Source organism: Micromonospora sp. CNZ299, assembly GCF_002754415.1.
In genome coordinates, this window is record NZ_PEFG01000001.1 from 6,228,625 (window position 1) to 6,343,967 (window position 115,343).

The following is a 115,343-nucleotide window of genomic DNA, read 5'->3' on the forward strand; positions in this document are numbered from 1 at the left end:
TTCCGTGACGGCCGTGCTTCGGCCTCGAGCAGATATACGCCAGGAATGGACGAAAAACGGGCAGGCAGACACGGCATTTGAGGTCGTACCGCAGCAACTTCCCGCTTCGGTGTCGACGTTTGTTGGCCGATCTTCTGAGCTGATGCGCCTCAGCTCTATGCTGTCAGCGCAGGACGACGGGAGCCGCCCGACGGCGGCACTGTGCGTGATTATTGGCGCCCCTGGGGTCGGCAAGACCGCGCTCGCGCTGCAATGGGCACACCAGACGCAGCACCTTTTCCCCGATGGCCAGCTCTACCTCAACCTGCGAGGGTTCGGGCCGGGAAAGCCGTGTACCCCCGTCGAGGCACTAAGCGCGTTACTCGATTCGCTCGGGATCCGGAAGGAGCGCATCCCTGTCGACGTGGAGGCTCAGGCCAGCCTGTTCCGTTCTGTCCTCGGAGGGCGCCGGACGCTACTCGTGCTCGACAATGCCGCCAGCGCGGCGCAGGTACGGCCATTGCTGCCTGCCAGTGCTAGATGCACGACCTTGATCACGTCTCGGTACAGCCTGGCCGGACTGACCGTATCCTCCGGCGCGCCGTCCCTTACCCTAGACCCGCTGCCGTTCGACGATGCGCTCGCCCTTCTAAGCCGTCACGTCGGTCCACATCGGATCGAAAATGATCGGGATGCTGCGGCGACGCTAGTTAGGCTCTGCGCCGGGCTGCCGCTGGCGCTGGGTATTGTCGCATCCCGGGCTGCTACACGTCCGGAGCTACGTTTGGCCGACCTCGTAGCCGAGTTGACTGACCGCGCGCACCTGCTTGACGGGCTCGACGCGGGTGACGACGCGGTGAACGTGCGTGTCGTCTTCTCCTGGTCCTACCAGCGATTGAGCCCTAAGGCTGCGGCGCTGTTCCGCCAAATCAGCCAGCACCCCGGGCCGGACCTGGACACCTATGCGGCGGCCAACCTAGCCGGCGAAGACCTGTCGCACACCCGCACCATGCTCGACGAGCTTGCCCAAGCTCACTTCCTGGACTGGCGCAGGGCCGGACGGTTCGGGCTGCACGACCTGCTCCAACTTTACGGCCAAGAACGGGCGCAGACCGAGGACGACCTCGAACAACGGGAACTAGTACTTCACAGGATGTTGGACTACTACGTACGGACCACGGTGCTCGCCGATAGGCACCTTGACGATTCCTGGGAGGCCATCGAGCCCGACGCCGCCGTTTACGAGATCGTATACCCCCATCTGGCAGACTATAACCAGGCATTCGACTGGCTCTCGATCGAACGGCCCACGCTGTTGGCGGTCACCCGGTACGCCGCGCAGCACCAAGACTTCGGCAAGTATGCCTGGCAGATCGCTTGGGCGCTAACCACGTTCCTCTATAGACATGGATACTGGCACGATTGGGCCGCGGTCAACGAGACCGCACTCTCAGCGCTTCGACGGCACGGCGACCCTCACAGCCAGGCGCGGGCGCACCGGATCTTGGGCAGCGCCTATGCCCGCCTAGAGCGCTACGACGAAGCGGCAGGACACCAGAAGGAAGCGCTCAAGCTATTCCGGCAACTCGCCGACGTCGACGGACAAGCGCATAGCCATCTAATGCTCGGACGCTGCTATGCCTGGCAGAGCCGGTACGCGGACGCATTGGTCCACGCACAGCAGGCACTGACAATTTATCGTGAGTCCGGAAACCGGACCTGGGAGGCGCGCAGCCTGACAGACGTCGGCCGCGTGCTCGGCTATCTCGGCGACAACGAGCAATCCATCCAGCTCTGTCAAATTGCGCTCAGACTCTGCCGCGAAACCGGCGATGACGACGGGCAGGCGGCGGCCTTGCACACGCTCGGCCGCGCCCTCGTTCGCCTCGGCCGCCACGCCGATGCGGTGGCACGATTGCGCGAGGCAGTAAGCCTCCGCACTAGCCTGGCCGACCAATACGAGGAGGCTGAGACCCTGATCGATTTGGGCGATGGGCTGCACGAACTGCAGGACACCGCCGCTGCCCGAAACGCCTGGCAATCCGCCCTCGATATCTTGCGGCAGTTGCAGCACTCGGCCGCTGAGGACATACAGATAAAGCTAGCAGCCGTCCGGCCGGACGTTACTGCCAGATGAGGCGCAGCTGATTGCGTGGTGATGCCGAGAGGGGTGTCTCGAAATTTCCTAGCCCGACGTCAATTCGGTCGCACCGAAACTGAACCCCTGGACGGACACCACCAAGGCCGACGTCAACGTGATCTGCTTCGACAACGCCGGCGATGCACCCCGCATCACTTTCTGGCCATCTTCACCTCCCAACTCTGATGCCGAACCGCAGCGGCGCAGGCCGTACCCAGTTCACCACCGACACGGCGGTATGGCCGGCTCCGTCGCCAATTGATCAAGCTGGTGCAGGACCAGACCGTCCCAGCCGTTAGCAATGAGATCAGCAACCATAAGGGTCACTATGATGTCTATTGAGGCCGCAGCTCTGCAGGATTCTGGGACTCTAGTTAGAAGCAGCGGGCCTGACGAGCGCAGGCAGGCGGATCCTCGGGCCGGGCGCATCGGCCTCATCGGTCTGCGTTAGGAACAACGCCGGCGACCGATCTGCGGCACATCACTGTTGGCCTACAGGTCCTTGTGGCGGATACCTGCGACATCTCAATGTGACTCTGGTTGGTCTTGATGGGCAGAGTGAGACAGCGGCCGACGCCGTCGCGGCGTCGGCGGTGGCGGGGTGGGTCGCGCGGCGGCGCTAGCGGATGGTCGGTCGGGTGAAGGTCTTGCCGGCATAGACGAGCGCCGAGCGGACGTCGACGCGTCGTCGTGCGAGGGCGACCATCTACTCGCCCGCAGACCGGTGATGTCGAAGGTATGACAGCAATCCAGAGGCTCAACGTAGGTGCGCGCGAAATTAGAACACATGATCTACGATGGGTCCTTGTGGGCCGGCTGCCGAATCAAGGTCGCTCTCTACGAAGCCAGGCTCAGGCAGTAGTCGCTGGACCAGAGTGAGGCGCCCGCACAGCAAGGCACACATCCCGCAACGCCGGAGTAGACAACGAAGCTACGCAGTGTGATCGCGTAAACTTCAGCGCTGCGCGTGGCCGTAGGGTGGCAGTTTCTACAACTCAGACGACCTAGATCCCGGTTCCTGGCTGTTCAAGTTCGCAAGCGCCGGCCTGCCGACCACTCGACCGCCGCCCCACCTCAGCCAAGGATTCCGGGCGCGGCACTTGAGGCTGACGATCCGTTCGGTACCGTAACAGGCGGTAAACTACACTGCCGTAGTTCACCAAGAGTCTGCAGTTTAATTCCCAACGGAAGATCAGGTCACAGACATGGCGCAGCGCAAGGCGGTAGTCCTCCTGAGCGGCGGCTTGGACTCGGCGACGGTGCTGGCGATCGCCCGGAACGAAGGGTACGAGACCTTCGCGCTGAGCTTCAGGTACGGACAACGCCACACGGTCGAGTTGCAGGCGGCAGAGCGCGTCGCCGCCGCACTGGGAGCGACCAAGCATGTGGTAGCCGACATTGACCTGCGGGTCTTCGGTGGATCGGCGCTCACCGACGCGTCGATCGCGGTACCACATCACGACAGCGTTGACGACCTCTCAGCCAATGACATTCCCGTCACCTATGTCCCAGCACGCAACACGATCTTCTTGTCGTTCGCCCTGGCATGGGCCGAGACGCTTGACGCGTCAGACGTTTTCATCGGGGTCAGCGCACTCGACTACAGCGGCTACCCGGACTGCCGCCCGGAGTACATCAAGGCCTACGAGGAGATGGCGAACCTGGCTACTAGGGCTGGGGTCGAGGGCCGCCAGAGACTGAAGGTCCACACTCCTCTGATCCAGTTGACCAAGGCAGACACCATCCGGCGAGGCCTCGAACTAAATGTGGACTACGCCCTCACCCACAGTTGCTACGACCCGGTCGACGACCGCGCCTGCGGCACGTGCGACTCGTGCCTCCTACGCAACCGCGGCTTTGCCGAGCTGGGAATGACCGATCCGGCCCTGACGACGTCACAGAGCTGAACAGGGCTATGTACAAGATCAAGGAGATCTTTTACACCCTGCAGGGTGAAGGCAGCCACGCTGGCCGACCCGCGGTCTTCTGCCGGTTCGCGTCCTGCAACCTGTGGACCGGACGCGAGACCGACCGGCACCGCGCGATCTGCCAGTTCTGTGACACCGATTTCGTCGGCACTGACGGGCCTGGCGGGGGCCGTTTCGCCAGCGCCGCGGACCTCGCGACAGCGGTGGCCAAGACATGGCAGGGCCTGCCGCACTCCCGTAGCAAGCGCTACGTGGTGTGCACCGGCGGGGAGCCGTTGCTGCAACTCGACGATGACGCCGTGGCGGCGCTGCACGCCGAGGGCTTCGAGGTTGCGGTGGAAACTAACGGCACCAAACCGGCGCCCGCTGGCCTCGACTGGATCTGCGTCAGTCCCAAGGCCGGCGCTGATCTGGTGTTGACCGCCGGCGATGAACTGAAGCTCGTCTATCCCCAGCCCGCCGCGATGCCTGAGCTTTTCGAGGACCTCGCGTTCACGTTCATGCGGTTGCAGCCGATGGACGGCCCAGAGCAGGAGGCCAACACCCGCGCGGCGGTGGCCTACTGCCTGGCTCACCCGCAGTGGCAACTGAGCCTGCAGACCCACAAGTATTTAGGAATAGCCTGATGGAGATTTACCGCGAGTTCACCTTCGAGGCCGCCCACCGGCTTCCTCGCGTGCCCGACGGGCACAAGTGTGCCCGCCTCCACGGCCACTCCTACAAAGTGCAGGTACACGTCCGCGGGGACGTCGATCCGGCGACGGGTTGGGTGATGGACTTCGCCGAGATCAAGAAGGCGTTCCGCCCACTGCACGACCAACTCGACCACTACTACCTCAACGATGTCCCCGGGTTGGACAACCCCACCAGCGAAAACCTTGCCCGCTGGATCTGGGAACGACTCATCGATCAACTGCCGCTGTCAGAGATCCTCGTCCGGGAAACCTGCACGTCAGGCTGCGTCTACCGAGGCGACGCATGACGATCAGTGAGATCAAGGGCGAAAGCTTGCAAGACGTTCAGGCCCTGCCGGACACTCGGGGCATCGCCCTCGACGAGGTCGGTGTCGAGGGCCTTCGCTATCCCCTGCTCATTTCCGACGCGCGTGGCAACAAACGCGAGACCGTCGCGACAGTCACCATGTCGGTGAGCCTCGCCGACCACGTCAAAGGCGCCCACCTGAGCCGCTTCGTCGACGTGCTGCACACCTGGCGCGACCGACTCAGCAGCCGAGCCGTCACCTTGATGGCCGACGACCTGCGCCAACGCATGGGCTGTGCCACCGCCCGCGTCGCTCTCACCTTCCCGTACTTCCTGGAACGCCTCGCCCCGGTCACCGGCATCGCCTCGTTTATGGACTACACCTGCACCCTGACCGCCGCCGCCAGCGACCGTGGGGACGAGGTGGTGCTCGCCGTGAAGGTGCCGGTCACCAGCGTGTGTCCGTGCAGCAAAGCGATCAGCGACCGAGGCGCCCACAACCAACGCGGCTGGGTCACCATCGACGCCCGCCCACACACCCCCGCCACCGGCCTGTGGTTCGACCACCTCATCGACATCGCCGAGGCAGCTGGATCATCGCCGGTGTACGCGCTACTCAAACGTCCGGACGAACGCCACGTGACCATGGCCGGCTACGACAACCCCGTCTTCGTTGAGGACATGATCCGCACCGTTGCCGGGGCACTGGACCACGACGTCCGCATCGCCGAGTATCGGATCCGCGTGGTCAACGACGAAAGCATCCACAACCACGCCGCCTACGCGCAGATCCCCTGGACGCTGACCGCGACGGCTCGGGACTCCACCGATGGCTAGCAGCGGTCACTCCGGCCTGGCCAACGTGCACGTTGTGGTCACCTGCAGCAACCGGAAACGACACACAGTGCCAGACCGGTTACGTGTGGGTAACCTCCATGAAAGTAGTCCAGGTCAGCGGTTCGCCACCTGGACAGACCGACTGTTGACCAGTTCTGCCAGCAGTTTCCCTGCCGTTGATCTGTACGCCGGTGAGCATTGGCAGATTGCCCGGACCCTGCCCGACCAGATCGCACCGCGGGCCGCGACGTTATGGGTCTGCTCAGCAGGCTACGGGCTCATCGCCGCATCGGCGGCGATCCGACCGTATGCGGCAACGTTCGCCTCGGGCGGGGTCGATTCGGTCGGTGAGGATAAATCCGCCGCCCGCGACTGGTGGACAAGGCTGACCGAGTGGCCTGGCCCTGACGCAGACCAACCGCGGTCATTCGCGGACCTAGCGCGTCGTGATCCACATGCCACGATCATCGCGGTGCTCTCTGACGCCTACCAGCGAGCCTGCGCCGCGGACGTCACCGTTGCGGCCAGTCTGTTGCACGACACGCAGCAACTATCCGTTGTCGGGCCATCCACTAATGACCTTGAAGACCTCGTCGTACCGGTGACCGCCAGGCTGCAACCTCACCTCGGCGGCAGCCTGCTATCGCTCAACGCCCGCGTCGCAGCGTTCCTGCTGCGCTCGTCGGTCGATGACGATCACGACCTACGGCGCGAACGACTGCGCGAGCGTGTGGAACAGACAACGCAGGCAACGCCGGTTCCCGCAACTCGCACCGCTGGACAGCGTCTTACCGACGAAGAGGTGCGCGCCTTCATCCGTGGGCATGCGGGCGAACGGGCAGCCACCGCGACGGGCTTGCTGCGACGCCTTCGCCTGTCAGGACGGTCATGTGAGCAGGCCCGCTTCGGGCAACTCTTCGCCGAGGTAATGGCATGGGGGGCGCGCCCCTGATGCCTGCCTCACCGCCTCCCAGCAGCATGGTCCGTCGGGCCTTGTGCATCGCGCAGAGCACCGAATATCCCCTCTATGTCTTCACCCTCCGGGCCGAGGAGATTTTGCAGGTCGCGGACATCTCCCGGGTCAGTCGTGACCATGCCGGCAAGCTCATCGGCTACCAACGCCCTGAGGTGCGCAAACATATCCAGGAGATCATCGAGTACCTCAACAGCGACGCTGCGGTCTTCCCCAACCCGATCATCATGGCGTTGTCGTCGAGAGTGCACTTCAAGAAGATCCGCGGCGACCGGCTCCCGGGAGATGAGCTCGGCATTACCGGCACGCTCACCATCCCCATGGCGGAAAACGGTCGGCCGAAACCCGCGTGGATCGTCGACGGGCAGCAACGCGCGGTGGCGCTGTCCCGCACACGGCGCAAAGACTTCCCCGTCCCAATCACCGCGTTCGTCGCCGACGCCGTGAAGGTCCAACGCGATCAGTTCCTGCGCATCAACAACACCCGGCCGTTGCCACGCGGCTTGGTGACCGAGTTGCTCCCGGCGGTCGACAGCCCACTGCCGACACGGCTGGCCATTCGCCGGGCTCCGTCGGAGCTATGCGACGTGCTCAACACCGACGAACGCTCACCGCTGCGTGGGATGATCAAACGGGCGTCGACGGACAAGTCACAGACCGCTCTCGCGGTGATCACCGACACAGGGTTCGTCGAACTAATCAAAGACAGTTTGACATCGGCCGGGTGCCTGTTCCCGTATCGGGACGTGGGCCGCAACGAGACTGACTTCGACGGCATCCTGCACGCCCTCTACACCTACTGGGGTGCCGTGCGTGACACCTTCCCCGACGCCTGGGGGAAACCGGCAGCCAAGAGCCGGTTGATGCACGGCGCAGGGATACGCGCCATGGGCCGCCTCATGGACCGGGTGCTCGGCATCGTCGATCCCCGCGGAGCGGACGCGCCTCGCCTGATCCGCGAGCACCTTGCGTTGATTGTCCCGTACTGTCGCTGGACCTCGGGCACCTGGGAGGAGCTCAACATGCGGTGGAACGACGTCGAGAACACCCCCCGCGACATCCAGGCACTGTCCAACTACCTCATCCGGGTGCACCGCAACGCCCAGGCGGAGCAGCGATGAAATTCTTCTTTCCTGACAGCCAGGACCAGGTCGATCCGAGCTTCGACTTCATCACCGAAGAACGGGACCCGTTCCGCGTCCGGCAACGCGACGACCTGTACGCGCACGAGGTCCTGACCCAAGCGCCGTTCGACGGGCTGCTGGTGTCCAAGGCCATCGTGGACGGGCTGGCCAGCGGTACCACGGGCAAGTACACCGGGGCGCAACGCCATCGCCTCTATCGTGAAGGCGCCGCGAAGTTTTTCCGGCTCGACAACGGTCATACCCCGTTGGAGATCATGGGCGACTGCGGTGCCTTCTCCTACGTCGCCGAAGAGCGGCCGCCGTACACCGTTGATGAAGTTATCGACTTCTACGACGGATGCGGCTTCAACTACGGCATCGCCGTCGACCACGTGATCTTTCAGTACGAGCCCGCGACGTCACGCGACGATCCCAGGGCACAGGAATGGGTCCGCCGCCAGAAGATCACCCTCGATTTGGCCCAGGAGTTTTGGGATCGGTGCGACGCACGCAACGTCAGCTTCGCCCCTGTCGGCGTCGCCCAGGGCTGGAGCCCGCAGTCCTACGCGGACGCGATCGCTGAACTGCAGCGCATCGGCTACACCCGCATCGCGCTCGGCGGCATGGTGCCGCTGAAGACCAATGAAATCCTCGCCTGCCTACGATCGATCGACCAGGTCCGAGAGCACTCCACCCAACTGCACCTTCTCGGTGTGAGCCGCGTCGACGACGTGCCGACGTTCGCCAGCCACGGCGTCACCAGCTTCGACAGCACCTCACCGTTCCGCCAGGCATTCAAGGACGACCGGGACAACTACTACACCCCCACCCGCACCCACGTCGCCCTGCGCGTTCCGCAGGTGGACGGCAACGCGAAGCTCAAGGCCCGGATCCGCTCCGGCGAGATCAGCCAAGGTGAGGCGATGGCCCTCGAGCGGACCGCCCTCACCCTTTTGCGCGAGTACGACGCTGACAAGACTGACCTCGAGCCGGTGCTGGAGGCGCTGGTCGCCTACAGCGCGCTGTGGGACGGCGGCAAGTCCGACCGCAGCGAGCAGTACCGTGCGACGTTGGCAGCCCGGCCGTGGCGCGACTGTCGTTGCGATCTCTGCGCCGCCGTTGGGATCGAGATCGTCGTGTTTCGGGGCTCCGAGCGCAACAAACGGCGCGGATTCCACAACCTATACGTGTTCGAACAGCGTCTCCGCGCACAACGAGGAAGGACAACCGCGTGACCAAGACCCGGACCGAGGCGTCCGCTGACTCCGCCGTCACCCAGGAGTTGCGCCTGCCCGCCTTGGAGATCCAGCAAGGCCGCGGGCGCCTTCTCTACACCTTCGCCATGGACGGCAAGCTCGTACCCAAGATCGCTACAGTCTCCCGCATCCGCCGCGACGAGGACGCCCTGCTGCACGGCTACCAACGGCCCGAGGTCCTCGCCCATGTCGCGGCGATCCGCCGATACATCGAAACCGACGCCAGCCCCCTGCTCCCCAACGCCATCGTCATCGCGTTCGACGAACGGGTGCGCTTCGAGCCAGGCCAGACGGGATCCGACAGCCCCGGCTACGTGCGCAGCGGAACTTTGATCATTCCGATCACCGAAGGGCCTGATCACGACAAGCCCGGCTTCATTGTGGATGGCCAGCAGCGCAGCGCCGCCATCCGCGACGCCAGGGTCGATGCTTTCCCACTGAGCATCAGCGCCTTCATCACGAACGAGACCGCAGATCAGCGCTCACAGTTCATCCTCGTCAACTCCACCAAGGCGCTGCCGAAGGGGCTCATCCACGAACTCCTGCCCGGGGCCTCGGGCGCGCTGCCAACTCCGCTGCGGGTACGTCAACTGCCGGCAACCCTGCTCGAGGGGCTCAACTTCGACGCCCGGTCTCCACTCAACCGGATGATCCAGACCCCGACCAACCCGTCCGGCGTCATCAAGGACAACTCGGTCTTGAGGATGCTGGAGACCAGTTTGAGCGACGGCGCCCTCTACCGGTTCCGCAACGACGAGGCACTGCCGACCACCGGCTATATGTTGACCGTCCTGTTCAATTTCTGGACCGCAGTCAGCCAGGTCTTCCCCGAAGCGTGGGGCAAGCCGCCCCGCAAGTCGCGCCTCATGCACGGCGTCGGAATCATCAGTATGGGCTACCTCATGGACGCCATTAGCCATGCGCGTGAGGAGGGCGACGGGATCGTCGAGGTTGAGGAGTTCGCCGCCCACCTCAAGTCGATCGCCGATGACTGCCGCTGGACCGACGGTGAGTGGGACTTCGGCAACGGCATCGTTCGCAGGTGGAACGACATCCAGAACACGCCTCGCGACATCAAGCGCGTCGCGGATTTCCTGCAGGTCAGGTACCGGAATAGGTAGTGAAGCATTGAGGGCGTGCGGCTAATTTGGATGTCGCCCTGGGCTGAGGCGGATTCGGTCGGCCCTACGTCGCAGCCACGGCCGCCAGGCGTGGCCGACAGCCGGACGGTGGTGGGAGAGCGGCGTCGTGGCCCCTGAGGGCACCGGCGCCGCGCCGGGTCCGAACCGCGCTTGCCTGGAAGCGATGGGCGCCCTAGATAAGACCGTGCATCCATCTCAGGAGTTAGGTTGGTTTTTTGGGCTTTTCGGCTGATCAAGGTGGGCACCGCTGCTGCTGCCCCACCTCAGAGGTAGTCGATACCCTGCGTTGGTGCGTTTAGTTGCCGATCCGTCCGCAGGGCGGCGCGCAGGGACGGGGACCAGTCCGATCATGCTGCTGCCGACCGGTCAATTCGTTGAGCACCCACACGTTCCAGGTATCGGGCGTGTGGGAGAACGTCGTGGCGGCGACGTGCGAATTGATGCCTTCGAGTCCATTGCGACACCGGTCGCGCAGAGCTATTGGGTCCCGGCCGACGAATGCCGTCTGGCGCAGTTGCTACCCCAGACGAGGGTCTACTGGCAGGACCCTGACACGGGACGGTGGCGGGCGGGCCGGATCATCGGCGGCGGACCTGATGTCTACTTCGTGCGCCTACCCAACAAGGACCTCGACTACCAGGTTCCACAGCAGCATCTGCGGGTGCGCTGGGACAGGCCGATCGCCTCTCCGGTCGAGGTCCTCGCAGCGGGCGCCAACGAGTCGCCGTACTTTCGGGACGCCCGGCTTCCGATGCTCAACAGCCTCGTGGCCCAACGGGCCGCCTGCGCCGACCTTCCCGCGCTGCTGTCGGCGGCGATCGAAATTTACCCGCATCAGGTGCAAGCTGCGCTGACCGTGCTCAGCGACCCTGTGCAGCGATACCTCTTGGCCGACGAGGTCGGCCTCGGGAAGACCATCGAGGCTGGACTGGTCATCCGGCAGCGCCTCCTCGATCAGCCGACCGCTCGGATCGTCGTCCTCGCGCCGGACATGCTGCGGCAGCAATGGAGCCGCGAACTGCAGGGAAAATTCTTCACGGAGGACTTCCCGGCAGCAACGATAAAGATCACTCGCCATGAGACCCCAGACAAGTGGGAGGAATACCACGGCTTCGACCTGGTCGTGGTGGACGAGGCACATCGCCTGACCGATGCGGCCGATCCAACGGAAACCCGATATCGGGAACTGACCCAGTTGGCGCACTCCACGCCCCGGTTGCTGCTCCTGTCGGCTACACCGCCGATGTCGCGGCCCCAGGCGCACCTCGGCATGCTGCACCTGCTCGATCCCATTCTCTACCGCTGGGAGGACCTGCCGCAGTTCACCCAGCGATTCCAGGCACGGCGCGTCCTGGCCAACGCCGTCTTCGCGCTCGACGCGGACTTCGAGCCTCTACTTCCGAGCGCCATCGCGGAGATCTCGGACCTCCTCCCCGGCGACATAACGTTCCGCGATCTCGCCGGTCGCGTTTCGGACCTGCTGACTGCCGATGGCGACCTGATCGACGAAGGCGAGCGCGAGAACCTCCGGTCACACGTCGATGCCTTGCGGGCCCACATCAGTGAGACGTACCGCATGCATCGCAGAATCATCCGCCACCGCCGGCACAACGTCCTTACGTCGGCAGCCGACGACTCCGTGGACGCACTGCCCTTCGAGGTCACTGGCCGGCAGCGACCTACCGTACTGAGCGTCGCCGCCAATGACGAACTGGTCAGCGAGTCGCTGGTGACGTGGCAGCAACACGTCTCGCACTGGCTGCTCGACCACAACGCCGACGACCGCACCGGAGCGTACGGACTCGTTCTGGCGGTGCTGTCGTCGCGCAGTGACGGTCTCTCCGGGGATCTGCAGGACGCTCTCCGGTGGCGCATCCACCGTGACCACGCGGCTGCTCGGCGCGCCGGCCTGAGCGAGCACGAGCGTGAGGTGCTTGCTGCGGCGGCTGTGTTGCCTCACGACGAGGACCTTCTGCGCAAACTCGACGACAACGAGGCCGCAGAGCCCGACATGCGTGACTACCTTCAGGTGCTCGGACAGCACAAACGCGCCGTGATGTTCTGCGGCGCAGGCAGTCTGGCCGGCTTGATCGCCGACGTCCTGACACCGAACGCGCGAGTCCGGATCACCGAGCACACCCATCGTCGAGGTGCTGCGGCGAGCGCAATGAACGTGGATCGCTGGCGGGCCGAGGGCGGCCTCCTCATTGCAGACGACAGCGCCGAGGACGGCGTCAATCTGCAAGAGGCCGATGCCGTCATCCACTTACGGCTGCCGTGGTCACCCAGCCAGTGTGAGCAACGGCTGGGACGAGTAGACCGGTTCGCCGGCGCGTTCGGTGCCGGACACCGGGCAGCAATGCAGTACGTCGCCCCTGGCGGCCACGCCGACAACTCCTTCGCCGCCGCTTGGACGACGCTGCTCACGAGTGCGGTACGCATCTTCGACGACTCCGTGTCGGCGCTGCAATACGCCCTCAATAGTTTGACCACGACAATCTGGGAGACCGGCCTGCGGGATGGACCGGCGGCGATGCTGGAGATGGCCGATACGGTCGCCGATGCCCTCAGGAAAGAGCGTCGGGAGATCGACGGGATGGACACTGTCGAGGCCGTGCACGAGGGCTCGCTCGGCCTCACCGTCGCTGAGGCGATGACCACTACCGAGGTTCGCTGGGGCGCCCACGAAAAGGCGATGCGGCTCTACGCCGGCGCCGAAGCCGGTGGGCTGCGGTTTGCTGTCCAACCCGAGGGATCGATTCGGCACGTCATGCGCTTCGAACGCGCCCGTGCAAACCCGTTGGTGTCCCCGCGACTCCTCGCCATCTCCGGACGGTCCGTCCCACCGGCAGCCATGCAAGGCACCTTCAACAGGAACACCGCTCTGCGTACACCGAACACCCGGCTCTTCCGGCTGGGTAACCCCTTTGTCGATCTGCTCGCGAACGTTGTGGCGATCGACGATCGCGGCCAAGCGTGCGTGTTCTGGCGTCCGGGCGTCCGCGGTCGAGAGCTCCGCTCCTACTTCGGCTTCGACTTCCTGGTCGAGGCCGACATCGAGCCGGCTCTAGAACTCGTCAGAGACGCGGCGGACGCTTCACACGCCCTCCGACGTCAGGCCAGCGTCATCCTTCCGCCCATCATGCGGCGGATCTGGCTTCCGTCGCAGGCAGACCAGGCCGTGCAGGATCCCGATCTCCTGCGGTGGCTGGAAGCCCCGTACGCGCAGGATCGCGGCGACCTCAACCTCAATGACGAGCGAATATCTGCTCTATGGCAATACTTCGGCGACATCGAAGGGCTGGCGACGGCCGCCCGCAGCGCTGAAGCAACCGCACGCGACGAGTTGACCCGTTCCGCGCAGCTCGTACGGCGCGCGGAGCAGGCGCAGCATGAAGCAGGTCGGGCATGGGCAGTCCGTCGCGCCCAAGCCGAGGCGCGCCGGAACGCCGGCTGGTTGTTGTCCGATACTGATAGTTACCTCACCGATGTGCGCGTGGCGGCTGCTCTCATCGACGCGCTGAAGGAGCCGAAGGTCCGGCTAATGGCCGTGACCTGCGTGACCGGCGGCGAACTGGGGGTGCCACAAGATGGCAACTGATGGCTGGTCATCCGCTCAGGAGCTTTGGGCTAGCTGGCCCGAGGTTCCAGCTACCTTCCCTGCCTCGGGCAGCTGTGCGCGGCTGCGTGATGCGCTCGTTGGCCTGACCGCCGGTGGTGCAGGATGGCGTGATGTGGTCGGGCTGACCCGTCAGATCCTGCTCGAGAACGAGGCACGCCAGGGTGGCGACTGGCCCCTCGTGGTGCCCAACAGCCCAGCCCTCCCGAGCCGCCAACAGTGGGAGGACGTGGGCTGCGAGGCATTGTCAGTGGCTGCGGGCTTCTCGGTGACGGCACGGATCTGGCATCCTCGCACCGACGCCCCTGTGTCGGACGGCGCCGCCAAGCAGGAGGTTCTCGAGGTCTACGGCGGGGACGCCACCCCTAGGTCAGCTCATCCGGCGGATCCGTTTTGGAGCCGGGCACTCGGCACCGGCTTTCAGCATTACACCTCACTGGGACAGCGGCAGGCGGCCCGCGCGATCGTGACGGCTCCGGCCGGCAGCACGACCATCGTGTGTCTGCCGACCGGCCAGGGAAAGACTGAGGTGGCGTGGGCTGCCGTCCTGCCCGCGACACGGCAGCGCGGTGTCGCAGTCGTCGTGGTCCCCACGGTCGTACTGGCCATGGACATGGAACGTCGTTTGCGTGCGCTACTCACATCGCTCGGGGAGCAGCAAAGTCCTAGCGGCCACTATGCCTACACCGGCGGAACTTCGGAAGACGTCAAACAGGCCATCCGCAAGGACATCCGTGATGGTCGCCAACGCGTCGTCATCGCAGCTCCCGAAGCCATCCTCACCGGGCTCAGCCAGGCACTGGACGACGCGACACGGCAGGGCTACCTCACTCACCTGATCATCGACGAGGCGCACCTGGTCGAGCAGTGGGGCAATGAATTCCGTCCAGAGTTTCAGGCGATGAGCGGGCAGCGTCGCTCCTGGCTCGCCATCGCACCGCCTGGCCGTGAGTTGATCACATTGGCCATGAGCGCCACGCTGACCGAACACCAGATCCAGACGCTGGTGGAGTTGTTCAGTTCACCGGGCCGCGTCGAGTTGGTTTGGGCGTCGCGAACACGCAGCGAACCGTCCTACTTCGTCGAACGCTTCAGAACCGAAGCCGACCGGTGCGCCGCAGTTTTGCAAGCGGTCAGCACCCTGCCGCGCCCGCTGATCCTGTACACGTCGCTGAAGAGAGATGCGCGGGAGTGGACTCGCCGGCTCAAGACTGCCGGGCTCCTTCGCGTCGCGGAGGTCACGGGCGACATGTCCGATGCCGAACGCAGAGCCGCCGTGATGGGATGGCGCGGAGAAAACGACGAAGGCAAAGCGGCGCCCACCGAACACGACATCGTCGTCGGGACGTCAGCCTTCGGCCTCGGGCTGGACATGTCCAATGTGCGCAGCGTTGTGCACGCCTGCCTGCCCGAAACCCTGGACCGGTACTACCAAGAAGTAGGGCGCAGCGGGCGCGACGGCCGCCCCGCAGCCGTCTACCTGACCATCGCACCCGGCGACGACGAGACGGCGAAGCGGCTCAACGCCTCCATCGTCATCAGCCCCGAGAAAGGCTGGGACCGGTGGCGCACCATGTCTCGAGCCGCTTCTGACCTCGGAGACGGCCGCCACGAGACAAGTCTCGACGCGGTTCCGCCGCACGTCCTCGCCGAGTCACGGCACAACCGCCAGTGGAACGTCCGCACCTTGAACCTGATGTCACGCGCCGGCCTCATCACCCGTGAAGAATCACAAGCCCCTGAACGGCTACCGGACGAGCCCGATGGCCTGTGGCAGACCAGACTGGACCAGTACTTCAGCGGCCTCGATGCCCGGGTCGTCTTCCGGCTGCAGGATGGTCAGACAAATAACCGAACACATTGGGGGCGAGCCTTCGGCACACAACGGGCACTTGTCGCGCAGCAGCAAACCGCTGCGCTCGACCGCCTGCAGGCCTTGGTAAAGGGTGACCGCTGCGTCGGCGACGTCCTCGGCGACTACTACCGCATCCCATGGCGAGGCGGGCTGTTGGGCACCGCGGTGACCTGTCGAGGATGCCCTCACTGCCGGCGATGGCCCGACATACGAGGCGACGATCCTCTTTACCGCGACGGCGGAGAACCCCATCCCGCAGTTCCTCACTGGAAGGGAGGCCGTGATCCCCTCGCGCTGATCCGCGGTGACCATCCATGGTTGAGCATTTGGTGGCGGACGCCAGCTGCACGCGATGATCTTCTGCCCGAACTGCTGTCACAGCTCACGCGGCGCGGTCTGGCAGTGCTTGCTGGCCCCGGAATAACCGCGCGTTTAGCAAACCGCGTACAGCGCGAAGCGTGGCCCCACCCGGTCATCGTGGACCACGACGGCAACCTCACCGAATCCTTCCCCGGGCCGCTAGTCTGGGTCGCCGACGACTCGCCCGCCCTGCCGACCGCCATACGTCTGCGCCTGCAGGACGACGTTCCGACCTACCTCGTGCATCCCCAGGACCTGCCCGATCCCGAACGGTCGACCATTAGTCTGCGGCAGATGTGCGACGCTTCACTCTCGCTCGAGACCGCCCTTGGAGCGCTGTGACATGACGCTGTTGAACGAGCCTGCGTCCTTTCCCACTGCCATGTGGGTGGTTGCCAGGCACCTAGCATCGGCGCCTGGCCGGCGCCAAACCCACGACGCTGTACGAGCCGCGCTGAGGCCAGGCAGCCTGCTGCCACCTGACAAGGCCGACGCCGACAAGACCTTCGACAACGCGGTCAAAACGCTTCAGGATCTGAACCTGATCGCGGTAGAAAACGATCGCCTCACTTTGCAAGACGACGACCGACTGAAGTCCCCAGATGACTACCCCGGGTACGCCGATCTGCTGCGCACACGTGTCCTTGAGTCTCACCGCAATGAAGGAATCGCCCACGAAGGCGACCAGGGCCCCAAGGACCTGGTCAGAGCATTGGCATGTTTCCTCACCCTCGACGCGTTCACGCCAGTCGACGAGGACGCCATGGCCGACCTGCTGCGCAGGACTCTCCCAGAACACATCAGCGACCCCAACTTCAACGACGTCCGCCGGAACCGATTCGGTTACTGGGCCAAAGCCCTCGGTTTCGCGACCGGCCCGCTCCTGCAAACGCCCACCAAGCTGACGCTCCAACCCGATTGCGCGCTCGCTGTCCAGCGTGCGGCTCGGATGCTCTGGCCAGCGGGCGCGCGACTGGCAGCACGAGACGCAATCGCCGCTCTCCTTGAGGTTCTCCCTGTCCTACCTGGCGGCCGCTACAGCCTCGCGCTCGACCTCAAGGAAACCTCGATAGACGTGTCCTCCGCCTTATCATTCGCACTCTTCTGCGGCGAGGAGCGAGGCTGGCTCAAGTTCGACCGCCGCTCCGACGCCGACGACGAGGTGTTGCTCGTCGATCCCGACCGGGCTAACGGGACGCACCGGATCACCCACCTTGACATCCTGGAGCCACTCGATGGCTGAGTTCCGCCAGTTCCTCTGCTGGTCACCGATCGAGGCCGCGACGACCATCAGCACAGAAGCCGTCAGCCCGTCACCGTCCGTCTTCTTCGCCACCCATGCACCACTGCGCATCAGGCGCCGACACCCCGAGGCCAAAACCGACGACCCCGGCACGGCAGTCACCGAGGAGGACGTACGGCGCGACTTCCTGGAGCGGGACGCCCCGAACGGGGTCCTGTTGATGCCCGTGACCGGCGAGTCCGGAACCGGAAAATCGCATCTGGTCCGCTGGGTGCACGAGTTGACGCCGTCGACCGACAAGCGGGTGGTGATCTACCTGCCGAAGACCAGCACAAGCCTGCGGGCCGTCGTCCGGACACTGCTCGATCAACCCGGAGTCGAAAGCCCTGAATTGGCGCAACTACGCGCCGACGTCGACCGCATGAGCTCGGAACTGGACGTCGAAAGTCTGGAACGCCGCCTCATCAACGAGCTGTCCGAGGCCGTTGCGGTCGCTGACGCCAGACCAGGCCAAGGACGCGTCCTCGCCGGGCCAGGCAATCTCGCTCTTCTCCTGCTTGACCCCCATGTCCGCGACCACCTGCTGCAGAAGGGAAAGCTGATCCCGAGGCTTGCCGCCAGCCTCCTCTCCGACCGACGGGATGGCGAGGACGATCGACCGACCGCCTTCTCGATCACCGACCTGCCACTAGACATCGCCGACGTCAACAAGGCATCCGACAAAGCAAGACGCCTGCTGAGTCTCATCACGAACAGGCCGGAACTGCAAACCGCCGCGATCGACATCCTCACCGAGCAGTTGCCGGTCGCCGTCACCGCCGCCTGGAACATGGGCGGTGGCCGCCTACAGCAAGCAATGTTGGAGATTCGCCGCCAGTACGCCGCCCAGGGCAAAGAAATCGTCCTACTGATCGAGGACTTCGTCGTCCTCCAAGGCGTTCAGCGTGACCTGCTCGACGCCCTGATCGAGGCGGGGGTGCGCAGTGGCAAGGCCGAACTGGCTCCTGTCCGGACGCTAATGGCCGTGACTACCGGCTATTTCGCGCGGCTGGCCGAGACGGTGCTCACCCGCGCGAAGGCGGCTACGCCGTACCTCTACGACCTGGACGCTGGGTTCGACACCGGCGAGCAGGGCCGATCTGACATCACGGCTTTCGCCGGCCGGTACCTCAACGCCGCGCGCGTCGGCCGAGAGGCCTTGGACAATGCCAATATCGCGAACGGCGCAGACGTGCCCAACCGATGCGTCACGTGCGAGTTCCAAGAGACATGCCATTCCACCTTCGGCGCGTCGGTCGACGGGCATGGGCTCTACCCGTTCAACTGGCCGACTCTGCGACGGGCCATCCGAGCGCGACCGGCACACAACAATCCCGATTCGTTCAACCCACGGGCAGTGATCGGCGAGGTCATCCGGCCCGTCCTGGTCGATCACGCTCATGCCCTCCGTGATGGATCCTTCCCGGATCAACGCTTCAGCGAGGACTACCGCACTCCTGCTGGTGAGGATTACATGCTCGGCGCAGTGCAACGGGAGATCGAGGAACGCGACCACGCCGACGCTACCCGCCGAAAAACCTTCCTTGAGTTCTGGGGCGACGCCCCAGACCAAATAACCAACCTTGACCCGGCGGTGCACGCCGCGTTCGGCATTGGCCTTCTCGATCTCAACGATGTCGCCAGCGGACCCGGCCAGACAACGACACGCACAACGGAGGACACCACCTCCGGGAGGAGGAAGCCGGCCAGCGCCAACGCGCAAGAACTACCTCGCGCCCTAGCCATGATGATCGATCATGTCGAAGAATGGCAGGGACGACACAGCCAACTGCCGCAAACTACCGCTGCTCACCTTCGAGGGACGATCAGACAGGCCGTGATCAACAGATGCATGTGGATCGATCCGGTAGTGGCGGACCCTCAGTCTGCTGAACTCGACAGGGCGTGGCCATCGAACTCCACCGTCGTGTCGATCGAAGGTGCAGCGAGCGAGCGGTTGCCGGGAACGGCAGACGCCCCGATTCGGTTTAAGCGCAATCCGAGCAACGCCACATTCTTCCGACAGTTACTCCTGGCGAGCGAGGGTGTGGCAGGTAACGCGGCGGCAATACGACGCCTCCACGAGATCGCGGAGCATCACCAACCCGACCTCCAGCGTGCCGTACAACGCCACCGTGGCTTCTCAAACCGGGAACTCATCCTCGGGTTCCGCGCCTCTTTGCTGGGCGCCGCGCTTGCCGGCCACGCCTGGCCGGGCATGAGGGACACAGAATTGCTGAACGCGGCGCTTGCCGACGGTAGCGGGTGGGAACGAGCGGATGGACTGAGCCGCACACCGCAATGGAATCGGCTCTGGGAGGCTCACCGCAGCGGCCGTGGCGAACTGGTCGCCAGGCTACGAGACAGCGTGGGCTTCACGCGAGGGGTGCGAGGCAACGTCCGCATCGTCGACGGCACACGGGCCTTGCCCTTGGTTGGTGAGGCAGCCCAAGAGTGGGCCTGGGAGCGCCCCGACAAGCTTCCCCCATGGGCCACCAAGGCAGTGTCCGGACTCAATCAGTTCGCTGTCGTGGCCGATGCACAGTTTGCCGAGCTGCAGCACACCCTCGAGAAGGTTCGCGCTCTGCTACCCGCAGGAGTCAGCGGCGCCGAGACGGTGCTGGCGGTTGACCAGGCTCTTCGTGCCGCGGTCGACGAGGGCCTTGGCCCTGTGGACCTGCCATCATTCCGATCCTTGCTGGCTGACGTTCGGCAACGCGACTGGAAATGCATCGAACGGCTGGAGCGTGACATAGCGCGCGTCGCGGCTGCCGAGGACGACGACAGCCGGTCCCGCGCCATCGTGGTGGCATGCGCGGCAGACCGAGGGGCGGACCTGGCCGCGATTGAACGCTTCCTCGTCGCTGGTAACGCTTGGTTGACCGAGCGGCTGGACCAGGCCAGGTTGAAAACCGGCGGTTCTGGCGAGTCGGCGGCGCTACGGGTTCAGGAAGTTCTGCGGCGGTGGACAGAGGTGGGGCCATGAAGACGATGTCTGTACTAGACAAGGCGAGGGCGCTCACGGCTGAGGCGAACCGGCTACGCGAAGGGTCTGTCGCGGAAGACAACGCCAAGCGGGTTTTCACACAGGCGGATGGACTCGGCAGCGCGCTTGAGCAACTGCGCCGGTTGCTTGAAGCGGGTCGCGCTCTGCAGGAACAAGGCGCCGACGTGCCGGTGGGTCAGGTCGATGAGGGACGCGAGAGATTCGCGCAGCTTGCTGCGGACGGGCTGCCATCAGTTCGCGCCATCACCGCAGCCCGGCAGAAGGTAGAGGGCGTCCTTGAGCGGGTGCAGGCCACGCTGACAGAGGCGTGGCTGAGGTGGACCAGCGAGCGGTTGGCCGAACTCCCAATTCAGCGTTTGGCAGTGTTGCCCGCTGCCGCCCAGCGCGACCAGCAGACGTCGTTCAGCGAACTGAAGCGACTAGGCAAGATCGAAGTGCCTCACGTACGGGAGATCTCCTCCTTCGTGACGACACATGCCGGCCTGAAGGAGTCGCTGAGCGACCTGCGGGAACCCGAGCCAGAGCTTGAGGCGTTACTGTTTCGCCTTGGCCGACGGGTGTCGCTCGATCGAGTCTCCGATGCAGAGATCGCGATGCTGCGGGAGTACGGTCTCGCCGACCAGATTGAACTCCATAGGAGGGGTTTGTGACTCAGGGACTCGACGGACGCTTCCTGTCTGGCGTCCTCGATGATCTGGAGGATCTCGAACTGCCCCTCCTGGCCTGGGGCGTGACCACGGGCACCCTCTCGCACGAGGAGGTGCTCGAGACGATCAATGAGCAACTCCTGCAGTCCCCGACCTCGGCAAACGTGGACCCCGATGACGTCCTCACGGCCCTCCTCGATGGCGCACTGCTGATCCGCATCCCGGCGACCTCACCACCCCGCTACCGCACACGAATGGGCGAGACCGTGCGTCTCACCACCCGACTGCGACAGCTTTTCGGCCCCCGCGACCTCACGTCGCCCCCAGCGCGTTGGTGGGAGCAAGGCAGAACACTCGTCGCCGACTACCGCCTCCACACAGCACGGCGTCGCTACCCTAAGCGCGACGTCCTCATCGAGGACGCCCTGCAGGAACTCGCCCACACCGAGGCTTGGACGGCTGGTCATGCGTCAACCGCACGAGCGTTGCTCAGCCATCGCACTGTCGCGAGGTTCCAGGTGGACGCGACGCGAGCGATCACCACGGCGCTGAATGCGCGCCAGAGCGCGGGCGTCATCGTCGGTGCCGGCACCGGCAGCGGCAAAACGCTGGGTTTCTACCTCCCCGCGTTCGCCGCCATGGCCGCGTACATACGGACGGGCAGAACCGGCGTGCACACGCTGGCTCTTTACCCTCGGATCGAGCTGCTGCGTGACCAATTGCGGGAGGCGGTCGCCGCCTCATTGCGGGTGAATGGTGAGGCCGGCAGCGGAACAAGCCGCCGGCTCAGGATCGGAGTGTTGTACGGCGACACGCCGCACAACGCCCAGCGTCTACGCGCACAGACATCTCACCTGACCCGTGCGTGGCGCAACCGCGGCGCCGATGTCGTGTGCCCCTACCTGTCGTGTCCCCAGTGCCGCCAGGAACTGATCTGGTCTCGCCAAGATCAGAACGAGAACCGGGATCGCCTGCACTGCACCCAGGCCACCTGTGGGCTTGTCATCGACGATGTCGTTCTGACCCGTGACTCGCTACGCGACAATCCACCGGACCTTCTATTCACCACGACAGAGATGCTCAACCGCAACGCCACCGACCCTGGGCTCGGCCAACTCCTCGGCTGGCGCGGCCCGCGCCGGCCTTCGCTGGTGCTCCTAGACGAGGCTCACACCTACACCGGCATGCACGGCGCCCAGGTGGGACTCGTACTCCGGCGATGGCGCCACGCCGTGCGAAGCCCGGTGACCTTCGTCGGCCTGAGCGCCACCCTGCGCGACGCCGCTGCATTCTTCGCACAGCTCACAGGCCTGTCGGATGCGTCGGTGGACTATGTCACGCCGCAGCCGCAGGACCTTGAGGAAGAAGGCCGGGAGTACGCCATTGCGCTGCGCGCCGACCCGGTTTCCGGCGCGAGCCAACTGTCGACATCGATTCAGACCGCCATGCTGTACGGCCGGACCCTCGACCTACGCGGCCGCGAGACGCTGCACGGCTCGCGTGGCTTCCTGTTTACCGATGATCTGGACGTGACGAACCGGTTCTACGATGACCTGCGTGACGCCGAGGGCGGGCGTACAAGCCGTGGGCGGCCCGGACGCGTCCTCGCCGGGCTCCGCTCACCCGAGGCGCCGTTCAGAGCCGAACGATTTGCCGACGGCCAATCCTGGGACCTGGTACGCCAGATCGGACGTGACCTGGACCCGAACGCGGTCGTCGGGGACCTCGCCGTGGGACGTACCTCTTCCCAGGACGTCGGTGTCGACGACGAAGCTGACCTCATCGTTGCGACGGCGTCGCTCGAGGTGGGCTACGACGACGACCGGGTCGGGCTGGTCCTTCAGCACAAGGCGCCACACGACGCGGCGGCCTTCATTCAACGCCGCGGTCGCGCCGGACGTCGCCGAGGGACCCGCCCCTGGACCGTCATCACCCTGTCGGACTACGGCCGCGACAGGCTGGCTTACCAGGCTTACGACTCCCTGTTCTCGCCCGAGTTGACCGCGCGCCGCCTACCGGTCCGCAACCGCTTCGTACTTAAGATCCAAGGTGCGCAGGCGTTGCTGGACTGGCTATCTACGACGCTACGGGACAACCGGATCGACCCACGCCGGCTGCTGTCCGCGCCACGCCCGACCGCTCGCCCGCCATCTCCAGCGCAGGTGCAGGCACTCGCCGATTTGCTGGAAAAACTCATCATCGACCCAATGCTGCAGGACAGCCTGATCGTCCACCTGCGCCGCGCCCTGGATATCAGCGCCGATGAGGCTCAGGCGTTGCTCTGGGAGCAGCCGCGTGCCCTCCTGCTCGGCGTGGTGCCCACGGCCCTGCGCCGGCTGCGGTCCGGGTGGCGACCCGTCGATCCGGACCCAGGCGCGCATCCCGGAAGCCTGCTTCCCGAGTTCCTCACCACGGCCTTGTACGAGCCGCTCAATGTGCCGGAGGTCAACCTTCGGCTGCCATTTGCGGAGGATTGGGAAGCCCTTCCCATCGAGCGGGCGCTCCGCGAGGCAGTGCCAGGACGTGTCAGCCGCCGCTATGGCCACCGCCGCAGCAATCACCGCACGTGGCTGGCGCTGCCAGCCGTCCAGGCCAACGGCGCTCTAGAGATCGACAGTTTCGTCGAGACCTATACGCCACAGGGCACATGGTCACCGATGGGACACCAGCCGGTTCAGGTCTTCCGTCCCCACGTCGTCGCTCTGCAGCAGCCACCCGATGAGGTCGCCGATCGGTCGCAAGGCATTCCGGTGTGGGCGTCAGAGATCCTTGAACCCAGCAGCGGCCTCTACATGGCGGACATCCCCAAGCCGTCCAACTGGACCGACCGCATTACCGCCGTTGGTTTCGCCACGAGCGCCGCCGGGAACCCGGCCGAGGTCCGCCGTATGTCGCTCGGGGCCGAATGCGAAACGACCTATGACCGCGGCACCGCCGGCACCGTCGCCAGCAGCGTCCGCTACAGCGTGGACGGCCAGCCGGCCGCGCTGGGTTTCCGCCTGAACGTCGACGCAGTCCGGTTCGACCTCGCGCCGCTTGACCTCACTCGGCCGACCGTCGCCGAACACTTGAAATCGCCAGAGTGGCGATCGCTGGCGTTCGCCACCGCCGTCGCGGAGGACCCGGCGCTCGACGGTGTAGCGAATTCATTCCAGCGGAACTGGCTGACCACCGTGTATACGGCCGCATATGCCCTGGCCGCCACTGAGCCCAACAACGCGACCTCCGGCGATCGCCTTCACGCCCGATTGAGTCGTGGCGCTTGGCGCAACGACGTCCAACAGATCCTGCGGGCCCTGTACCGCGACGCCGGATCCGCCGCGACCGCCGCACCTGAACGGCTCGTCGCCGGTCTGACTGAACTCAGCAACGATGCGCGGCTCACCGACTGCCTCGACCGCCACGCACGGCTGCTCTGGACCGATCAAGTCGTAAGCCTCACGAAAGACCTCGCCCAACGGACGTACCGCGAGACCGTGGCAGCCGCGATTCTGGCCGCTGCCCAACGCGCGTGCCCCGACGCTCAAGACCGCGACCTGATCGTCGACGTCGTTTCGCCGCCTGGGACCGGCGGCCCCGCCGCGGTCTGGCTGAGCGAAACGTCGCTGGGCGGTATCGGAATCATCGAGCAACTGACGCACTACTATGCCGAGAATCCGCGCCGCTTCTGGAACCTCGTCGACAGCGCGTTGGGCCCCAGCGACCACGACTACGTTCACACCACTGTCGTGCAACTGCTCGACCATGTCGTGTCCCAGCCGTCAGGGACGGCCGCGCAGGCAATGTCCACGCTCCGGGACCCGCGCTCGGCACATGCCGCCGAGAGCGCGCTCCAACAACTTCGATCAGCATGGGCGAAACTCACCGGCCACCCACGCCATCAAGCCATGGCAGCGCTCTCCAACCGCCTGCTAAGACCAGGAACTACCAACGCCACCGACGTCACAGTGCTCGGACTCGTCCACGCCTGGGACGCCCTCCAGCAACGCCTCGGCTTCGAAGTCGAGGCAGCAGTGTTCGCCTATCTCATCGGCAGCGGACAAGTCGCCGTGCCGAATGCCGGCAATACCAACCTTTCACCGGACCAGGTGTTCAGCTTGCTGTGGCCCCGGGGCAACAAGGCGCGAGTCCAACACCTGCAGCACTATCAGCCCTACGCCCCCACGCCGATCCTCGACCGGCTCTTGGCGCAGGCAGCACACGACGAACGGCTGCCTGTGGTCAACGTCGACGACGCCGACTGGCTCGACAACTACCGGACAGCAGTACGCGACCGCGGCGCCGTCGTGCTCGTCGCCCCGGCACAGCGGATGCGAGCCTTCAGCACAGCCCTCAGGACCGTGCCGGCGGTCGCCGTCGATCGCGACGTGCTGCGGGTCTACGGCGACGTCCGCACCATCACACGTGACGGCGACAACCTACGCGCGACGATCGAAGTTCGTGAGGCTACACAGTGATGTTGGAACGAGTGGTCCGGACCGGCCGAGCGACCGGCCTTCGCATCGACACAGTGCTGGCAACCGTGCTCACCGCTGAACTGGTGGCACCGAGCAGCCAACTCTGGCTCGTGTCTCCTTGGATCAGCGACGTACCGACCATCGACAACACCAGCGGCAGCTTCGACAGCGTGTTCGTCGACCCCTCGAACCGGATCTACACCCTTTCCGAAGTCCTTTCCCTACTTACCTACAACCAGGCCCGGGTGACAGTCGTCTCGCGTCCCGACCGACACAACTCGACATTCTTGGACCGCCTTCGCCGCAGCGCCAACGGCGAGAACCTGCAGATCAAGCAACACGAAGACGTCCATGAGAAGACCTTCTGCGGAGACGATTGGCTCCTCACCGGGTCCATGAACCTCACCCTTCGCGGCATGCAGATCAACGACGAAGCCGTCACGTACAAGGTGAGCACCGAAGCTGCCGCTACCGCCCGCCTCGACTTCCGGCACCGCTTTGGAGGGCTCGAATGACCGGGCATCGCGCCGAGAGCAGCCACGCCAAGCGAGCGGACCAACTCATCGAAGCGTTCTTCGGCCCAGGCAATCCTGTGTGGCCGGACCGCGATCCGGGCTCCCCCGTCGGACGACGCCTCGTCCCCTACCTTCAAGTTCTCCACGAGGCATCTGACGTCCCCATCATCCTGCCGCGCCAGGACCCCGAGACCCGGCAATGGGTGGCATACGTCATCCCCCACGATGAACGACATGCGGCCACTGTCGGTGAGCTACTCCAGGCGTTCATCGGCACCAGCTTCGCCAGATTTCACGGACTGCCCGCACGCCTCAACCCGAATGACCCGATAGATCGGGCTGTCCTTGAATTCGCCGGCCACAGCTCGATCTTCGTCATCGCGAGCCCACGCTCGAAAGAGAAAGACATGTGGGACGCCGTGCGGCTACTCCAGCAAGCCATACGGGCACGCCCACGACGGTCCTGGCATACGCCGACTCCCGTCGGCCGGCTGCTCAGCCAGTTCGACATCGCCATGGCCGCAGGCGACAACTCCGCCTCAGCAAGGATCCTCGACCAACTCTCGGCCACCGGCGGGCTCAGCGCCACAAACGTCGCTCACCTACGAATCAAGCGCTTATCCCGCCTCGGCCGAAACAGCGAACTGCTCCGGCTCGCAGAGCTGCCAGATGTCGCCACGACACGCCCACCCGCCCCTGTACGCGATGCCATTCTCGCAGCGATCTTTGCCACCGCACTCGCGGAACCCCTAGCGAACGGCGACCTCGACCTTGCGCGGACGCGCCTCATCGAGGCCGGATCACTCGTCCCCGCCCTGATGGACGGCGAACTCTCCGAACTGAGCCCCGAAGCGCTCGCTGTCCTCGCGCTAGCTGCGGTCGTCGTGAACAGCACACCCATCACAGACCTCCTACGCGACCAGCCCCATGTCCTCGCAGCGGTCGAACGGCTGGCACCCGAACTGGCCGCCGAATACCGCAGCACCCGCCAGCAATCCAGCGGCGGAGGCGATGTTGCAGAACTGAACGGAAGCATTCCCAGCCCACCGGCCGCACCGGCGTCGTGGCTTCAATTGGCACAAGCCGTCGCAGTCGAGTCAGACCTTGCTGACGTCCTTGCCGACGAGCAGTGGCGCCAATGGCCACAAGCAGCCGAGGACGACGACCAGATCGCCTCCGTCCTCGGCCAACTCGACGATGCGGCGGCGGACCGGATCTGGTCGCTCGTTGGTCCATTTGTCGATTCAGACCGCTACCTGACTCCAGCAGCGAAATCAGCACGCGAGTTTCTCCTCAACGCGCTCACCCATGACCGTTTCAGTCCCGGTGATTTGGCCGGCGTCGTCGCTCTCACAGAAATCGTCCTTCGGTCGGCACCGGACGCCGCCATGTACGCACACCTCCTGGACGACCTGACGGCTGATGCACCGCGATGGGCCGGCCCCGATCGTGCCCCAGTCGTTCTCGACCTCGTCGACCTCGTCACACGGTCCGCGTGTCCAGACTCCGACGCCCGGCTTAGGCTGGGTTACCGCCTGCTGGGACCGCTGAGCGATCACAGCAGCCGTCTGGACCCAGATCAGGCCGCTTTTGCCGCTCAACTGAGTGCCGAAATTGCCGTTGAACTTCCGTGGCCTGAACTTGCGGCGGAGCCAGCGGCAGAAGCATGGTCAGCAGTGGTGGCTCAGGACCTGCTCCTATACTCACTCGATGAAAAGGTCCTCGACCGGGTTTCCGCCACCCTCAACGCCGTCACACCCCAGGTAAACGTCACCAGCAGCCATGATCACGTTGGCAGCAAGCAATTGCGACAGTGGGTCCGGCGCGCCGATGTCGTGGTCATGGCTACACGGTGCGCGACGCACGCCGCTACCGGATTCATCCGAGCGAACTGCAGGCCGAGTACGGTCGTCCGTGAAGCCGACGGAAGCGGCTCGGCCTCGCTCCTGCGCGCTGCAACGTCAGCCTTAGCCCGCCAACCGCAGACCTAAGTTCGTGGAGCCCATGCTTCCGTTGATCAAGGAGCCGGGCCGGATCCAGAAGCATCCTCGCCACGGGAAAGCTCCCGCCGAACCGGAGCGGTGATGGGCCATGCCAGTGCCCGGCAACTACGCCAGCCTCGTCACTCGCCGGCAGCGGGGATCCGCCGCCCAGCCCGGTCTGAGGCGAAAGCAGACTCGCCGTCGTCGTGGAATCACCTGCTTCCTCGCGAACGGTCAGCTGTGAAAGTTGGTCCGCTGGGCGGTCTTGCCGATCTGGAACCGGTAGGCCGCCCATTGGGACGTCCAGGCCGCGAGGTCATGCATCCAAGCTGCGGTTGAGCCCGCCGACTTCGACGCCCACTTTTCCGCGTTCATCGTCGCGAAGTAGTCCAATGCCTCTGGATCGGCCAGCCGCCACGCCGGTTGTCGCGCCAGCCACTGCTCGGCCTGTTCGGGGGTGTGTCCGGCGCTGATCAGCCACTGAGTGAGCATGGCCAGCTCAACCCACGGCGCGGCCTTGGTCGCCATCGCCCAATCGACGATTCGTAGGCCGCGCGGGGTCACGATCAGGTTAGCCGGGCCGAGGTCGGTATGAACGAGCGTGTCGCCGTCCATCGTCGGGTGTTCGAATCCGAGCCGCGCCTTCGGACTGAAGAACGGCACATCGGGTGCTGGTGTCTCACCAAGCACCGTCAGTGCCTCACCGAGGAAATCCAGATCAGAGCTTCCCGGGGACAGGTCAGCGTGCGGGCCGTCGCAGTGCTCGAAGCCCACCACCAGCCAGCCGGCAGCCTCGAAGTGCCACTCGACGGCGGGTGAGTGAGGCCCGCTGAGGGCCTCACTCACCCGCAGTTCGAAGCGCAGTGACCGGACACCGAAGTCGGTATGGGCCGCTTTGACGAACACTTTCCCGTTCGGTCCGGTGATGGTTGCGGCTATCTCCGCGTGGTCACCGGTCGTGGCAGGGATGATGTTAGTTCCGCCGGCCCGGTCGGCTACCTCTTTGGTGACTGCCTCGGGTAGCGCGGTCCAGTCAATGCGCATCGGTCAAGTGGCCCTTTCAGACTCCTGGGTTAGGCGGGCAGCAGGACTTCGCCTCGCCGTCCCAGAACTCGGGGTCGATGTAGAAGCCGGTCGCCTTGAGAGCCTGGCGGGTGTACTCCATGGAGGAGCCGTCCGCCATGCCCTCGGTCAGGATCGGCACGTGGTGCACGAAGCCTCCCGCGATCTGCTCGCAGGCGGCGTGGTAGGGCTCGGTGTGTTGCAGCGAAACGTGCCAGGCGGCGTCGACGGGCTCGGTCGGGACCACCCGATAGGACCGGCCGTCGGGCAGCAGCCGACCGAAGTCGGGGTCGTGCTGCGAGTCGGCGTGCGCCTTCAGCATGAGCAGCATCTGCCCGACCGCCCGCCGGGCGTAGGTCTTGGTGACCTCCTGCGCGGCGGCGAAGTGCAGGGCCAGTTTGTCGAAGGTCTCCGGGTCGACGAGGGTCTGGGGGTCTTTGTCGGCCTGAACCGGCAATGCGGTCGCGAGGGTCACGACTCCTCCTAGGGGTGTATGGATCGCCGGCGCCTGATGCGCCGGGGAAATCCCGAATCAGCGGGCCGACTGGGGGCAGATGGGGCGGGGTCGCGGTGCGTGGGAGATGTAGTCGACGTTCGGCTCGGTGCGTGCCGCCTGTTGCAGTTCGGCGGCCAGCGCGCTGACGTCGGCGCTGCCCAGCCACTGCGTCAGCTGGTCGCGCGCCTCGGCGACCTGTCCGGCGAAGGCAGCGGCGTCGACAACGCTGGCGGGCGGGATTACGCGCCGCAGCGGGGTTGAGATGAGCGCGGCCTGGACCAGCTTTCCGGCGATCCAGTAGCCGGTGAGCTCGCGGGCCACGAAGGTCACGTGGACGCTGTCCTCCATCTGGCCACGAGCGTGCGGGTTGTGCATCCACCCTCGCGGCAGCACCAAGATTTGGCCGGGGACAAGGTCAAACTCGAAGTCGGGGTGCATCGATTTCATGCGGTCAATGACGCCGCTGCCCGGTGAAGTGTTAGAGGCGAACTGCTCATAGTGAGGTTCATCGACTCCTGGCTCCCAGATCTGCCAGGTCTTGCGACCGGCTATCTGGTAGATCAGGCCCATGTTCTGGTCCCAGTGGTGATACAGACCCTGCCCCCCTGCCGGGGTGGCGAAGCCGGTGGCGTAGCAGCCGTAACCGGTCTCGTCCTGGATCGCGGAGCAGATTGCGTGCACCGCGGGACACCAGCGGTGCAGGTTGCGAAGTTGGACGGTGTAGCCCCGGCCGCGCCACTTCGCGATCTTGCCAGGGTCAACGTAGCCGCCCGTCGTGTATGTCCGGGGGTGGAGCGCTGCCCCATCCTTGATCACGATGAGCTGCTCTGCGGGTGCAGTACCGGTGTCGAGGTAACCGATGATGAGTTCCGCGTTGACGACATTGAGAACGCTGCTGTCGTCGGGCAGATTGTGAAGCTCCGGCTTGGTCGGCCAAGCGGTCATTATCTCCCTGACCGTGACCTCGTCGAACAACGTCGTGAGGGACATTCTCATCCTCCGGGATGTGGGAGAGGTCAGGTCCGAACTGCTGGTGGCTCCTGCAAACCGCTGGCACGTGAATGCCCTAGCCCTATGCACGGAAGTCGATCCGCGCGACCGCTCGCGCAGCGGCAAAGGCGAGGACGCCGCCGACGTTTATCACAATCACGGAGGCGGAACGGTCTCCTGCTCCACTGCAACCTCCCGCGCTTGTTCAAGTCAGGGGCGGATCTGACGAGTAGCCAGGTCCGTATCCACACTCGCCCATCAAGTCGGTGGAGTGAATGCCAAGCATGCGGACGAAGTGGTTGTCCGCATGTGCGTCACCGATGAGCTTCTTCCGCATCTACGCATCTCAGTGTTCGTGCTTGCGCCGCGCTGAACACTGAGTGACCCTATGTGCGCGATATCCATGCTGCTGATCGCCATGGTGGTGGTGGGATCAGCCAGAGGAGGCGGCGCTATGGGCCAGATCCCGCGAACGCTCCAGCCGTCCCTGTCTGAGCGCCACTTCTTCGGAGCCGAACTGCGTCGGCTGCGGGAGAGGGCCAACTTTTCGCAGGCGCGACTCGGCGCGATGATCCGGTTCAGTGCCGACCTCGTGCGTCGGGTCGAGACAGCAGACCGTTTCCCCTCCCGGGAATTCGTTGAAGCCTGCGACAAGGCGTTGACAACCGGAGGGGCGTTGATTCGCTTGCTACCGCTTGTTGAGGGAAGTCGCGCCAACGCGGGTATGCGGACAGCTTCCCCGAGCGGTCCCACCAACGCCGGAACCCTGCTGGGCGCCCTAGAGGAGGAGGCGCCAGGGGTGGCGGACATGGTTGTCCGTGTTCCCTTCCAGCCCGGTGTTCTTGACCGCGCCGCACAGGACTGGCTGCACGCCTCAGCGGGACCACGCCGGTCCGTGGCCGGACGACTCGGCTCGCCTGACCAGATTAACGAAGAGGATCTTCATTCGGCGGAGACCGCTCTGGGGATGTTCCGGCAGTTGGACCACACCCACGGTGCTGGACGAGTCCACGCGCAAGTGCAGCGGTACGTCGAAGGCGAACTGAACCGGCTGTTGGCGAATGCTCCAACCTCTGAGGCTGTTGGTCGACATCTCTACGCGCTGGCGGCGGGATTCTTCGAGCTCTGCGGGTACCAGGCGGTCGATACCGGCGCCCACGGCCTCGCCCAGCGCCGCTACCTTCGCGCTCTACGTCTGACGGAAGCTGCCGACGACCGCCTGTACGGCAGCTACCTGCTCGCCGTGAACATCGGCCACCTCGCGCTGCACTGCGGGCACCCCGAGCCGGCACACAGGATGGCGCTGACGGCGGTGAAGGGAAGCGAGACCCGGACGACGCCCGCTGTGGCAGCCGCTCTCCACGCGGTGGTGGCGCGCACGCACGCCCGCCTTGGACGCGAAGGAGAATGCCTGACCCATCTCGACATCGCGGAGAAGCAACTGGTCCGCAGCAAGCCCGAGGACGAGCCTACTTGGATCCGGTACTTCGACGCGGCGTACCTCGCCGACGAGATCGCCCACTGCTTCCACGACCTGGGCCAACCGCAGCACACCCAACGGCACCTGGGCGATGCCCTCACCGCACTGAGTCCCACGCACGTCCGGCGACTCGCCATCGACACCGCGCTCCTGGCCTCGTCGCTGGCCGCCGCCGGCCGTATCGACGAAGCCTGCGCCACCGCACGCGAGGCAGTCGACTACGCCGCACGAACCACCTCACACCGCTGCCTGCAACGCATCGTCGAGGTACAGGCGGACCTCGAGCCCTATCGGTGTGAACCCGAGGTTCGCGAGTTCGGCGAGTACGTACGTCACCGACTACCGCTGGCGGCTGTGTAACCCGGTTGATCGTTGGCCGCACCCGCCATCACCGAGCGGTAGTGATTCAGCTCCGCCTCCAGCGCCGCGCCCGCTCGACGGGACGACGCCACATAGTGGCCGACATCAGCAAGAAGCAACACTTCAGGCGCCGTACCGAGAGACGTCAACTCCTCGGCGAGTTCGCGCACATCTTCGACCACGGCCACCTCGTCAGCGGTGCCGTGAATGAGCAGCAGTGGCGCTTGAACAGCGGCGGCGCGGACCCTGCCGGCACCACCTCGCAGCCGCATCGCATGCGCCCGCTGGAACCGGGGCACCGTCTGCGCCCACCGGTCAGGATCCACGATCGCCGACACGGCGGTGGCAGCGGCGAACGGGCCGTCCTGTGCCACCGCGTGCAACGCGGTGTATCCGCCAGCGCTGGCACCGCGGATAAACACCTGCCCCAGCACCGTCCGCCCCGCCGACAACAGATGCATCGCCACAGTCGCGCAGTCATCGACATCGTCCAGGCCCCACCGGCCGTACAGCGATTCCCGGAACACCCGGCCGTACCCAGTGCTACCCAGGTAGTCGACATCCACGACGGCAAACCCGCGACTGGTGAAGAACTGCGCCTGCCAGTCCAGGCGCAGCAGGCAGGAGGCGGTAGGCCCAGGATGCGCCCGAACGATCACCGGTGCTCGCCAGTCCGCCGCCGCGCCTGTCGGCGGATACACCAGGGCAAGCACCTCCCGACCGCTGGCTACTCGAACGCGCAGTTCCGTCGGCGTCGATACTCGCGCCCCGTCGAGTCCGGCGTGCTCCGACCTGGCAAGCACCTCCACCTGGGGATCGGCGTCAGCCAGGTCGATCAGCGCGACCTGCGGGGCCGCGGTCGGTGACGAACCGATCAACGCCACCGCCGTCCCGCGAACAGCCAGGTACGGCTTGATCGACGTGTACGGGAGGTCGACTGGGCGGACAGTGCCGTCGGGCTCGATGACGACGAGGCGGTGTCGCGGGCCCTTTTGCACCGCCACGACGATCCGACCGTCGTCGAGGAAGCCATACGACGCGTAACCCAATTCCCATGGCTCCGCGGCGCACTCACCCGAGATCGGCGCCACCGCCTCTAGCTTGAGGCCATTCCACCGGTAGAGGTTCCACCAGCCATTGCGGTCCGACGCGAAGTACAACGCCCCGTCGGGTCCCCACCGCGGCTCCACCGCAGACTCATTCGGACCGCCGGCGAGCTTTACTGGGTCCTCGACCGAACCACGCGGCGAGTAGGGGGCCACCCATACCTCACAGGCGTCCCAGGGCATGTCGCGTTCGCTCCAAGCGGTCCAGGCCAACCAACCCGGACCGGGCCGAGGCGCACCGACAAACCCCCGGGACGAGACGAGAGTTCGCATCTGCGGAGCACCATTGAGCGACACCGCGACGAGTTGGTCACCCTGCTCCGACTCCCGAACGGTCAGCAACTCGCCGTCGCCGATCGTCAGGTCACCGAAGCATCCATGGCTGACCACTTCGAGTTCGTCGCCGTCACGACGGCTCCGGTAGAGGCTATCTCCGCCGACGCACCACAACGTCCCGTCGACGACAGCGAACGATCCGCCACCATACGCGTGAACACCGTTGGCGACATTGAAGCCCGCCGGACTGACATCACGATTGCCCTCGCCGGACCGCCACCGTGTCACCGTCGTACCCCCGCCAGCGTCGGGGCGAGTCTCCAGCCAGTAAAGGCCGTCATCACCGCTTCGGAGCTGGTCATAGCTCACGGAGGCGCGGACGGCGTCGTCCACCGACAATTCAGCGATCCCGTCGCCCAGCCTCACAAATCCTCCTCGAACAACTTTCACGCGGGCCGGACGACGGCGGACTCGTCAAGCGGTCGCCGGGACACCGGCGCTGACACCGGCAGGGCTCGGTCTTCCGGGGCGGCGTGAGCGCCTAGACGTGGCCGACTCTAGGTCCGAGCACCTTGTCCCTGCCCCGGAGCACCTTGCAAACTGCTTCCGCCCGATCGCTCGCCGAGACAAAGTCGATGCGGACAGCAGCTCTCGTCCCGCATCATTCCTGGTCATGTCTTGGGTCTCGCCAGGAGCCGTAATGGTCGGCGAATGAGCGGACAAGGTCTTCGAGTACGGCTTTGCCCTTGGCCGCGGTGGCGTGGGACGGCAGACCAATGACGCCGCTGCTGGTATAGCCACTCATGCCCCGCGTGAGGAGGTGACGTCGATCGTCCGCTAGGTGGTCGGAGTGCTGGAAGCCATCACGCACCACTTCGGGCGCGACGTGCAGAAGCAGCGAAACCTCGAGCTCGCCGGCGTGCATGTCCTGGTGCGCGGTGCTGTGCAGGCCGGCGGCCAGTCGAGCCTCGTCCCAGTCGGCCCGAGCGGGAAACAGAGTCATTCGCGGTCCGGCGACGTTGGCTTCCTGAACGACGTTGGCAAGCGCGTAGTTCCCGCCGTGTCCGTTGATCACGGCAAGCTGTTCGACGCCCGACTCATGCAGGGAGGCGGCGATGTCGACGACCACGGCGGCGAGGGTTGTAGCGCTGATACTGACCGTTCCAGGCCACGAGGCATGCTCGTGGGAGCAGGAAATCGTCAGGGGCGGTAGCAGGAAGAGGTTGTAGCGTTCGGTGACTGCCTTCGCGATCGCGCATGCCACGATGGTGTCCGTCAGCAGCGGCAGGTGGATGCCGTGCTGTTCGAAACTCCCGACTGGGAGGACCGCGATGGACGCCGCGCGCTCGGACTCGTCGGTGCTGGTTGCCGTGCTGATCAGGTCCACGGGCTAATGGTTACACGCTTCGAGAGTCGCCTGCCGATAGGCGAGCACGAAGGCCGCCGCCTCGGGAACGGCTGGCTGCTGCCGAAGGGCCACCGCCGTGGGGTTTAACCAGCGCAGAGCGCGTGCGGAAGAGGTACCAGCCGCCAAGGTCAGGGCCTTGGCTGCCTCGGTCGCAGCGCGTTCGACATTGCCACTGCTGACGTAGGCAGTGGACAGGACCGATCGCCACAGGGCCTCATCGACGCGCCACTGAGCTGGCCAGTGCCGCAGGAGTTGCTCGTAGAGATCGGCTGCAGCCGCCGGCTGGCCGAGCAGCAAACGGCACTGCGCTTCGTGAGCAGCCACGTACACAGGGTCGCAGTGGGCGCCAACATCGACTGGCAGATCTGAGTCCCCGTCGGCGCTGCTGGCGACCCTCTGCGCCTTGTCGATGCTGGCTACGCAGGCGCTCTGGTCACCTCCCATCGCGTAAGCCTGAGCTTGGCGGACCAGCAGAAGGGCGCGGATGCGGCCTGGTAGCCGGACCTCGTCCAGCGCCTGCCGCGCCAGGACAGCGGCCCTACCTGGGTCGAATCGCTCGAGGGCGCGTTGGCTCTGCCTCATCAGGACGTAGCTTGCCAGCACCGGCGCGTTGGCTGCGACGGCGTGTTGCTGGGCGCGCCTCAGCCATGCGTCCGCCTCAGCGGCATCGCTCTGCTCGTCGATCCAGCTCAGGAATTCGGCCCACAGTGCCTGGGCGATGAGTACCTCTCGACGGTCGGTCGAGCTGCGCCGCCGCCCGATGGTGGCTGCGGCGCTGATCTGCGCATGGGCGGTGGACGCCATCCCCGCATATCCGATGCTATTTCCGGCAGTGGCAAGGGCGACGAGTTGCTCGTGCCACGGTGGGAGCAGGCCAGTCTCCTGGGGAGGATCCATGACGCCCCCGAGCAGGCCGTCCGCACCGCCAGCCGAGCGGTGGTCGAGGACGGTCAGTCGACGCTCGCGTTCGAGGTCTGGCAGGAAGCGGAGCAGCTCACCACCCGTCTGCAGGGCGGCCTCACATGACTCGACGAGGCGGGCGGACGGCCAACGTTCGGCCTTTTCCACCTTGCCGATGAGGTCCCCACTGACGTGCACCAGCCTGCCTAGAGCGCGCTGAGAAAGCCCGCGGCACTCGCGCCACTGTCGCAGCACGGCACCGAACCCATGCAGCACCGACCGATGCGGGGTCAGCCGTCGTGGAACCTGAGCCACCGGTACTCCTAAATGCCGTTGCCCGTCGCTGCCGCAGTCAGACAGGCCTGACCATACGTGGTCGGACGCTACGCGGACAGTTGCATGCGGACAACGCCGTATGTCCGCATCACCGCTATCGACTCGCCTGGCCCGGTGCGCAATTCTCGTTGTTGAGATACCCGTCCGCGCGCCAGGCGAAATATTGACGGCGATCCAGATGCCCTTCCCGGCGGGCCCAGTTGCAAAGTCGTGAGATCAGCTTGGCGTCAATTATTTGAGGAGTCTAATGAGTCTCCAGAATGAGCTGTCCCGGTATGGATATCGGCAGGAGTTGAGCCGCCAACTGCGGTTCCGGGATCTACTTGCCTACGGCCTGGTGTACATGGTGCCGATCGCGCCGATGGCGATCTTCGGCAGCGTTTACGCCGGCTCCGGCGGGATCGTGGCCTTGGCGTACGCAGTCGGTGTGGTGGCGTTGGTGTTCACGGCGTTCTCGTACGCGCAGATGGTGAAGGCGTTCCCGATGTCGGGCAGCGTCTACAACTACGCAGGGCGCGGCATCAGCCCGTCGGTCGGGTTCCTCGCCGGCTGGGTGATCCTTCTCGACTACGTGCTCGTGCCGGGGCTGTTGTACCTGGTGGCGTCGGTGGCGATGCACGCCACGGTCCCGGCGGTGCCGGTGTGGCTGTGGCTGCTCGGGTTCGTCGCAGTGAACACGATCGTCAACTCGGTGGGGATCCGCATGACGGCGGCCGTCACCCGGCTGATGCTCGCCGGCGAGCTGATCGTCTTGGCGGTCTTCTTGGCCGTCGCCGGCTGGGCACTCGCCTCGGGCAGGGGCCGGTTCAGCTGGGACGCCTTCTACAACTCCGGCACGTTCACCTGGTCGGTGGTGGCGGGAGCGGTGTCGATCGCGGTGCTGTCCTTCCTCGGCTTCGACGGGATCTCCATGCTGGCGGAGGAGACCGAGGGCGGCTCCCGGCAGATCGGCCGCGCCATGGCCGCCGTCCTGATCCTTGCCGGGGTGCTGTTCATCGCGCAGACCTGGCTGGCCGCGATGCTCGTCCCCGACCCGGCCTCGCTGCTGGCCGATGGTGATCCGAACGGAACCGCGTTCTATGACGCCGCTGCCGTGGCTGGTGGGGGTTGGCTGGCGACGGTGTGCGCGGTGGCCACGGCGATCGCGTGGGGCTTGCCGAACTCGATGGTCGCGCAGGTCGCGACGTCTCGGCTGCTGTACGCGATGGCCCGGGACCGGCAGTTGCCGGCGTTCCTGGCGAAGGTGTCGATCCGCCGCAACGTGCCGATCAACGCGACGCTGCTCACCGGCGCGGTGTCCCTGGCGCTCGGCCTGTACATGGCGACCCGCTCGGATGGGATCACCCTGCTGTCTTCGCTGATCAACTTCGGGGCGATGGTCGCGTTCCTCGTCCTGCACGTCTCCGTCGTGGTGCACCACCTCCTCCGGCGGCGCAGCGGGAACTGGTGGGCGCACCTGGTCATGCCCGCCGTCGGCTTCGCCATCTTGGTGTGGGTGGTCGTCAACGCCAACATCGCCGCCCAACGCCTCGGCCTGGCATGGCTCGCCCTCGGAATCATCATTCTGGTCGGCCTGTACCTGTCCGGTCGCCGGCCTGCCCTCTCGGGGTTGGCGCCCGCGCAGCCGCAGGCACGTCACGTGGAGCGGGTGTGACCGGCATGGACACGTTCACCTACCGGCCCGCGCGAGACGAGTTGGCCTACACCTTCGGCGGTCGGATGCCGGTGGCGCATGTGCGCGGCGGTGACGTGTTCACCGTCGTGACGGAGGACTGCTTCGGTGGTCTCGTGAGGGGGCCGGCGGACCTGCCGTCGCAGGTGTGCCGCATGCCGTACCTCAATCCGGTGTCCGGGCCGTTCTTCGTCGAGGACGCCGAGCCCGGCGACACCCTCGCCGTCCACCTCGCCGCCATCACCCCGGCCCGGGACTGGGGTGTGTCCTCGACGTTCCCACACTTCGGGGCGCTGACCTCCACCGCCCACACCGCCACCCTGCAGCCACCGCTGGAGGAGCGGGTCTGGGTGTACGGCATCGACCGGCAGGCCGGGACCGTACGGTTCGAGGCCACCCGGAGCGACCACAGCGTGGACCTGCCGCTGGACTCGATGATCGGCACGATCGGTGTCGCCCCCGGCGCGTTCGAGGCCCGCTCCACCCTCGTGCCCGACACACACGGCGGGAACCTCGACACCCCGCACCTGCGCGCCGGCACCACCCTCTACCTCGGGGTGAACGTCCACGGGGCGATGCTGGCCCTCGGCGACGGGCACGCCCGCCAGGGCGAGGGCGAGGCCTGCGGCGTCGGCGTGGAGATCGCCACGACCACCACCCTCGCCATCGACGTCGTCAAAGGCGTGCCCACCCGGTGGCCGCGGATGGAGACCGACCGGGACATCCTGACGATCGGGTGCGCCCGCCCGTTGGAGGACGCGTACCGCATCGCCCAGCGCGACCTCGTCGGCTGGGCCAGCGCCCTGACCGGTCTGGAAACCCTGGACGCCTACCAACTCGTGTCGCAGGCGGGGCGGGCGCCGATCGGCAACGTGTGCGACCCCAACTACACCGTCCTCGCCGCCATCGACAAAACCCTGCTCCCCGCCCCCGGTCCTGCGTATGGCGGGGCACACGAGCGGCTGCGGCGCCTCGCCGCCGGGCTGCGGTAGGAGCCCCGCCGATGACCGCGTCGATCCCGCGCCTGCCACTGCGCGATGACCTGTTCCTCCTCGGCCACGACGACGACACCGGACACCCCCACGTGCACCGGCAGACCCTCGCCCTCGGGCTCGCGGGCGCGGTCCTGATCGACCTGTACCTGGCCGGGCGGGTGACCCTCGACCCGAAAGACGACACCCGCCCGGCCAGCCACCAACGGATACACCCACACATCGACCGGCCAGTCGGAGACCTGATCGCCGACGCCGCGACCGCCACCATCCGCCACACCCACCCACCCCTGCGCGGGTGGTTGCGGGGGTTCTCCGACGACCTCTACGACCGCACCCGCGCCGGCCTGATTGCTAGCGGGATCCTGCGCCAGCACACCCGACGGCGTCTCGGCGGCCTCATGCGCGCCGACACCTACCTGCCCACCGACAGCAAATGGGCGGTCATCGCCCGCTCCCGCCTGCGCTACCTCGCCTCCGGCCGCGAACAACCCGACAACCACACCGCCGCCCTCGCCGGCCTCGTCGCCGACCTCGGCCTCACCCACCACCTCTACCTCGACGACGACACCCCAGCCCTGACCGCTCGCCTGAAGGCCATCGCTGGGCAGCACTACCAGCCGGTACGCGACATCACCGCCGCCGTCGACGCCGCCGTGGGTGACCTCGCCACGGCCGCCTACCGCTAGCCCAAGTCACCTCACCTCAAGAAAGCTGACCGTGAACAACCTGCGCCACTTGCGACCCCCGACCGACAAGCCCCACCCGGTGGGCCGGCGAGCCGTGAAGGTTACTGCCGCCGTCTGCGCGCTCGGCCTGCTCGCTACCGCCACGGCCATTCCGATCTGGACGGGCACCGCTGGGACGACCCAATCCGCACCCTCGCCTTCCAGCGCCACCGCGTCTCTCCCAGCCGTGGCGCCGTGTCTGTCGCCCGCCGCCCTGACTGCGGCCCAGCTCAATGCACGCGCACAGCAGAAACTTGACCTGTCGCCGACGCGTCTGCCGGCGTCGTCCCCGGCGGGGCAGGATCTCACAGCGGTCGCGGCGGGGCCGTCTGGCTGCGATGCCATCCCGGGCCGGTTCGCCTACGTCCACTTACTCCAGTGGGCCACGGACACCGCGATCGCGGGCAACAGCACCACCACGCGGGTCGTGCTGTTCGAAGAGCAACGCTGGCGCGCCGACGACGCATCCGGCCGCGTCATCCGCAGCCGCTACCCCACCGGTCGGCAGCCGACCGACGACAGTACCTACTACCCCGGCAAGGTGGACGAACCCATCGGCCCGATCGCTGCCGACCCGACAGCGCTCATTGCGAACATCGACGCCACCCAGCCTCGATTCCTCGGGCCCACCTCCCTCATTCGCGGCCTCGTCAGCCTGCTCGGCTGGCGTGCTGCCAACCAAGCCGCCCGCACCGCGGTCCTCACCGGCCTGCGCGACACCCCCGGCATCGCGTACCACGGCCCGGTGACCGACCGGGCGGGCCGAACCGGCATCGGCGTCAGCGCCACCTCCGACGCCATCCGCTTCCTGCTGATCCTCAACCCCACCACCGGCGAACTACTCGCCTACGAAAGAGCAGCACACACACCGCCACCCGGCAGCGACCGCACCGGCCCCCTGGTCGACGACTACCAATTGTTCCTCGTCCACACCCGCGCCAACAGCAGCAGCACCTCCTGACCCCGCAACCAAGAGCCTTTGAAGGAACCCCGCCATGGCCACTGTCCCGCGTATCCGCGCCGCCCGCTGGGCGGACAAAGACCACGTCGCCGCACTCATCGCCGACGCCCTCTATCCCAGCCCGCTCGCAACATGGCTGATCCCCGACCCGGGCCCACGACATCGAATCCTCACCGACGTCCTCGGCATCTGGGTCGAGCACGCCATGTTCTACGGCGACGTCCACCTCACCGACGACGCCACCGCCGCCACCGTCGGCTTCCACCGATACCGGCCCATCCCGCCGCCAGCGAACTACCCCACCCGCCTAGGGGATGCCGCAGGCGCCCACAGCGATCGCTTCGACCTACTCGATCGGCTACTCGCCGAAGACCGACCCAGTGAGCCCCACTACCACCTCGCGTTCCTCGCCGTGTCGCCCAGCGCGAGGCGGTCAGGACACGGCACGGCCCTGCTCGGCCACCATCGCAGCCGACTCGACCACGTGAACCTGCTGTCCTGGACGAGCACCACCCCCGACGCGCGGAGCTTGCATGTCCGGCATGGCTACATCCCAGGATCGGCGATTCAATTGCCCGAAGGCCCGGCCATCTGTTCGATGCGTCGCAGCCCTCTCCACGGCGACGTCCAGCCAACCAGGACGACCGCGACCGAGGGCCAAAGCGGTCATCCAAGTCTGCGACCATGACCCATCCGCCACTCGCGAGGACGAGACATGAGACCGGCTATCGGGCCGACCTCAAAATTTGGGGTGGCGGGGCTGCGCCCTGCTGTCCGCCCATCCCGTCTCAGCCGGGCATGTAGCAGAGAAGAGAATTAATGCGTAGGGATTGGACCGCTCTGCCGGAGAGTGTCACGGCAGGGATCGCCGAACGGGTCGGCGGAACCTTTGACGTCGCCCAGGCTTCCAGTGGCGACCACGCTGAGATCGCCTCGACGGTGACCGGACCGGCCGGACAGGTCTTCGTCAAGGCGGCCTCCGGTGAGTTGAGCGTCCGGTCTCTGCGCTACGAACTGGCGGTAACCCGGGCCATCGACCGGCACCCGCCCGCAGTCCTGTGGCAGTTCGAATCCGATGGCTGGCTGGCTGGTGGTGGGGACCGAGCATCTTGCCGGTCCCCGCCCCGACCTGTCTCCCGGCAGCACGGATCTCAATCTGCTCCTAGCCGCACTGACAGCACTCCAGGAGACGCCGGCGCCCGGCGAGACGTGGTTCACCCCGGCAGCCCGGCTCGGATTCGCCCACCCGGAGATGGACGGCGGGACGCTCATCCATTCGGACCTCAATCCGGCGAACCTGATCGTGACACCACTCGGCCTACGCATCGTGGACTGGGCGTGGGCAACCAAGGCCGCCGAATGGGTCGAACTCGCGATGCTCGTCCCGTGGCTGATCGGTAGCGGCCACAGCACCGAGCAGGCAGAACAGTGGCTCACCCAGTTCCCCGCATGGACCGCGACTGACCGTCTGGTCCTGGACGACTTCGCTTCAAGGAACGCAATGAAGTGGGCCGCCAAGTCCCGGCGAAGCACGGAGACCTGGGTACACGACCTTGCAATGTGGACCGGCGAGTGGGCGGACCACCGGACCGACGGCCACCAGTCAGCCCGTGAGCCACAGCGCGGGGGCACCCTCCCGTGATGTGGGCGCCGATAGCGGTAGGACCAGCGTCTCAACTAACCAGCAGTCCCCACTCGGGGCTGCAAATCAGGTCACGCAGCCGGGCGGGTCCATGCCGGTCCGAACCCAGAGCCAGCCGCGCTGCTCCCAATCTGCTCCCAATGTAAGCCGCACATACCGCAAAGCCCGTTACCGATGATTCCGGTAACGGGCTTCTGACCTGCATAAACCGAGGGTGGGCGATGCTGGTATCGAACCAGCGACCTCTTCGGTGTGAACAGAGTGGTCTCCGAGCGCCCGAGTCCACGCGATACCCACAACCAAGCCGCGCCCCCCAGCAGCGCTAGCCGGTCTCAAGGCCCCTGAGGGACATGACCGACGCATAGATGTAACGCCTGCCCCTGCTCAACAAGCGGCCGATGCCTGACGGCGTCGGCCGCTTCTTCATGCCCGCCGGAGCAACCGGCACACGAATCAACTTCGGAGGACCCCTCCATGACAACCCACCCATCCAACACAGCGCGCGCCTCTAACACGATGCCCTGCCACCGACGGATGTCGCCGCCGGGTCAGCCACCGGACGGAGGCGCATGACTCTGCCGTCCGATCACCAAAATCGGCAACGCAAGGAGTCCGACCCTGGGACGGAAACACGACTTGACCGACCCAGTGGAGGCGACGCTTCATGGACGGTCAACGACGCGAACGGGCGAGCGACGACCGCGTTCATCAAGGTGGAAGCTCCCCAGAGGCCACCGGAGCTGCACCCTGGTGCCGCTGCCGCTCTGCTGAAGCTGCTCAGACGGGTCAACGACCGCCGCACAGACAACTCGATCGAGGAGAACAGATGACCACCCCTCAACCGAAAACCTTCGCCTTTTACGGCCGCGTCTCGACCGAGGACAACCAGGACCCCGAATCGTCCCGGAGCTGGCAACTGACTCGGGCGAACACACTCATCCAGCCACACAACGGTCGAATTGTCGCGGAATACTTCGATATCGGCCAGAGCCGTTCCCTCCCGTGGCAGCGCCGAACCCAAGCCAATCTCATTCTCGCGGCTCTGCGTAACCCCGGGCGAGGGTTCTCCGCCGTCGTCGTCGGCGAACCGCACCGCGCCTTCTACGGCAACCAGTTCGGCCTCACAGCGCCGCTGTTCGTCCACTACGGCGTCGAACTCTGGGTCCCCGAGATTGGCGGCCCCATCGACCCCGACAACGAGGCACACGAACTCGTCATGTCCGTCTTCGGGGGCATGAGCAAGGGTGAGCGCAACCGGATCAAACTGCGCGTTCGCACCGCCATGGCCGCCCAGACCCTCCTTGAGGGCCGCTACCTGGGTGGGCGCCCACCTTACGGCTACACACTCCGCGATCTTGGACCCCACCCCAACCCCGCCAAGGCCGCCGACGGCAAACACCTCAAGGGCCTTACTCCGGACGAACAGACCGCTCCAATCGTCCGGCAGATCTTCGCCGAGTTCCTCGCCGGTATCGGCCTCTTCGCCATCGCCGAGGGACTTACCGCCAACCACGTGCCTTGCCCATCGGCACACGACCGGGCCCGCAACCGGCACCGTAGCGGCATCGCCTGGTCCAAGAGCGCCGTCCGCGTCATCCTCACCAACCCCCGCTACACAGGGCGGCAGGTGTGGAACAAGCAACGCACCGACGAAGTACTGCTCGACGTCGACGACGTGGCAATGGGTCACACCGGCGTCATGCGCTGGAACGCCCGCGACAAATGGGTGGTCTCCAAGGACATCACCCATGAGCCACTCATCGACGACGCGACCTTCGAGCAGGCCCAAGCGATACTGCAACGACGCGGACGAGGAACCGGCGGACAGCACGTCCGGCAGCGCACCCGCAACCCGTACGTCTTCCGGGGCATGATCTACTGCGCCGCCTGCGACCGACGCATGCAGGGCCAGTACAACCACGGCGACGCCTACTACCGCTGCCGCTTCCCGCAGGAATACGCCCTCGCCAACCAGGTTGAGCATCCCAGCAACGTGTACCTGCGCGAGGATGCCCTCACCGACCCGATCGACACCTGGCTGGCCGCCGCCTTCGCACCCCACCGCATCGAACACACGATCACCGCGATGGCCGACGCTCAGCCCTTGGAACATCCGCCCGCAACCGCCCCAGCAGCACAGACGACTATCACCGAGTGCGACGCCAAGTTGGAGCGCTACCGGGCCGCCCTCGACGCTGGAGCCGACCCAGCGGTGGTCACCGGCTGGATCGCGCAGACCCAGGCCGAACGTGCGCGGGCTGAAGCGGATCTCCACGCGAGTGTGGGCACCGCCCCGCGCAGGATGAGCCGAGCAGAAATCACGACCCTGGTGAACGCGCTCGGCGACATCACCGCCGTGCTCCGCGACGCCGACCCGGCCGACAAGGCCGAGGTCTACCGGCAACTCGGTCTCCGGCTGAACTACCAGCCTGAAACGCAAACGGTGCGCGCTGCAGTCGATCTCAGCGCGCACCGTGGGGTAATGGTTTGTGTCCGAGGGGGGACTTGAACCCCCACGCCCTATACGGGCACTAGCACCTCAAGCTAGCGCGTCTGCCATTCCGCCACCCGGACCTACACGTTCAGCCTACCTCGCCGACCAGATGATCTTTCCATCCGGTGGTCGGACCGGCGGGCCGCACGGGGAGTTACTGTACACGCCGCTCGTGGATCATGCACATCGCCTTCCGGCGCCTCCGTTCCGACGCTTCCGCCCCTGTTCAGGCCGCCTGAAACGCCTCACCGACACGGTGCCCAGGCGTGTCCGGGTGGCGTCCGGTGGCCCTCTGACGGCAGCATTGCCGTGTGTCCCGTCCCTCCCCTGTGGCAGCCGCCCAGCACCGGGCCCTCGCCCTGCGCGCTGCCGGCGACCTCAGCGCCGCCCGGCAGCTGCTCGCGGAGGCTGTCGGCTCCCCTCCCCCTCCGTACACCGATGATCACCCGGAGGTGCTGCACACCGCGCACCTGCTGGCACGGCTGCACCGCGAGGCGGACGATCCGCTCGCTTCCCGCCGGGTGTTGGAGGAGGCGTTCGCCGCGGGCGAGCGGCGGTGGGAGCACTCCGACCCGGTGCTGCTCGCGCTCGCTTTCGAGCTCGCCGAGGTAGCCGAAGAGCTGGGCAACCGGCACGAGGCCCGCCGCAACTACACTCGCGTCGCCACCGCCGGGCCCGCCGTGCTCGGGGAGCACCACCCGGTGGTACGCGCCGCCCGCGCCTACCTCGGCCCACCCGCCTCGGCGCCGACCGAGCAGCCCGGCCCACCGCCGACGCCCACCGCGCAGCCGGTCGGTGCGGCGGCCGACGCCGGCGCCCACTCGGCGCTGTCCGGGCCGACGCTGTCGCTGGCGACCCTGGCCGCGATGCGACCCTCCGCTGGTGGCCAGGCCGCCACCAGCTCACCCTGGGCTCCGCCGGCCACACCCCGGTCAACCCCTCCAGGGGTACGAGCACCCGCCGCACCCACCCCGTCCAGTAACGCCGCCACAGCGCCGCCTCAGGTTTCTCGGGTGCAGTCCGCACCCTCTTCGATCGCGCGAGCGCAGCCCGATCCACCCACCACCCCGACAGCGCCTGCCGCGCCAGGGCCGGCGCTTCGGCCCGCCGACCCGCAGCCGTCCGAAACCGCGGTCCCCACGGTGGCGCCCCGCCGAGTCCTCGACCAGCAGCCGCCGGGGCCGTCCCTGCCAGCGGCAGACACCCAGCCAGGGCCGAGGGCGGTAAGCCAGCCAGCCGGGCAAAGGGTCGATAGCCAGCCACCCCGGCCGAGGGCCGAGAGCCAGCCGATGCCGTCGTCCGGTCAGCGGCCACCACACCGATCACCGTCCGGGCCCGCCACAGCGCCCCGTCAACGGGTCGGCGACGACCCGGCGGTCGACGCTTCCCACCGGCCATCGAGCGCAACCGCCCCGACCCCGGCCTCCCCGACGCCAGCATCCGGGCTGCCGGCGCCCCGCTGGGACGATCCGACGATCCAGGTACGGCAGATCGAACCCCTACTCGCCGAGGAGGCTGCCCGAACGGGAGTCAGGGCCCCCGGGGCGAGCGCACCGGTCGACGCATCCGCTGCCCAGCCGGCCTCTCCGAGCAGCCAATCCCCGAGTAGGAGTCACCCAGGGCCAACCCAGCCGGTCAGCGGAACACCAGCCCACCCGGTCAGCGCGCCGCCCATTGCTCCGCAGCCAGTGTCCGCACCACCGGCCCTCCCCCACCCGGTTTCGGGACCGCCGACGCACCCGGTCTCCGCACCACCGCGCGACCCCGTCTCGGCGCCGCCGACGCACCCGGTCTCCGGACCCCCGGCGCACCCGGTTTCCGGACCTCCTGGGCATACCTACCCCGTTTCCGCACCACCCGCGTTCGGCCAGCAGATCTCCGCGCCGCCGATGAGCGCGCCCCCCTTCCTCGCGCGCCCGATGAGCGCGCCACCCGTCTCCGCGCCGCCGGTCAGCGCACCACCCGCACCGCCGTGGGGGTTGACCGCGCCACCGTGGAGCCGCACCGGCCCACCGCCAACTGCCGGTGCCGACGACGCTGGGCCGCTCCAAACGGACGCGGTGCGCACCGGCGCGGACGGCGGTGAGTTCGGGCCGGACATCCTCGATGCCGCGGTGGTGCCGACGCAGCGGGCACGGGCCGCGGCGTCCGACCAGACCGAGGTCCTCCCGGCCGTCGCGCCCGGCAGTGGTCCGGCCAGGGACTTCGCCGGTTCGGCCCAGCCTGTCACGTCCCAGCCGACACCAGGCGCCCTTCAGCCGCACCCCGTCGAGCCGTCTCCGGCTGCCTGGTCACCGGGTGGGGGCAGCGCGCCGCCGCCGACCACGCCGCGATCGGCCTCGCAGTACCACCAGGGCCAGCAGCCGACCCAGGCGGAGCAGGACCAGTACCCGACGCAGGAGCACCGCCCGATCCAGGATCACCGGCCGTTCCAGGCGCCGTACCCGGGTCAGCAGTACCACCACCCCGGACCGGACGCGTACCGGCCGGCGTACGCCGACGAGAGCGACTCGGCGGGCCGCAACCGTGCGACGCTGATCGGCGCGGTGGTCGCGGCCGGGGTGGCTGTCGTGGCGGTGGCCGGGCTGGGTGCGGTCGTGCTGACCCGCGACGACCCGCCGCCCGGGGGCAGCGCACCGACGGCGGTGGCGCCGACGGGGGCGGCACCGACGGCGGCCGGTCCTCCTCCGGGGGACCTGAAGCTTCGGGACAACTCGACAACGATCACGCTGACCTGGACGGATCCGTCCGGCGGCGCGGTGCCGTTCATGGTCGCCGCCGGACGTGCCGGGCAGGCGCTGGGCGTGATGGCCACCGTGGACCCGGGGAAGACCAGCTACACGGTCAACGGGTTGAACTCGCGAGTGGACCACTGCTTCACCGTGTTGGCGGTCTACTCCACTGACAGCTTTGCGACATCGGGGCAGGTCTGCACGGCGCGGGAGCGCAGCACCCCGTCGAGCGGAAGACCCTCAGGTCGGCCGTCGCCGAGCTGAGCTGGGCGTCCACAACGCACACGCTCGGTATCCACAGGGGTGACCGTGCGGGTTCCCCCGCCACCAGCAGCGCCATATGATGGCACCCGGCTCAGGGGAGGGGTCGCCGCGAGGCGCGCCACCTGCCACGACTCAGGGAAGGCAGCCGGCTGTGGCCAGCATGGACGACGCCGTACGGACCGACGCCCCCCGCTTCCGGTCCCGGTTTCGCGGCGGGCTGGTGACCATCGGCACGGTGACCGCGCTGCTGGCCGCCATGGGGTTGACCGTCCTGGGGTTGGGCGCGGCGGACAACGCGGTGGCCAACTACGACGCGAGTTCCTGGCTGTGGAGCGCGGCGCGCAGTGAGCTGGCCCGGGTCAACGGGGTCACCGCCCGGGTGGACACCCGCACCGAGATCCCCGCCGCCCGCCAGCACCCGATGCAGGTGACCCAGACCGATCGGCTGCTGATCCTGCGTGACCTGCAGACCGGGCAGGTCAGCTCTCTGGACCTGGCGACCCTGCAACTGACCGCGACCACCCGCACGACCCCTGGCCTGGGCGTGAGCGTGGCCCTGCACGAGGACGCGGCGTTCATCGTCGACGCCGTGCAGGGCATCGTTCGGCAGCTCGACCCGCGGTCGCTGTCTCCGGTCGGTGAGCCGGTGCGCTACCCGCCGGGCATCACCGGCGGCACCTTCGACGGTAAGGGCCGGCTGTGGATCGCTGTCCCCAGCCAGGGCACTGTCTCGGCGATCACCGCCGCCAAACTGCCGTCCGCTCCGGCCTCGGCGGCCTCACCCGGTGCCGGGCTCCGGCCGGAGCGTGTCGACTCGTACGACGTCGCCGAGGCCAGCCACGAGTTGCAGGTTTCCACCCTGGACGACGGGGTGGCGGTGCTCGACCGTACGGCCGGCAAGCTGGTGCGGGTGCAGAGCGGCAAGGTCCACCCGACGCAGTTGACGCTGTCCGGTCCGGCGGCACTGCCCTCGCGCACCAGTGGCTCCCGGGTCCCGGTCACCGTGCCCGCCGACCGGCGGGTGCTGGTGGTGGGTGACGGTGGTGAGGAGAGGGCGTTCACCGTGCCGGGCGAGGGCGACCGACTCAGCCCGGCGGTGGCCTGGGCGGACCGGTTCTACTGCGCCGACGAGACGACCGGCACCATCTACGCCTTCGACGGGGGCGGTCAGCTGGTCGAGACCATCGGCGGGCGGGCAAACGGCCCGCTGGAGCTGGAGGTCCGGGAGAATCACCTGTTCATCAACTCCCCCGACTCGGCGACCGCCCGCGTGGTGGACGACAAGCACCAGGTGCGCGAGGTCAACAAGTACGCCAACGACGTGCTCGGCGGCGATCCGCCACCGGTTGCCCCGCCACCGCCCCCGCCGAAGAAGCCCCGGGTGGGCAAGCCGAGCGCGCCGCGCAGCGTCACCGCCGCCGCCGGTAACGCGCAGGCGCGGGTGAGCTGGCGGCCTGCAGCCGCCAACGGCGCCGAGATCATCAAGTACGTGGTGGAGGGCGCCGGCCAGCGCCTTCAGGTGGGCGCCAACCAGCGTGCGGTAGAGGTCAAGGGCCTCACCAACGGTGAGACGTACCGGTTCGCGGTACACGCCGTCAACGCCAAGGGCGACGGTCCGCCGCGCAACAGCAACCCGGTGACCCCGACCGCCGCGGTGCCTGATCCGCCGGCGAGCGTCACCGCCCAGGAGCGGCCGGACGGCACGGTCATGGTGAAGTGGCCGGCCGCGAACGGGCAGGGCAACAAGATCGCGAGGTACGCGGTGACGGCCAGTTCGGCGGGGACGAACGCCCCGGCTGGCGAGTCGACGAAGACGGAGCTGGTGGTGCCGGCCGGTGAGCTGGAGTTCGGCACCCAGTACGCGTTCACCGTGGTGGCGGTCAACGACAAGGGCGCGGGGTCGGCGGCGTCGCCGGTCAGCAACACGGTGGTGCCTTTCGCGGCGCCCGGTCGGCCGCTCGACCTGCGCGCCGGCACGGTTGCCAACCAGCCGGGTGCGGTCACGGTGCAGTGGGCGCCAGCCGAGGCCAACGGTCGGCCGGTGACGAAATACCTGGTGGATGTCGGCGGGCGTGCCAGCGAGGTGACCGACACCCGCACGACCGTCACCGGGCTGGGCAACGGCCAGAACGTAACGGTGAAGGTGAAGGCGGTCAACGAGGCGGGGCCCGGCCCGGAGGCCACCGCCACCGCGCGTACGGTCGCCGAACCACGCGTCACGGTGACCGGCTCGTCGTCGACCGCCACCTCGGCGACGGTGACGTTCACCGTGGACGCCGGCGGCGGTCAGGCCACCTGCTCGCTGAGCACGACGGGTGAGCCGGCGAAGGCCGGGGCGTGTTCCAGCATCACGATGACGGGGCTGACGCCGGGCACCAACTACACGTTCACGGTGACGGCGAGCAACGCCGCCGGTAAGGGCACGGCGACGCGGGCGCAGGCCACGCCGTCACTTTACGGAATCGCGACCTGCAACAACGGGTCCGACGGTGACCAGCGCACCTACTGCGACAGGGAAGTTGACGGCCGCAACGGCAACGAGGTCTTCAAGGTGACCCGGCAGGACAACGACCAGCAGGCCGGTTGGGCGAAGCCCGGCCGGCGACTCCAGGCGTACTGCAAGAAGTCCGGCGAGGACGTCGACTCCTACGTCTACAACAACCACAAGCGCAGCACCTGGTGGGTGCAGGTCGACTTCAACGGGAAGAAGAACTACATCCCGTGGGCCTGGCTCAACCTGGAGGGCGGCGACAACATCAATGTCCTGCCCACCTGCTGAACCACCAGGCAAGGAGCACCGCCGACCGTGAACACCCACGAGCCGCTCACCCAACCGGAGGTCCAGGGCTTCGCGGCCCTGGCCGCCCGGCTGGCCGAGAACGTCAACGCGGTGGTGCTCGGCAAACCGCAGGTGGTTCGGCTGGCGCTGACCGCGCTCTTCGCGCAGGGTCACGTGCTTTTGGAGGACGTGCCCGGGGTCGGTAAGACGACCCTGGCGCGGGCCATCGCCGCCACGGTGAAGGGTGAGTGGCGGCGCATCCAGTTCACCCCCGACCTGCTCCCCTCGGACGTGTCCGGGGTGACGATCTTCAACCAGGCGACCCGGGACTTCGAGTTCCATCCGGGGCCGGTCTTCGCCAACATCGTCATCGCCGACGAGATCAACCGGGCTTCACCGAAGACCCAGTCGGCTCTGCTGGAGGTGATGGAGGAACGCACCGTCACCGTGGACGGGGTCCGGCACCCGGTGCCGTCGCCGTTCCTGGTGGTGGCCACCCAGAACCCGGTGGAGATGGACGGCACCTACCGGCTTCCCGAGGCGCAGTTGGACCGTTTCCTGGTGAAGCTGTCCGTGGGCTACCCGGACGAGGCGGTGGAGGTCGAGGTGCTGCGCGGCGCGACGGTGCGCTCCCCCGAGGCGCTCGCCCCGGTCACCGACACCGCCACCGTCGGGGAGATGGTCCGGATGGCCCGCCGGGTGCACATCGCCGAGCCGCTCTACGCGTACGCGGTCCGGCTGGCCGCCGCGACCCGCACCCACCCGCAGGTGCGGGTCGGGGTCAGTCCCCGGGGGGTGATCGCGTTGACCCGCGCGGCGTGCTCGTACGCGCTGATCGACGGGCGGGGCTGGATCATGCCGGAGGACCTGAAGGCGCTCGTCGAGGCGGTGTTCGCACATCGGCTGCTGCTCACCCCGGACGCCCAGGTGCGCGGTGTGACCGCCGGGGAGGTGCTGCGCCAGGCCGTCGCCTCGGTGCCGGTACCTCTGCCGTCGGGGCAGCCAGCTCCGGTGCAGGGCTGACCGGCAGCAGCGGCATGGGGATCACCGCCCGCGGGGTCGGGCTGCTCGTCGCCGCCGTCGTCCTGCTGGGGGTGGGTTTCCGGTTCGCGTACCCCGAATTGTCGTTGCTCGGCGCGGCGGCCGGCGCGGCCGTCGGCTACGCCGCACTGGTCGCGGCCTGGCGGCCTCGGTTGACGGTGACCCGCCTGGCCGACCCGGATCGGGTGGCGCGCGGAGAGCCGGCGAGCATGACGTTGACAGTGCGCAACTCCGGCCGGTTGCGGTCGGCGAACCTGCTGGCCGAGGACCGGTGCGGGGACCGCACCGTGCCGGTGCCGGTGCTGCGCCTGCGTCCGGGCCGGGACACCGAGGTCCGCTACGACGTGCCGACACACCGACGTGGGGTGGTGCCGGTCGGGCCGCTGCGGGTGACCCGACGCGACCCGCTGGGGTTGGTGGCGCTGGCCCGCACGTACGGCGCGACGGTGCCGGTCTGGGTGTACCCCCGGGTCCACCCGCTGACGGCGGTGCCCACCGGCGCGGGGCGCAGCCTCGACGGCCGGGTGGACGGGGTCCCCCACGGGTCGATCACGTTCGACTCGCTGCGGGAGTACGTGGTGGGTGACGAGCTGCGCCGGGTGCACTGGCGGACCAGCGCCCGGGTGGGTGAGCTGATGGTGCGGGAGAACGTGGACACCAGCCTGCCCCGCCTGGTCGTCCTGCTGGACAATCGCGCCACCGCCCATCCGGAGCGGGTGGGTGGGGTGGTGGAGTCGTTCGAGTCGGCCTGCGAGGCAGCGGCGTCGATCGTCACCGCCGCGCACCGCGAGGACCTGCCGGTGGTGTTGCTGTTCGCCGCCGCGGAGCCGCCCGCGCCGGTGACATCCGGCGGTGAGGTGGACGGGGGCGGCGCGGCCGGGCCGTTGGACCGGCTCGCCGCCGCCGAGTTGTCGAGCGACGACGACGCGGTCCGCGCGGCCACCACCCGGCTGCGTCAGGACCGGCTCGGCGACACGCTGATCTTCCTGACCGGCCCGGGTGGCCGGGGCGAGTTGGGGCACGTGGGGGCGCTGCGGGGGGCGTACCCCTCGGTGGTGGTCGGGGTGTTCGGCGCGGCCGAGCCGACGCCGCCGGGCGCGGCCGGCCTGGTGGTGGTCGACGCGGCGGACGGCGCGCAGTTCGCCGCCGAGTGGGACGGGGTACGCCGGTGGTGACGCGCGTCGTGCGGGTGCTGCGGGCGGCCGCTGTCCCGGTGGCGCTGATCGGGTTGACCGCGCTCGCCGGGGTGGTGCTGGGCCGGGTATACGCGGGTGACCTGCTGACCCGGCTGGTCATCGGCGCGGCGGTCGGTTCGGTGCTGGTCAGTGTCGCCACCCGGCGGCTGCCGTCCTGGCTGGTGGCGCCGCTGTCGGTGGCCGCGATGGCCGGTTGGACGCTCTGGTCGCTGCGGCTGGCCGCCAACCACGCCGAGCTTCCTGGTGGCCTGCTGGAGGTCACCGCCGACGCCGCTCGCAACGGCATCCCGCGGCTGCTCACCGCGATGATTCCGGTGGAGCCCGCACCGGACACCGTGCTCGTGCCCGTCGTCGCCGCCTGGCTGGCCGGGCTGGCCGGAGCGGAGGTGGCGCTGCGCGCCGGCCGGGTGCTGCTGGGTTACCTGCCGCCGGCCGGGCTCTACGCCGCCGCCCTCTACGCCGTCGGCCCGAACGCCGAACCGGCGGTCGGGGCGACGGTGGCGTTCGTCGCGGTCGCGGCGCTCGGCCTGGCGAGCCCGCCCAGCACGGCAACGGCCGGCGAAGATCCCGCCGCCAGCCTGACTCCCCGGGTACGCGCGGCGGTGCGGCTTCGGCTGGCCGCCAGCGCGGCGCTCGGGGTGGCCCTGGTGGTCGGGTCGGTCGCGGTGCTCGGCCCGGTCGTCGCCGGTCAGGTCGACGGCCGGCCGGTGGACCCGCGCCGGTACGTGGAGCCGCCGCAGGTGCAGACGCTCGACGAGAACCCGCTGATCCGGATCTCCGGCTGGGCGCTGCACCCGGAGCAGAAGCTCCTCGACGTGAGCACGGAACGCTCCGGCGCGCCGGTTCCGCCGTCCGACGACGCCTCGCCGGAGCCGGAGCCGGAGCCGGGCGCCTCCTCGGGGCCGGCGGACACCGGTGGCGGTGTGCGCATCCGGTTGGCGGTGCTCAGCGACTACGACGGGGTGACCTGGCGGGTCGGCGCGACGTACCGCAACGCTGGCCGAATCCTGCCGGCTGCCACGCCACCCCGGGACAGCACTGTGGGAACGGTCCGTCAGCAGATCACCGTGGCGGAGTTGAGCGGTCGGCTGCTGCCCGCCGTGGCGACGCCTCAGGAGGTCAGTGGCGCACGGGTGGCGTACGACCCGGCGAGCGGGACGCTGATCCGGCCGGAGGGGCTGACGCCGGGGCTGCGGTACGCGGTGACCTCTGCCGAGGAACACCCCGACTCGAACCTGTTGGCCAGCGCGAACGTGCCCGCCGGCGATGAGGTGGCCCGTGTGCTGCGGGTCGCCGACGGGGTGCCCGACCCGATGCGCCGGCTGGCCGCGCAACTCGCCGAGGAGAACGGGGCGCCGTTCGCGCGGGCTTTGGCGATCGAGCAGTTCCTGGCCGAGCACTACCGGGTGGCGGCGGACGCACCGAGCGGGCACGCGTACCCGAATCTGAGTTTCTTCCTCTTCGGGCCGCGTAACGGCGGCGGGCAGGAGGGCACCTCGGAGCAGTTCGCGGCGGCGTTCGCGGTGCTGGGTCGGCTCTCCGGGCTGCCGACCCGGGTAGTGGTGGGTTTCCGCGCCGGTGGGCAGGGGCCGGTGCTGGCCGGTGACGCGTACGCGTGGCCCGAGGTGCTCTTCGACGGGTTGGGGTGGGTGTCGTTCGACCCGCTGCCGCGTCCGAAGAGCGAGCCGAGGCCGGTCGAGGAGGATTTCCGGCCGACACCGGAGGACTCGCCACCGTCGGAGGTGCCGGCACCCACTGTGGAGCCGAGCGCCTCGCCGGAGCCGGTAGCCGCCCCGAACGGGCCGCCCACCTCTGGCCGGCCGTCCACAGTGGTGCTCGTCGGCGCCGGCAGCGGTGGCCTGCTGCTGCTGGTGGGGGCGCTGCTGCTCACCCTGCTGGCGATGCGCCGCTCGCTCACCCGTACCCGGCTCGTCCAGGGTGACCCCGGTCAACGCATCGCCGGCGCCTGGCGGGAGGTCACCGACGCGCTCCGGCTGGCCGGTCGACCGGTCGGCGACGACCTGGCCGCCACCGAGGTGGCCCGGCACGCCCGCCAGGCCCTCGCCGAAGCCCGAGCAAGAGCGAGCGGAGGCAACGCGACCGACAGCACCGCCACCGGCGACGGCCCAACCGACAGCGGCGACGAGCCGGCCGTCGACGAGCTGGCGGCGCTGCTCAATCGGGTGGGCTTCGCCCCGGACGCCGCGGCGGCCGACCAGGCGGCCCGCGCCGCCGACGTGGCCACGGCCTACGTCGCCAACCTGCGCTCGGCCCGCCCCTGGTGGCGCCGCCTGCTCTGGTCCATCCACCCGTCCCCCCTCCACCGAGCCCGCCAGTCCCGCCAGCCCAACTAGTCCCCCACCCCCACCCCCACCCCGGCCGGCCCCGGCCCCGGCCTCCCACGGTGATCAAGAGGTTTGCGTCATTTCGGGGCCCGTTCCTGACGCGAACCTCTTGATCGTCGGTGGCGGGTTGGGGGATCGGCGCAGGGCGCGGCGGCCGTAGTCGACGGCCACGGCTATGACGAGGGGACCCCAGGCGACCAGCGGGGCGTAGTACCGCAGCACCTCCCAGCCCGGAGCCGGATGTGCCGGTTCGTCGCGCCCTATCCCCACCCAGCCGCGGTCCACGACATGGAACATGCTGTTCAGCAACAGATACAGGCAGACGGCAACGAGCAGCGAACCGCCGATCAGCGCGACGAGCACGACCGGGCGGGCCGGGATCGAACGCCTCCCGAGCAGCGGCACCCAGTGCGGCACCCGTTGCCCCCAGCGGTACACCAGCCCGAGTGTCGACAGGGCCAACCCCATCGACAGGACGGACAGGCAGACCATGTACCAGGTGGTGGCCGAATTGTCGGTGAACACGAGGGACAGTCGCCAGATCGCGGACGGCAGGACGCAGAGCGGGACGGCGTAGGCGGCCCAGACCGCCCAGGGTGAGGGGGCGGCAGCCCATTCAGGGCCAGGGTCAGCGTGCTTCATGAGCGCTCCGATCGTCGAAGGTCAAGGTCGTCGAGGCGTGGGCCATGGTTGGTCCGGCCGGCGACTCACGCCGAACGGCTGGCCGTCGCACCGACGACGCCGGCCGCCGCCCACCGTGGTCGGGTCGGCCGCTCCGGCGGTCGGCACTCCGTGCTCGTGGCCGTACCGGTCCCCGCGAAAACCGGAACCTGACGACCAGCCACTGACATCCATGAACCGATGATCGGTGGCGATGGACGCACTCCTCTTCCCCGGCGGAGGTGAATGCGCTCCCGCAGCCGGGGGATGAACCATGGCGCTGGAGCCGAAACCCGCTGGCGGTTCGTCCGCGCGCCGGTGAGCATCAGGGGGTGGACCAGCACACGAGCGAGATCGTCGACTACTACACCCTGCGCTACCGCGAGGACCAGCGGCTGTCCGCCCGCCCGCAGGCACGACTGGAGTGGACCCGCACGATGCAGCTCCTGCGGGACCTCCTGCCCGGCCCGGGTGCCCGTGTCCTCGACATCGGTGGGGGCACCGGCGAGTACGCGAGGGCCCTCGCCGTCGACGGCTACGAGGTCCGCCTCGTCGACCTCGTGCCGAGCCACGTGGAGCAGGCGCGCAGTGGGCAGCCTCCCATCGAGGCGCGGGTCGCCGACGCGCGTGCGCTCCCCGACGCCGACGGCGGATACGACGCGGCGCTGCTCCTGGGTCCCCTCTACCACCTGGTGCACCGCGCCGACCGGCTACGGGCGCTGCGGGAGGCCGTCCGGGTCACGCGTCCCGGTGGTCACGTCGTGGCCGCTGTCATCTCCCGTTTCGCCGGTCCGCTGGACTTCGCCGCCACCGGACGCCTCGACGAGCGACTGCTCGACGAGGCCAGGGCCCTGCTGACCGACGGCACCAACGATCCGCGGATCGGCTTCACCCATGCCTACTTCCACCGGGTCGAGGAGATCACCGACGAGTGCACGGCGGCGGGGCTGACCGATGTCGTCGTACACGGGGTGGAGGGCCCGGCGTGGCCGGCGGCGGAGGCGGCGGCCGGTGGGCCGGCACAGGACGCGGTCTTCGCCGCGGCGTTGGATCTGGCCCGGCTCTACAGCACCGAGCCGACGCTGCTCGGATCGAGCGCGCACCTCCTGGCCGCCGGACGCGTCCCACCGCGCTGACGGCGGCCAAGCCCTCAGGCGGCCAAGCCCTCAAGCCTTCAGGCCGTCAGGCGGCGGATGAGTTTGCGCATACCGGCCTGCCAACCGTCCGGGTCCTCGGCGCGGCGGCGGGCATAGTCGGCGACCTCCGGGTGCGGCAGGATCAGGAAACGTTCCTCGGCCAACCCTGCGATGGCCGCGTCGGCGACCTGGTCCGGGGTGAGCACCGCGCCGGACGCGGCGATCACCCGGGCGCCGAGGTGGCCCTCGACGATCCCTCCGGCGAGCATCGGGGTATCCACGCCCTGCGGGCAGAGCGCGCTGACCCGGATGCCGCGGTCCCGGTAGGTGATGGCCAGCCACTCCGCGAACCCCACCGAGGCGTGCTTCGTCGCGGTGTACGCGGCGTCGCCCACCGCCGTCAGCACGCCCGCCGCCGAGCAGGTGTGCATCAGATGCCCACCGCCCCGGGCGAGCATCCCGGGCAGCACCGCACGGGCCGAGTAGACGTGGGCGAGCACGTTGACACGCCACGCCCGGTCCCAGCCTGCGTCGTCGACCTCCACTCCCCCGCCGGTGGTCACCCCCGCGTTGGCGCAGAACAGGTCGATCCGGCCGTAGCGCTCCTCGGTGTCGGCGACCAGCTCGCGTACCTGCTCCTCGTCGGTGACGTCGAGGGCGATGGGATGCGCGATCGGGCCGATGGCCTCAGCCACCGCGTCCGCCGCGTCGGCGTCCAGGTCGGCGACCACCACGGCGGCGGCCCCCTCCGCGGCGAAGCGGCGCGACAGCGCGGCCCCGATTCCGCCGGCGCCGCCGGTGACCACCACGATCCGGTCGGTGAGGTTCACGCGGACGCTCCTACAGGGTCGGTGCCCAGCTGGGCGATGAGGGTGGTCAGCGCGCTCGCGCCGCCGGCGGTCACCTCGGGGGTGGGCAGCAGCGCGAAGATCGGTACGTCCACGCCCGCGTCGGCGTAGCGGCGCACCTGGGCGCGGCACCACTCCGGCGAGCCGTGCAGCACCAGGGCGTCGACCACGTCGTCCGGCACCGCCGCGCTGGCGCCACGCCGGTCACCGGCGGCCCAAGCCTCCCACATCGGCGCGAGCGCCTCGTCGCGGCCGAGCCAGCGGTGGAACTCGGCGTACGCGGGAACGGTGAGATAGCTGGTGATCAGCCGGCGGCCCAGCGCGCGGGCGTACGCGGCGTCCTCGGTGGGGCAGACGAAGATCCGCGCGGCGACCTCGAAGCCGGCGCGCCGCTCGCCCAGCTCGGCGAGGGCACGCGGCACGTCGTCGGCGCTGAGCCAGTTGAGGATGACCCCGTCGGCCTCCGCGCCGGCCAGCCGCAGCATCCCCGGGCGCAGCGCGGCGAGCAGGATCGGCGGCGGCACGGCCGGTGGTCGTTCCAGCGTGAAGCGGCGCACGGTGAACGTCTCGTAGACCTCGTCGACGGTCTCGCCGCGCAGCGCGGCGCGCAGGAAACGCAGAACGTCGCGGGTGCGCCGGAACGGCTCGTCGAACCGCACCGCGTTCCAGTCCCGTACGAGCACCGGCGAGGACGCGCCGATGCCGAGCGAGAACCGACCCGGCGCGGCCTCGGCCAACGCCGCCGCGCTCATCGCCAGCAGCCCGGGGCCCCGGGTGAAGACCGGCGTGATGGCGGTGCCGAGCCGCAGCCGAGGTTGCCAGGCGGCGGCGAGGGCAAGCGGGGTGAACGCGTCGGCCCCGGCGACCTCGGACGACCAGACGTCGGTGAACCCGGCCCGGTCGAGCGTCGCGTAGACCGCGGCGTGGTCGGCCAGCGGAATGCCGCCCAGCGGCACCGTCATGCCCCATCGATTCGTCACCGGTCGATCGTGCCTGTTGACGGGGCACGCGAGCAAGATCCCCGTACTGGGCAGAATCGCCGGTTCCCGGCCGTGCCCACCGCCGATGGTGCTACGACTTCGAGGTGGACCGAACCAACGGCGCAGGCCGCTGACCATGGGTTCCAGGGCAGCGGGACGCCTGGAGCCGGTCCCTGCGGCGACCAATCCCGGCCGGGCCACCTTCCTGGAACTCTTCTTCGACCTGGTGTACGTCTTCGCACTCACCCGGATCTCGGCACGCGCGTTCGAGGACCTGACCCAGGATCCGGGTCGGGAGCACGGCTGGGGCGCGGTCACCGGCGGCGGCAAGACACTGCTGTTGCTTCTCGCGCTCTGGGCGGTCTGGCAGGGCACCGCGTGGACTACCAGCCGCTACGACCCGTACAAGGTGCCCCTGCAGACCGTGGTGATCACCGCGTTGGTGTGCAGCATGGTGATGGGGGTGGCGATTCCCCGGGCGTTCAGCGAGACGGCGCTGATGTTCGCGGTGGCGTACGTGATCGCGCAGGTGACCCGGCCGTTGATCCTGTCGATCGCGTTGGGAGCGCACCTGTACCGCCGCTTGAAGGTGCGCATGGCGGTCGTGTTCGCTTTCAGCGGGATGTTCTGGATCGGTGGTGCGATGTTGACCACCAACGCGCAGGTGGTGCTGTGGTCGGCGGCGCTCGTCATCGAGTACCTGGCCGCCCGTTGTGGCTGGCCCGTGCCGGGGCTGGGCCGCTCGACGATCTCCAAGTGGGAGATCGCCGGGGAACACCTGGCCGAGCGGTACCAGCAGTTCTTCCTCGTCGCGCTGGGCGAGACCATCCTGGTGGCGGGTTTCGCGTACAGCGCGGGGTCGTACGAGGCGGGACACGTGTGGGCGTTCGCACTGGCGCTGGCGACCTCGATCCTGCTGTGGCGGATCTACGTCCAGCGGGCGGGGCGGATCCTGGGCGAGGCGGTGGTGAAGTCCCGACACCCCGCCAACATCGGCCGCTCGGCGGCCGACACCCACCTGCTGATGGTGATCGGTCTGGCCGCCACCGCGATCGGCTACGAGCTGATCATCGAGCATCCGTTGGAGCGGATCCCGGGAGCGTGGCTGGCCATGGTGCTCGGTGGGCCGGCGCTGTTCCTGGCCGGCCGGGCCCGCCTGGAGTACGAGGTGTTCGGGCGGGTCTCCCCGTCCCGGTGGATCGCCCTCACCGTGCTGGTGGCGGCGTCGGTGCCTCTGCTGCACCTGCCCGGTGTGATCGCCACGGCGGTCGGGGTGGTGGTGTTGGCGACGGTCGCGGTGATCGACGCCCGCCGGGCACGAGGCGCCCCGCCGGAGGCCGCCGCACCACCGTTCTGACCCATCGACACACGGGGATGTCAAGCCGCCGAGGCCGGATAGTCTCGGCGGGTGACCTTCTCGCTCGTCGCCCGTTCCGCCGACGGCCGCCTGCACGGCGTCGCCGTCGCCAGCAAGTTCCTCGCCGCCGGGGCGCTGGTGCCGGCCGCCGCCGCCGAGGTCGGCGCACTGGCCACCCAGGCGCACGTCAACCTGGCGTACCGCCCCCAGGGCCTCACCCTGCTGCGTACCGGTGTGGCCGCCGCCGACGTGGTGGCCGGGCTGGTCGCCGCCGACCCGGAGCGGGAGCACCGCCAGCTCGGCGTCGTGGGGGCCAGCGGTGCGGGCGCGAGTTGGACCGGGCCGGCCTGCCATCCGTGGGCTGGCGGGCGCACCGGCGACGGCTGGGCCGCGCAGGGCAACGTGCTCACCGGCCCGGAGGTCGTCGACGCGCTCGGCGACGCCTGGCTGGCCGGGTCGACGCTGCCGTTCGCCGAGCGGTTGGTGGCCGCGTTGCGGGCCGGCGACCAGGCCGGCGGTGACCGGCGGGGCAGGCAGAGCGCCGGTCTGCTGGTGGTCGAGCGAGGCGGCGGGTACGGCGGCACCAGCGACGTGGTGGTCGACCTTCGCGTGGACGACCACCCTGATCCGGTCACCGAGCTGGGTCGACTGCTCGCCGTGCACACCATGCTGTTCAGCCGTCCGGACCCGGCCACCCTGCTCGACCTCAGCGGCGCGGTGGCCGAGGAGGTGGCGGCGTTGCTCACGGCGCTGGGCCACCCGGTGACCGACGACGGGACGGAGGCGGCGTTGGTCTCCTGGGCGGGGCTGGAGAACCTGGAGGAGCGGCTGGTGCCGGGGCGGATCGACCCGGTCGTCCTGACGCACCTGCGCGGCGTCGCCCCGCACGTCCCCGCGCCCCGCTCCGCGAGCTGACCGGGTCAGCGACCGAAGGCGAGCCAGCGGAAGCCTGCCGCGTCGACCGCGGCCCGTTCCGGTGCGGTCAGCGCCACCCGGCCGGTGGTCTTGCGGATCAGGGTCAACCGGTCCCAACCCAGTTCGGCCGGCACCGGGCGTCCGCCGGTGAGCAGGTCGGCGATCACCGCGGCTGCCGGCGGGGTGAGCCACGGCGGCCGGCCCAGCGCCGCGGCCAGGTCCAGACCGTGCACGCCCACCTCGACGACCCGGGTCCGTAGGAACTCGGTGAGACGCATCGTGTCGCCGTGGCGGGTTCGCACCACCCGGTCCGGCGGTGCGGCGGCGACCGCCGCGTCGGTGGCCCGCCAGGCTCGGTCGAACGCGCTCGCCAGCCCCGCGCGGTCCACCTGCGCGGCGTCGCGCCGCCCGCCGTCGATCCGGTCGGCGTCCACCTGCGGGGTGAACTTCGCCCCACCGAAGTAGCCGGCGGCGTCCACCTCGGCGCGCGGCGGGGCCGGTGCGGCGAGCATGCCGGTCAGCCGGCCGACGCCGGTGTGTACGTGCGCGATCAGTTCCCGGACGGTCCAGGGCGGGCAGTCGGTGGGACGGTCGAGGTCGGCGTCGACCAGCTCGGCCAGGATCTCGGTGAGCCGCGCGCACTCGACGGAGAACGCCGCGCGGACCGGGTCCATCGGCCGGCTCAGCCCTTGACCCGAGGCACCAGCCGGTGCACGACGGTGAGCGCCAGCGCCATCACCACCGCCATCGTGCCGGCGATCCCGGCCGCGCTGCCCGCGTACCCGATGAACAGTGGGCGCCGGCTCAGCTCGTCCGGGCCGGTGTCCCGCAGCTCGATCAGCCAGGCCAGGGCCAGCCCACAGGCGACCAGGGCGAGCACACCGCCCACCCCGAGCACCAGCGCGGCGACCCGGTGCGCGTCGCCGGGCGCGACCTCGGCCTGCTCCCGCTGGAAGACGAGCAGGACCAGCCCGGCCAGCGCCGCCCAGACACCCACCACGAGGTACGCGGCGACGGCGTCGCTGGGCCGGTGCCAACCGGCGGAGAGGGTGGCGACCCCGGCGACGGCGGCGTAGCCGGCACCGATGAAGGCGCCGACCGCTCGCACCTTGCGGGGCAGGACGAGCATCAGCGCGATCGCTACCGAGGCGGCCACCGTGGTGTGCCCGCTGGGCAGGCTGTTGCCCACCGCGGCGCGCTCCGGGTCGAGGCCGAAGTCGGGCCGGCTCAGCCCGTGCTTCAGGAGTTGGGTTGAGACGTTCGCCCCGGCGATCAGCAGGGTCGCGGTGATGGCGAGGGCGATCCGCCCCCGGATCAGCGCGATGAACCCGATCATCGCGGTGGCGGCCACCAGGGAGACCACCGACATCGCGTTGAGGATCCGGTTGACGGGTCCGTCGATGGTGTCCTGCCCGATCCGGTTGCCGGTCAGCGCGACAGTGTCCACCCACTGACCGATCTCGGTGTGCACGGCCACCCGCCAGACGGCGAGGAAGGCGGCCGCCTGGACGAGGGCCAGTACGACCAACCAGACCGCGGTCCAACCCCGTGCCGTCGCGCGCATCCGCACACCGTAGCGGCCGGTCGTGGCCGACCGACCGGTGGCCCGCCGACCGCCGCCGGTTAGGTTGTGCCTGAGACGAGGAGGCGGTGGTGGGCGGTGCACCGGAGGGCGACAGCGGCCGGGCCGTACCCGGCCCTGACCAGCGGACGGGTGCCGACCCTGGGCCGGCCCGGCCGGAGTCGCTGACGGATCTGCTGGGCGGGCGACGCGGCGCCATCGACGCCACGCTCCCGCCGCTGGCGTTCGCGGTGGGCTGGCTGCTGGGTGGCGAGTCGCTGTGGGGTGGGGTCGGCGCGGCGCTCGCCGTGGGCGCGGTGGTGGCCGGCGTACGGCTGCGTCGCGGTGACCGCCCGCGCTCCGTGCTGATCGGGTTGCTGGCGGTCTGTGTCGCGGCGTTGATCGCGGTGCGCACCGGCCGGGCCGAGAACTTCTTCCTTCTCCAGGTGCTCTCCAACGCCGCCAGCGCGTTGGCGTGGGCGGTCAGCATCGTGGTGCGCTGGCCGCTGCTCGGTGTGCTGGTCGGGGCGGTGCTGGGCCAGCGCGCCCGGTGGCGGCGGGACCCGGCGCTGCTGCGCGGGTACGGCCGGGCCAGTTGGGTGTGGACGGCGACCTACGTGTTGCGGGTCGCGGTGTTCGTGCCGCTCTACCTGGGCGGGCAGGTGCTCGCGCTGGTGGTGGCCCGGGTGGCCCTGACCTGGCCGCTGGTCGCCGCGGCGCTGGCGTTGAGCTGGGTGGTGCTGCGGCGGTCGTTGCCGGCCGGGCACCCGGGTCTGCGTCATCCGGTCACTGTGGACCCGGTCGCACCGCCCCGCTGACCCGAAGGGGATCGGTTGGCGACGGTCTGGAGTGGGCGGTGGCGGGGCAAAAAAGTGGAGAGGCCGCCACGGGGGGAGCGGCCTCTCCGGTGACGTACGTTACTCCGTCGTGTGCTTCGGCGTGATCCCGTGACGGCCCGAATTTCTGGGCTTTTTCGCGGCTGGCTCCAGTCCGGGCGGTGGGGTGGGCCAGCCGATCCGCTGCGTCGGCCAGATGGCTGGCCCACCCCGGCCTGACCGTGGGTGTCAGGCCGTCCGCCGGCCCGGGTCCGGCGTTCCCCGGACCCGGGCGGATCCCGGGGTGGGCGGTCCACGCCACCCACCCCGGGTCGCCTCAGCCGTTCGGGAACAGGCTGCCGTAGTCGGCGTACGCCATGGCGACGTCAGCCTGTGCCCAGAACCGGTGGTAGTTGAAGCTCGGCTCCGGGCCACCGTCCAGGTACGCCTGCACCTTGGGCCAGTCCGGGTCGTTCTTGTAGAAGGACCGGATGTCGAGGAAGCTCTTGCCGGCGGCGATGGTGTCGCCGTTCGGCATCTTCCCGGTCCAGCCCGGCGGGACGTAGAGGCCCTGCCCGGTGGACGCGTCGTAGACGTCGTCGAAGCGCCGGTAGTCGCCACGCTTCTCGGTGGTGGAGACACCCTTGGCGTCGCTGGCGGCCGACAGTGCGTCGAGCAGCCCCTTGGCGGTGTCCTTCGCCGCGACGTTGCCGGACTTGGCCGCGTACGCGATCAGGATCCGGGCGTAGGCGGCGGTGACACCGACGTCCTGACCCTTGCTGATGACCTCGACGTGCAGGCCGGTGTTGGGCTGCGGGTTGGACGGGTTCCAGGTGGTCGGCTGACCGGTCCACGCCATGTCCGACGGGATCGACCAGTTGGTCCCGAGGGTGGTGTTGGCGATCGCCCAGGGCACCCACTTGTCCAGCAGCGCCTTGGCCTTCGCGTTGCCGGTCTGCTGGTACAGCTCGGCGATGCGCTGCATCGACCAGGCCTGCATACCGAACCACTGGTTCGACGGCGGGTCGTTGTAGACCGGGTCGACGTCGTAGAACATGCCGTAGAAGGTGCTGGTGCCGGCCGGCGGCTGGGCGTAGCTGCCGTCCCAGCTGTTGGTGGCGCCACCGGCGATGCCACCCTCGGCGGACTGCAACCAGGTGTAGAACTCCAGCTGCCGTTCGAAACTCTTGGTCCAGTCGGCGACCGCGGTCGCGGACTGCGGCTTGAGCTCCGGGGTGTTGGTCAGCGCCCAGGCCGCGAACGGGTTCTGGTAGCCGAAGTGGTTGTGGCTGGAGCCGATCCGCCAGGACCAGTTCTGGCTGGCGTCGTACGCGCCGCCCCAGGCGTAGTACCAGGACAGCAGGTAGTGCGCCGAGTCCTTGCCGCTGCCGGCGGGGCAGGTGCTGGCCCCGACGCAGTTGCCGATCTTCTTGAAGTACTTGTCGAACATCGCGTACCGCAGGTAGTCACCCATCTTGGCGGCCTTCGCGATGGTGGCCGCTACGTCGGCCTGCTTGTTCTGCTCCTTGGCCCAGGTCAGCGCCCAGTACGCGGCCTGCACGGCGCGGGCGTCGGCGTCCGGGGCGTTGGTGTACTTCCACTGCTTGGCGGGGGCGCCGGTGTCCTTGACGAACAGGTCGAGGTAGCCGTACTGACCGCCGTGCTTGAAGGTGTCGCAGGAGGGCTGCGGGACGGTTTCCCACACCGACTCCTGGGTGCCGCGCTGGAAGGTGTTGATGTAGGCCGGCTTGGTGGTGCCGTCACCGCAGCGGCCGAAGCCGTAGGTGTTGTCGACGTCCATCAGCCAGTGCATGCCGTAGATGTCGCCGGTGCCGTAGGTGGACTGCAACTCCGAGCGCAGCGGGTCCTGTCCGACCGGGACGTTCGCGTTCAGCGCCGAGGGGTACTGGCTGGGCAGGTTGTACTCCGCGGCGTACTGCGGCGTCCCCGCGGAGCCCGCCGTCGGCTGGTCGGCGTGCGTGGGGATGATGTACTTCTCCATCACCGTCCAGGCGTTGTTGAACGGCGCCCAGTTCTGGGTGACCTTGCCGTAGTAGGCCTCCAGCCAGAGCCAGAAGCTGAACGCCTCCGAGGTGGTCTCGTGCCCGTGGTCGGGCGCCTCGACGATCAGCGTCTCCACCGAGTGGTACGGCACGCCCTCGGGGCTGAAGTAGCCCGAGTTCTTGATCTTGCCGTACTGGTCGAGGAACTTCGCGATGTAGGTGTTGTCGCCGCCGGGGGTGTCGTTGTCGATCTCGGTGGCGGTGACCGCCAGCGAGGCGAGCCCGGTGGCGGAGGCGGTGATGGTGGCGGCACCGCCGGCGGTGTCGGCGTCCTCCGCCGCGGCGACCGTGACGGTGACTCCGGTGCTCCAGTTGCTCGGGGTCAGCGTGGCGGTGGCCGGCGAGACCGTGACATCGGTGTCGCCGGTGCGGGTGAGGGTGACCGGCACGTTGGCCGTCGGCGCGGCGCTGAGCTTCAGGTTGAAGGTGGCGGTGCCACCCTCGGCGACGCTCACCGCGGACGGCGTGGCGACCAGCGTCGGGCCGGTGGCGGCACCGACGGTGAACGCCTTCTCGTCGACCCCGATGCCGTTGGCGTTGTCGTACGCCTTGGCCTGGACGGTGTAGCTGCCGGCCGGCAGGTCCTCCTGGGTGTACGCGTACGGGGCGGAGGTGTCGGTGTTGATCAGCAGGCCGTTGCGGTAGAACTCGACCTTGCTGATCGTCCCGTCCGGGTCGCTGGCGGTGGCGGTCAGCGGCACGTCGGCCGGAGCGGTGAACGGCCCGGTCGGCAGGCCGAGCGAGACCGTCGGCGGCTGGTTGGCCGGGGTGCCGTTGCAGGGGGTCCCGTTCAGGGTGAACGAGGTGGGCTTCGGGTTGCTGCCCGAGTGGGTGCCGTTGAAGCCGATGGTGGTGGAGGCCCCGGTGGCGAGGTTGCCGTTGTACGACTCGTTGGTCGCGGTGACCTCGCTGCCGGTCTGGCTGAACTTGGCCGACCAGCCCTGGGTGACCCGCTGACCGCTGGTCGGGAAGGTCCACTTGAGCGTCCAGTTGCTCACCGGGTCACCCAGGTTCTTGATGGTGACGTTCGCGGTGAAGCCGGTGTTCCAGTCGTTGGTCGCGTAGACCACGTCGCAGGCGGGTGCGGCCTGTGCGGCGCCGGCAGGCAGGGTCACCCCGCCGATGGCGAGCAGCGCGGCGGCGGCGAGCGCCACGCGCCGGCGTATTGCCAGTTGTCTCATGTGCGCGGTGTCTCCTCGGACCAGGCCGGGATGGTCCCCGGCGAGGCGCCTGCCCGCGAGGGTGGTGGTCCGCGGGGGATTCGAGGCGCCGGGAAGGTGGTCTTCCCCGGGCCCGGCCGGGGTAGGGCGGTGCGGCCCGCACGGGAGGGGGTCCCGCCGGCTGCGCTCGGGTGACCGTGACCGGAGGTGGTGCTGCCGGCTGCCCTCGGTGGACCCGCACTCACGCGATGTGGCTCCTGTCGCGTCGAATCGACAGTGTGCCATGGAAGCGCTCCCACAACAAGCGCGCGCGGCGGCGGATCAGCTCCTTGTTTCGATCTCGTTTTGGGTCTTTCACAAAGGCGTGACGGGCGTTACAGTCGCAACATCGGTCGATGGGAGCGCTTCCATCGACAAGGTTCCAAGTAGAAGATCGCCGGGGCCGTCTCTGACGGGCCCGGTGAACCAGAACCGAGGGCCGACGACGGGCCAGCCCGGACGCCGTCGTCAGCCATCGTCCCGCCACATGGAGGGAGGTGGAACCAGAGCCACTCGCGTGGCCCGGCTCCCGCGCGACACGCACGGCAGGACCCAAATCTCGCCCGTGTGTGTGCAGTTACGGTGGGGACGGGGGTTGCCCTCCCCCGTCCCCACACTAAACCCCCGTACACGATAGGAAAAGAGGCCGACGGGACAGGCGCGTTGCGCCGCCCGGACGGCCTCGTTCGCTGCTCGGGGCCAGACCCGCCTCCACCACGCCAGCACCGGCCGCCTCGACGGCCGGATGACCGGCCGGCCGCGCCTGCCCTATCATGGGAGCGCTCCCGAACCTTCGGCGGTGGCCCCGTATCCATGAGGAGAATCCATGTCGATACCTACTGGGCCCGCCGGCCCGCTGCGCTTCCCGGACAACTTCGGCTGGGGCGCGGCCACCTCCGCGTACCAGATCGAGGGCGCTGCCAAGGAGGATGGGCGCGGCGAGTCGGTCTGGGACACCTTCAGCCGCGTCCCAGGGCGCACCCGTAACGGCGACACCGGCGACGTGGCCGCCGACCACTACCACCGGTACGCCGAGGACCTCGACCTCATGCGCGACCTCGGGCTGCGCAGCTACCGCTTCTCCATCTCCTGGCCACGGATCCAGCCCGACGGCACCGGCGCACCCAACCAGCGCGGGCTCGACTTCTACCGCCGCCTCGTCGACGGCCTCCTCGATCGCGGCATCACCCCGATGGCCACCCTGTTCCACTGGGACCTCCCGCAGGCTCTGCAGGACGCCGACGGGTGGGAGTCGCGCGAGACCGCCCTCCGCTTCGCCGACTACGCCGACGCGGTCTTCGAGGCCCTCGGCGACCGGGTGCCGGCCTGGCTCACCATCAACGAGCCCAAGACCGTGGTGCAGAACGGCTACCTCGTCGGCCACCACGCCCCCGGCCGGCAGGACCCGGACGCGGCCTACCTGGTCGCCCACCACCTGCAGCTCGCGCACGGGCTCGCGGTCAGCGCGCTGCGCGCCACCGGCAGCGCCAGCCGGATCGGCCCCGCGCTCAACCTGCACCCCTGCTACCCCGCTGACGACTCGCCGCAGGCCGCAGCCGCCTCCCGCCTCTACGACGGCTACGAGAACCGCCTCTACCTCGACTCCCTGTTCAAGGGCAGCTACCCGGAGGACGTGCTGGCCGACCTGGGCCCGCAGAGCCGGATGGTCCAGGGCATCCGCGACGGCGACCTGGCAATCATCTCCGCACCGATCGACCTGCTGGCCGTGCAGTACTACACGCCCATCTACGTCACCGCCGACGGCGGCACCGAGCACCGCTGGGCGACCTCCGAAGCCGAGTGGCAGCAGATCTACCCCGACGGCATGTACGACATCCTGACCCGGGTCACCCGCGACTACGGCCCGATCCCGCTCACCGTGACCGAGAACGGGCTGCCCACACCGGACACGCTGGCCGTGGACGGCACCGTCCACGACGCCGGTCGGATCAACTTCCTCCGGGACCACCTCGCCGCCGCACACCGGGCCATCGCCGCCGGCGTGCCGCTGGAGAGCTTCCACGTCTGGTCACTGCTGGACAACTTCGAGTGGAACGAGGGGTACGACCAGCGGTGGGGACTGGTCTACGTGGACTACCCGACCCAGCGGCGGGTACTCAAGAGCAGCGCCACCTGGTACCGCTCCGTGATCGCTGACGGCGGTTTCTGAGCGGCCGCCTCCCGGACAGCCGGGCCTGGACGGCTCGGCTCCGGTGAGCCGGTGACCGTCCGGGACCCAGCGCCGGGGTCGGTCAGCGGGGCAGCGCCTGCTGCAACTCCGCCCGCAGCGCCGGGGTGAGCATCTCCCCCGCCTGCTTGGCCAGCCGGGCCATCTCGTAACCCACCACACCGATGTCCGCGTCACCGGCGGCCAGCGTGGCCAGGATCGAACCGTCGCGTACCTGCATCACCAGGAAGTAGCCGCGGCCCATCTCGACCACCGTCTGCTTGACGATGTCGCCGTCGAACATCTGGGCAGCGCCCGCGGTGATGCTCATCAGCCCGGAGGTCACCGCGGCCAGCTTGTCCGCGTTGTCGCGTGGCAGGTGGTCGGAGATCGCCACGAGCAGTCCGTCGGAGGAGACCACCACCGCGTGCGCCACGCCCGGCACCCGCTCCGCGAACGCGCTCACCAGCCAGCTCAGGTCACGCGCCTCCTGGCTCAACGTCGTCACTGTCGTCGTCCCCCTTCGTCGTGCCCCCCGGACGGTGGCACGGGTATCTCGGTGGTGTCCTCGGCCTCGGCGCGCCGCACTCCGCTGTAGAGCCGGGAGAGCATGCCGCCGACCGCCTCCGGGTCCGGATCGGTGCGGGGCGGTGCCGACATCGGTTGTGCCGAGCGGGTGACCGCGCTCAACTGTGCCATCGGCACCCGCATCGGCAGCCCTCGCTCATTCGTACCGGCGGTGACCGGGATCGCCGGTGGCACCGGCTGCGCGGGCACGACCGGCGCGGACGGATCCTGCCGCGACCACCAGCCCCCGCCGTTGTCGCGAGCGCCGGCCGGGGTCAACACGTCCTCGGCGCGCACCGGCACCGGACGGCCCTGGCGCGGCACGGCGACACCCGGTGGCCGACCGGCCACCGGCAGGTCCCGTGCCTCGACGCGCGGCCCGGAGGCGACGGCCTCCCGCACAGCCCCGGGCTGCCGGGCAACTCCCCGGGCGGCGCTCGTCGCCAGCATTCGGGCCGGCGCCGGCGGATCCAACTCCACCGAGCCTGCCGGGGCCAGCAACACCGCGGGCAACGCGAGCCGGGCGACCAGGCCGCCCTGGTGGTCGTCCAACCGCACCCGTACGCCCAGCCGGGACGCCAGGTGGCTGACGACGAAGAGACCCATCCGCTCCACCGCCGCGACGTCCGCGGCCGGAGGGCTGGCCAGCACCGCGTTCGCCTCGGCCAACGCCGTCGGGCTCATGCCCAGGCCACGGTCGGCGATCTCGATCAGCGCACCCCCGGAGTCGACCCGGGCGGTCACCACCACGCTGGTGTCCGGGCGCGAGAAGGCGGTGGCGTTCTCCAACAGCTCGGCCAGCAGGTGCACCAGCTCGCCGACGGCGTGCCCGACCATGTGCACGTCGGCCACCGCCTCGATCCGGACCCGCTGGTACTGCTCGATCTCCGCCGCAGCGGCCAGCAGCACCGCACCGAGACCGACCGGCCGGTTCCACCGACGGGTGGAGTCCGTGCCGGCGAGCACCAGCAGGCTCTCGTCGTTACGACGCATACGAGCGGCCAGGTGATCGAGCTTGAACAGGTTCTCCAGCTGGTCCGGGTCGCTCTCCTCGCGTTCCAGGTCGTCCAGCAGCTCCAGTTGGCGCTCCACCAGGACCTGGCTCCGGCGGGCCAGGTTGACGAACATCGCGTTGACGTTGCGTCGCATGAGCGCCTGCTCGACGGCGACAGTGACGGCACTGCGGTGCACCGCCACGAACGCCTCGGCCAGCTCGCCGATCTCATCGAGCGAGCGGACCACCGCCGGCGCGACATCGATGTCCGGCACCCCGCCTCGGACGGTCTTCAGACGGTCCAGCGCCTCCGGCAGCTCGACCTGGGCGATCCGGAGCGCCTGGCTCCGCAGCAACCGCATCGACCGGGCGACCGAACGACCGACCAGCAACGAGATCAGCAGAGCGACCAGCAGGACCGCGACGATCCCGCCGACGACCAGCAGGGTGGCCCGCAACTGCCCGTCGCTGGCGTCGTCGGCCTGCCGCACGGCGTCGTCGAGCACACCCGCCTCAAACTGGCGCAGCAGCTCCTGCCGCTGCTGGCTGGCCCCCCACCACTGCTCCGACGGCAGCACCTCCGGCGCCTTGTCGCCGGCTGGCAGGCTGCGCTCCTCCAGCCGGGTGGCGACCACGAACATCGGGGCCACCGACGTCTCGTCGTACCGGCGGATCTGGTCGGACGTCGCGGCCACCCGGAACGCGCCGAGCGCGGTCAGCTGCTGGGCGCGCAGATCGGTGAGGAGCACCCGGTCCTCGGTGCCGTACCCGCCGGCGCGGGCGGCGGCGTAGAGCTGGCCCCGCACCCGGGAGGAGAGCTCCTTGACCCGGGCCAGTTGGACGTAGCGCAGCACCGCGTCGTTCAAAGCCGGCTGGTCCTGACCAGGGGTCGGCTCGGCGAGCAGGTCGATCAGCGCGCCGATGGCCCGGTGGTAGTTGCTCAGGATGGTCTCGCTGCTGAGCACCGCCGGTGGGATGGCCGGACGGATGTCGACCACCTGGTCGTACGCCTCCAGCGCCTCGGAGAAGGCCACCCGCCACGACGCGTCGGCGTCGGCCAGCGGCTCGGCGGCCCGGCGCAGGTCCGCGACGGCCCGGTCGGTGGCGGTCTGCAACGGCTTCAGGTCGGTCGCCGTGGTCTCCCGCTCGCCGCCCCTGCGCAGCTCGCCCAACTCACCCGCCGAACGGTCGCGCTCCTGCTGGAGCTGGTGCACGGCGGCGGTGATCTGCCGGCCGATGCCGACCTGGCTGGAGAAGTCGTTCAACACCGTCGTCCGCCCCACCAGCGCGCTGGTCTGCACACCGGCGAGCAGCAGGAACGCCATCGAGGGCACCACCAGCACGGTGGCGAGCTTGGTGCTCATCCGCCAGTCCCGCAGGCGGAACGGCGAGCGCCGCCGGTGCGGCACCACTCGGACGTCGAAGCGTCGCCGGCGATGGTTCGACACCGCGCCGTTCGCCGGCTCGGGACCTACCGCCACCCTGCCTCCTCCGTCCTACCGCGTCCACCGCGGTCCGGGGAGCGCCGTCCATCCAACCAGGCTCGGGAGCGCTGTCAACGGCCCGGGCAACGCGGAGGTTCAGGAAGGATACTGCGGGTGGGACCGTCCTGCCGTGGTCGGCAGGACCAGCTCGTCCGTCCGGCCGATGTCGGCGAGGCCGATCGAGTCACCGAACCGGCCAAGTGCCACCAGTGCCGCGCCGGTGGCGCCGATCTCCGGGTTGCGTTGGTGCGACACCGGCCGCGGTGCGAGCGCGGCGGCGAAGGCCTGCCGCCACCACACCGACGCCGCCACGGCACCCCCACCCAGCACCACACCGACCGGTTTGTCGATGGTGGACTCCAGCACGGCGAGATCCTCTGTGACCAGGTCACACAGCCCCTGCATCAGCCCGGCCAGGATGTCCACCGAGGTGGTGCTGAAGCTGAGGCCACGCAGTTCGCCGCTGCCCGCCGGCGCCAGGCCGGGCGCCCGGTCGCCACCGAAGCGGGGGTCGGCCGGTCGGCCACCGCCCGTCGGCACCAGCGCCAACGCCGCGTCCAGCTCCGCGCCCCGGGGCAACCGCAGCTCCCGGTCCGCCCAGGCGAACAGGTTGCCTCCGCAGGCGTACGCCGCGCCGGTCACCACGTGGTCGTGGTCGACCCGGTAACGCCACAGCCGTTCGGGGAGCCGGGGCATCGGCTCGCCGGCCGGGATCCGCTGCATCAGCCGTACGGCCGCGGAGGTGCCCACGGTGACGGCGGCCCGGCTCGGGTCGACGCAGCCCGAACCGACGTTCGACGCGCCGCCGTCGCCGACCGGCGGTGACCACCGGGCCTGCGCCAGCTGCGGCCAACGGCCGGCCAGGTCGGCCCGCAGCCGGCCGTGCCAGTTCAGCTCCCCGAGGGGCGGCAGGTCCTGCGGTCGCGCCCCGGCCAGCGTCAGCGCCTCCTCGTCCCAGCGCAGGGTGCGCAGGTCCAGCAGGCCGGTCCCGGAGGCTTGGGAGATCGACATGGGCGCCGAGTCGAGCAGTTCACCCAGCACGTACTCGGGCAGACCGACGAACCGGGCGATCGGGCTGCCGGACTGCTCCCGCAACCAGGGCAACCGCATCGACCAGTACGAGCGGTGCCACCAGCAGCCGGTGCGTTGGTGGAAGCCGTCCGGGTCGGCCGGCCCCGCCGTGCCGCCGACGGGCGCGGGCCGGGTGTCCAGCCAGGTGACCACCGGGCCCATCGGGGCACCGGCGCGGTCCAGCGGGAGCACCGAGTGCCACTGCGCGGAGACCGCCACCAGGCCGACGTCGTGCAGGTGCCCCGCGTCGGCCAACTCGTCCAGGCACTCGACCAGGGAGGCGAGATAGTCGGGACCGGACAGCGTGCCGGTGCCGTCGTCGCCGATGGCGAGGTCGACCTTGCGCCGGGCCAGGGCACCGGGCAGCGGGCGGGTGTCCCCGTCCAGCACCAACCCCCGGACGGAGGAGGTACCCAGATCGAGCGCGAGAATGTTCATCGCCGGTCAAGTTACCCGGTGCGAACAGGGCAACGGGCGCGTAGGGTGGATCACATGCTCGCGCATCTGACCAGTTGGTGGCCCGCCGATCCGGCGGCCACCCTCCGCGCGTAGCTTCATCCACGCGGCCGCCCTCCAGGCGGCCGCCGGATCTCCCGGCCGGATGGCCGCCTCAACGGCGGCGCCCAGCCCGACGGAGACCTCGATGACCCACCTGACCCACCTGACCGACCTGATCGCCGCCATCGCCAGCGGTGTCGACCCCGGTCCCTTCGCCCTGCTACGCCGTGAGGGCGCGGACGAGCTGGAGCTGTTCACCGGCCCGGTCGACACTGTCGAACGGCTCGCGGACATCCCGCTGACGCCGGGCGCACCCGGTGCGCAGACGCTGGCCCTGGTGCCGTTCCGGCAGATCTCCGAACGCGGCTTCGCCTGCGTCGACGACGGCGCCCCGCTGGAATGCCTCCAGGTCCGCGACCATCGACGGATCGCCCTGGCCGACGCCCTGGCCATCCTGCCCGACGAGCAGGTCCGCACTATCGATGCGGCCTTCGACATCACCGACGAGGAGTACGCACGGACCGTGCACCGGGTGCTCGCCGAGGAGATCGGCCGCGGCGAGGGCGCCAACTTCGTCATCCACCGCACCATGCACGCCACCGTGCAGGGCCCACCGCTGATGGCGGCGCTGGCCGCGCTGCGCCGGTTGCTGGTCGCCGAGCGCGGCGCGTACTGGACGTTCGTGGTGCACACCGGCACCCGGACGATGGTCGGCGCGAGCCCGGAACGACACGTCAGCGTCGACGACGGCCTGGTCATGATGAACCCGATCAGCGGCACCTTCCGGCGCGCGGGTGACACCCCGGACCGGAAGGCGCTGCTGCGGTTCCTCGACGACCCGAAGGAGGTCGAGGAGCTGTACATGGTGCTCGACGAGGAGCTGAAGATGATGGCCACCGTCGCCGAGCACGGCGGCCAGGTGATCGGCCCGTACCTGAAGGAGATGTCGCACCTGGCACACACCGAGTACCTGCTCGCCGGGCGGGGCACCCGGGACGTGCGGGAGGTGCTGCGCGAGACGATGTTCGCCCCCACCGTGACGGGCAGCCCGATGGAGAACGCCTGCCGGGTGATCGCCCGACACGAGCGCCGGGGCCGCGGTTACTACTCCGGCGTGCTGGCCCTGCTCGGCCACGACGAGGCCGGCCGACAGACGCTCGACGCCCCGATCCTGATCCGCACCGCGGAGATCTCCCCCACCGGCCGGCTGCGGGTCCCGGTGGGTGCCACCCTGGTCCGGCACTCGACGGCAGCCGGCGAGGTGGCCGAGACGCACGCCAAGGCCGCCGGTGTGCTGGCCGCCCTCGGCCTCGGGCCGGCGGCGCCCGACCGTGGGAGCGAGCCGGTCGCGCGGCTGGCCGACGACCCCGCGGTACGCGACGCGCTGGCCATGCGCAACGCACCGCTGGCGCGGTTCTGGTTGGACCAGCGGGCACCGGACGCACCCGGGCTGCCCGGGCTGGTGGGCCGTCAGGCGTTGATCGTGGACGCCGAGGACACCTTCACCGGCATGCTGGCCCACCAGCTGGGCGCGTTGGGTCTCTCGGTGACCACCCGACCGTGGCACGCGAGCGGCTCGGTCGACGGGTACGACCTGGTGGTGGCCGGTCCCGGGCCGGGTGACCCGGGCAGCACCGACGAGCCGAAGATGGTGGCGCTGCGGGCGCTGCTGGGCGGGCTGCTGGCGACCGGCCGACCCACCCTCGCCGTCTGCCTCGGCCACCAGGTGCTGGCCGGTCAGTTGGGGCTGCCGCTGCACCGCAGGGACGCGCCCTACCAGGGGTTGCAGCGGGAGGTGCCGCTGTTCGGCACAACCCGGCGGGTGGGGTTCTACTCGACGTTCACCGCCCGGGCGGAGGCGGACCGGCTGGACACGGCGTACGGGCCGGTGGAGTTGGCCCGGGATCCGGGTGACGGGGCCGTGCACGCCCTCCGGGGACGTGGCTTCGCCGGGGTGCAGTTTCACCCCGAGTCGGTGCTCAGCCCGGACGGGCTCGCCGTGCTGACCGAGTTGCTGACCGATCTGCTGCCGGCACCGCGCGCCGACGAGCTGTCCACCACCGGCGGGCGCGCATAGTCGCTCCGCCGGAGGGTAGGGCTGGAACGACCGGTGGCACGGACGGGCCGAGAGCCCCCGCCCGCGCCACCGGTCGTTTCCGCCGTCAGCCGGCCATGCCCGCCTTCAGCGCGGTGCCCAGCAGCACCGCACGCCGCGCGGTGAGCGCACAGGCGCCGAGTGCCACGGCGTCCGGGGCGATCTCCCCGTTGTTGCTCGTGTGCGAAGCGCCGTACGGGTTGCCGGCGATGAACTGGCTGGTGTCGGTGTAGCCGGGGGTGACCACTACACCGCCCCAGTGGTAGAAGACGTTGAAGAGCGAGGTCAGCGTGGTCTCCTGCCCGCCGTGCGAGGTCGCCGTGGAGGTGAAGGCGGAGTAGACCTTGTTGGCCAGCGCGCCCTGCGCCCACAGCGGGCCAGTGGTGTCGATGAACTGCTTGAGCTGGGCCGCGACCATGCCGTACCGGGTGGGCGCGCCCATGATCACCACGTCGGCCCAGGACAGGTCGTCGACCATTGCCTCGGGCACGTCCTGGGTCTCCAGACGGTGCGCCTGCCAGCCGGAGTTGGAGCGGATCGCCTCGTCCGGCGCCAACTCACGCACCTTGCGCAGGCGCACCTCGGCGCCAGCCTCCCCGGCGGCCTCGCAGGCCGCCTGAGCCATCTGGTACGTGATGCCGGTGGCGCTGTAGTAGATCACCGCTACCTTGGTCTGGGCAGCCATCAGATGTTCCCCTATCTCGTCTCGGGTCAGCTCTCGCGACTACCCGTCGCGCGCGATCTCTAACGGCGGCGCCCGGACGATCCCACCCACCGGTCGACAGGGCTCAATTTTTCCGCAACTTCCCGGTGGTTTTCGCCCTGCGCCCCACATCGACGACGATCCTGATGCCATCGGTGCCGGCGGGAACCAGCCGCCGCCCCGCACCGGGCACCTGAACGGGGGATCGCGCTCCGCCACCAACGACGCTGGCGTAGCGCGATCAGGGGCCGTCCAGCGTGCTCACACCGGATGGCGGACGCGCTCAGTGGACCAGGGCCGCCATCAGCCGGTCCAGCTCGGCCGCCGGGTCAGCGGTGAGCCCGGTGTGCACCGGCCCGGTCTGGATCATCGTGCTGCGCGGAGCCGCCAGCCAGTGGAACCGCTCGCCGAGTCGCATCCGGGTCGCCGGCCCGTCGCCGGCGCACGTCCGGTTCAGGGAGTCGAGCACCGCGGCCACCGCCGGCAGGTCCACGTCGGGTGCCAGTGCGCGGACCCGGTCGGCGTCGAGGTGCGTGCGCGCCGCCAGGAAGTCACGTTGCTGGCAGTAGAGCAACACCCCGACGTTGATCTGCTCGCCGCGCTCGATGCGGGGCACCAGCCGGATCAGCGCGTACTCGAAGGGATGCCTCATGCCGCGCTCCCCTGCGGCAGCCAGTCGGCCCTGCGGGCGACCCGGCGGGACAGGTGCTCCAGGTACGCGGCCCGCGCGGCGTCGGCCGTCTCGAAATCGGCAGCGGTCAGCCAGTCCGCCGGCACCAGGGCGAGCACTTCGGTGAGCAGCTCCGGGGTGACCCGGGGGGCCAGCTCGGCGTCGGCCTCGGCCAACAGTGACGCGTACGGGGCGAGCACGTGGTCCTCAGCTCGGTAGGCCCGGTGCACTGCCGCCTGGGCCCGGGGCCAGTTGTGGTGGAAGTACAGCGAGGCCCCGTGGTCGATCAACCACAGCTCGCGGTGCCAGACCAGCAGGTTCGGGTTACGCCAACTCCGGTCGACGTTCTCCACGTACGCGTCGAACCAGAGCACCCGGGAGGCCAGCGCCGCGTCGACGGGATGCGCCATCGGGTCGAAGCCGAGCGCCCCGGGCAGGAAGTCCATCCCCAGGTTGGCACCGCCGCTGTTGCGCAGCAGCTCCTGCACCTCCTGGTCGGGCTCGGCCCGCCCGATGACCGGGTCGATGTCGAGCACCACCAGCGGGGGCACCCGCAGCTCCAGGCGGCGGGCCAGCTCACCGCAGATCACCTCGGCGATCAGCGCCTTGGGCCCCTGGCCGGCGCCTCGGAACTTCGCCACGTACGTGCCCAGGTCGTCGGCCTCCACGACGCCAGGCAGCGACCCACCCTCGCGCAGCGGGGTGACGTAGCGGATCGCGGTGACCTGGCGGAGCACGACGCCCACCCTACTGGGACCGGCTGCCCGGCCCGCACCGGTGAGCGCGATACCTCTGAGTCATAAAAATGCCTCACAGTCATCATGCTCACCGGTGCGTGCCCGCCGGAGCGGGTGGGTCAGTCGAGCTTGTCGCGTAGGTCGTCGACCTGCTGTTGGAGGCGGTCCACCGCGGTGTCGTTGTTGACGAAGGTGGTGATGCCCGCGGCGAGGCCCAGGCCGATCAGCACGGCCAGGATGCTCAACACCAGGCCGCCGATGGCCACGCCCCGGCCGGTCACCCCTGGCCGGCGGGCCATCTTCAGCCCGACGATGCCGAGGATGATGCCGATGATGCCGAGCACCAGCCCGATCCAGGCGAGGATGGCGGTCAGCACGCTGAGCAGGCCGGCCACCCCGAAGACCAGCGCGAAGGTGGCGGCCGCGCTGGTCTTGGCGGCGGTGGTGGACGCCCGGTGGGTCCGCGACCCGGCCGGTTCACTTGCGGCAGTCATGGGACTCCCTTCCGTACGCGCGGCGCGCGCACTTCCGGGTGACCGCCTTCCCACTGCCTGGGCCTTTATGCCAGCCCAGCCGGGCCATCGCCGCAGGCCCACTGTCGGTCGGGTGCCCTAACCTGGCGCAACCACCTGCGGGGAAGGAAGTCCGATGACGAGGGAGCTGACGGCGTCCGAGGCGCTCGATCTGCGGATGACGAGTCTGCTGCTGCGCCCGCACCCGAGCATCCGGCCCGGCGACGTCGCCGGGGTGGTCCAGTGGTTCGGCGCGATGCAGGCGCAGGACCTGGCGAGCGGCCTGTGGTCGTTGGGCGCGCGGCTGCCCGGGCAGAGCGTCGTCGACGTGCAGGCAGCGCTGGAGCGACGCGAGGCACTGCGCACCTGGCCGATGCGGGGCACCGTTCACCTCGTCCCTCCCGCCGACGCCCGCTGGATGCTGGAGCTGACCGGCGTACGCTCGCTGGCTGGCGCGGCGACCCGGCGCGCGCAGCTCGGGCTCACCGAGACCGACGCGGACCGGGCGGTGGATGTCCTCGGCAGCGCCCTGGCCGGTGGCGGCCGGCTCACCCGCGCGCAGTGCCTCGCCGCCCTGCGCGCCGCCGGCATCGGGACCGACGGCCAGCGCGGATACCACCTGCTGTGGTATGCGAGTGTCCGCGGGGTGACCTGCGTGGCACCGAGTCTGGGCACCGAACAGACCTTCGCGCTGCTGGACGAGTGGGCGCCCGAGTCACGCCACCTGGAACGGGACGAGGCGCTGGCCCTGCTCGCCCACCGCTACGTCCGCGGGCACGGGCCGGTCACCGCCCGCGAGTTCGCCGGCTGGACCGGCCTCACCCTGACCGACGCGCGGCGCGGCCTGGCCGCCGCCGATGACCTGCTGAGCACGGTACGGGTCGACGGCGAGCCGATGCACGTCGACGCGGCGCTGGCCGACACCGCGCCTCCCCCGCCGGACGACATGATCGTGCTGCCGGGCTTCGACGAATACCTGCTCGGCTACCGGGACCGCTCGTTGATGCTCGACCCCGCGCACCAGGCGGCCGTGGTGCCCGGCAACAACGGCATCTTCCAGGCCACAGTGGTCCGCTCCGGGCGGGTGGTGGGCGTGTGGAAGCGCAAGGTCGGCCGCGCAGCGGTCACCGTGACGGTCCAGCCGCTGACGACGCTCGACGCCGCGGCGCGGGCTCGGGTGGAGCAGGCGCTCGGACGGTACGCGGACTTCCTCGGGCTGCCTCCCCGCTTCGACTGGCTGACCTGACCGCGCCGCGTCAATCCTCGGTCGGGGACCTGTTGGCCCGTCGTGGGCGGGCGGTGCTGAGCAGATCGACGATCCGGGTCACCCGAGGATCCGAGCGGATCTCCGCCACGGTTTTCGGCAGTGGCAGCCGCCAGTTCGGATACTCGTCCACAGTGCCCGGCATGTTGGGTTGGCGCACCTCGCCCAGCACGTCGTAGAGGGAGACGCCGAGCAACCGGGTCGGGCTGGCCGCGAGCGCGGCGTGCATCGCCACCACCACCTCGCCGTCGTCGGGTGTCGGAGCCGCACCGGGCGACGCTGGCTCGGCGGTCGGCGCCGGGTCGGGCAGCAGGCTCTCGGCACGCAGCATGTCCAGCAGCCGCTCCCGGTCGGTGGCGGCCCGGGCCTGCTCCACCGCCACGTCGGTGCCGAGCAGCTTCAACTCGTCGCGCACCCGGACGTGCTCGCCGGTCAGGAAACCCGGCGCGGTGGGCAGGTCGTGTGTGGAGATCGTGGCGAGGGCGTTGCGCGGCCAACGGGCCGGCGGGACGAACCCGCCGTCGTCGTCGCGAGCGAACCACAGCACTGTCGAGCCGAGCATGTTGCGCCCGCGCAGCCCACGGGTCACCGCAGGTTGGACGGTGCCGAGATCCTCCCCGACCACCACCGCGCCGGCCCGGTGCGCCTCCAGCGCGAGGATGCCGAGCATCGCCTCGGCGTCGTAGCGCACGTAGGTGCCCTCGGCCGCGCCGGCGCCCGGCGGCACCCACCACAGCCGCCACAGGCCGGCGACGTGGTCGACCCGCAGACCACCCGCGTGTCGCAGGGTCCGGCGCAGCATGTCCCGGTAGGCCGTGTACCCGGTGGCGGCGAGCCGGTCGGGACGCCAGGCGGCGAGCCCCCAGTCCTGGCCGAGCTGGTTGAAGTCGTCCGGCGGCGCGCCGACCCGCACACCCTGGGCCAGCACGTCGGCGAGCTGCCAGCCGTCCGCGCCTCCGGGGTCGATGCCGACGGCCAGGTCGTGCACCACGCCGACCGGCATTCCGGCCGCCCGGGCCGCCGCCGTCACGGCGTCCAGTTGCTCGTCACACAGGTGCTGCAACCAGGCGTGGAAGGCCACCCGGTCGGCGAGCTGCCGACGCTGCTCGGCGACCGCCGGGGCGTCCGGGTGGTGCAGGTCCTCCGGCCAGGCACGCCAGTCGTTGCCGTGCCGCTCGGCGAGCGCGCACCAGGTGGCGAAGCTGGCCAGCGCAGGGTCCGCGGCAAGGTCGACCGGCTGGGCGTACGGGTGCAGCAGCTCCAGGGCGTGCCGCTTGGCGGCCCACACCTGGTCGTAGTCGATCAGATCCCCACGGTCGGGGCGCAGGGCGTCGACCACCGCCCGGGTGGCCGGGTCCGCCGCACGGTACGCGGCCGTGTCGCTGACCCGCAGGTACAGCGGGTTGACGAAGCGTCGACTGGCGGGCGAATAGGGCGAGGCGGCGACCGGGTGCGCCGGCCCAACCGCGTGCAGGGGGTTGAGCAGCACCAGCCCCGCGCCCGTGTCACCGGCCCAACCGGTGAACTCGGCGAGATCGCCGAGGTCGCCCATGCCCCACGAGCGTTCCGAGGTGAGCGCGTAGAGCTGGAGCATCCAACCCCAGGTGTGTGGCGGCACCGGCAGCCGACGGGGCACCACCACCAGCGTCGCCTCGCGGCCGGCGCAGGCCAACCGGTGCCAACCCAACGGCAGGTCCCCCGGCAGCTCGCTGTCGACCGCGCGGCGGCCGCCGTCCTCCAGGGTGACGACACCCGGGCCGGGCAGTGCCCGGGTGGTGCCGTGGGCGAGCACCACCGTCTCCGGCAGTGCGCCTCGGTCGACCGCACGGGCGGCGGTGAGCGCGTCGGCGATGGCGGCCGGGCTCGTGGCGTCCACACCGAGCAGCCCGAGCACGCCCACCACGGTCTCCGGTGCGACCTCGACACGGCGGTGCCGCCAGTCCTCGTACCAGGTGGACACGCCGTGCGCGTTCGCCAGCGCGGCCAGTCGTCGGTTCATCCCGCCCCCCGCCTCACGACTCGACCTCCGACCACCTTGCCACGACCGGACGCGCGGCGCAGGACACGGCGAGGGCCGGCGGGCGAACCCGCCGGCCCCACCACGCTGGGCGCCGTCAGTCGTCGAGCGCCCCCGCCGCCCGACCGTCGCGCAGGGTCAGGTTGCGCCCGGTGGCCGGATCGAACAGGTGAATCTTCTCCAGGTTGAACCAGACCCGTCGCGACTGCCCCTCGGCGACCGCCGACTCCGCGGACAGCCGGGTCACCAGGTTGCCGCCACCTCCGGCGAAGTCGGCGGCACCGGCGTCGGCGGCCAACTCCTCCAACTCGGCGGCGCTGGCCTTCTCGCCCTCCACGGTGAAGTAGACGTACTTGTCCGAGCCCATCGACTCGACGATGTCCACCGGCGCCTCGAACTCCATGCCCCGGCGGCGTGTGTCGTCGTCGACCAGTTCGGCGTCCTCGAAGTGCTCGGGGCGGATGCCGAGGATCAGCTCGCGGGGTGCGTCGGCCGACTCCAGTTCCCGACGGACCCGGTCGCCGAGCGGCACATCACCCAGGGCGGTGTGCAGGCTGCCGTCCTGCACGGCGGCGTGCAGGAAGTTCATCGACGGCGAGCCGATGAACCCGGCGACGAACAGGTTGCGCGGGTGGTCGTACAGCTCCTGCGGTGGCCCGACCTGCTGCACCGCGCCACCGCGCATGATCACCACGCGGTCGCCGAGGGTCATCGCCTCGGTCTGGTCGTGGGTGACATAGACGGTGGTGGTGCCGAGCTGCTTCTGCAACCGGGACACCACAGTGCGCATCTGCACCCGCAGCTTGGCGTCGAGGTTGGACAGCGGCTCATCCATCAGGAAGGCCTTGGGCTGCCGAACGATCGCGCGACCCATCGCGACCCGCTGGCGCTGACCGCCGGAGAGGTTGGCCGGCTTGCGGTCCAGCAGGGAGGTCAGCTCCAGCACCTTCGCCGCCTCGTCGACCTTCCGGTTGATGGTCTCCTTGTCCATCTTCGCCAGCCGCAACGGGAACGCCATGTTCTCCCGCACTGTCATGTTCGGGTACAGCGCGTACGACTGGAACACCATGGCGATGTCCCGGTCCCGGGGTGCCTTGTCGTTGACCCGCTGCCCGGCGATGCGCAGCTCACCGGAGCTGATGTCCTCCAACCCGGCGATCATGTTCAGGGTGGTGGACTTTCCGCAGCCCGAGGGGCCGACCAGGATCACGAACTCGCCGTCGGCGATCTCCAGGTCGACGTCCTGCACGGCGACGGTCCCGTCCGGGAAACTCTTGCTCACCTTGTCCAGCACGATGTCAGCCATGACTACTCACCTATCCCTTGACTGCGCCGGAGGTCAGACCGGACACGATGCGGCGCTGGAAGAAGAGAACGAACAGGATGATCGGAACGGTGATCACCACGGCGGCGGCGCAGATCGCCCCGGTGGGGTCCTCGAACTGCGACTCGCCGGTGAAGAACGACAGGGCGACCGGCACCGTACGGGCGCGTTCGGTGGAGGTCAGCGTGATGGCGAACAGGAAGTCGTTCCAGCAGAAGATGAAGACCAGAATCGCCGTGGTGAACAGCCCGGGCGCGGCCAGCGGGGCGATCACCCGCCGGAACGCCTGCCCCTGCGTGGCGCCGTCCATCTTCGCGGCCTTCTCCAGGTCCCACGGGATCTGCTTGAAGAACGCCGACAGCGTGTAGATCGCCAGCGGCAACGCGAAAGTGATGTACGGCAGGATCAGCCCGGGCCAGGTGTCGAAGAGGCCGAGTTGCCGCTCGATCTCGAACAGCGGCGACACCAGCGACACCTGCGGGAACATCGCGATCAGCAGGGAGACGCCGACCAGCAGCTTCTTGCCCGGGAAGTCCAGCCGGCTGATGGCGTACGCGGCCATCGCCCCGAGCACCACAGCGATCAGCGTGGCGATCAGCGCGATGCCGATGGAGTTGACCAGGGCCCGGACGAACTGGTCGGTGTCGAAGATGGTCTTGTAGTTGTCCAGCGTCCACTCCCGGGGGATGAACTTCCCGTCGGTGAGGGTGGCCGGCGTCTTGAACGACAGCGACGCGATCCACAGCACCGGGACGAGCGCGAAGACGACCACCAGGACGTCCAGCAGCCCCCAGCGCAGCTTCGCCCGGGTGGTGGTTTCGGTACCGGTGGCCATGTCAGCGCCTCTCCCCGTCGTCGCTGCCCGGGGCAGCGGTGCCGAACAGCTTCACGAAGACGAAGGCGATGATCGCCACGGTGATGAAGATCAGCACCGACATCGTCGAGCCGATGCCGAGGTTGAGACCCCGGATCAGGTTGTTGTAGGCGAGCATCGACACCGAGGACGTCTCGTTGCCGCCGGCGGTCAGCACGAAGATGTTGTCGAAGACCCGGAACGCGTCCAGGGTGCGGAACAGCAACGCGACCAGGATCGCCGGCTTCATCACCGGCAACATGACCTTGGTGAACTTCTGCCAGGCGGTCGCGCCGTCGGTCGAGGCGGCCTTGAGCAGGTCCTCCGGCACCAGCGCCAGGCCGGCCATCAGCAGCAGCGCCATGAACGGGGTGGTCTTCCAGATCTCCGCCAGCATGATGATCGCCAAGGAGCTGGCCCGCTCGGTGAGCGGCGCGCCGTCGCTGAACAGGTTGGCCAGGTACCCGGTCTCGGGCGTCCAGGCGTACCGCCAGGAGAACGCGGCGACCACGGTGACGATCCCGTAGGGGATGAGCGCCGAGGTCCGGACCAGGCCGCGCCCGATCAGGGTGCGGTGCATGATGATCGCCAGGCCCATGCCGAGCACCAGCTCGACGGCCACGGTGACCACCGTGATCAGCGCGGTCACCCCGAACGCGGTCCACCAGAACTCGTTGGTGAGCACTGTGACGTAGTTCTCCAGCCCGATGAACTCGCGCTGGTCGGGGAAGCGCAGGTCGAAACGCTGCAACGACAGCCAGACCGAATAGATGATCGGGTACGCGGTCACCAGGACCATGACCAGCGCGGCGGGTGCGCAGAGGAGCAGACCCAACCGGCGTTCGGCCTTCTTGTTCTCACTCAACGGCCCCTTGCCACGGCCGCCGCGTTGCTTCGGGACGGTGGCGGGCCGGCCGGCGGACCGGTCGGTCTCCTCGGCGGCGACATCGGCGCCGGTCGGTGTGGCGTTGATGCTCACGGGGCCACCTTCCTTCGCGACTGCGGGGCTCGCAGGAACGGCTCACTCCACGCGCTCACGGCAGCACCCCCTTCGACTGGAGGGCGTCGGCGATGGCGTCGCGCAGCTCGTCGGCGGTCTTTTGCCCGTTGATCGCCGACGGCGGCGACAGAATCGCCGACATGACGGTGGAGATGCTCTGGTAGGCGGGCGTCAACGGCCGGGTGGCCGGGTCCTTCAGCTCCTCCAGGATGGTGTCCTTCATCGGGTACGCCTCGGTCATCTCCGGCTCGTCGTAGACGGCTTCGATCGTGGGGGGCACACCGTCGTTGATGGCGGAGAACTTCTGGTGCTCGGCGCTGCGGATGCACCGGGCCGCCTCGAAGGACATCTCCGGGTGCTTGGAGTAGGAGCTGACCGCCAGGTTGAACCCACCGATGGTGACCTTGCTGGGGGTGCCCTCGTCGATGCCGGGGATCCGCGCCCAGCCGACCTGCTTGGCCAGCTCCGGGTTGGCCTCCTGCATGGCCGGGTAGACGAACGGCCAGTTCACCTGGAACGCACCCGAGCCGGACTGGAACTCCAACCGGACCGGGTCCTCGGTGGCGTTGCTGAACGACGGCGAGGTCACGCCCGACGTGGCGAACTCCTTCAACTGCTCCAACGCCCGCACGGTGCCGTCGTCCATCACGGCCTGCTTACCGTCGTCGCTGAGGATCTTTCCGCCGGCGCTCTTGGCCAGGGTGTTGTAGAGGACGACCAGACCCTCGTACTGGGCGCCCATGGTGAGCACCCGGTATGGCTTGCCCTGGTCCTTGAGCTGCTGCGCCGCGCTGATCATCTGGTCCCAGGTGGTGGGCGGCTGCGGCACGAGGTCCTTGCGGTACCAGAGCAACTGCACGTTGGTGTTCTTCGGTGCCGCGTACAGCTTGTCCTCGTAGCGGGCGGTGTCCAGCGGCCCCGCGAGGGTGCCCTGCTCGACCTCGGCCTTGTCCTGGCCGGTCCACTCACGGATCCAGCCGGCGCTGGCGAACTCCTGGGTCCAGGTAACGTCCAGGCCGAGCAGGTCCATGCCGCTGTCCTCGGCGGCCAGCCGGCGCACCATCTGCACCCGCTGGTCGTCGGCCTGCCGAGGCAGCACCCGGTAGGCGATCTCGTAGCGCCCCTGGGCCTGCGCGTTGCAGTCGTCGACCACCTTCTGCAGGTTCTGCTCCGGCGAGTAGTACAGGTTGATCGTCGGTGGGCCACCAGCGTCGTCGGCGCCGCACGCGGCCAGTGGTGCGACCAGCGCCAGCGTGGCAGCCGCCGCCCCAAGCCGAACAATCGGCCGGCGTCGGTGTCGAGCCGTTTCGGGGTCCGTCATCGCCCTCCCCCTCTCTTCGGCGAAAACCGGGGAGGGGCCATCCGTGCCCCGGCGCACGGCGAGACGATTCCGGGCCAGGGGGCTGCGGAAACACCCCGACCCGGATGCTCCGTGCGGCTACTCTGCCCCACCTGCGGAGTCGCGAAACCTGGCTGTCACGGCGAGGAGCCGGCGCGACGACGTGGCGTCTTCGCCGTGCCCTGAGATGCCCGCGCGCGCGATCGACTCGGCTTCCTGGAAATCGCGGTGTCACGGCGCCGGGAAACCCCGCCCGGCGCTTGATCGACTCCGCTTCCCGGAGACCGCGGTGTCACCGCGCCGGGAAACCCCGCCTTCCAGGAAGCCGAGTCGATCAAGCGCTGGGACCGCAGCCTCAGGAGACGGCGGGCACGGAAGACCGCAGACCCTGGAAGGACGGCGGCGCTGGAGGTCGAGGTGGGTCGTGCGCGGACAGGCCCGCCCGGACCAGGCATGCTGGGACGGTGATCGCACGCTTCAAGGACCTCTGTCTGGACGCCGCCGACCCGCTCGCCCTGGGCGCCTTCTGGGCCCGGATGCTCGACGGTGACGTGGCCGATGCCGGCGACGGCGACACCCGGGTGGACCCGCGCTCGGCGCGCTCGAACGCCGAGTCGATCTGGGTGAACCGGGTGCCCGAGCCGAGGGTCGGCAAGACCCGCGTACACCTGGATCTGCGGTTGGCCGACGCGGACCCGGCGGCGCTGCTCGCGGACGGCGCCCGACTGGTCCGCGAGCCGAGCGGCGAGGTGACCTGGTGGGTGCTGGAAGACCCGGAGGGCAACCCGTTCTGTGCGTTCCCGGCCCGCGACGGCGCCCGGCCGGGCCCGTTCGAGCTGGTCGTCGACTCGATCGACCCGGTCGCGCAGGCGACCTGGTGGGCCGGGGTGGTCGGCGGCACCGTCGAGGACGAGGGGACCCACGCGGGGGTGGTCGGCGCGTCCGGGTTCCCCTGGGACTACTGGGTGTTCGCCGGGGTGCCCGAGCCGAAGACGGTCAAGAACCGGCTGCACTGGGACGTCGACCTGGTCGACCCGGAGCCGACCGCGCTGCTCGCCGCGGGTGCGACCCTGCTGCGGGAGCCGGTCGACAAGGCCCACTGGTGGTGGGTGCTGGCCGACCCGGAGGGCAACGAGTTCTGCGCCTTCACGCCGCGGCCAACCGGGTGAACGACCGACTACCGAGCGCGGGCGACGTCAGCTAGCGTTTTCCTAGCGCCGCAGTCAGCGCGTTCGCCGCCGCCGTCGACACGCCTCCGGCCGACCCCCAGCCTGCCCGATCGGTTGGTAATCGCGGGAACGTCCCACCGCCGCTGCCCCGGTTCGGCAGGATCGTCCCAACGAGGAGGTGCCGTCGTGCAGGACACCCGCGCTCTCGCCCTGACGTTCGAGGTGAGCGGCCTGCCACCGGTCAAGACCGAAGCGTTGTCCATCTTCGCCGCCGGGCATCGGCAGGCGACGAGGGTCCGCACCCTGCTCCAGGCCGCTCTCACCGCGGCCCAGCGCACCGGCTGGACGCCGTTGCCCGGGCCGATCGAGGTGGACCTGGTCCTGCGCTGCCCGCCCGGGCACCGTACGGCCGACGCCAGCACCCTGCTCGGCGGCGTCTGCGCGGTCCTGCAGGACAAGAAGCGGGTGTCGTCCATCGGCCTCACCCACCTCGGCGTCCTGGTGGACGTCGCCCTCTACGCCGACGACCGGCAGATCCGCCGATTGTCGTACCACGAGGAGCCGGCGGAGGACTTTTCGTACCAGGTGCGGGTCGCCGCCGTACCGACCGGGGTTTGACCGACGTCCGTGGTGGGGTACCGCGGACGCCGACGAAGGGAGCACCGATGTCGGAGCCACATGTCACGCTCGACCCCCGCGGGCTCGACCCTGTGCAGCAGAAGCTGCGGGGCCCGCTGGAGGACCAGCTGACCTCGGCGCTTCAGGCGGCCACCGACCGGATCCGCAGCGGTTACGCAGGTGAGCCGGTCGAGCAGGTCTGCCAGCGACTGTTGGAGGAGACCCGCTCCGGGTTGCATCCCGACATCGCGGCCGGGTTCAACCCGGACATGGACGAGTTCTGCAAAGTGGCGGTGGCGATCGTCCGGGGCGAGGCCGGCTGAGTCGGGTCAGGACCGGGTCCGCAACTACCCGGCCCTGACCCCCGGCTGTCCGGCAGAGGAGCGGACAGCTACGGCGCCCCGCCGCTCGGGCGTGGCACGGGGCCACGCGCGGCAACGGGGACAGCCGGCCGCTCTGCACTCAGCTCCACGGTGCCCACCCGCCGAGCGCCGGTGCGCCCCGACACACCTCGAAGGGTCGTGGACGCCGGCCCAGGCTAGGCGGGGCCGCGACGGCCGGACAAGCCGAGCCGTACGGCCCGGGGCGTGACTTACCCCAGGGTGAAAAACCGGCATGTGGGCGTAACACGATCATGATCGCGGGCGCTGTTCGGCTTCGGTGGGGTCAGAAGTGCCGCAGCAGGTCGCGGAACGAGGCCAGCCGCAGGACGCCGGTGTCGGTCGGGTCCAGTTCGTCGTCCTCCAGCACCCAGGTGTTCTCGTTCGGGATGAACACCGCGTTCAGCCCGGCAGCCCGTGCCGGCAGGATGTCCGACTTCGGGGAGTTGCCGATCATCCAGGCACCGGACGGGTCGAAGCCGTGCTCCCGCACCAGCCACCGGTAGGTCTCGACGTTCTTCTCGGCGACGATGTGCGCGGCCCGGAAGTGGTGCAGCAGGCCACAGGCGTCGAGCTTGCGCTGCTGCTCCGCCTGATCCCCCTTGGTCAGCAGCAGCAGCTCGTGCCGGACGGCCAGTTCGTCGAGCGCCTCGGCCACACCGGGCATCAGCTCCACCCGGTGTTCGACGAGTGCCACGGCCAGTCGGTCGATCTCCTGACGCTCGAACTCAGTCGCGGGCCGTTCGCGCAGCCGCTCCAGGCACTCCGCCAGACTGCGCAGGAACACCTTGCTGCCGTAGCCGTGCGCCACCGCGTTGGCCCGCTCGATGTCGTCGAGAACGGCCCGCAACTCGGCCCGGTCCAGGGTGGGGTGGTCCAGCCAGGCCAGGAAGTCGTCGATCACCCGCTCGAAGACGACGTTGTTCTCCCATAACGTGTCGTCCGCATCGAAGATCAGCACCTTCGCCTGCCGCCGCGCCGTCGCGTCCACCGTCATGCCGCCAGCTCCTCGTGATCAACTCCTCCGACGATCGGGGACTTTAGGGCAGATCGTCCGACGTACCCAGCGACTTTCCGCCCACCGGTCGGGGCCACCTCAGCAACCGTTCCGCGATCATCGTCTCCCGCTCCTCCTGCGCGTCGGGGCGCAGCCGCCCACCCCTGGTCAGCATCACCACACCGTGCAGCAGGCTCCAGCCCATCTCGGCCAGCACGTCCGGATCACGCCCCTCGGCCAGCGGGGTCAGGGCCGCCCGCAGCTCGGCGAAGACCGCCCTGGGCGCGGCCGGCACGCCATCGACGCCGAGGGCCAGGTCGGGGGTCAGCGCGAGCATCGCGTCATAGACCTCGGGATTCGTGTACGCGAAGTCGAGGTACGCGGTCGCCACCGCCGGCCAGGCCCCCTCGGGACCGTCGACGGCTTCCGCGTGCGCCTCCGCCAGGTCGGCGGCCAGGTCGGCGAAGGCGCACACGGCGACGGCGGCGAGCAACGCCTCCAGATCCGCGAAGTGCCGGTAGAGGTCTCCGACGTCGATCTCGGCCCGCTCGGCGAGCCGTCGGGTGGTCACCCCCGCCCAGCCCTCCGCCTCGGCCAGCTCTCGCGCGACCGCGACGATGAGGTCGCGCCGGTCCTGTTCGGTGGCCTTCTCGGCTGGTCCGGGCACGCCCACGAGCGTAAGGGTGCACACCGCTCGTAGCTGTCCGGTGACGGATTGGTGACTGTTGGGGATGGAAGGCCCCTGCGGCCGGTCTCTTTCTCCGCGTGCCACAGCCCACCCGTTGCTCGTTGAGCGAGGAGATCACCGGGACGGGAGGGCACGTGGTCGTTCGACGGCGCCGGCCCGTGGCAGGCCGATGAGGAGGCAGTCCAGCGACGGGCTGCTGCGCAGTGGGGCTACTCGGCAGCGGGCGACCTTTCTGGAGCTCTTCCTCGACCTGGTCTTCGTCTTCGCCCTCACCCGGATCTCCGCTCGCCTGATCGCCGACTTCACCGACGGCCAGCGCGGCGCCTACGCGGGCCTCGGTCAGGCTCTGCTGCTGTTCCTGGCGCTGTGGGCGGTCTGGTCGGTGACGGTCTGGTCGACCAGTTGGCTGGACCCGGAGGCGCCGGTCGTCCAGACCGTGATCGTCATGACGTTGGTCGGCTCCATGACGATGGCCGTCGCGGTGCCCAACGCCTTCGGCGCGCGGGCCGCACTGTTCGCCATCACCTTCGTGACCCTCCAGATCGGCCGAGTGGTCTACTTCCACGTCGCCGGGCACGGCCGACCGGATCCGCAACAGTCCATCCGGATCCTGTTCTGGTTCGGCTTGAGCGCACCGCTCTGGGTGGTCGGCGGGCTGGTCAACGACGGCACGGTTCGCGCGGCTCTCTGGACCGCCGCCGTGCTGATCGACTACACCGGGCTGTTGCTCGGGTGGCCCACTCCCCGGCTCGGCGCGCAACGGCTCGGCGTCCAGATGATCGCGGCCGAGCACCTGGCCGAGCGCTACCAGCAGTTCCTCCTCATCGCGCTCGGCGAGGCGATCTTCGTCATCGGGCTCGCCTTCAGCGGCAGCGAGTTCCACGCCGACCAGACGGGCGGATTCGTCCTGGCGCTGGCGAGCACCGTCCTGCTCTGGCGGATCTACTTCCATGCGGCGGGAGGGATGCTGGATGCGGCCATCGACCGCTCCCGCAACGCCGCACGGCTCGCTACCGAGATGGCGTTCGCCCACATGGTCATGATCGCGGGGATAGTGCTGACCGGCGTCGGCTTCGAACTGTTCATCACCGAACCGCTCGGGCACCTCCCGGCGGTCTGGCTCATCGCCATCCTCGGCGGCCCCGCGCTCTTCCTCGCCGGACGCTCGGCCCTGGAGTACCAGGTGTTCGCCCGGGTTTCCCGCTCCCGGACAGCCGGCCTGCTGGCCCTCGGCCTGCTGGTGCCGGTGACGGTGCACCTCGCACCACTCACCGCCGGCGCCGCGTCCGCCGTGGTGCTGCTCGGCGTCGTCACAGCGGACACACGGCGCTCACGTCGACAGCCAGCGGAGACGCCCACGCCTCCGTTCTAGTTGCCGACGGCCGGGTGTCTCGGCTCACCGGCGCAGCGCGTTCTCGCTCCGCATGTGCGACAACTTCTCCGGGTTACGCACGGCGTAGAGCCCGCTGACGAGGCCGTCGTCGATGCGCAGCGCCACTACCGTGTCGATCTCGCCGTCGGATCGGAACACCAGCGCCGGGAAGCCATTCACCTGGGCCGGGTGCAGCGACAGGGCAGCGACCTGGAACTGCCTGCTGGCCAACAGTCGGGCCACCTTGTCAGCCCCAGCGACCGGCCGCAGCAGCGCCTGTCTGATCCCGCCGCCGTCGCCCACGAGCACGACATCCGGCGCGAGGACGTCGAGCAGGCCCTGCACGTCGCCGGTCTCGATCGCCCGCTGGAACGCGTCGAGCACCCGCCGGGTGTCGGCCGCGGAAACCACTCCCCGGGGTCGGCGCGCGGCGACATGCGCCCGCGCCCGGTGGGCGATCTGGCGGACCGCGGCCGGGCTCTTGTCGACCGCCTGGGCGATCTCGTCGTAGGCCAGGTCGAAGACCTCACGGAGTACGAACACCGCCCGCTCGATCGGAGCGAGCGTCTCCAGCACCAGCATCATGGCCATCGAGACGCTCTCGGCCAGTTCGACGTCGTCGGCGACGTCGGGCGCGGTCAGCAGCGGCTCGGGCAACCACGAGCCGACGTAGGACTCCCTGCGCCGGCCGACCGTCCGCAGCCGGTTGAGCGACTGGCGGGTGGTGATCCGGACCAGGTAGGCGCGCTGATCCCGCACCATCGCGAGGTCGGCGTCCGCCCACCGCAGCCAGGTTTCCTGGAGTACGTCCTCGGCGTCGGCTGCCGAGCCGAGCATCTCGTAGGCGACAGTGAAGAGCAGGTTCCGGTGTGCGACGAACGCGTCGACAGCAGAGCCGCCCTCACTCATGACTTCTCCCCCGGCTTCCATGCCGCCTCCAGTCTCGTCGATCTCGGCTGCGCCGCCCACAGGACACCGCTCCCCCGCCTGGTGTGACACCGCCGCGCCGTGCGCCGCGTCACCTGTGGAGCCGTCACAGCGAGCGAGCCGGTGGTGTCTCGTGTTCGACCCGACGCGGAAGGAAGATCATGAACCTGGCTCTGTGGATCGCGGCCGGACTGTTGGCCGCAGTCGCCCTGGCCGGCGGCATCACCAAGACGTTCGTACCCAAGGAGAAGCTGGCCCGGGCCAACGGCGGAGGGTGGACGGCGACCGCGAGTGTCGGCTTCGTCAAGACCCTCGGAGTCCTCGAAACCCTGGCCGCGGTCGGTTTGATCCTGCCCGCCGTGCTGGACATCGCACCGGTGCTGGTGCCGGTGACCGCCATCTGCTGGGTGCTGCTGATGATCGGCGCGATGATCACCCACCTGCGTCACAACGAGGCGAAGTTCATCGTGCTGAATCTGTTCTACCTCGCCCTGGCCGCCTTCGTGGCCTGGGGCCGACTCGGACCCGAGCCCTTCTGACGGAATGGCCTGACCCGGGAGACCCGTTCCCGGCCGCCAGATCCGTGCCCGCTTTTCCCAGACCTCAGCGAGAATCGGCCCTGGTGGATTGATGGGACGGCTGTCATGATCGCTCGGTGTCCCTGTGGGAGGCCGTCTCGCGCTTCGGCCCGCCGCTGCTCATCGTCATCGGCGCCTCGGTTGCTGTGTACGGCGCAAGCTCCGACTCACCGAAGCATTTCTCCCGGCCACGCGGCTGGCAGTGGGCGTGGGTGGGCCTCTGGCTCATGACAGCTGGTGAGGCGGCGTTCGGCGACGGCCGACCGCGGTTCGAGCGTGCCTGGAAGGGCGCCACCGCACTGCTCGTAGCGGTGGGGCAGACGGGAGGACCTGGCACACGAGATGGGCCTCACCGAGGAGCAGAGCCTGTCTCCGACGTTGTTCGACCCCGGGTTCGTCTACGTAGGAGCCCGCGCCAAGGAGGGCAAGCTGATCATCCACGTCGGCTACCGGTGAGCCTGCCGGGGTGCGCGGGGGTCAGCGGTCGAACAGTGTCTTGATGCCGTGGGTTTCGAGCAACGTGGGCAGCGGGTCCGCGAGGTGCCGACGCCTGGGCCGCCAGATGCGCCCCACGTTGATCGACGCGTTCGGCCCCGGCACGTCGTAGGGACCACCTCGGGGGTAAACCGACAGGCTGCTCCCCCACATCCCCGCGTCCACCCAGCCCATGCGCTCGATCTCATTCCAGGCGTACGAGCGGCGCAGGCCACCGCGATCACGGATCAGCAGCCACAGATCGTCAGCGAACACCGCGTTTCGCCGACGAGTGAAGGCGACGATGATCGAGGCGGCGCCAAACGCCATGACGGTCCAGTTGACCAGGTCGAAGAGCACCCCGACGACGATCATCACGACCAGGGCCGCACTCGGGATCGCGATGGCGGGCCAGGCCCGCGACTGCCCGAGGACGTGGACTTCACCCACCGGTTTCACCGACTCCCCCACAGCCGATGACGATAGTGAAGGAAGCGCATATTCGCGCCGTGTGCGGCGGGGCTCGGATGCACCTGCAAGATTCGCGCACTTTCCCTGATGTTGCTGCCTTCGGCGGCTCCGAGACAGCAACATCAGGGAAGTTGCGCGGATCTTGCGGGGCCGGCGGGGCGGGCGGGGCGGGGCGGGTAACGCTGACGGTCAGCGGCGCAGGGTGAGGATCAGGTCGGCGACCAGGGCTGTCCAGCCGGTCTGGTGCCAGGCGCCCAGACCGGCCCCGTTGTCGCCGTGGAAATACTCGGGGAACGCCACCAGGTCCCGCCAGTCCGGGTGGGTCTGGAAGAGCTGGCACGCGCCGTAGATGGGCCGCCGCCCCCAGTCGTCCTGGGTGAAGAGCGAGATCAGCCGGGCGGAGAGGTCGTCGGCGATCTCGTCCAGTGTCCGCTTCACCCCGGAGCGGGTCGGGTACTCCACCTGGAGGTCGTCGCCGAAGAACGCCGCGTAGTCGCGCAACGCGCTGATCAGCAGGAAGTTCGTCGGCATCCAGATCGGCCCACGCCAGTTCGAGTTGCCGCCGAACAGGCCGCTGGTCGACTCGGCCGGTTCGTAGCCGACGGAGAACTCCTGCCCACCGAGGCTGACCGAGAACGGCTTGTCCAGGTGCGCGCGGGACAGCGTACGCAGGCCGAAGTCGGACAGGAACTCGTCGGGGTCCAGCATCCGGGCGAGCAGCCGGACCACCTGCTCCGGGCCCACCATGGACAGCAGCCGCTGCTGCCGGCCGTCGGGGCCGAGCCTGCGGGTGCCGATCACCTGGGCGTACTCCGGGCGGTTGGTGAGAAACCAGCGCAACCGCGCGCCCAGCTCCGGCAGGCGGTGCAGGGTCTTCGCGGTGAGCCGGGTGGTGGCGGCCAACGGCAGCAGCCCGACCACCGAACGGACCTTCAGCGGCACCTTCGTGCCGTCGGCGAGGCGCAGCACGTCGTAGAAGAAGGCGTCCTCGTCGTCCCACAGCCCCTGCTCGTACGCGGCTGCGGCGATGTACGCGAAGTGCTCGAAGAACTTGGTGGCGGTGTCCACCCAGGTCCGGTCGTGCTCGGCGAGGACGATGGCCATGTCCAGCAGGTTGAGCGCGTACATGCCCATCCAACCGGTGCCGTCGGACTGCTCCAGCACACCGGCGACCGGCAGCGCCGCCGAGCGGTCGAACGGGCCGACGTTGTCCAGCCCGAGGAAGCCGCCCTCGAAGACGTTGTTGCCGCCGGTGTCCTTGCGGTTGACCCACCAGGTGAAGTTGAGCAGCAGCTTGTGCATCACCCGGGCCAGGAAGTCGTAGTCCCGGCCGCCGTCGATCTCGAACACCTTCAGCGCCGCCCACGCGTGCACCGGCGGGTTCACGTCGCCGAACGCCCACTCGTACGCCGGGATCTGCCCGTTGGGGTGCAGGTACCACTCGCGGAGCAGGAGCAGCAGTTGTTCCTTGGCGAAGCCCGGGTCGACCCGGGCGATGCTCACGCAGTGGAAGGCCAGGTCCCAGGCCGCGTACCACGGGTATTCCCAGGGGTCGGGCATGGAGATGACGTCGAAGCTGGTCATGTGCCACCAGGCGCTGTTACGCCCGTGTCGGCGACCGGCCGGCGGCGGTGTCGAGCCCGGGTCGCCTTCGAGCCAGCGTTTGACGTCGAAGTGGTAGAACTGCTTGCCCCACATCAGGCCGGCGATGGCCTGCCGTGCCACCAGCGCCTCGTCGGCGGTGGCGGCCGGCGGGATCACCCCGGCGAAGAACCGGTTCGCCTCGGCCCGCCGCGCCCAGACCACGGCCTCGAAGCCGTCGCTGAGGTCGGCCGGGGGCGGCGGCGCGGCGGCCGGTGGTGACGCGGTGCGGGTCAGCCGCAGCCGGATCTGGCGCTGCCCGCCGGCCGGCACGTCGAGCACGTAGTGCAGCGCGCCCTTGGTGCCCTCCCGCGCGGGGTTGACAGTGGCCGCGCCGTTGACGACGTGGTCGTTGATGCCGTCCTTCGGGTAAGGCGAGCGGCCGGGCAGGCCCCAGAGTCGTTCGGCGTTGGTGTCGTTGTCACAGAGCAGTGGCACCGGCCCGCCGTCGCCCTCCAGCAGCAGTTGGCCGAGCACCCGGTGCTCGCCGACAAGCCGGGTGCCCTGGCCGGTCAGTCGCGGGATCCGGTCGCCGCCGGGCAGGCCCCAGGACCAGGTGTTGCGGAACCACAGGGTGGGCAGCACGTGCAGGGTCGCCGCCCGGTCGCCCCGGTTGGCGACGGTCACGACCATGCAGAGATCGGTCGGGGACGCCTTGGCGTAGTCGACTGTCACCGCCCAGTACCGGTCGTCATCGAAGATCCCGGTGTCCACCAGCTCGTACTCGGTGTCGTCACGGCCGCGCAATGCGTTCACCGCGACGAGTTCGTCGTACGGGAAGGCTGCCTGGGGGTAGTGGTAGCGCCAGCGCATCCAGGAGTGGGTGGGCGTGGAGTCCTCGTACCACCAGTACTCCTTGACGTCCTCGCCGTGGTTGCCGCCGTCGCCGCCGAGGCCGAACATCCGCTCCTTGAGGATCGGGTCCTTGCCGTTCCAGAGCGCGAGGGCGAAGGCGAAGGTCTGTCGTTCGTCGCAGACGCCGGCCATCCCGTCTTCATTCCACCGGTAAGCTCTGGACCGCGCGTGGTCATGCGGGAAGTAGTCCCAGGCCGTACCGTGCTCGCTGTAGTCCTCCCGTACCGTCCCCCACGCCCGTTCGGACAGATAGGGACCCCATGCGCGCCAGTCCTGCTCCCCCGAGTCGGCCTGGGCGAGCCGGAGCCGCTCAGCGTCGGGTGGCGAGGCGTCGGAGGACGATCGGTCAGTGATCACGTGCACATCTTTGACGTCGCCGCGGTACTTGACCACAGCGGCCATTCTCGTCGTGGCGTGTTACACCCCGCCGCCGATGGAGGAAAGTTGATCGACATGCACTTCGGCCCACAGGTCTGCGGCGATCTGACCAGCGCCGCGAGCCGGGAGTGGCTGGTTCCCGACGGCCTCGGCGGATATGCGATGGGCACCGTCGGCGGGCTCCGGACGCGCCGCTACCACGGTCTGCTGGTGGTTCCCGGCGAAACTCCGGCCTCCCGCCAGGTGGGACTGGTCAGTCTCGACCCGGCGGTCACGCTGCCGTCCGGCGCACGGGTACGGCTCGGCGCGCACGAGTGGTCCTCCGGCGTCGTGGACCCGCGCGGTTTCGAGTTGCTGGAGCGCTTCGACCTGGTCGACGGGCTGCCCCGGTGGCGGTGGCGGATCGGCGCGGTGGTGATCGAACGGGAGCTGGCCATGCTGCCCGGCCGCTCCTGCGTGGCGGTGGTGCACCGGCTGGTCGCCGGCGGGCCCGTCCGGCTGGAGCTGTCGGCCGCCTGCACCTGGCGGGACGCGCACGGCGAACGGCGGGCCGACGGCCCGACCCCGCAGGTCGAGGCGGTGGCCGACGGCGCTGTGGTCGAGGGTGCGTACCGGCTGGCCGGCCCGGGCTGGGCGCCCGAGGGGCAGTGGTGGTTGGGCGTGCACCACCGCGAAGAGGCCAACCGTGGTCTGAACGCGGACGAGGACCTCTGGTACGCGGGACGCTTCGTCGGCGAGTTGGAACGCCCCGGCGACACGGTGTCGGTGCGGGCCTGGGCCGGTCGACTCGACGAGGAGCCGCCGCCGGCCGCCGAGATCGTGGAGACGGCCCGACGGCGCAACCGGCGGGTGGTGGCGGCGGCGAAGCCCGCAGACGACGTGGACGCCACCCTCACGCTGGCCGCGGACGCGTTCGTGGTGCGGCCCGGCGGCAGGGCCGTCGACGTGGTGGCCGGCTACCCGTGGTTCGGGGCGTGGTCCCGGGACACGATGATCTCGTACGAGGGGTTGTTCCTCTGCACGGCTCGCGCCGAGGAGGGCCGGGAGCTGCTGCGGTCGTACGCGGCGACGCTGTCCGAGGGGATGCTGGCCAACACGGCCGACACCGGTCGGGTGGAGTACAACACCGTCGACGGCACGCTGTGGTTCCTGCACGCGGTGAGCCGGCACGTCACCGTCACCGGTGACACCGACCTCGGTGACGAGTTGCTGCCCGCGCTGCGTGCCGTGATCGACGCCCACGTGGCGGGCACCCGGTACGGGATCTCCGTCGACCCGGCCGACGGGCTGCTCACCCAGGGCGCCCCCGGCACCGCGCTCACCTGGATGGACGCCCGGGTGTACGGGGTGCCGGTCACCCCGCGTACCGGCAAGCCGGTCGAGGTCAACGCGTTGTGGATCAACGGGTTGGCCGGGCTCGCGGAGCTGACCGAGTTGGCCGGGCAGGACGCGGACGACCTGTGGCGACGGCACGGCCAGGCGACCGCCTCGTTCCGGGAGCGTTTCCCGTCACCGACCGGCTGGCTGCACGACGTGCTGGACGCGCCGGCGCCGGCGTACCCGCTCGGTGGGGCCGCCCTGCACGACGACGACGCGTTGCGACCCAACCAACTGCTGGCCTGGTCGTTGCCGTACGCGCCGATGGAGCCGGACGAGGCGACGCTCCGCCGCGTCGGAAACGGTCTGCTCACCCCGCTCGGGCCGCGCAGCCTCGCCCCGGATTCGGCGGAGTTCGTGGGCCGGCACCGGGGTGGTCCCGCCGAGCGCGACGGTGGCTACCACCAGGGCACGGTCTGGCCCTGGCTGCTCGGGCCGTACGTGGACGCGTGCCGCCGGAGCAAGATGTCGGTCGATGACGCATTCATCGGCATTGAGGCCCATCTGACCGAATATGGGCTAGGCTCGGTAAGCGAGACGGCCGACGGCCTCGCGCCGCACGCCGCGACCGGCTGCCCATTCCAGGCGTGGTCGGTGGCCGAGCTGCTGCGGGTGCGCCGGAAGGGCCAGTAGCGCTTTACACGACCGCAACGGTGGTGTCTCCGCTGGTTATCTCGATCCCGGCAGGATTGGCCCCGATCCAGACGCGACGGCGACATCCACTCCGGTGTCGGTCGGCGCGCGCCCGGGGACAACTCAAAGGGGGCCGCATGTCACCCGACGCCCACGTGATCGACATCCACGCCGCCCGGCAACTGCGGGTGCTGATGCTGTCCTGGGAGTACCCGCCGGTGCTCGTCGGCGGCCTGGGCCGACACGTGCACGCGCTCTCCGTCGCCCTCGCCGCCGCCGGCCACGAGGTCACCGTCGTCACCCGTCATGCCGACGGCGCGCCCCTGGAGGAGTACGCCGACGGCGTGCGCATCCTGCGCGCCCCCGAAGACCCGGTCGCCTTCCCCCTCGCCACCGGCTCCCTGCTGGCCTGGACCATGGCCTTCAACCACACCCTCACCCGCACCGCCCTGCGCGCCACCGAAGCCGGCGCCTACGACGTCATCCACGCCCACGACTGGCTCGTCGCCCACACCGCCATCACAGTGGCCGATCACCTGGACCTGCCGCTGGTCACCACCATCCACGCCACCGAGGCCGGCCGACACCAGGGCTGGCTTCCCGAGGAGATGAACCGCACCATCCACGGCGTCGAACACTGGCTCAGCGGCTCCTCCATCCGGGTGATCACCTGCTCGGGGTACATGCGCGACCAGGTCACCGCACTGTTCGACGTACCGACCGCGCAGGTGGACGTGGTGCCCAACGGGGTCGACAACAGGGCCTGGCGGGCCCGGCCGAGGGCGGTCGCGTCGGCCCGCGCACGGTTCGCCGGGGACGGCCCGTTGGTCGGGTACGCCGGGCGGCTGGTCTACGAGAAGGGCGTCCAGCACCTGGTGCACGCGGTGCCCCGGCTCCGCGAGCGGCACCCGGGGCTGCGGGTGGTGATCGCCGGCGACGGGCCGTACCGCGCCGAGTTGGAGGCGGAAGCCCGACGGCTGGCGCTCAGCTCGACCGTACGCTTCACCGGTTTCCTCGACTCCACCCAGTTGCCGGCGATGCTCGGTGCCACCGACGCGACAGTGGTGCCCAGCCTCTACGAGCCGTTCGGCATGGTGGCGCTGGAGGCGGCGGCCGCCGGGGCGCCCCTCGCCGTGGCCCGCACCGGCGGTCTCGCCGAGATCGTCGAGCCCGGCGTCACCGGGGTGACGTTCCCGCACAGCGACCCGGACGCGCTCGCCGGAGCGGTCGGTCAACTGCTCGGCGACGAGGTCTTCGCTCGGCGCGTGGCCCGCAGAGCCCGCACCATGGTCGGCGAGCGCTACGGGTGGGCCACCATCGCGGCCCGTACGGCCGCCAGCTATGCCGCCGCACGCAGGGAGCACGGCCCGTTGCAGGCCCGTTGGGCGGCAGCCCAACTGGCCGGTGGGCGCACCCGGATCGCCATCCCCGAGGGCAACCTTCTGGCGCGCGACGGCCACGCCGCCTGCTGAGCCGAGGCGGACGACCGATTGGTGACTTCCGATCCGCTGGTTAGGGTGTAGCCCGGACAGCGGCTGAGGAGGTGCGTGCGCAGGTGCTGATCGCGGATCGGTACCGGCTGCTCGACCTGGTGGGTCGCGGGGGCATGGGCCGGGTGTGGCGTGCCCGCGACGAGATGCTGCATCGCGAGGTCGCGGTCAAGGAGATCGTGCCGCCCAGCTGGTTGGCCGATCGCGAACGGGACGAGTTGCGCTCGCGGACCCTGCGGGAGGCGCGCGCCGCAGCTCGACTCAACCACCCCGCCGTGGTCCGGCTCTACGACGTCGTCGCGGTCGACGGCAGCCCATGGATCGTGATGGAGTACGTCCCGTCCCGCACCCTGCAGGACGTGGTGGACACCGAGGGGCCGCTCGAACCGGCCCGCGCGGCCCGGATCGGCCTGGCTGTGCTCGACGCGCTGCACGCCGCGCACACCGCCGGGGTGCTGCACCGCGACATCAAACCGCAGAACGTGCTCGTGGCGCACGACGGGCGGGTGATGCTCACCGACTTCGGACTGGCCACCTTCGACGGCGGCGACGGTGCGATGACCCGCCCCGGCATGGTCCTCGGCTCCCCGCAGTACGTTGCCCCGGAGCGGGCCGCCGAGGGAGTGTCCACGATGGCCGCGGACCTGTGGTCGCTCGGTGCGACCCTGCACGCCGCGGTGGAGGGCCGCTCCCCGTACGCCCGCAGCACCGCCATGGCCACCCTGAGCGCACTGGCCGCCGGACCGCCGGACCCGGCTCCGCACGCCGGGCAGCTCGCGCCGGTCCTCGCCGGGTTGCTGCGCCGCGACCCGCGCGACCGCCTCGACCACGACGCGGCCCATCGGCTGCTCACCGCCGCGGCGACCGGGCGCACCGAACCGACCGCCGAAGGGTCGACAGGTTCGGGCGACCGGCCCGAGGCGCATGACCCGGACGACCAGGACCTCACGATCCCGTTGCCCGAGCCCGACCCGCCGGCGAACCCGGGCGACCGGGCCCTGAACGCGCCGGCTGACACACCACCGGCCTCCGCCCCACCGGCCTCCCGCCCGCCAGCCCGTCAGCGCACCATCCGCCGGGCGGCGTTGATCGCCGTGGCTCTGGTGGTGGCCGCCGCCGCCGGCTTGGGCACCGCGATGGCCGTCACCGGTGACGAGCCCAGGGACACCGCCGGCCGACCAACCGCACGGCCGCCGGACGGTCGTGGCGGCCCGGGTGGGCAGGGCCCCGGTTACGACCCCGACCGACCCGGCCCACCGCCGGGAGGCCCGGGCATTCCTCCGCCACCCTTCCCGTGTGTCCGTCCGAAGGCGGCCGGTGCGCCCGTGCTGGCCGGCGCCCCCGCGGCGGGCGAACGGTTCCGCCCGCCACCCGGCTGGGTCTGGCACGCCGACACCATCGGGTTCCGGGTTGCGGTGCCGGCTACCTGGTACTACTCCCGCGACGGCGCGGTGGCCTGCTTCCAGGACCCGACCACCGGCCGGGCCTTCAGCGTCGCCAGCGGCGACGACACCGACCCGCTGGTCCGACTCCGCACGGTCCGCGACGTGGCTGCCCAGGCCGGTGCCCTGCCGGGGTACGACGAGATCCGGCTCGCCACTGCCGACGGAGGGGCGGAGTGGGAGTGCCGCTGGCAGGCCCCGTACGGCGCATGGCTGCACGCCCGGCAACAGGTCGTCGGCGCAGGCCGGTGGACGCTGGCCTGGATCACTGACGACAGGGACTGGACCAAGGCCGGCGCAGACTGGACGGCAGTGCGAAACAGTTTCCGACCACCCCCCTGACCTGCACCGTATAGTCATGATCCGGACTACCGTCCGGCGTGGATCGAGGCCGCTCAGCGGATGAAAAGAGCGGGCGCGGTAGCTATCGTGTAACCCGGGGTGACCAAGGGGGAGCGACCGTGCAGCAGTTGCTGATCGCGGGTCGGTACCGGCTGCTCGACCTGGTCGGCACCGGCGGGATGGGCCGGGTGTGGCTTGCTCGCGATGAGATGCTGCATCGCGACGTGGCGGTGAAGGAGGTCGTGCCGCCGTCCTGGCTGGCCGAGGCCGAGCGCGAGGAGCTGCGACTGCGGACACTGCGCGAGGCTCGCACCGCCGCGCGGCTCAACCACCCCAACGTGGTCCGCATCTACGACGTGGTGCACGACCGGGAGAGCCCCTGGATCGTGATGGAGTACGTGCAGTCCCGGTCGGTGCAGCAGATCATCAGCGCCGAGGGACCACTGAGCCCGCAGCGCACCGCCGTCATCGGGCTGGCGGTGCTGGCCGCGTTGCGGGCCGCGCACACCGCCGGGGTGCTGCACCGCGACGTGAAGCCGCACAACGTGCTGGTGGCCGACGACGGCCGGGTGGTGCTCACCGACTTCGGGCTGGCCACCTTCGACGGTGGTGAGGGTGCGATGACCGGGCCGGGCACCGTGCTCGGCTCACCGCAGTTCGTCGCCCCCGAGCGGGCCCGCGAAGGGGTGTCGGATCCACGCACCGACCTGTGGTCGCTGGGCGCGACGCTCTACGCGACGGTTGAGGGCCAGTCCCCGTACGCCCGGTCGAGCGCGATGGCGACGCTCAGTGCGCTGGCCACCGAGCCGCCGGACCCGATGCGGCGGGCCGGGCCGTTGCGTCCCGTGCTCCTCGGCCTACTGCAACGCGACCCCTGGCGACGGTTGACCGCCGCGGAAGCGGAGCCGCTGCTGCGGCAGGCGGCCGCGGAGCCCGACCAGCCGGCCGCGCCGCCGATGTCCTCGGCGGTGGCGGCGTTGCGGAGCGCGGGCCGTACCAGGTCGCCCGCCCCGGCGGACAGGGCCGGTGCGCCCGACCACCCGCCGACGTCGGCCGGTCGGCCGGCGAGCCGCCCCCGCAGACGCCGACGACGCCTGATCGCTCTCGGCGGCGCGGCCACCGCTCTTCTCGTCGCCGGCGGCGTCACCGTGGGTCTGGTCTACCGCAACGACGAGCGGACGCCACCGTCCGGTTCCGGTGGGGGCACGTCGAGCGCCCGGCCGGCCGCGTTCGCCTGCGCGACACCACCGCCACCGCCGCCGACGTCCACTCCGGTGGCGTCGGTCGCGCCGCCGACCGAGGCACGGTACCGGCTACGCGACGGCTGGACCTGGCACGACGACCCGACCGGCTTCCGGATCGCCGCGCCGGTGGGCTGGGCGCGTTGGACGGAGGGGTCGGTGACCTGCTTCCGAGAGACGGGCGGGGCCCGGGTGCTCAGCGTCGAGTCCGGGCCGGTGCGGGCCGACCCGGTGGCGTACTGGAAGGCTGAGGAGGCGCGACTCGTCACCGGCGACGGGCTGCTCCCCGGCTATCGCAAGGTGGACATCTCCGCGATGGACATCTTCGAGGGTGGCGCTGTCTGGGAGTGCGGCTGGGAGAACGCCGCAGGCGAACAGGTGCACAGTTTCCGGTTGCTGGCCAACACCTCGGCCGAGCGTTCCTACACCGTCTCGTGGTTGACAAAAGAGTTCGACTGGCAGGTCAACGCGGCATACTTGCCGATGATCCGGCAGAGCTTCACCCCCGCTCTCTGACAGCGTCCGATGTGGACCTTCCGGGTGATGCCCCTGCGACGCCGAGGCTGACTACAGTGGCGTAGTTTTGGGCGCTCAAGATCCCTGGGGAGGGTGAGCCGAGATGATGGGACCACAGCACGCGCTGTCCGGCGCGGCGGTGTGGTTGGCGGGGTCCTGGGCACTGGACCATTTCGCCGACTACCACCAGTCGCCGCTCGCGTTGGCGGTGGGCACCGCGGTGTGCGCCGGCGGCGCGCTCTTTCCCGACCTCGACATGTCGGGCAAGGTGACCAGGAACCAGGGTGGGGCCACCGTGGCCCGCACCTTCGGGGTCTTCTCGCTCTTCGCCGCCGAGGTGATGGAGAAGATCTCGCTCGGGGTCTACTACGCCACGAAGCTCAGCAGGGACCCGCGTCGCAACAACGGGCACCGGACGCTGACCCACACCCTGCCGTTCACCGTGCTGGTCGGCTGGGGCACCACAGCGCTCTGCGCCGCGTACGGCAAGTGGGCGGTCATCACCATCCTGTTCTTCATGTTCGGCCTGGCGCTGCGCGGGCTGTTCGACGAGTGGGCCGAACGCGCCGGCTGGGTGATCATCACCCTCGCGTCGGCCGGGGCGGCCTGGTTCACCTTCGCCAACCTGCCGGGCGGTCGCGGCTATCCGCTGATCGGCACGGCCCTGGGGGTGGGCTGCTTCGTGCACATCCTCGGCGACATGATCACCCGGGCCGGCGTGCCGATCCTCTGGCCGATCCCGATCAAACGCCGGATGTGGATGATGATCGGCCTGCCGAACAGCATCGCCCTGCGGGTCGGCAGCAAGGCCGAGGTGGTCGGGATGCGCATCGCCCTGACCGTCGTCTCGGCGCTCGCGACCGTCGGCCTGATCGCGCCCTCCGTGCTGAGCCGGTTCGACATCGAGATATGACCGATCCGGCACCGGAGCCGCCGCCAGCCGCCGACGCGCGGGTGCCGGCATTCTGGCGCGGACTGGGCCTGCCCGGCCTGGCCGACGTGCACGTGCACTTCCTACCGCCGCGCCTGCTGCGCAGGATCTGGGCGTACTTCGACGCCGCCGGCCCACTGGTCGGCACCGAGTGGCCGATCCGGTACCGGTGGAGCGACGCCGAGCGGGTCGCGTACCTGCACCGTCTGGGCGTGCGGGCGTTCAGCGCCCTGGCGTACGCCCACCGGCCGGGCATGGCCGCGGACCTCAACCGGTGGTCGCTGGAGTTCGCCCGGGTCACCCCGGGCTGCCTGCCCTCGGCCACCTTCTTCCCCGAACCGGACGCGCCCGGTTACGTCGAGGCGGCGCTGGCCGACGGGGCCCGCGTGTTCAAGGTGCACGTCCAGGTCGGCGGCTTCTCGCCGACGGATCCGGCGCTGGACCAGGTGTGGGGGATGCTGTCCGACGCGGGTGTGCCGGTGGTGGTGCACGCCGGGCACGCGCCCGTGGGCACCGCGCACACCGGCCCGGAGCAGTTCGGCGAGCTGCTGGCCCGCCATCCTCGGCTGACCGCCGTGGTGGCACACCTCGGCGCCCCGGACTATCGGGCGTTCCTGGATCTCGCGGAGGCGTACGAGCGGGTCCGGCTGGACACCACAATGGCCTTCACGCCCTTCTTCGACCAGTTCGTCCCCTTCCCCGACGACGAGCTGCCCCGGCTGCGCGAGTTGGGACTGTCCGGCAAGGTGCTGCTGGGCAGCGACTTCCCCAACATCCCCTACCCGTACGCCGACCAGCTCACCGGGTTGGCCCGGCTCGACCTGGGCGACGACTGGTTGCGCGCGATCTGCTGGAACAACGCGGCCGCGATGTTCGACCTGACCTGACCCGCCGTGCCGTCCCCGCCGCCGCACCGCAAACCCTCCGTCTCGCACCCCGAACCCCGAACCCCGAACCCCGCACCCCGCACCCCGCACCCCGCACCCCGCACCCCGCACCCCGCACCCCGCACCCCGCACCCCGCACCCCGCACCAAGATCCGAGCAACTTCCCGGATGTTGCTGCCTCCGGCTCGCGCGAGGCGGCAACATCCCTGATGTTGCTGGGATCTTGCGCACCGGATCACGCGACGCGGCCGGCTGCGGGGCACCCCGGGCGGCACCTGACTTCTTTTCGACATCGGCTATTGACGTCGCCGTAACAGGTGGCCTAGCGTCCTGTCGAACCGCTTAGTCGAAGCGTTTCGACGGTGAATTGGGAGCGATCCCAACCCCCGGCCGGAGGAGGTAACGCGATGGCCACCATGCACGACGTCGCCCGCCTCGCGCAGGTCTCGGTCAGCACCGTCTCGTACGTGCTCACCGGCACCCGGCCGATTTCGCAGGCCACCCGCAACAAGGTGCTCGCGGCGATGGCCGAGCTCGACTACCAGCCCAACGCGATGGCCCGCGGTCTGGCCAGCCGGCGCAGCCGGATCCTCGGCCTGCTGATGCCGATGGACGAACGCGGGCTCGGCGCCACCGAAACGGCCTTCGTCACCGGTGCCGCCGCGGCGGCCAGCGCCGCCGGCTATCACCTGGTCCTCTCGCCGGTCGGCGGGGGTGACCCCGGCGAGCTGCGGCGACTGGCCAGCCAGCGGATGCTCGACGGCGTCGTGCTGATGGAGGTCCAGCTGGCTGACGAGCGGGTCACAGTGCTCCAGGAGGCCGGCGTGCCACTGGTGTTGATCGGCCGCACCGGTGACACCAGCACGCTCTCGTACGTCGACATCGACTTCGACCAGACCGTCCGGGATGCCGTCGCGCACCTGGTCGGTCTCGGGCACCGGCAGATCGTCTACGTCAACCACTCGGCCGCGACGCTGGCCAGCGGCTACGGGCCCGCGCTGCGTACCCGTGACGCCTTTGCCGCGGCCATGACCGGGCACGGCCTGGAGCCGGTCATGATCGCGGCCGAGGACAGCGCCACCGGCGGGCGCGCGGCCCTGGCCGCCGCGTTCGCGCGGGCCCCGGAGCTGACCGCCGTGCTGGCCATGAACGAGACCGCGATCTTCGGCATCCTCGGTGAGTTGAGCGGCCGCGGGCTGTCGGTGCCCGACGACGTCTCCGTTGTCTCGATGGTCACCTCGCCGCAGGTCGCCGAGTTGGCCACCCCGGCGCTGACGGCGATGACCTCACCTGGTTCGGCGATCGGTCGGATCGCGATCGAGGCGCTGACGCGCCACCTGGATGACCCCGGCGACCACCGTCACCAGCAACTGCTGCCGTGCGCGTTGGAGATCCGGGGCTCGACCGCCGCACCACGAAGCCGCCAACCCATGGGGGCTGACCAGTAGGAACAGCCCGCCGCCGCGCTGCAACGCGACGACGGGCCCAGTGAAGTACCGGCTAGATACTCGACGAGGAGGATCGTAATGCAGCGATTCCGCCGGCTCGTCGCCGCGATCGCCATAGCGGCGACCGCGACGACAGCCATGACCGCCTGCGGCGGTGACGACAACGGGGACGACAGCGACGCCAAGACCCTCAAGCTCTGGCACTACGAGAGCGAGAACAGCGCCATGGGGGTCGGCTGGAACCGGGCCATCGAGCTGTTCAAGGCCGAGCACCCGGGCGTCGAGGTGCGCTTCGAGCGCAAGGCGTTCGAGCAGATCCAGCAGAACGCGGGCATGATCATCAACTCGTCCGAAGGCCCGGACATCATGGAGTACAACAAGGGCAACGCGACCGCCGGCCTGCTCTCCTCGCAGGGCCTGCTCACCGATCTGAGCACCGAGGCCGACAAGCGCGGCTGGGCCGGCAAGCTCAGCCCCAGCCTGCAGACCACCGCCCGCTACAGCGACAAGGGCGTGATGGGGTCGGGCAAGTGGTTCGGCGTGCCGAACTACGGCGAGTACGTCACGGTCTACTACAACAAGGACCTGTTCCAGAGCAACGGCGTCAAGGTGCCGACCAGCATGGCCGAGATGACCGCCGCGATGGACACCTTCGTCGGCAAGGGCATCACCCCGCTGGGCATGGCCGGCGCCGAGTACCCGGCAGGGCAGCTCTTCTACCAGCTCGCCCTGTCCAAGGGCGACCGGCAGTTCGTCGACAACTACCAGCTCTACAAGAACCCGGTCGACTTCAAGGCCGACCCGCTCAAGTACGGCGCGGACACCTTCGCCGACTGGGTGCGCAAGGGCTACGTCGCGAAGGACTCGGCCAGCCTCAAGGCCGAGGACATGGGCACCGCCTTCATCGGCGGGAAGGTTCCGATGATCGTGTCGGGTAGCTGGTGGTACGGCCGGTTCAAGGCCGAGATGAAGGCCAACTGGGACACCTTCCTCTTCCCCGGCAACACCCTTCAGGCCGGCTCCTCCGGCAACCTCTGGGTGGTCCCGGAGAACAGCAAGGCCAAGAGCCTGGCGTACGACTTCATCGACATCACCCTGCGTCCGGAGATCCAGGACCTGATCGGCAACAACGGTGGTGTTCCCGTCGCCGCCGACGCCTCGAAGATCACCGACCCGAAGGACCGCAAGCTGATCGAGGACTTCAACACGGTCAGCAAGTCCGACGGGCTCGCGTTCTACCCGGACTGGCCGGTCCCCGGCTACTACGACGTGCTGGTCTCCGGCTTCCAGGGCCTGATCAACGGCTCGAAGTCGCCCGACCAGGTCCTCGACACGATCGCCAAGCCGTACGCCGATGGCGTCAAGGAGATCACCGGCAAGTGACACGGCGAGCGGCGGGCGCGACCGGCACAACCGACGCGCCCGCCCGCCCCGCCGGGAAGGATCTTCCATGGCAGTCTCCGAGACCCTCGCCACCACCCAACCGGCGGCGGCCCCGACCCCACCGCCGCCCGGCCGCAGACGCCGCGGCCGCAACGCGGCGTACTGGCTCTACCTGCTTCCCGGAGCGGTGCTCTTCCTCCTGGTCATCGGTGCACCGCTGGTCGGCACGCTCTACCTGTCGCTGACCAAGTGGTCCGGCATCGGCGACCCCCGCTGGGTCGGCCTGGACAACTACCAGCAACTGCTGCACGACGAGGTGTTCTGGGCGTCGTTCCGCAACACCGTCTGGATGATCGTCGCGATGGTGGTGGTGCCCACAGTGCTCGGGCTGCTGCTCGCCGCGGTGCTCTTCGACGTCATCGGCCGCCGGTTCAAGCCCCGCACCGCCGCCGCGCTGCGGGCCGCCTTCTACCTTCCGCAGGTGCTGCCCGTCGTGGTGGCCGGCATCGTCTGGGGCTGGATCCTCCGCCCCGACGGTGCGTTCAACAGCCTGCTCGACGCGGTGGGTCTCGGCGCGCTCCGCCACGACTGGCTCGGCGACCCGGGCACGGCCCTGCCGGCCGTGATGGCGGTGATGATCTGGGTGCAGATCGGCTACCCGGTGGTCGTCTTCATGGCGGCACTTCAACGGGTCGACCCCGAGTTGTACGAGGCGGCCGAGGTCGACGGCGCGAACTGGCTGCACCGGTTCCGGGCGATCACCCTCCCGCAGATCCGGCCGGAAACCTTCGTTGTGGCCCTGACCTGCACCATCGCCGCGCTGAAGGTGTTCGGGCCGATCTTCGCCCTGACCCGGGGTGGGCCGGACAACGCCACCAACGTCCCGTCGTACTTCGCCTACTACACGTTCTTCAAGAAACTGCAGGTCGGCTACGGCTCCGCGATCTCCACGGTGCTGACGCTGATCATCGTTGTGGTGGCCGTGGTCTTCATCTGGATGCAGGCCCGCAGCGAGCGCCGGGACCGGGGGTTCTGAGATGGCCGTGACGATCACTGGAGCCCCCGCGCCGGTCCGCCGGCCCGTACCCGACCGCCACCACCGGGGCGTCAGCCGCTGGGTGGTGCTCGCCCTGGTCATCCTCGGCGCGCTGGTCATGCTGGTGCCGTTCGCGTTCATGCTGCTCAACGCCTTCAAGTCGCCCGGTGACTACTCGTCGGGCGGGCCGCTGAGCTGGCCGAGCGAGTTCTACACCAAGGGTCTGCGCACGTACTGGACCGAGGTGAACTTCCCGCTCAAGCTCTGGAACTCGGCACTCATCGCCGGTTCGGTGGCGGTGCTCGGCGTCGCCGTGTCACTGCTCAACGCGTACGCCCTGGGCATCGGTCGGGTCCGTGGTCGGCTCTGGATCGTCGGGTTGTTCCTGCTGGCCAACATGCTGCCGCAGGAGGCCCTGATCTACCCGCTGTACTACGTGGCCAAGGAGGTCGGGCTCTACAACACCCGACTCGCGGTGATCATCATCTTCACCGTCATCCAGAGCGCGTTCGGCACCTACCTGCTCGCCTCGGTGATGGGCACGTTCCCGCGCTCACTGCTGGAGGCCGCCGCGCTGGACGGCGCCGGCAAGTGGACGGTGCTGTGGCGGGTGGTCTTCCCCAACCTGCGGCCCACCCTCGCGGTGCTGCTCATCTTCTTCTTCATCTGGACCTGGAACGAGTTCCTCATCCCGTTGGTCATGCTGATCGACAACCAGACGCAGACCATCCCGGTCGCGCTCGCGTCGTTGCAGGGCGACCGGCTGATGGACGCTCCGACCACCAACGCCGGCGCACTGATCAGCCTCGTGCCGGCCATCCTCTTCTTCCTCATCTTCCAGCGCACCCTGGCGCGCGGCATCACGGCAGGAGCCGAGAAGTGAAGTTCACCGACGGGTACTGGCAGCTGCGCCCCGGCGTCAGCGTCCTGCGTCCCGGCGTCGTGGAGTCGGTCGAGCCGGACGAGCGTGGCTTCACCGTCTTCGCACCGACCGGTCAGATCAACGGACGCGGCGACACCCTCAACCGGCCCCTGGTCACCGTCCGGTTCTTCTCCCCCGCCCCCGGCGTGATCGGGGTGACCATCGCCCACCACACCGGCGGGCTGCCCCGCGAGCCGCACTTCGGGCTGAGCACCGGCGACACGCACCCGGTCACCGTCGACGTCACCGGGATCAGCGCGACGCTGACCACCGGTGAGCTGACCGCGCGGGTCGCGCTCGTCGACGGGTGGCGGGTCGACTTCCTGCACGGCGACCGGCTGGTCACCGCGTCCACCGGGCGCAGCATCGGCGTCGTCACCGACGCCGAGGGCCGCCGGCACGTGCACGAACGGCTCGCGCTGGGGGTCGGCGAGACGGTGTACGGGTTGGGCGAGCGCTTCGGTCCGTTCGTGAAGAACGGGCAGACCGTCGACATCTGGAACGCCGATGGTGGCACCGCCAGTGAGCAGGCGTACAAGAACGTGCCGTTCTATCTCAGCAGCGCCGGTTACGGCGTGTTCGTGGACCACCCGGAGCACGTGTCGTTCGAGGTCGGCTCCGAGGTCGTCACGCAGACCCAGTTCAGCGTCGGAGGGCAGTCGCTCACCTACCACGTCATCGACGGGCCCAACCCGAAGGACGTGCTGCGCCGCTACACCGCGCTCACCGGCCGACCGGCCCGGATCCCCGCCTGGTCGTACGGGTTGTGGCTGTCCACGTCGTTCACCACGGCGTACGACGAGAAGACCGTCACCGAGTTCGTCGACGGGATGGCCGAGCGCGGGCTGCCGCTGTCGGTGTTCCACTTCGACTGCTTCTGGATGCGCCAGTTCCACTGGGTCGACTTCGTGTGGGACCCGGAGACCTTCCCCGACCCGGAGGGGATGCTGCGTCGGCTGCACGAGCGCGACCTGAAGGTGTGCGTCTGGATCAACCCGTACATCGCGCAGCGTTCGTACCTCTTCGAGGAGGGCCGCGAGGCCGGTTACCTGGTGCGCAACCCCGACGGTTCGGTCTGGCAGTGGGACAAGTGGCAGGCCGGCATGGCGCTTGTCGACTTCACCAACCCGGACGCGGTCCGCTGGTTCACCGGCAAGCTCAAGGCGCTGCTCGACATGGGCGTCGACTGTTTCAAGACCGACTTCGGTGAGCGCATCCCGACCGACGTGGTGTGGCACGACGGTTCGGATCCGCAGCGGATGCACAACTACTACTCGTACCTCTACAACAAGGCGGTCTTCGAGCTGCTGGAGGCCGAGCGGGGCAAGGGCGACGCGGTCCTGTTCGCCCGCTCGGCCACCACCGGCGGGCAGCAGTTCCCGGTGCACTGGGGCGGTGACTGCGAGTCGACGTTCGCCGCGATGGCCGAGTCGCTGCGCGGAGGGCTGTCCCTTGCCGCTTCCGGCTTCGGCTACTGGAGCCACGACATCGGCGGCTTCGAGGGCACTCCCGACCCGGTGGTGTTCAAGCGGTGGGTCGCGTTCGGTCTGCTCTCCTCGCACTCCCGGTTGCACGGCTCAGGGTCGTACCGGGTGCCGTGGGCGTTCGACGACGAGGCCGTCGACGTGCTGCGGCACTTCACCCAGCTCAAGCTCCGCCTGATGCCGTACCTGGCGGCCGCCGCCCAGGAGGCGCACCGCGACGGGACGCCGATGATGCGGCCGATGGTCGTGGAGTTCCCGGACGACCCCGCCACGACGCACCTGGACCGGCAGTACATGCTCGGCCCGGACGTGCTGGTCGCCCCGGTGTTCAGCGCCGACGGTGACGTCACCTACTACGTGCCCGCCGGCACCTGGACACACCTGGTCAGCGGCGCGCAGGTCACCGGCCCGGCGTGGGTCACCGAGAAGCACGGGTTCGACAGCCTGCCGGTGCTGGCCCGGCCCGGCGCGGTCATCCCGTTCGGCTCCCGTGACGACCGACCGGACTACGAGTGGGCCGACGATGTGCGCCTGCGGCTGTACGCACCGGCCGAGGGGCAGCGGACCCGCGTACGGGTACCGTCACCCGGGGACGGGCCGGGCGCCGAGTTCGACGTGCGCTACGAGGACGGAACGGCCAGTGCCGCACTGGTCGCCGGCACCTCGACGGGCTACATCTGCGAGATCCAGGGGACTGAACGATGACGCGACACCACTTCCCGGAGAGCTTCGTCTGGGGTTCGGCGACGGCCGCGTACCAGATCGAGGGCGCGGCCACCGAGGACGGGCGAGGGCCGTCAATCTGGGACACCTACAGCCACACACCCGGTCGTACGCTCAACGGCGACACCGGCGACGTGGCCGCCGACCACTACCACCGGTGGGCCGACGACCTCGGACACATCGCCGACCTGGGCCTCAGCGCGTACCGGTTCTCCATCTCCTGGCCACGGGTGCAGCCCGGTGGCTCGGGCCGGTTCAACCAGGCGGGCATCGACTTCTACTCGCGGCTGGTCGACGGGCTGCTGGAGCGGGGCGTCCGCCCGGTGGCGACGATGTACCACTGGGACCTGCCGCAGGAGCTGGAGGACGCCGGCGGCTGGGCGACGCGGGAGACCGCGCTGCGCTTCCAGGAGTACGCGGCGGGCATCGTCGGTGCGCTGGGCGACCGGGTGCACACCTGGACGACACTCAACGAGCCCTGGTGCTCGGCCTACCTGGGCTACGCCTCCGGAGTGCACGCGCCGGGTCGGACCGAGCCGGCGGCGGCGCTGGCCGCAGTGCACCACCTCAACCTCGCGCACGGTCTGGCGGGCCGGGTGGTCCGGGAGCTGGCCCCGGCCGCCGAGCTGTCGGTGACGCTCAACCTGCACGTCATCCGGGGGGCGTCCGACTCCGACGAGGATTCCGACGCGGTACGGCGGATCGACGCGTTGGCCAACCGGGCGTTCCTCGGCCCGATGCTCGACGGCGCGTACCCGGCCGACCTGCTGGCCGACACCGCGTCGGTCACCGACTGGTCGTTCGTCCGCGAAGGCGACGAGAAGCTGATCGCGGTGCCGCTGGACGTGCTCGGGGTCAACTACTACTCCAGCACCCTGGTCCGGGCCTGGGACGGGGTGTCGCCCCGCTCCGACGCCGACGGGCACGGTGCGTCGACGTCGACGCCGTGGGTCGCCGCGGACAACGTCGACTTCCTGCCGCAGCCCGGCCCGTACACGGCGATGGGGTGGAACATCGACCCGCCGGCCCTGACCGAACTGCTGCTGCGCCTGCACCGCGAATACCCCAACCAGCCGATGATGATCACCGAGAACGGCGCGGCGTTCGACGACGTGGTGGAGGCCGACGGGCGGATCCACGACGACCGGCGGATCGACTACCTGCGTCGGCACATCGGCGCGATGGCCGACGCCCGCGAACAGGGCGCCGACGTTCGCGGTTACTTCGTCTGGTCGCTGCTGGACAACTTCGAGTGGGGCTACGGCTACGACCGCCGCTTCGGCATCATCCGGGTCGACTACGACACCCAGGTCCGCACCTGGAAGGACAGCGCCCACTGGTACCAGCGCCTGGCCGCCACCGGAAAGCTGGACTCGGCGCAGGACTGAAGTACCCCGCCACGCGCGCACCGAGCTTGCGGCCATGTCCTGACGACCGTGATGCCTGTGAGTCATCCTGATGACTCACAGGCATCACGCATTCCGGGAAGCCCGACGCAACGCCTCCTGGACCGTCGGCTCGACCCGGAACCGTCGGGAAGGCGCCTTTTCGCCGGTCACGGCCGGGGCAGGTCGGCGCAGAGCTTCCTCGGGAAGGCCGGCTCGGTGGTGCGGACACGTCCGCAGCCGGCCTCCGTCGAGTTGGCGATCGTTTCCCAACCGCCCTGGCCGGCCCACCGCAGAAAGTAGCGGCGCACGTTGACCGACGCGTCGCAGCCGGGCCGCGCCTCGGCACCGCAGGGCACCGGATCAAACGGCACCGTCATGACCAGCCAGGTGCCGTCGCAGCCCTCGACCGATCCGGTCGAGTGCCGGGACACGTCCATGCCGCGGACCACGACGCCGACCCACGCCTGGTCACAGTGGTCCTTCGGCATCGGACCACAACCGAACGTCGGGTCGCAGCGCTGGTACTCCGCACCGTCGGGCTTCCACGGCTGCTCGTTGAGCACGACGGTCCGGCCGGCAATCGGCCCTGGCGCTGTCAACGTCACCTCGCCCGGCGTGTGGGTGGGACAGGCCCCGACCACCCCGGACAGGCGCGAATCCTGCACCACGTTGGCGTAGATGCGGTTGTTCTCCTCGGTGAAGTAGGTGATTCGCGGATTCCGGGAGCAACCATCCGCGTCACCCAGCAGCGCCACGGTCAGCACGAGCGAGCGCGGATCCGCGCCGGCCCGGACGGCCGTGACATCAGTCTGGTAGGTGGCCCAACCGGTGTCTGCGGCTGGGCCGGCCTGCACGGGCGCGTCGCCCGGCCTGGCGCAGCCGACGAGCACGGCCAGACACAGCAGGGCGGTGGTGAGTCGACGCATGCAACGAGTATCGCCAGTGGACGGCCCGGCACATCCGTACGGATACTCAGTCCGCCTCAGACCCCGACCCGCTGCGGCGGCACGGTGAGCCCGTACAGCTCCATCAGCTCGGGGGTGTCGGCCCGACTGCCGTCCGCCACCGAGTCGCAGGCGATGTCGACGATCTGGTCCTTGTGCGCCAGCAGGTACGGTCGGGCGCCCACGTCCGCGCTGGCGAGGGTGGCGATGCCGGGCCAGTGCCGACGGCCGAAGAGCATCGGGTAGCCGCGCAACCCGTCGTAGGTGGCGCAGACCAGCACGTCCGGGTACGGCAGCGCGGCCACCCGGCTGACCGCCGTGACGGTCAGACCCGGCATGTCGACCGGGACCACCACCACCGCCTCGATCCCCTCGTCGTCCATGGCGGCCAGGCCAGCCCGGATGGACGAACCGACCCCGGTGCCCCACGCCTTG

86 protein-coding genes, 1 tRNA gene and 1 pseudogene (2 of these 88 only partly in view) are annotated in these 115,343 nt (G+C 69.4%); 55 read left to right on the forward strand and 33 right to left on the reverse strand.

Annotated elements, in window-relative coordinates:
* From CLT68_RS28155 to CLT68_RS32745, 17 genes are all read left to right on the forward strand, one after another.
* On the forward strand, positions 1 to 2,116 hold the 3' portion of the coding sequence (locus CLT68_RS28155) for a tetratricopeptide repeat protein (RefSeq protein ID WP_099855485.1). It extends 1,151 nt beyond the left edge of the window; only the last 2,116 of its 3,267 coding nucleotides appear in the window; its start codon lies off the left edge, out of view; it ends in the stop codon at positions 2,114 to 2,116.
* Positions 2,117 to 3,324: 1,208 nt separating this feature from the next.
* Entirely contained in the window at positions 3,325 to 4,026 is a 702-nt protein-coding gene (gene queC / locus CLT68_RS28160; RefSeq protein ID WP_099855487.1) for a 7-cyano-7-deazaguanine synthase QueC, read from the forward strand.
* An 8-nt stretch (positions 4,027 to 4,034) separates the two neighbouring features.
* A complete protein-coding gene (queE, locus tag CLT68_RS28165; protein ID WP_099855489.1) occupies positions 4,035 to 4,673 on the forward strand; it encodes a 7-carboxy-7-deazaguanine synthase in 639 nt (212 codons plus the stop codon).
* Entirely contained in the window at positions 4,673 to 5,029 is a 357-nt protein-coding gene (gene queD, locus CLT68_RS28170) for a 6-carboxytetrahydropterin synthase QueD (protein ID WP_099855491.1), read from the forward strand. Before queE ends, queD begins: the two co-directional genes overlap by 1 nt.
* Positions 5,026 to 5,865, forward strand: a complete 840-nt coding sequence (gene folE2 / locus CLT68_RS28175) for a GTP cyclohydrolase FolE2 (RefSeq protein WP_099855492.1) — start codon at positions 5,026 to 5,028, stop codon at positions 5,863 to 5,865. The genes queD and folE2 overlap by 4 nt, the downstream gene beginning before the upstream one ends.
* Positions 5,866 to 6,010: 145 nt before the next feature.
* The gene (locus CLT68_RS28180; protein ID WP_486482354.1) at positions 6,011 to 6,817 is read left to right on the forward strand and encodes a hypothetical protein; all 807 of its coding nucleotides are present in this window, start codon (positions 6,011 to 6,013) and stop codon (positions 6,815 to 6,817) included.
* Positions 6,799 to 7,959, forward strand: a complete 1,161-nt coding sequence (dbpB, locus tag CLT68_RS28185) for a DGQHR domain-containing protein (protein WP_486482355.1) — start codon at positions 6,799 to 6,801, stop codon at positions 7,957 to 7,959. The genes CLT68_RS28180 and dbpB (CLT68_RS28185) overlap by 19 nt, the downstream gene beginning before the upstream one ends.
* Entirely contained in the window at positions 7,956 to 9,197 is a 1,242-nt protein-coding gene (gene dpdA, locus CLT68_RS28190) for a tRNA-guanine transglycosylase DpdA (protein WP_099855494.1), read from the forward strand. The genes dbpB (CLT68_RS28185) and dpdA overlap by 4 nt, the downstream gene beginning before the upstream one ends.
* Positions 9,194 to 10,339 (forward strand): DGQHR domain-containing protein DpdB, encoded by a 1,146-nt coding sequence (dbpB, locus tag CLT68_RS28195; protein ID WP_099855496.1) that lies wholly within the window; start codon positions 9,194 to 9,196, stop codon positions 10,337 to 10,339. Before dpdA ends, dbpB (CLT68_RS28195) begins: the two co-directional genes overlap by 4 nt.
* A 370-nt stretch (positions 10,340 to 10,709) precedes the next feature.
* The gene (gene dpdE, locus CLT68_RS28200) at positions 10,710 to 13,961 is read left to right on the forward strand and encodes a protein DpdE (protein ID WP_486482356.1); all 3,252 of its coding nucleotides are present in this window, start codon (positions 10,710 to 10,712) and stop codon (positions 13,959 to 13,961) included.
* Complete coding sequence (gene dpdF / locus CLT68_RS28205) at positions 13,951 to 16,536, forward strand: protein DpdF (RefSeq protein WP_099855499.1); 2,586 nt, start codon at positions 13,951 to 13,953, stop codon at positions 16,534 to 16,536. Before dpdE ends, dpdF begins: the two co-directional genes overlap by 11 nt.
* A 1-nt stretch (position 16,537) precedes the next feature.
* Entirely contained in the window at positions 16,538 to 17,437 is a 900-nt protein-coding gene (gene dpdG / locus CLT68_RS32740; protein ID WP_143743284.1) for a protein DpdG, read from the forward strand.
* Complete coding sequence (gene dpdH / locus CLT68_RS28220) at positions 17,430 to 20,462, forward strand: protein DpdH (RefSeq protein WP_099855507.1); 3,033 nt, start codon at positions 17,430 to 17,432, stop codon at positions 20,460 to 20,462. Before dpdG ends, dpdH begins: the two co-directional genes overlap by 8 nt.
* A complete protein-coding gene (locus tag CLT68_RS28225) occupies positions 20,459 to 21,133 on the forward strand; it encodes a hypothetical protein (protein ID WP_099855509.1) in 675 nt (224 codons plus the stop codon). The genes dpdH and CLT68_RS28225 overlap by 4 nt, the downstream gene beginning before the upstream one ends.
* Positions 21,130 to 25,587 (forward strand): protein DpdJ, encoded by a 4,458-nt coding sequence (gene dpdJ / locus CLT68_RS28230; protein WP_099855511.1) that lies wholly within the window; start codon positions 21,130 to 21,132, stop codon positions 25,585 to 25,587. The genes CLT68_RS28225 and dpdJ overlap by 4 nt, the downstream gene beginning before the upstream one ends.
* Positions 25,587 to 26,102 (forward strand): phospholipase D-like domain-containing protein DpdK, encoded by a 516-nt coding sequence (gene dpdK / locus CLT68_RS28235; RefSeq protein WP_099855513.1) that lies wholly within the window; start codon positions 25,587 to 25,589, stop codon positions 26,100 to 26,102. Before dpdJ ends, dpdK begins: the two co-directional genes overlap by 1 nt.
* On the forward strand, positions 26,099 to 28,093 hold the full coding sequence (locus CLT68_RS32745; RefSeq protein WP_143743285.1) for a hypothetical protein: 1,995 nt from the start codon (positions 26,099 to 26,101) through the stop codon (positions 28,091 to 28,093). Before dpdK ends, CLT68_RS32745 begins: the two co-directional genes overlap by 4 nt.
* 225 nt (positions 28,094 to 28,318) lie before the next feature.
* Here CLT68_RS32745 and CLT68_RS28245 read toward each other — a convergent pair whose 3' ends face one another.
* The 3 genes from CLT68_RS28245 to CLT68_RS28255 are packed head-to-tail and all read right to left on the reverse strand — an operon-like array spanning position 28,319 to position 30,632.
* The gene (locus CLT68_RS28245; RefSeq protein ID WP_099855517.1) at positions 28,319 to 29,128 is read right to left on the reverse strand and encodes a phosphotransferase; all 810 of its coding nucleotides are present in this window, start codon (positions 29,126 to 29,128) and stop codon (positions 28,319 to 28,321) included.
* Positions 29,129 to 29,144: 16 nt separating this feature from the next.
* Entirely contained in the window at positions 29,145 to 29,621 is a 477-nt protein-coding gene (locus CLT68_RS28250) for a hypothetical protein (protein ID WP_099855519.1), read from the reverse strand.
* 57 nt (positions 29,622 to 29,678) lie between these two features.
* The gene (locus CLT68_RS28255) at positions 29,679 to 30,632 is read right to left on the reverse strand and encodes a JmjC domain-containing protein (RefSeq protein WP_158240960.1); all 954 of its coding nucleotides are present in this window, start codon (positions 30,630 to 30,632) and stop codon (positions 29,679 to 29,681) included.
* A gap of 454 nt (positions 30,633 to 31,086) precedes the next feature.
* Between CLT68_RS28255 and CLT68_RS28260 the strand changes: the two genes are divergently transcribed.
* The gene (locus CLT68_RS28260) at positions 31,087 to 32,472 is read left to right on the forward strand and encodes a helix-turn-helix domain-containing protein (RefSeq protein WP_099857750.1); all 1,386 of its coding nucleotides are present in this window, start codon (positions 31,087 to 31,089) and stop codon (positions 32,470 to 32,472) included.
* On the opposite strand, the gene CLT68_RS28265 is transcribed toward CLT68_RS28260, so the two are convergent.
* The 3 genes from CLT68_RS28265 to CLT68_RS28280 all read right to left on the reverse strand — a co-directional run bounded on the left by CLT68_RS28265 (position 32,445) and on the right by CLT68_RS28280 (position 36,477).
* Entirely contained in the window at positions 32,445 to 33,632 is a 1,188-nt protein-coding gene (locus tag CLT68_RS28265; RefSeq protein WP_099857748.1) for a prolyl oligopeptidase family serine peptidase, read from the reverse strand. The genes CLT68_RS28260 and CLT68_RS28265 overlap by 28 nt on opposite strands.
* An 883-nt stretch (positions 33,633 to 34,515) precedes the next feature.
* A complete protein-coding gene (locus CLT68_RS28275) occupies positions 34,516 to 35,241 on the reverse strand; it encodes a creatininase family protein (RefSeq protein ID WP_099855523.1) in 726 nt (241 codons plus the stop codon).
* Positions 35,242 to 35,244: 3 nt separating this feature from the next.
* The gene (locus CLT68_RS28280; RefSeq protein WP_099855525.1) at positions 35,245 to 36,477 is read right to left on the reverse strand and encodes a helix-turn-helix domain-containing protein; all 1,233 of its coding nucleotides are present in this window, start codon (positions 36,475 to 36,477) and stop codon (positions 35,245 to 35,247) included.
* A 268-nt stretch (positions 36,478 to 36,745) separates the two neighbouring features.
* On the opposite strand from CLT68_RS28280, the gene CLT68_RS28285 reads away from it, so the two are divergent.
* The 7 genes from CLT68_RS28285 (at position 36,746) to CLT68_RS28325 (ending at position 45,002) form a co-directional block, all read left to right on the forward strand.
* Positions 36,746 to 38,152 carry an APC family permease gene (locus CLT68_RS28285; protein WP_099855527.1) on the forward strand — a complete coding sequence of 469 codons (1,407 nt, stop codon included), beginning with the start codon at positions 36,746 to 36,748 and terminating at the stop codon, positions 38,150 to 38,152.
* On the forward strand, positions 38,149 to 39,162 hold the full coding sequence (locus CLT68_RS28290; RefSeq protein ID WP_099855529.1) for an acetamidase/formamidase family protein: 1,014 nt from the start codon (positions 38,149 to 38,151) through the stop codon (positions 39,160 to 39,162). Before CLT68_RS28285 ends, CLT68_RS28290 begins: the two co-directional genes overlap by 4 nt.
* 11 nt (positions 39,163 to 39,173) lie before the next feature.
* Positions 39,174 to 39,851 carry a GOLPH3/VPS74 family protein gene (locus CLT68_RS28295; RefSeq protein WP_099855531.1) on the forward strand — a complete coding sequence of 226 codons (678 nt, stop codon included), beginning with the start codon at positions 39,174 to 39,176 and terminating at the stop codon, positions 39,849 to 39,851.
* A 31-nt stretch (positions 39,852 to 39,882) separates the two neighbouring features.
* Positions 39,883 to 40,851, forward strand: a complete 969-nt coding sequence (locus tag CLT68_RS28305) for a hypothetical protein (protein WP_143743286.1) — start codon at positions 39,883 to 39,885, stop codon at positions 40,849 to 40,851.
* A 34-nt stretch (positions 40,852 to 40,885) separates the two neighbouring features.
* Positions 40,886 to 41,539 (forward strand): GNAT family N-acetyltransferase, encoded by a 654-nt coding sequence (locus CLT68_RS28310; RefSeq protein WP_099855538.1) that lies wholly within the window; start codon positions 40,886 to 40,888, stop codon positions 41,537 to 41,539.
* 387 nt (positions 41,540 to 41,926) lie between these two features.
* Positions 41,927 to 42,493 carry a phosphotransferase family protein gene (locus CLT68_RS28315; protein WP_486482357.1) on the forward strand — a complete coding sequence of 189 codons (567 nt, stop codon included), beginning with the start codon at positions 41,927 to 41,929 and terminating at the stop codon, positions 42,491 to 42,493.
* A gap of 826 nt (positions 42,494 to 43,319) precedes the next feature.
* The gene (locus CLT68_RS28325) at positions 43,320 to 45,002 is read left to right on the forward strand and encodes a recombinase family protein (protein ID WP_099855544.1); all 1,683 of its coding nucleotides are present in this window, start codon (positions 43,320 to 43,322) and stop codon (positions 45,000 to 45,002) included.
* Here the strand turns inward: CLT68_RS28325 and CLT68_RS28330 are convergent.
* Positions 44,984 to 45,067, reverse strand: a tRNA-Leu gene (locus tag CLT68_RS28330). The genes CLT68_RS28325 and CLT68_RS28330 overlap by 19 nt on opposite strands.
* 231 nt (positions 45,068 to 45,298) lie before the next feature.
* On the opposite strand from CLT68_RS28330, the pseudogene CLT68_RS34020 reads away from it, so the two are divergent.
* Positions 45,299 to 45,719: pseudogene (locus tag CLT68_RS34020) on the forward strand (hypothetical protein); the annotation flags it as partial.
* Here CLT68_RS34020 and CLT68_RS32975 read toward each other — a convergent pair.
* Entirely contained in the window at positions 45,709 to 45,978 is a 270-nt protein-coding gene (locus tag CLT68_RS32975; RefSeq protein WP_158240961.1) for a hypothetical protein, read from the reverse strand. The pseudogene CLT68_RS34020 and the gene CLT68_RS32975 sit on opposite strands and share 11 nt — an antisense overlap.
* Positions 45,979 to 46,876: 898 nt before the next feature.
* Here CLT68_RS32975 and CLT68_RS32980 point away from each other — a divergent pair.
* The 5 genes from CLT68_RS32980 to CLT68_RS28355 all read left to right on the forward strand — a co-directional run bounded on the left by CLT68_RS32980 (position 46,877) and on the right by CLT68_RS28355 (position 55,353).
* On the forward strand, positions 46,877 to 47,983 hold the full coding sequence (locus CLT68_RS32980; RefSeq protein WP_158240962.1) for a hypothetical protein: 1,107 nt from the start codon (positions 46,877 to 46,879) through the stop codon (positions 47,981 to 47,983).
* A 151-nt stretch (positions 47,984 to 48,134) separates the two neighbouring features.
* Positions 48,135 to 50,762, forward strand: a complete 2,628-nt coding sequence (locus CLT68_RS28340) for a fibronectin type III domain-containing protein (protein WP_486482358.1) — start codon at positions 48,135 to 48,137, stop codon at positions 50,760 to 50,762.
* 27 nt (positions 50,763 to 50,789) lie between these two features.
* Positions 50,790 to 51,785 carry an AAA family ATPase gene (locus CLT68_RS28345; RefSeq protein WP_088949100.1) on the forward strand — a complete coding sequence of 332 codons (996 nt, stop codon included), beginning with the start codon at positions 50,790 to 50,792 and terminating at the stop codon, positions 51,783 to 51,785.
* A gap of 14 nt (positions 51,786 to 51,799) precedes the next feature.
* Complete coding sequence (locus tag CLT68_RS28350; protein ID WP_099855547.1) at positions 51,800 to 52,978, forward strand: DUF58 domain-containing protein; 1,179 nt, start codon at positions 51,800 to 51,802, stop codon at positions 52,976 to 52,978.
* On the forward strand, positions 52,972 to 55,353 hold the full coding sequence (locus CLT68_RS28355; protein WP_486482359.1) for a transglutaminase TgpA family protein: 2,382 nt from the start codon (positions 52,972 to 52,974) through the stop codon (positions 55,351 to 55,353). Before CLT68_RS28350 ends, CLT68_RS28355 begins: the two co-directional genes overlap by 7 nt.
* A 54-nt stretch (positions 55,354 to 55,407) precedes the next feature.
* Here the strand turns inward: CLT68_RS28355 and CLT68_RS28360 are convergent, their stop codons facing one another.
* Complete coding sequence (locus CLT68_RS28360; RefSeq protein ID WP_099855552.1) at positions 55,408 to 55,986, reverse strand: hypothetical protein; 579 nt, start codon at positions 55,984 to 55,986, stop codon at positions 55,408 to 55,410.
* Between the two features lie 350 nt (positions 55,987 to 56,336).
* Here CLT68_RS28360 and CLT68_RS28365 point away from each other — a divergent pair, with 350 nt between their 5' ends.
* The gene (locus CLT68_RS28365) at positions 56,337 to 57,140 is read left to right on the forward strand and encodes a class I SAM-dependent methyltransferase (protein WP_099855555.1); all 804 of its coding nucleotides are present in this window, start codon (positions 56,337 to 56,339) and stop codon (positions 57,138 to 57,140) included.
* A gap of 38 nt (positions 57,141 to 57,178) precedes the next feature.
* Here CLT68_RS28365 and CLT68_RS28370 read toward each other — a convergent pair whose 3' ends face one another.
* Complete coding sequence (locus CLT68_RS28370) at positions 57,179 to 57,970, reverse strand: SDR family oxidoreductase (RefSeq protein WP_099855557.1); 792 nt, start codon at positions 57,968 to 57,970, stop codon at positions 57,179 to 57,181.
* Positions 57,967 to 58,950 carry an LLM class F420-dependent oxidoreductase gene (locus CLT68_RS28375; RefSeq protein ID WP_099855560.1) on the reverse strand — a complete coding sequence of 328 codons (984 nt, stop codon included), beginning with the start codon at positions 58,948 to 58,950 and terminating at the stop codon, positions 57,967 to 57,969. Before CLT68_RS28375 ends, CLT68_RS28370 begins: the two co-directional genes overlap by 4 nt.
* Before the next feature lie 154 nt (positions 58,951 to 59,104).
* On the opposite strand from CLT68_RS28375, the gene CLT68_RS28380 reads away from it, so the two are divergent.
* On the forward strand, positions 59,105 to 60,325 hold the full coding sequence (locus CLT68_RS28380) for a low temperature requirement protein A (RefSeq protein ID WP_099855563.1): 1,221 nt from the start codon (positions 59,105 to 59,107) through the stop codon (positions 60,323 to 60,325).
* A gap of 51 nt (positions 60,326 to 60,376) precedes the next feature.
* On the forward strand, positions 60,377 to 61,240 hold the full coding sequence (locus CLT68_RS28385) for a DUF1028 domain-containing protein (RefSeq protein ID WP_099855566.1): 864 nt from the start codon (positions 60,377 to 60,379) through the stop codon (positions 61,238 to 61,240).
* 5 nt (positions 61,241 to 61,245) lie between these two features.
* Here CLT68_RS28385 and CLT68_RS28390 read toward each other — a convergent pair whose 3' ends face one another.
* Both CLT68_RS28390 and CLT68_RS28395 read right to left on the reverse strand, forming a co-directional pair.
* Positions 61,246 to 61,914 carry a maleylpyruvate isomerase N-terminal domain-containing protein gene (locus tag CLT68_RS28390; protein ID WP_099855569.1) on the reverse strand — a complete coding sequence of 223 codons (669 nt, stop codon included), beginning with the start codon at positions 61,912 to 61,914 and terminating at the stop codon, positions 61,246 to 61,248.
* An 8-nt stretch (positions 61,915 to 61,922) separates the two neighbouring features.
* On the reverse strand, positions 61,923 to 62,810 hold the full coding sequence (locus tag CLT68_RS28395; protein WP_199177171.1) for a phosphatase PAP2 family protein: 888 nt from the start codon (positions 62,808 to 62,810) through the stop codon (positions 61,923 to 61,925).
* Between the two features lie 185 nt (positions 62,811 to 62,995).
* Here CLT68_RS28395 and CLT68_RS28400 point away from each other — a divergent pair, with 185 nt between their 5' ends.
* Positions 62,996 to 63,619: a DUF3159 domain-containing protein gene (locus tag CLT68_RS28400; RefSeq protein WP_185755509.1), complete on the forward strand. Its 624-nt coding sequence runs from the start codon at positions 62,996 to 62,998 to the stop codon at positions 63,617 to 63,619.
* A 334-nt stretch (positions 63,620 to 63,953) separates the two neighbouring features.
* On the opposite strand, the gene CLT68_RS28405 is transcribed toward CLT68_RS28400, so the two are convergent.
* The gene (locus CLT68_RS28405) at positions 63,954 to 66,860 is read right to left on the reverse strand and encodes a glycoside hydrolase family 48 protein (protein ID WP_099855573.1); all 2,907 of its coding nucleotides are present in this window, start codon (positions 66,858 to 66,860) and stop codon (positions 63,954 to 63,956) included.
* Positions 66,861 to 67,704: 844 nt separating this feature from the next.
* On the opposite strand from CLT68_RS28405, the gene CLT68_RS28410 reads away from it, so the two are divergent.
* Positions 67,705 to 69,048: a GH1 family beta-glucosidase gene (locus tag CLT68_RS28410; RefSeq protein WP_099855576.1), complete on the forward strand. Its 1,344-nt coding sequence runs from the start codon at positions 67,705 to 67,707 to the stop codon at positions 69,046 to 69,048.
* Between the two features lie 82 nt (positions 69,049 to 69,130).
* Here the strand turns inward: CLT68_RS28410 and CLT68_RS28415 are convergent, their stop codons facing one another.
* The 3 genes from CLT68_RS28415 to CLT68_RS28425 all read right to left on the reverse strand — a co-directional run bounded on the left by CLT68_RS28415 (position 69,131) and on the right by CLT68_RS28425 (position 73,599).
* Entirely contained in the window at positions 69,131 to 69,553 is a 423-nt protein-coding gene (locus tag CLT68_RS28415; protein ID WP_039906528.1) for a roadblock/LC7 domain-containing protein, read from the reverse strand.
* Positions 69,550 to 72,087, reverse strand: coding sequence for a nitrate- and nitrite sensing domain-containing protein (locus CLT68_RS28420; RefSeq protein ID WP_199177172.1), 2,538 nt, complete (start codon positions 72,085 to 72,087; stop codon positions 69,550 to 69,552). Before CLT68_RS28420 ends, CLT68_RS28415 begins: the two co-directional genes overlap by 4 nt.
* Before the next feature lie 99 nt (positions 72,088 to 72,186).
* Entirely contained in the window at positions 72,187 to 73,599 is a 1,413-nt protein-coding gene (locus CLT68_RS28425) for an FGGY family carbohydrate kinase (RefSeq protein WP_099855578.1), read from the reverse strand.
* A gap of 214 nt (positions 73,600 to 73,813) precedes the next feature.
* On the opposite strand from CLT68_RS28425, the gene CLT68_RS28430 reads away from it, so the two are divergent.
* The gene (locus CLT68_RS28430) at positions 73,814 to 75,736 is read left to right on the forward strand and encodes an anthranilate synthase family protein (RefSeq protein WP_099857756.1); all 1,923 of its coding nucleotides are present in this window, start codon (positions 73,814 to 73,816) and stop codon (positions 75,734 to 75,736) included.
* Between the two features lie 85 nt (positions 75,737 to 75,821).
* On the opposite strand, the gene wrbA is transcribed toward CLT68_RS28430, so the two are convergent.
* The 4 genes from wrbA to CLT68_RS28450 all read right to left on the reverse strand — a co-directional run bounded on the left by wrbA (position 75,822) and on the right by CLT68_RS28450 (position 78,358).
* A complete protein-coding gene (gene wrbA, locus CLT68_RS28435) occupies positions 75,822 to 76,439 on the reverse strand; it encodes an NAD(P)H:quinone oxidoreductase (protein ID WP_088949114.1) in 618 nt (205 codons plus the stop codon).
* Positions 76,440 to 76,740: 301 nt separating this feature from the next.
* Positions 76,741 to 77,109 carry a DUF3037 domain-containing protein gene (locus tag CLT68_RS28440; RefSeq protein ID WP_088949115.1) on the reverse strand — a complete coding sequence of 123 codons (369 nt, stop codon included), beginning with the start codon at positions 77,107 to 77,109 and terminating at the stop codon, positions 76,741 to 76,743.
* The gene (locus CLT68_RS28445) at positions 77,106 to 77,864 is read right to left on the reverse strand and encodes a HipA family kinase (protein ID WP_088951884.1); all 759 of its coding nucleotides are present in this window, start codon (positions 77,862 to 77,864) and stop codon (positions 77,106 to 77,108) included. The genes CLT68_RS28440 and CLT68_RS28445 overlap by 4 nt, the downstream gene beginning before the upstream one ends.
* A gap of 119 nt (positions 77,865 to 77,983) precedes the next feature.
* Positions 77,984 to 78,358, reverse strand: coding sequence for a hypothetical protein (locus CLT68_RS28450; RefSeq protein WP_099855580.1), 375 nt, complete (start codon positions 78,356 to 78,358; stop codon positions 77,984 to 77,986).
* A gap of 154 nt (positions 78,359 to 78,512) precedes the next feature.
* Between CLT68_RS28450 and CLT68_RS28455 the strand changes: the two genes are divergently transcribed.
* Positions 78,513 to 79,622 carry a winged helix DNA-binding domain-containing protein gene (locus CLT68_RS28455; protein WP_099855583.1) on the forward strand — a complete coding sequence of 370 codons (1,110 nt, stop codon included), beginning with the start codon at positions 78,513 to 78,515 and terminating at the stop codon, positions 79,620 to 79,622.
* A 10-nt stretch (positions 79,623 to 79,632) separates the two neighbouring features.
* Here the strand turns inward: CLT68_RS28455 and malQ are convergent, their stop codons facing one another.
* From malQ to CLT68_RS28480, 5 genes are all read right to left on the reverse strand, one after another.
* The gene (gene malQ, locus CLT68_RS28460) at positions 79,633 to 81,639 is read right to left on the reverse strand and encodes a 4-alpha-glucanotransferase (RefSeq protein WP_099855585.1); all 2,007 of its coding nucleotides are present in this window, start codon (positions 81,637 to 81,639) and stop codon (positions 79,633 to 79,635) included.
* Between the two features lie 115 nt (positions 81,640 to 81,754).
* Entirely contained in the window at positions 81,755 to 82,963 is a 1,209-nt protein-coding gene (locus CLT68_RS28465; RefSeq protein WP_099855588.1) for an ABC transporter ATP-binding protein, read from the reverse strand.
* Positions 82,964 to 82,973: 10 nt separating this feature from the next.
* Complete coding sequence (locus CLT68_RS28470; protein WP_099855591.1) at positions 82,974 to 83,816, reverse strand: carbohydrate ABC transporter permease; 843 nt, start codon at positions 83,814 to 83,816, stop codon at positions 82,974 to 82,976.
* A gap of 1 nt (position 83,817) precedes the next feature.
* A complete protein-coding gene (locus tag CLT68_RS28475; protein WP_099855593.1) occupies positions 83,818 to 84,813 on the reverse strand; it encodes a carbohydrate ABC transporter permease in 996 nt (331 codons plus the stop codon).
* A gap of 55 nt (positions 84,814 to 84,868) precedes the next feature.
* Complete coding sequence (locus CLT68_RS28480) at positions 84,869 to 86,155, reverse strand: ABC transporter substrate-binding protein (protein WP_099855595.1); 1,287 nt, start codon at positions 86,153 to 86,155, stop codon at positions 84,869 to 84,871.
* A gap of 482 nt (positions 86,156 to 86,637) precedes the next feature.
* On the opposite strand from CLT68_RS28480, the gene CLT68_RS28485 reads away from it, so the two are divergent.
* From CLT68_RS28485 to CLT68_RS28495, 3 genes are all read left to right on the forward strand, one after another.
* Entirely contained in the window at positions 86,638 to 87,342 is a 705-nt protein-coding gene (locus tag CLT68_RS28485; protein ID WP_099855597.1) for a VOC family protein, read from the forward strand.
* A gap of 186 nt (positions 87,343 to 87,528) precedes the next feature.
* The gene (locus CLT68_RS28490; protein WP_099855598.1) at positions 87,529 to 87,960 is read left to right on the forward strand and encodes a RusA family crossover junction endodeoxyribonuclease; all 432 of its coding nucleotides are present in this window, start codon (positions 87,529 to 87,531) and stop codon (positions 87,958 to 87,960) included.
* Between the two features lie 47 nt (positions 87,961 to 88,007).
* Positions 88,008 to 88,283: a hypothetical protein gene (locus tag CLT68_RS28495; protein WP_088949127.1), complete on the forward strand. Its 276-nt coding sequence runs from the start codon at positions 88,008 to 88,010 to the stop codon at positions 88,281 to 88,283.
* Between the two features lie 343 nt (positions 88,284 to 88,626).
* On the opposite strand, the gene CLT68_RS28500 is transcribed toward CLT68_RS28495, so the two are convergent.
* On the reverse strand, positions 88,627 to 89,337 hold the full coding sequence (locus tag CLT68_RS28500) for an HAD family hydrolase (protein WP_088949128.1): 711 nt from the start codon (positions 89,335 to 89,337) through the stop codon (positions 88,627 to 88,629).
* 43 nt (positions 89,338 to 89,380) lie between these two features.
* Positions 89,381 to 90,004: a TetR/AcrR family transcriptional regulator gene (locus CLT68_RS28505; protein WP_307871442.1), complete on the reverse strand. Its 624-nt coding sequence runs from the start codon at positions 90,002 to 90,004 to the stop codon at positions 89,381 to 89,383.
* A 190-nt stretch (positions 90,005 to 90,194) separates the two neighbouring features.
* Here CLT68_RS28505 and CLT68_RS28510 point away from each other — a divergent pair, with 190 nt between their 5' ends.
* Positions 90,195 to 91,397 (forward strand): low temperature requirement protein A, encoded by a 1,203-nt coding sequence (locus tag CLT68_RS28510; protein WP_158240964.1) that lies wholly within the window; start codon positions 90,195 to 90,197, stop codon positions 91,395 to 91,397.
* A gap of 24 nt (positions 91,398 to 91,421) precedes the next feature.
* On the opposite strand, the gene CLT68_RS28515 is transcribed toward CLT68_RS28510, so the two are convergent.
* Positions 91,422 to 92,306 carry an RNA polymerase sigma-70 factor gene (locus CLT68_RS28515; protein WP_199177173.1) on the reverse strand — a complete coding sequence of 295 codons (885 nt, stop codon included), beginning with the start codon at positions 92,304 to 92,306 and terminating at the stop codon, positions 91,422 to 91,424.
* A 179-nt stretch (positions 92,307 to 92,485) separates the two neighbouring features.
* On the opposite strand from CLT68_RS28515, the gene CLT68_RS28520 reads away from it, so the two are divergent.
* Complete coding sequence (locus CLT68_RS28520) at positions 92,486 to 92,863, forward strand: DoxX family protein (protein ID WP_099855603.1); 378 nt, start codon at positions 92,486 to 92,488, stop codon at positions 92,861 to 92,863.
* A gap of 516 nt (positions 92,864 to 93,379) precedes the next feature.
* On the opposite strand, the gene CLT68_RS28525 is transcribed toward CLT68_RS28520, so the two are convergent.
* Together CLT68_RS28525 and CLT68_RS28530 are read right to left on the reverse strand one after the other, a co-directional pair.
* Entirely contained in the window at positions 93,380 to 93,826 is a 447-nt protein-coding gene (locus CLT68_RS28525; RefSeq protein WP_143743287.1) for a hypothetical protein, read from the reverse strand.
* Positions 93,827 to 94,036: 210 nt separating this feature from the next.
* Positions 94,037 to 96,745: an MGH1-like glycoside hydrolase domain-containing protein gene (locus CLT68_RS28530; RefSeq protein WP_099855607.1), complete on the reverse strand. Its 2,709-nt coding sequence runs from the start codon at positions 96,743 to 96,745 to the stop codon at positions 94,037 to 94,039.
* Between the two features lie 42 nt (positions 96,746 to 96,787).
* Here CLT68_RS28530 and CLT68_RS28535 point away from each other — a divergent pair, with 42 nt between their 5' ends.
* The 12 genes from CLT68_RS28535 (at position 96,788) to CLT68_RS28595 (ending at position 113,964) form a co-directional block, all read left to right on the forward strand.
* Positions 96,788 to 98,731, forward strand: coding sequence for a glycogen debranching enzyme family protein (locus CLT68_RS28535; protein WP_099855610.1), 1,944 nt, complete (start codon positions 96,788 to 96,790; stop codon positions 98,729 to 98,731).
* A 137-nt stretch (positions 98,732 to 98,868) separates the two neighbouring features.
* On the forward strand, positions 98,869 to 100,203 hold the full coding sequence (locus CLT68_RS28540) for a glycosyltransferase family 4 protein (protein WP_199177174.1): 1,335 nt from the start codon (positions 98,869 to 98,871) through the stop codon (positions 100,201 to 100,203).
* An 83-nt stretch (positions 100,204 to 100,286) separates the two neighbouring features.
* Positions 100,287 to 102,005 carry a serine/threonine-protein kinase gene (locus CLT68_RS28545; RefSeq protein WP_486482360.1) on the forward strand — a complete coding sequence of 573 codons (1,719 nt, stop codon included), beginning with the start codon at positions 100,287 to 100,289 and terminating at the stop codon, positions 102,003 to 102,005.
* 119 nt (positions 102,006 to 102,124) lie between these two features.
* Complete coding sequence (locus CLT68_RS34025; protein ID WP_486482361.1) at positions 102,125 to 103,762, forward strand: serine/threonine-protein kinase; 1,638 nt, start codon at positions 102,125 to 102,127, stop codon at positions 103,760 to 103,762.
* Positions 103,763 to 103,865: 103 nt separating this feature from the next.
* Positions 103,866 to 104,675, forward strand: a complete 810-nt coding sequence (locus CLT68_RS28555) for a metal-dependent hydrolase (protein WP_099855612.1) — start codon at positions 103,866 to 103,868, stop codon at positions 104,673 to 104,675.
* Positions 104,672 to 105,580 carry an amidohydrolase family protein gene (locus CLT68_RS28560; protein WP_099855614.1) on the forward strand — a complete coding sequence of 303 codons (909 nt, stop codon included), beginning with the start codon at positions 104,672 to 104,674 and terminating at the stop codon, positions 105,578 to 105,580. Before CLT68_RS28555 ends, CLT68_RS28560 begins: the two co-directional genes overlap by 4 nt.
* A gap of 407 nt (positions 105,581 to 105,987) precedes the next feature.
* Positions 105,988 to 107,028, forward strand: coding sequence for a LacI family DNA-binding transcriptional regulator (locus CLT68_RS28570; RefSeq protein WP_099855616.1), 1,041 nt, complete (start codon positions 105,988 to 105,990; stop codon positions 107,026 to 107,028).
* 78 nt (positions 107,029 to 107,106) lie between these two features.
* Positions 107,107 to 108,411, forward strand: coding sequence for an extracellular solute-binding protein (locus CLT68_RS28575; RefSeq protein ID WP_099855619.1), 1,305 nt, complete (start codon positions 107,107 to 107,109; stop codon positions 108,409 to 108,411).
* Between the two features lie 67 nt (positions 108,412 to 108,478).
* Positions 108,479 to 109,447: a carbohydrate ABC transporter permease gene (locus tag CLT68_RS28580; protein ID WP_099855621.1), complete on the forward strand. Its 969-nt coding sequence runs from the start codon at positions 108,479 to 108,481 to the stop codon at positions 109,445 to 109,447.
* Between the two features lies 1 nt (position 109,448).
* Complete coding sequence (locus tag CLT68_RS28585) at positions 109,449 to 110,330, forward strand: carbohydrate ABC transporter permease (RefSeq protein WP_088949141.1); 882 nt, start codon at positions 109,449 to 109,451, stop codon at positions 110,328 to 110,330.
* Positions 110,327 to 112,558: an alpha-xylosidase gene (yicI, locus tag CLT68_RS28590; protein WP_099855623.1), complete on the forward strand. Its 2,232-nt coding sequence runs from the start codon at positions 110,327 to 110,329 to the stop codon at positions 112,556 to 112,558. Before CLT68_RS28585 ends, yicI begins: the two co-directional genes overlap by 4 nt.
* Positions 112,555 to 113,964: a GH1 family beta-glucosidase gene (locus tag CLT68_RS28595; RefSeq protein WP_099855625.1), complete on the forward strand. Its 1,410-nt coding sequence runs from the start codon at positions 112,555 to 112,557 to the stop codon at positions 113,962 to 113,964. Before yicI ends, CLT68_RS28595 begins: the two co-directional genes overlap by 4 nt.
* A 167-nt stretch (positions 113,965 to 114,131) precedes the next feature.
* On the opposite strand, the gene CLT68_RS28600 is transcribed toward CLT68_RS28595, so the two are convergent.
* The gene (locus tag CLT68_RS28600; RefSeq protein ID WP_099855626.1) at positions 114,132 to 114,890 is read right to left on the reverse strand and encodes a hypothetical protein; all 759 of its coding nucleotides are present in this window, start codon (positions 114,888 to 114,890) and stop codon (positions 114,132 to 114,134) included.
* A gap of 56 nt (positions 114,891 to 114,946) precedes the next feature.
* Positions 114,947 to 115,343: the 3' portion of a nucleotidyltransferase family protein gene (locus CLT68_RS28605; RefSeq protein ID WP_088951889.1), read on the reverse strand. The gene runs 197 nt beyond the window's last position; only the last 397 of its 594 coding nucleotides appear in the window; its start codon lies beyond the right edge, outside the window — the gene reads right to left on this strand; the stop codon is at positions 114,947 to 114,949.

Excerpts from the sequence above, each read along its gene's own strand:
- CLT68_RS28285 (WP_099855527.1), top strand. The coding sequence starts at position 36,746 with ATGAGTCTCCAGAATGAGCTGTCCCGGTATGGATATCGGCAGGAGTTG.
- CLT68_RS28540 (WP_199177174.1), top strand. The coding sequence starts at position 98,869 with ATGTCACCCGACGCCCACGTGATCGACATCCACGCCGCCCGGCAACTG.
- CLT68_RS28310 (WP_099855538.1), top strand. The coding sequence starts at position 40,886 with ATGGCCACTGTCCCGCGTATCCGCGCCGCCCGCTGGGCGGACAAAGAC.
- dpdK (WP_099855513.1), top strand. The coding sequence starts at position 25,587 with ATGTTGGAACGAGTGGTCCGGACCGGCCGAGCGACCGGCCTTCGCATC.
- CLT68_RS28255 (WP_158240960.1), bottom strand. The coding sequence starts at position 30,632 with ATGTCCCTCACGACGTTGTTCGACGAGGTCACGGTCAGGGAGATAATG.
- queC (WP_099855487.1), top strand. The coding sequence starts at position 3,325 with ATGGCGCAGCGCAAGGCGGTAGTCCTCCTGAGCGGCGGCTTGGACTCG.
- CLT68_RS28480 (WP_099855595.1), bottom strand. The coding sequence starts at position 86,155 with ATGACGGACCCCGAAACGGCTCGACACCGACGCCGGCCGATTGTTCGG.
- CLT68_RS28455 (WP_099855583.1), top strand. The coding sequence starts at position 78,513 with ATGACGAGGGAGCTGACGGCGTCCGAGGCGCTCGATCTGCGGATGACG.
- dpdH (WP_099855507.1), top strand. The coding sequence starts at position 17,430 with ATGGCTGAGTTCCGCCAGTTCCTCTGCTGGTCACCGATCGAGGCCGCG.
- CLT68_RS28295 (WP_099855531.1), top strand. The coding sequence starts at position 39,174 with ATGACCGCGTCGATCCCGCGCCTGCCACTGCGCGATGACCTGTTCCTC.
- CLT68_RS28515 (WP_199177173.1), bottom strand. The coding sequence starts at position 92,306 with ATGAGTGAGGGCGGCTCTGCTGTCGACGCGTTCGTCGCACACCGGAAC.
- CLT68_RS28570 (WP_099855616.1), top strand. The coding sequence starts at position 105,988 with ATGGCCACCATGCACGACGTCGCCCGCCTCGCGCAGGTCTCGGTCAGC.
- CLT68_RS28225 (WP_099855509.1), top strand. The coding sequence starts at position 20,459 with ATGAAGACGATGTCTGTACTAGACAAGGCGAGGGCGCTCACGGCTGAG.
- dpdF (WP_099855499.1), top strand. The coding sequence starts at position 13,951 with ATGGCAACTGATGGCTGGTCATCCGCTCAGGAGCTTTGGGCTAGCTGG.
- folE2 (WP_099855492.1), top strand. The coding sequence starts at position 5,026 with ATGACGATCAGTGAGATCAAGGGCGAAAGCTTGCAAGACGTTCAGGCC.
- CLT68_RS28245 (WP_099855517.1), bottom strand. The coding sequence starts at position 29,128 with ATGCGCATTGACTGGACCGCGCTACCCGAGGCAGTCACCAAAGAGGTA.
- CLT68_RS28520 (WP_099855603.1), top strand. The coding sequence starts at position 92,486 with ATGAACCTGGCTCTGTGGATCGCGGCCGGACTGTTGGCCGCAGTCGCC.
- CLT68_RS28510 (WP_158240964.1), top strand. The coding sequence starts at position 90,195 with ATGAGGAGGCAGTCCAGCGACGGGCTGCTGCGCAGTGGGGCTACTCGG.
- CLT68_RS28595 (WP_099855625.1), top strand. The coding sequence starts at position 112,555 with ATGACGCGACACCACTTCCCGGAGAGCTTCGTCTGGGGTTCGGCGACG.
- CLT68_RS32980 (WP_158240962.1), top strand. The coding sequence starts at position 46,877 with ATGAGCGCGCCCCCCTTCCTCGCGCGCCCGATGAGCGCGCCACCCGTC.
- CLT68_RS28350 (WP_099855547.1), top strand. The coding sequence starts at position 51,800 with ATGGGGATCACCGCCCGCGGGGTCGGGCTGCTCGTCGCCGCCGTCGTC.
- CLT68_RS28375 (WP_099855560.1), bottom strand. The coding sequence starts at position 58,950 with ATGACGGTGCCGCTGGGCGGCATTCCGCTGGCCGACCACGCCGCGGTC.
- CLT68_RS28425 (WP_099855578.1), bottom strand. The coding sequence starts at position 73,599 with ATGAACATTCTCGCGCTCGATCTGGGTACCTCCTCCGTCCGGGGGTTG.
- CLT68_RS28325 (WP_099855544.1), top strand. The coding sequence starts at position 43,320 with ATGACCACCCCTCAACCGAAAACCTTCGCCTTTTACGGCCGCGTCTCG.
- CLT68_RS28500 (WP_088949128.1), bottom strand. The coding sequence starts at position 89,337 with ATGACGGTGGACGCGACGGCGCGGCGGCAGGCGAAGGTGCTGATCTTC.
- CLT68_RS28405 (WP_099855573.1), bottom strand. The coding sequence starts at position 66,860 with ATGAGACAACTGGCAATACGCCGGCGCGTGGCGCTCGCCGCCGCCGCG.
- CLT68_RS28440 (WP_088949115.1), bottom strand. The coding sequence starts at position 77,109 with ATGAGGCATCCCTTCGAGTACGCGCTGATCCGGCTGGTGCCCCGCATC.
- CLT68_RS28560 (WP_099855614.1), top strand. The coding sequence starts at position 104,672 with ATGACCGATCCGGCACCGGAGCCGCCGCCAGCCGCCGACGCGCGGGTG.
- CLT68_RS28380 (WP_099855563.1), top strand. The coding sequence starts at position 59,105 with ATGGGTTCCAGGGCAGCGGGACGCCTGGAGCCGGTCCCTGCGGCGACC.
- CLT68_RS28575 (WP_099855619.1), top strand. The coding sequence starts at position 107,107 with ATGCAGCGATTCCGCCGGCTCGTCGCCGCGATCGCCATAGCGGCGACC.
- CLT68_RS28360 (WP_099855552.1), bottom strand. The coding sequence starts at position 55,986 with ATGAAGCACGCTGACCCTGGCCCTGAATGGGCTGCCGCCCCCTCACCC.
- dbpB (WP_486482355.1), top strand. The coding sequence starts at position 6,799 with ATGGGGGGCGCGCCCCTGATGCCTGCCTCACCGCCTCCCAGCAGCATG.
- CLT68_RS28315 (WP_486482357.1), top strand. The coding sequence starts at position 41,927 with ATGGCTGGCTGGCTGGTGGTGGGGACCGAGCATCTTGCCGGTCCCCGC.
- CLT68_RS28580 (WP_099855621.1), top strand. The coding sequence starts at position 108,479 with ATGGCAGTCTCCGAGACCCTCGCCACCACCCAACCGGCGGCGGCCCCG.
- CLT68_RS28495 (WP_088949127.1), top strand. The coding sequence starts at position 88,008 with ATGTCGGAGCCACATGTCACGCTCGACCCCCGCGGGCTCGACCCTGTG.
- dpdE (WP_486482356.1), top strand. The coding sequence starts at position 10,710 with ATGCTGCTGCCGACCGGTCAATTCGTTGAGCACCCACACGTTCCAGGT.
- CLT68_RS28585 (WP_088949141.1), top strand. The coding sequence starts at position 109,449 with ATGGCCGTGACGATCACTGGAGCCCCCGCGCCGGTCCGCCGGCCCGTA.
- CLT68_RS28530 (WP_099855607.1), bottom strand. The coding sequence starts at position 96,745 with ATGGCCGCTGTGGTCAAGTACCGCGGCGACGTCAAAGATGTGCACGTG.
- malQ (WP_099855585.1), bottom strand. The coding sequence starts at position 81,639 with ATGAACCGACGACTGGCCGCGCTGGCGAACGCGCACGGCGTGTCCACC.
- wrbA (WP_088949114.1), bottom strand. The coding sequence starts at position 76,439 with ATGGCTGCCCAGACCAAGGTAGCGGTGATCTACTACAGCGCCACCGGC.
- dpdA (WP_099855494.1), top strand. The coding sequence starts at position 7,956 with ATGAAATTCTTCTTTCCTGACAGCCAGGACCAGGTCGATCCGAGCTTC.
- CLT68_RS28470 (WP_099855591.1), bottom strand. The coding sequence starts at position 83,816 with ATGGCCACCGGTACCGAAACCACCACCCGGGCGAAGCTGCGCTGGGGG.
- CLT68_RS28410 (WP_099855576.1), top strand. The coding sequence starts at position 67,705 with ATGTCGATACCTACTGGGCCCGCCGGCCCGCTGCGCTTCCCGGACAAC.
- dpdG (WP_143743284.1), top strand. The coding sequence starts at position 16,538 with ATGACGCTGTTGAACGAGCCTGCGTCCTTTCCCACTGCCATGTGGGTG.
- CLT68_RS28390 (WP_099855569.1), bottom strand. The coding sequence starts at position 61,914 with ATGGACCCGGTCCGCGCGGCGTTCTCCGTCGAGTGCGCGCGGCTCACC.
- queE (WP_099855489.1), top strand. The coding sequence starts at position 4,035 with ATGTACAAGATCAAGGAGATCTTTTACACCCTGCAGGGTGAAGGCAGC.
- CLT68_RS28450 (WP_099855580.1), bottom strand. The coding sequence starts at position 78,358 with ATGACTGCCGCAAGTGAACCGGCCGGGTCGCGGACCCACCGGGCGTCC.
- CLT68_RS28555 (WP_099855612.1), top strand. The coding sequence starts at position 103,866 with ATGATGGGACCACAGCACGCGCTGTCCGGCGCGGCGGTGTGGTTGGCG.
- CLT68_RS32745 (WP_143743285.1), top strand. The coding sequence starts at position 26,099 with ATGACCGGGCATCGCGCCGAGAGCAGCCACGCCAAGCGAGCGGACCAA.
- CLT68_RS28465 (WP_099855588.1), bottom strand. The coding sequence starts at position 82,963 with ATGGCTGACATCGTGCTGGACAAGGTGAGCAAGAGTTTCCCGGACGGG.
- CLT68_RS28260 (WP_099857750.1), top strand. The coding sequence starts at position 31,087 with ATGGGCCAGATCCCGCGAACGCTCCAGCCGTCCCTGTCTGAGCGCCAC.
- queD (WP_099855491.1), top strand. The coding sequence starts at position 4,673 with ATGGAGATTTACCGCGAGTTCACCTTCGAGGCCGCCCACCGGCTTCCT.
- CLT68_RS28600 (WP_099855626.1), bottom strand. The coding sequence starts at position 114,890 with ATGCGTCGACTCACCACCGCCCTGCTGTGTCTGGCCGTGCTCGTCGGC.